Here is a 115343-nt window from a genome sequence, read left to right on the forward strand (position 1 = left end):
TTCATCGACTATCCTCCGCCAGCTTTAACTGGCGCTCTAAGCGTCCGGCGAACTCACCTTCCGAACTCCAGCATTAAGGGCGATGGTGTCCGCGTATTTTTAAGCGGACGCGATCACCCTTATCGCCAGGATTTCCATGCGCCAACGAAGCTCTTATCCCAAACCATTCAAAGCCCAGGTCGTTCAGGAATGCCTGCAACCTGGCGCAACCGTGTCCAGTGTCGCCATCAGCCACGGCATCAATGCCAACGTCATCCGCAAATGGCTGCCGCTCTATCGAGATCAGCCCGCAGCGGCTTCACTACCGGCTTTCGTCCCGCTAAAAGCCCCACCTAAACGGTCAGTCGAAACGTCAGTGATCATCGAGTTGCCCGTGGCCGGGCAAGTGATTACGGTGAAATGGCCAGCCTCGGATCCCGAGGGTTGTGCGCAATTTATTCGGGCTGTCGCTCAATGATCCGCATCGATGCCATCTGGCTGGCCACCGAGCCGATGGACATGCGCGCTGGCACCGAGACGGCATTAGCCCGGGTGATTGCGGTGTTCGGTGCGGCGAAGCCGCACTGCGCTTATCTGTTCGCCAATCGCCGGGCTAATCGAATGAAAGTGCTGGTGCACGATGGCGTCGGCGTCTGGCTCGCAGCGAGACGACTGAACCAAGGCAAGTTCCATTGGCCCGGCATTCGCCACGGCGGCGAGGTCGAACTCGACAGCGAACAACTCCAGGCATTGGTGCTGGGCCTGCCGTGGCAGCGCGTCGGTGCAGGCGGTGTGATTAGCGTGCTGTAAACGCCGGCCATTTGGCCGGTCTGCTTGTCGTCGCCCCGTGCCTGCTCTGGCACAATTGGCGGCATGACTTTCTCGCCCAGCCTCGACCAGATGACCCCGGAACAGCTTCGTGCCTTGGCGGCACAGGCGTTGCAGTTGCAGTCCCAGGTCGAGGCGATGAGCAGGAAGATTCAGAACGATGAAATCCTCATCGAACAGTTCATGTTCGAAATCGCCCTGCTCAAACGGCACAAGTTCGCCAAGCGCAGCGAACAAATCAGCCCGGCGCAAAGCAGCTTGCTGGATGACCTGCTCGACACCGACCTTGAGGCTATCGAGGCCGAGCTGAAACAGCTTCTTCCCGCTGCGCCACAGGTCGAACCACGGCAATCGCCGAAACGTGCGCCATTGCCGCCACAGTTTCCACGCACGGTGATTCGTCACGAACCCGAAAACACCCAGTGCGCCTGTGGCTGTCAACTTCAACGCATCGGCGAAGACGTCAGCGAGAAGCTGGATTACACGCCGGGCGTGTTTACCGTCGAGCAACATGTGCGGGGCAAATGGGCCTGTCGCCAGTGCGAAACCCTGATCCAGGCGCCGGTGCCGGCGCAGGTTATCGACAAAGGTATACCGACCGCAGGCCTACTGGCCCACGTGATGGTGGCCAAGTTTGCCGATCACTTGCCGCTGTACCGGCAGGAGAAAATCTTTGGTCGCGCCGGACTGGCAATTGCGCGCTCGACCTTGGCGCAATGGGTCGGAGAAACTGGCGTGAGACTTCAACCGCTAGTTGATGCTCTGCGTGAGGCGGTGTTGAACCAGCGTGTGATTCACGCCGATGAAACACCGGTGCAAATGCTTGCGCCAGGCGAGAAGAAAACCCACCGGGCCTACGTCTGGGCCTACAGCACGACGCCGTTTTCGGCGCTCAACGCGGTGGTTTACGACTTCAGCCCAAGCCGTGCCGGACAACATGCACGCAACTTCCTGGGCGACTGGAACGGTAAGCTGGTTTGCGATGACTTCGCTGGCTACAAGGCCGGATTTGAGCAAGGCATCACTGAAATCGGCTGCATGGCTCACGCCCGTCGCAAGTTTTTCGATCTGCACGTGGCGAACAAAAGTCAGCTGGCCGAACAAGCGCTGCACTCGATCAGCGGCTTGTACGAAGTCGAACGCCAAGCGCGGGAAATGAGTGATGAAGATCGGTGGCGAATACGTCAGGAACTGGCGGTACCGATCCTCAAAAAACTGCATGACTGGATGTTGGCCCAGCGCGACCTGGTGCCCAACGGATCAGCCACGGCCAAAGCCCTCGACTACAGCCTGAAACGCTGGGTAGCGCTGACGCGCTACCTGGACGATGGAGCTGTGCCGATCGACAACAATCAAGTCGAGAACCAGATACGGCCCTGGGCACTCGGGCGCTCGAACTGGCTGTTTGCCGGGTCGCTACGCAGTGGTAAACGGGCTGCGGCAATCATGAGCCTGATCCAGTCGGCGCGTATGAATGGGCATGATCCGTATGCCTATCTCAAAGATGTGCTGACTCGGTTGCCAACACAGAGGGCCAGTGAGATCGGGCAGCTGCTGCCACATCAGTGGGTGCCTGCCTAACTTACGCAAGGTGAGTTGGGCGGACGCTTACGGTTGAGGTCGCGGACCGGACTCGCATCGGTGGGGTGGCCTATGAGTAATGCAGGTCTGTGGTTGCTGGGTGCCGCCGCCAGCATGGGCTTGGCGACCAGTTGGTTGGCGTTGTCCCTGCCGGCGCACTGGCGCCAGGTGTTCAGCGCCGACGAGGTTGCGCCGGACTATCTACGCAGCCTGGGCTGGCTGGCGCTGATGGTATCGGCTGTGTGCTGCTTCAAGGCTGACCATCCGTCGATGGCGGTGCTGGTCTGGCTCACCCTGTTGCCGGTCGCCGCCGTAGCAACGGCCATAACGCTGAGCTACCGGCTGGGGCTGCTGCGCCTGTTTTGCCCGTTATTTCTGCGCACTCGATAAGAGTGCGCGGCTTCTGTATCTGCAACATTGTGGTTGATCCGATCGTACTGCTCACCTCAAACCGGGCGAGCTTGTTCACACTGGATACGCCGACCATCCCATGTCACCTCGTTGTGGGATGCTTGCAGGATCGAGCGACGCGAACTCTTACCAACGTATTTGCGCTCTAGCGTCGGCAACAGTTGGCTGACCTCGGTTCGTTTCCGGCTAACACCCGCCCCCAACGTTTAAAGGCGCTAGACGCGATGCAGGTCGAGCCGAACGACATTCTGGCAGGAACTGTGTTGAAGTCGCAATCCGGGTTGTACCGTCCGCTTCTGGCCGTTTGCGGAAGCTAGAGGTATTTAGCCCGACAGTAGGATCACTGTTACGGTGAAAAGTGTTCGTAGGCGTCAGAGCGTCCCTTGGGCAGATCTGCCTGCTGGAGCACCCGCCGCAATCGGGAAAGAATGTTCCGTTCAATACCCTGTTCCCTGCGGCAAAATGGCCGACATCACACCTTACCATTCAGAACGGCGGTACCGAACACTTCCCATATCAAGAGCAGATGGTCGGCGTGTCGCTATCTCAGGCGCCCTCGAAGGGTTAGACATCGCATGTGCACAGGCCCTCCGGAACAGCATGGAACGCCTGCCGAAGGTCCCTTGGGGAGTAGCCTTGCCGGATCAGTGGAGGCGTGACTCTTCAAGGCTTGCGTCACGCTAAGCACGTGTCATCGATGTTTGTTGCGATGGGCGAGGTCTATCACTCGAATTCATGCAGTGGCTATTCGCGACTGAATTCATGCTCGCTGTTGATTGCGAGCAAGAAAGCCCGCGCGCCGGGCAGCAGAGCAACTGGCGACGTTGCGATCAAATGCTTTTTGGGATCGGTTGCCGATTCGATTCCATGTCGAACCTACTCAAGTCTCAGGCAACCCTTCAAGCTCGTGATTTCTCGATGGATTTTTTTCAGTAAGTCTTCGGGTTTTAGTTCGGGTGTTTGCCTTTGATAAGCCAGGAACAGAAGCGTTAGGGGATGAATGCCAATGATCTCAGCAATCTGCTCAACCTTTTCAATCGATGGTTTCCATTTGCCGCGCTCGATCGCACTGATATAGCTCTGACTAGGCCCAAGCCCTTCCTGAGGCATATCCTTCGAAATACGTAGATTCCTGATCACCAAACCAAGCGCTTCATTCAGTTCCATTTGCTGTCTCGCAAAAGGAACGATGAAGCCTTTTTAGTGCTTCTGGAGCTATGCTATATACAGCTTAAAAGAGGGTGTGCTGATGTTTATTACGTACAAGCGCGCTGAAATCATGTATCCAGCGCTGTTTGGAGACGACTCCCAGATGTGGCGATTCGTCGAGCTCGATGATCATCGCCCTTGGTTTTACGTGATGATTAACCGCCGCCAGAAGGCAGCCGCATGGAGGACGATGCTCTTGATTCCAACGGAGGATGAGTTCGAGCAGATGCTAGTGAAACGCGCTGAAGGAACACTGATTGAGGCAGTTCAGGTGGTGTTGCCATCGCGGCTGAATGGATCCGGTAATTGGACGATGGAGATGCTCATAGAGCTCGTTAGGGTCTATGATCAGGACGAGCGAGTCATGGGTTACGACTTTAAGACGGCCTCGGGCCATACCTACTCTCAAAGAGACTGCCGCCACACCTTGGCTGCAGCAAAGCAACAAATTTACTGCTCTTCGATGCGTCTTGTTTGAAGGAGGGGTCGCTGACTGGAGCAAGCCTTGAAGGAGTGCTAAAGACGCCCACGTCAGCGCCATGGCATCAGTGGCGCGCATCGCGCACATGCAATTTGCTAGTTCGTCCAGAACGGATAGCTTGGATCGTCTGTCGCCGATCAGCACTGCCCCAAGTGCGGTCTTATCTGCGCCGCAAATGCTGCACAAAATGGCGTCCGCCATTAACTCGATCTGCCGACCGTACAACAGGCCATGCCGAAAGGTACGCATGGCGAGATAGGGCGGGATCCGGGCTCATTGTGGTCCGCCTGTGCCAGGCGTTGGCGACGCCTGACCGTACAGGCGGTTACCGGAGTGATGCTGGCGGGTCGCAGGCTCGCTGCAGCAAGCTGATTCACTGGACCCAAAGGAGCCTCTCAATGAAAATCACAGCGGCGGAACAGTTCGAATGCGTCAGTGACGTCCTTTGTGATGTTTGCGGCGATAGTACGCGTGTTGAAGGATATGGGTTGCAATTTGGGACCCTTCAGGGCAGTTGGGGATTCGGCTCGGTTCATGATGGTGAGCGTTATGAGGTCCATCTCTGCGAACCCTTTTTTTCAGAACAATGGCCGACCTGAAGAGCGCGCGGATGGTGAATACCATGTTCATCGACGTCGACGAAGACTTAGGCAATTTCGGACGGGTCGCTCGCGATGATTTTTTTCAATGACGGAGGCAGCTTGGCTTGATAGGTAACTCCAGCTGGACCAACATTTGCCGAGTCTCGGGTATGCAGGTGATGGCGGGGTGAAAAGCTTGGATTTAGCTGTTTATCGGCCCATTCCCGCTGTTCGCTATTCCTATTAACGCGGGTGCATATGGACCCCGTCTGCAATCCGTACTCCCCTGGCGCTGGTACGCCTCCACCTGAGCTGGCAGGTCGCGATCAACTGCGCGAGCGGGTCCGTCAGTCGATCGGGGGAATTCGCGTGGGCCGACCTGCCAAAAGCGTAATCCTGGTTGGGGTGCGGGGTGTCGGCAAAACAGTACTGTTGAACCAGATGCTGCGAGATGCCGAAGCCTCGGGCAATCTCGCCGTCTACGTTGAGTCATCCGAGTATCGCTCTCTGCCAGCGATACTCGCGCCACAGCTCCGTCTCGCCTTGCTGCGGCTGAGCTGTATCGTACCTGCCAAGAACGCAGCGATAACTGGACTGCGAGCCTTAGCCGGTTTTGCCAAGGCTTTGGAGCCGAAGTTCAGCGATCTCAAGGTCGGTATTGACTACGAAGCCGAGGCAGCTCTGGCGGGCAAAGGTGATCTCGAGGAGGAATTTACAACCCTGCTGACTAAACTCGGTGAAGCCGCCAAAGCAGCTCACACCGTCCTTGTTATTTTCGTGGATGAGCTGCAAAACGTAGCAGAAGAACAGCTCGCCGCGCTTATCGCAGCGCTGCATCGCGTCTCGCGATTGATCTTGCCGGTTGCCCTCGTCGGTGCAGGCCTCCCACAACTCCGACACCCTGCTGGACATGTGAAAAACCACGCGAAGCGCCTCTTCGACTACCTAGAGGTCGGTTCGCTGGAGCCACACCAGACGCGTCTGGCCTTTGTAAAACCAGCGGAGGCCGAGGGCGTGACTGTAGACTCAGAAGCGGCCGACATGGTTGCTCACCTCACACGCGGCTACCCTTATTTCATTCAAGAGTGGGGCAGTCATGTCTGGGACGCAGGGCAGAATAACCACATCACGCTTGCAGACGTCCAGAAGGCGTCCGGGCACGTTATTGCTGCTCTGGACGAAGGTTTTTTTAGGGTAAGACTCGACCGAATGACCGTGGCAGAACACATTTATTTGCGCGCCATGGCTTCGCTTGGGGAGGGGCCTCATCGTTCGGGCGACATTGCGGCATCCCTGGGCCGTACAAGCCGATCTCTCACCTCAATTCGCAACTCCCTGATTAGCAAAGGGATGATCTGGTCGCCGCCCCACAACGGCGCCGCTTTTACCGCGCCGCTGTTCGATCTGTACATGTGCCGGATCATGCCCGGTGACAGCTGGCGGTCTAGCCTTCCAAGGGCTGACGGCATTTTTTGTCCACCTGAAGAGGGCTCAGATGCTTAGAAGCGAATGCACTCATCTTGCTACGGCTACGATGGTTTGTTCACATCAAGGCTGCTGTCACATCGACTCGAATTTGCACGTACGCTGTGGAGTGCTGAGCGGCTAAGTCGAGGCTTCACTGTGTGCGTCAAAAATGGGATCGACTTACCTGTGATCGGGGCGTAGGGTCGCTCATGGATATCTTTTCTACGGGCAGCATCGACATCAGGCTGGCAGGAGCAGAGAACAGAGCATGAGCGAACTCAGTGATGATGAAATAGACCGACTAGAGGCAATGATTCCTAAGCTGGCCGCCGTCGCCACTAATGCTGCGTATCTGCGTGCGGTTGCCGCAGGGCATTCACTGATAATGGCGAAGGATGGCGTGCTCGTACAAATTCATCCTGACGGTTCGGAAAAAAAGCTTCGCGACTTGTGCAGCAAGCACAGGGTCGAGTCTGGTAAGACTTTCAGTGTGGGTATTTGAAGCGCACCTGCCGACCAGGCGTATTCATAAGGCGAGCGCAGGCCACAGCGACTGGTAAGCACTTGACTATCTTGCCCCTGCGACGGAGCCTTCGCTGTCTAGCGCAGGGCCGCCAGCTGTTTGCTTAACTACCCGAGTAGACGAAGCATGCTGAGATGCTGGCTGCTTGGGCGTCGCCATGCGGTCATGTATTGGTTACACCCGGAGTTGCGAGTGCCCAGCTGGGGTTGCGCATCAATTCCGCTACCGTGCAATGGACTCATAACCAGGAGCTCCACCTCTCAATAGGACACGCGTGCGCGGCATTTTCCGACGCGGTGCGTCGACCGCTAGTCAGGCTGGTTGGTTGGGCCTGATGGGGCGGGCAGGGGTTGAAGCAACATCGAGGCGCGGCTGCTCAGCAGCACTCCGGCTTGGAAGTAGCCCATAACGGTTTCGACACTGCGATGTTCAGTCATGGCCATCACTTCACCCAATGGGGCCCCCTGGCGACCCGCTTCCGTTACAAAGCCCGAGCGTAAGCTGTGCGCGGCCCAGTCGCCGTCGAGGCCAGCCAATTTGGCGCGGCGCTGAACGATCCGTGCTACCTGATCAGACGATAGTCCGAACGGGCTGACTTTGCCGCCCTTGTAGAGGCGCCGAAAAAGCGGACCGGTATCGGCGGGCGCGGCGATGAGCCAAGCCGTCAACGCGTGTGCAGCGCGACCCAGCAGAGGTTTTTCGCGACGGGATCCCGTGGTGTCTGTTTTGGTGACGCCCAGCGTATAGAGCCAAGTGTCTTCATCCAGTTTGCGCACATCGTCGACCTGCAGGCCGGTCACCTCGGATCGACGACGCCCGCCGCCACTCCACGCCATCAGGAGGAGGGCGCTATCACGAGTACCGCGAATGCCATCCGTACAGGTCGCCAACATGGCCTCCAGAGCCTCCACCACAGCTGCCGTCTTTTTGCGGACAACTACCCCCTGGCGCGCCTGGGCTTTTCGCGCATCTCGCAGCAGCGTTTTCACTGCCAGTGCTTCAGTTGGGCTTTCCCAGTTGTTGAAGCGATGCCACCTGCCCAGTGCCGAAAGCCGATGACATACCGTGTTGTAGCTCAGAGGTCCCGGCTTTGCCTTCACACGTGCCGCGACTAACGCGGCATCGATGGTCGGCGGTAGCAGATAGGTCCATGCACCATTTGCCAGTGGGCGCGCCAGGTGATCCACCACGAACTGAATGACTACAGTCGACTGTACAGGCGCATCGCCCATCGCAACGCCGTAGCGCAGGTGCAGCCAAGCCGACCAGTAGGCGAGGGCGCTGCGATAGCTCCGTACCGTGTTTTCGGCGGTGCCGCTGGCAACAAAGCCTGCGGCCGCCTCCTGAGCCTTCAACGCCAATCTACTGGGGTCTAGGGTGGGCTCGTCGATCAACGGCATCTGATCAGTAATATATGATACGTCCAACGTATTATATTTCCACTATCCAATAAATAAGGTCGGATAATCTTTAATTATCCAAGGTGAGGCGATTTTTTCGTCGTTTGGCAGTCGCTCACCAGTACATCAAGGGGATGTGCGTCGATGAGCCACGAGATCGAGCGGTACCTGCAGGCCGGTACCCGCCCCAACACCCGGCGCAGCTACCGGCAAGCGCTCGAGCACTTCGAGGTCGCCTGGGGCGGCTTTCTGCCGGCGACCAGCGATGCCATCGTGCGTTACTTGGTCGATCACGCCGCCACGTTGTCCAGCAACACCCTCAAGCTGCGCCTGGCGGCCTTGGCGCAGTGGCATGTCAGCCAGGGCTTCCCGGATCCGACCAAGACCCCGCTGGTTCGTCAGATCCTCAAGGGCATTCGTACCTTGCACCCGAAGCCGGAGAAGCAGGCCGAACCGCTGCAGCTGCGCGAACTGGAGCAGTGCGTGGCGTGGCTGGAGCGGGCGGGCGAGAAAGCACTGGACGAGGGCGACCTGCCGCAGCTGTTGCGCTGCTGGCGTAATCGCGCATTGCTGCTGATCGGCTTCTGGCGCGCCTTTCGCAGCGACGAACTGTGCCGCCTGCAGGTCGAGCACATCCAGGTACGGCCGGGGGAGGGCATGCAGCTGTTCCTGCCGTGGAGCAAGGGCGACCGTGACAACCAGGGACAGACCTACAGTGCGCCGGCGCTGGCCCGCCTCTGCCCGGTGCAGGCCTACAACGACTGGATCTGTGTCGCCGGCATCGCCCGCGGTCCGGTGTTCCGCGGCATTGACCGCTGGGGTCACCTGCGCGAGCAGGGCCTGCACCCGCACAGCGTCATCCCGCTGCTGCGGGCGGTACTGAAAGCGGCCGGATTGCCCGCCGAGTTGTATAGCAGCCACTCCCTACGCCGTGGCTTTGCCACCTGGGCCACGCGCAGTGGCTGGGACCAGAAGGCGTTGATGGGCTATGTCGGTTGGCGCGATGCCAAGTCGGTACTGCTCTATGTGGACAGCACCGGCTTTTTCCCCGGGCAACTGCGGCCGATGGTGCCAGGCCTGGAGGCGGAGGCTTTGTCGAGTTTGCCTCGTCCAATTGCACTGCCGGGCAGTTGACCGCCTCAAGCCATTCAGCACTTCCGGTGATGGCTGCTTTGTTTCCGCGGAGCAATTACACCCAATGCTGGGCTTTGGCCTTGATGTGGCTGGTGTTATTGATACGTATCGAAAGGGCGACGGTAAACCATGAGAGTTCGCCATCAGATGATTGCTCAATTACAGACAGGAATGTTCAGCTTGCGTCGGCATAACATGATGCCACCAGCGACATAGACTCCAGTCATCTGTCAGTCCACCTGACACCGCCAGTCATGAGAGGTTAGAGCAGGCCAATAGTGCTCTGCTGCAAAGAGGATTATCTAAAGTTCGATGCTAGTGTGGCTGTAATCAGTCTCATCGCTGGACATAATTCAGAAGCAATTTTTTTCGCTTTCGGTGTTGCCACAATACCCCTGCCCGAACGAGTAAAGAGCGGATCATTAAATTTGTCACGTAGCTTGACCAGCGAATTGCTTACGGCTGGCTGTGTTACGCCAAGACTCTTGGCTGCTAACGTTATACTTTGTTCCTTGTAAATACACATAAAAACCACCAATAAATTGAGATCGATGGATGCAAATGTGTCCTCGCGAATAGTCATGGCAGAGCTCTCAAATCCCCTTTACAGCATCGCTTTCAATGTTTTCACCAGCATTTCGATGGTGTATTCGCAGCGTTTGAAAAAAATGGATCGGGCCGAGCTTTTGGCAAGTAATCAATCCTGTGCGATGCAGCGTGCGCAAGTGATCGGACACGGTCGATTGGGCCAACTTGCACTTGCGCTCAATCTGGCCGGCACACACACCGAGCAGGAATGCATGTTCCTGCTGCGGAAAGTGTTTCTCTGGGTCACGGAGCCACTCAAGGATCAACCGGCGCTGGGGGCTGGCTAACGCTTTAAGAAGTAGATCCACTTCCGTAAGTTTACTGCGGGAGTTCACCATCAAGGTCGCTCAGGCGATGTTCAATACAGGCTTCAGCCACTGAATGAAATCTTCCACTTCTTCATTGGTGATTTCGTGGCCCATGTCGTACAGGTATGTTTCATGATGCACGTTCAGTTGGTGCAACCAGGCATCCGCTTTTTGTGCCCAAGACACGGGGAGCTTGTTATCACCATAGCCATGAGCAATAAACGCCGATAGCGAACTCAATGCTTGAGCGCTGGCAATGTGTGGTGCCAGCTCAGGGAGAATTCTGCCGCTGAACAAGCCAAAGCCTAGCACGCAATGAGGGGCGCTAAGCCCGACGCTTGCACTGAGAATACCGCCCTGGCTAAAGCCAGCTATCACTGTAGGCATTTGTGGTAAGGCAGTTACAAGCTCCACTAGTTTCTGGCGGCTGGTTTCCGCTTGCTCTTCAACGATCACCGGGCCTTCGTTGGTGAAATTTACCTGAAACCAGGCAAAGCCCTCAGCTGCGATTTGCAGGCGGCTGCGTACCAGCAATATTTCAATTCCTTCTGGGATAAAGCCGGAAAGGCCTGCCAGATTGGTTTCATTACCGCCTACACCATGCAATAGCAGGAGACGTGCACGAGGGGCAGCAGCACGGATTACCCGACGATAGACAAGGCCGGATTGCGGTTCTTGCTGCAGTTCTGAAATGGCTAGTGGCAGGTTCATGCTTGAGTAATCTCCTGAGTGGCGGTTGGGCTTTTGAACAGGTAGCTGTCCATAGCCAGTACGCCGTCGGCGACACCGCCCTCTAGCACATCCACGGCGTAGTGCTCGCCTGCGGCACCGAGCGCCAGAAATAGCGGCAACAAATGTTCTTCACTGGGGTGCGCACGCTCGGCCTCCGGGGCATTGCGGCGGTAGGCGAGCAGCGCTGGCAGGTCACCGGCTTGCAGGGCGTCACGGATCCAGTCGGAAAAACGCGCTACGTACTCAGCCGGGTCGCCGTAGTTGCTACGGAACTCATAAAGGTTATGGGTCAGACTGCCGGAGCCAATGATCAGCACGCCCTGATCGCGCAGCGGCTTGAGTGCCTGGCCAAGCTGCCAGGCACCCAATGGATTGAGCGGGTGGGGCATGGACACTTGGACCACCGGGATATCCGCAGTGGGCAATAGGTGCAGCAACGGCACCCAGGCGCCGTGGTCCAGGCCTCGATTCGATTCGGTAGTTGCGGCAATCCCATTGCGGGAAAGCAGGTTGCAGATTTGCTCGGCCAATGCAGGATTGCCGGTTGCAGGGTATTGCAGGCGATACAGTGCTTGCGGAAAGCCTCCGAAGTCGTGAATGGTTTCCGGCGCCTTGCTGCTGCCTACACGCACGCTCCCACGGGTCATCCAGTGAGGAGAGACGATTACGATGGCGCTAGGCCGTGGCAGCGCTCGGCCTAGCTCAGCCAGGCGTGCCCCGGCCTGGCCGGGTTCGATGGCAAAGGTTGGTGCTCCGTGGGACACGAACAACACTGGATAGGCCAGACTCATGGTTGAAATCCTGCTTAGATATTGGGGCCGCAGCAGCAAGAGGTGGACTGATCGGCGTTGCAAAGCGTGTGCGCCGCTCACTGACCTGCCTACCCACAGCGCACTGATTGGCTGGGGATGGCTCAAAGTTTATAGATTCGATTTTGGAGATAAACTCAGATATTGGTGAATAACTATCTCGAAAACCGGGATAATTGGCGGTCACTTGTCGACTCTTCAGGCCGCTGCCAGCCGGAGCGCTGAGCTACACATCAAGGTGCCAATATTGCCCCCTGCGCCTGGCCAGAACGCAGGTTGGTGAGTAGATCCCTGGTCGGCGGGCTCTAGTATTTGGGGGCTCCCTGGCTTTGTTACAGATCAGTCCGCGCTCATCGCTATGGCTGCTGAGTGGCACCCTGAGTTAATGGGGCTGGCGTTGATCAACCCCGCGCCAAGGTCGCGCAGTAGCTGTCCGTTCTGCCGTTAGCTGTGGCCATACAGCTTCAATAACTCGTCGACCAGGTAACGAATTTTGGGCCGCAGATGATTGCTCTTCGACCATAGTGCGTGGACCTCGACAGGCGCCGGTTCAAAGGGCTCGAGTACCGTAACAACAACCTGCTGGGCGATGTCCTTTTCAAATAGACAGAGCGGCATCTGGCAAATACCGAGGCCGGCTCGCGTGGCTTCAATCATCGCTTCGGCATCGTCAAACTGATAGGTCGGTGGTGGCGAGAACTTCAAGGATTGCCCGGCCTGGGCCATTTTCCAGGGCATTAGGCTGCCGCGGCGATAGCCGACGATGCTGCGGTGCTGGCCCATGTCCTCGAGCGTCAACGGCGTACCATATTCTTCCAGATAACCCGGCGCTGCACAGGTTACCCAGCGGTGTGACGTCAGGCGTCTGGCCACCAGGCCGGGGACGTTGTCGACGCTGCCAAAACGAATGGCCAGGTCGATACCTTCTTCCGTCAGGTCCACCAGTTGGTCGCTAAAGGTCAAGGTCAGTTGCAACTGCGGGAAGCGTTTGCTCATCTCCAGTAGCACCGGCAGTACCACCTGTTTACCGAACGCGACCGGCATGTCCACCCGCAAGCGCCCTGTGGGCACGCCTAACTTGTTGCCGAGGTTGCTCTCGGTGGCCTTGATCTCCTCCAGCGCATTGGACCACACGGTGAAGTAGGCCTCGCCATCCGGAGACAGGGACAAGCGGCGGGTCGAGCGATAAAACAGGCTGGTACCCACCCGTGCCTCCAGCCGTGCAATCGCCTTACCTACGGCCGACTTGGACAGCCCCAGGCGCTCGGCTGCCTCTGTGAAGGTCGCAGAGCGGGCGGTGGCGAGAAAAATATGGATGCCGCTGAAGGAATCTTCGGAGGTCATTGCCGTTTTCCTAGGCGCAAGAGTTGGTAGCAAATTACGCTACCTATCTGTGATTTCAAGGTTGTTTATCAGCTTGCTGCTCTACCTTAGCATGGCTGCTGACTCAGCAACCCTCTGCATCTATCGCATGGGGTTGGTCATTTACTTCTGTGAGGACGCCCCATGAAAGACGAAGTCATCAGCATTTTTACCCTAAGCCTGGCTCCGGAAGACTTCCCTGAATTTAAAACGCTGGTTGCCAAGATTGTCGCCGCTACGAGCGAAGAGCCTGGCACCTTGATGTACGAATACAGCGTCAACGAGGCTCGCACTGAGGTGCACATTATCGAGCGTTACCGTGCCGATGCTGTCGTTAACCATATTGAAGAAACCTTCGCGCCGTTCGGCGAAAAGTTTCTCGAGCTGGTGAAAATCACCAGCCTGCTAGTTTATGGCAACCCAGACGCGCCGACGCGCAAGCACCTGGATGCCTTTGGCGCGGTGTACATGAATCCGTTTGATGGGTTTACCCGGACCTGACACCGCCAGTCAGTAGCCGGCGGACAAGACCGCTGACTATTCAGCAACCGATCTAACCTGCCGGGTACTACCTGGCGCTAGAGGGTCAATACGCATGCACATCAATCTTGCCGGCAAGACCGCTTTGGTTACTGCCTCCACAGGCGGCATCGGCTTCGCCATTGCCCATGGCCTGGCGCTCACCGGCGCTATCGTGATCATCAACGGGCGGAGTGACAGCTCGGTCGAAAAAGCCCTGGCACGTTTGAGCGAAGCGGTACCGCAGGCCACCTTCAGCGGAGTCGCGGCTGATCTGGGCAATGCCGACGGCGTTGGCGTTCTTACAGCTGCGCTTCCCACCATCGACATTCTGGTCAACAACGCCGGCATCTATGGTTTGGCCGATTTCTTCGAGGCCGATGACGACTGCTGGGAAGACTATTGGCAAACTAACGTAATGTCCGGTGTTCGCCTGAGCCGCGCGTTGGTTCCAGCCATGGTCCAACGAGGTTGGGGTAGGGTGGTGTTTATCTCCTCGGAGTCAGCCCGAAATATCCCGGCCGATATGGTTCATTACGGCGTAACCAAGACGGCGCAACTGGCGTTGTCGCGTGGCTTGGCCAAACGTGTGGCCGGCAGCGGCGTAACCGTTAACAGCGTGCTGCCAGGCCCGACACTGTCTGATGGCTTGGCTGAGCTGCTCAAAGGAGAGTCTGCCCGCTCCGGCAAATCCTTGGAGGCCGTCGCTGCCGAATTCGTCATGACCCACCGTCCCACCTCGTTGATTCAACGTGCGGCCACGGTCGATGAGGTCGCCAATATGGTCGTCTATATCTGCTCCACCCAGGCGTCAGCCACCAGCGGCGCTGCGCTGCGGGTCGATGGCGGCGTGGTGGACGATATCCTCTGAACCCTTGACTACCTGGCACGTGTGTTCCGCACGGGTGACCTGAAGGTCACCGGCGCGCACGCTGTCAGTGAGTGAGCAGATCTCCAATCGATTCCGCTGCCAGTTGATACGAACGGCAACGCGCCGTCGGGTCGTAGATGCGCGCATCAATCATCAGTTCGTCTACGCCGGTGGTAGCACTAAACAACCACCGACTGAAGTCGGTGGGTTAGTGAATTACGGATTGAAAGTCCGGATACGCGTCGGCTGAACGACGCGTCGCATTAGTCCGGCTCCATCTTGAAATTATCGTTCGGGCTCGGCTCTGGCATCAAGTGACCCTCCACGATCCGGCACTCACGCTGCCTCGCCAACTCATGTAGCACCTCCCCCCAGGTGCTTGCGGATCGCTCCGAAGATCGCCTTCTTACGCCTCTTCGGGATGAATACAACGTGGTACTTACAGTCCCACTTCGTGTGAGCAAGGCTTTGGTAATCTCTCATTGGGTACCCCTATCTCTTGGTCGAGATAGAAGGTTCCTGATGACCGCATCACACGGTCAACCTCAAGGAGTCCCTCGGCTAAGCCGGGGGATTACCTTGTTTATTTAAGACTTGAAAGCCAAGCGGATAGATCGTCCAACTGCCTCGATATCCCATGCCCACTCGACCCTTTCATGTGCTGCGTACGCCGGACCGGGGCATGACACCAAGGCTGAAAAGCTTTCTGGATTTTACCCTTGCCAAGTTTGGCGAGAACCCGGCAAAGGCAACCTGGCCGAAAGCAGCGAGCGGTTAGTTACGTGCTGAACGTTTCAAGGCGAAGGCTCCGTCATCCAGCAGCGCCAAGGCCAGTGCAGTGAATGCCAGAAAGACCGGGTATTCCCAGCCACCATTGGCGTTGGTGAAGCTCCAGCCATTACCGAAGTGCACGCTTGCTGCCACCAGCAGTTGCACGGTGGCTAGGGCCGCTACCCAGCGAGCGAGTACACCAAGGATCAGGAACAGGCCGCCGACCACTTCAAAGGCAATGACCGGATAGGCAAGAAAGCCGGAGAAGCCAACGGACTCAAAGAAACCTGCTGTGCCGGCCGGGGTGAACACCAGCAGCTTGGTCAGGCCATGAGCGAGAAACATCACGCCAAGGATTAGGCGTAGTACCAGGGCGGCATAGGGGAGGGTGCGGCTAGCGGCGGTCATGGGTGTTTTCCAATACGGGGAGTGTGGGTTGCCCGGGGCCACAGCTGTTTCGGCCGTGGCGCCAGGCATTGGGTAAGTGGGAATTAACGATTGAGCCAGACCGGCGCGATCTGCGTGCCGAGCCCTGCGCCATAGCCGAGGTAGATGTTCAACCCGGCCAACGCTTCCAGATAACGCGCGTTTACCAAACCGCCGGCATCCACGGTTTTCCAACCCAGGCTTTGCGCAAGAGCAACGGCGGTTTGTTTGGCTCGTGCGCTATCGCTGGCCAGGAACACGCTGCCTTGCTGCTCGTTGGCAAATGTGGGACCGCTGGCCAGCACTTGGGCGAACAGGGTGTTGAAGCCCTTGACCAGCTCCACACCTGGCAGCGCCTTGGCGATTTCCTCCGCTGCACTGGTGCTGTGGCCGATGGTCAGACCCATGTAGTCGGCTGTCAGCGGGTTGGTGATGTCGATGACCACTTTGCCTTCGAGACTGCCCAGACTTTTCAGCGCGGTTAAGGCGTCCTGGTAAGCAGTGGCGACGATCACCACTTCGTTCTGGCCAAGGGCCTGATCAGCGGCGAATGCTTCGACGTTTTGATGCTGCGCGGCGAGGGCGTGCGCCTTGTCCAGATCACGGCCGGTGATACGAACATGGTGTCCAAACTGGGACAACTGTTGAGCGAAAGCCGAGCCCATGTTGCCGGTACCGATAAGGGTAATGTTCATGTCTTTTGCCTCGTGCTGTGTGTGATGGGATCCAGTTTAAAGATTCGATTTACGAGATAAACATGATTTAATGTGACTTATAGTTCCGATAAGTGAGGCAATAATGGATCGCGCGTTGGAGATGCAGGTGTTTTGCGCCGTGGTCGACAAGGGCAGCTTTGTCGGTGCCGTCGATGCGCTGGAAATGTCCAAGGCCGCCGTTTCCAGGCATGTAAATGCGCTGGAGGAACGCCTGGGCGTACGCCTGCTGCAACGCACCACGCGACGCTTATCACTGACCGAAGAAGGACGGGTTTTCTACCAGCAAGCGCGGGAAGTGCTGGCGTTGATGGGGGAGGCGGAAAGCGCTGTTTCTTCGGGCAACCATGAGCCTGCCGGCGTGCTGCGGGTCAATGCGCCGGTGAGTTTTGGTGTGTTGCACCTGGCGCCGCTGTGGACTGCCTTTTTGGAGCAAAACCCGAAGATTGAGCTGGATATCAGCCTGAACGATCGCCAGGTCGATTTGGTGGAGGAGGGGTATGACGTCGCGGTGCGCATCGCCCGGTTGGAAAGCTCTTCACTGGTGGGGCGCCGGTTTGCCAGCACGCGGATGCGCCTGTGTGCAGCCCCGAGCTACATCAAAAGCCATGCACCAGTAGAAGTGCCGCAAGACCTGGCCGAGCACCGGGTGATTGCCTATAGCAACTTTTCCAGTGGGAACGAATGGAGTTTTACCGGGCCCGATGGCGAGCATAAGGTCAACACGCGTTCGGTCATTCGCTGCAATAACGGTGATACATGCCGATCTATTGCGTTGACTGCTGGCGGCATTTTGCTGCAGCCAAGCTTTATGGTAAGTGAGGATCTTCGGCGGGGTGATCTGGTGGAGTTGCTACCGGAGTATCGCTCGGTAGAACTGGGTATTTATGCCGTCTACCCAACCCGCAAACACCTGGCATCCAAGGTGCGGGCATTTATCAATTTTCTGGTCGAACAGTTTGAGCAGGTCGACTGGGAGTCCGGCTACCCAGCACAAAAGAGCCAAGCCCGGGCTGCAAAGAAGATGTAACACTCCTTGCAGCCCACTGGCCATTAACGCCGAATGACCTTAGGTCTTCTTCGGATCGTCGCCGAACAGCTTGCCTGCACCGGCCCAATCCGATGGCGCCACGTCTTCAAAAATGACGTAGATGTAATTGGCATCGGTACCGGTGTTTTTCACGATGCTCTGGGTGATTTCTGCAGCGACAGCTTCCTTCGCGGCGTGGTCTTTTCCTTCGAACCAGCTGACTCGTACAACGGGCATGGAGTGATCCTCTATTCAGGTTGGGTTTAGCGCGATTAGGGCTAACCATGCGGTCAGTCCGGGCTCAGCCAATCAATGCAGCAGAGCAGTCGAGAGAGAATAGGAGAGATACAGAAGGCGATAAACACGCTGTAAATCGCCTATATGTAGAAATTATTTCTCCAATCAGCCCGCCATTTACCGGCGCACCGGCGATCAACAGTTGCTAAGTACCGCTAGGGGCTGTTGCCATTTCACATGGGTAGCCATAGGAAGGCACAGGCCATGGCCACCACGCTCTCGTAATTTCTCTTGAGCTTGTCGAATCGAGATGCCACCGCCCGGTAATGCTTCAGCCGGGCAAAGGCGTTTTCCACCAGGTGCCGATTGCGGTAAAGACCTCTGTCCAGATCCGCGTTGCCTTTCACGGAGTTACGCTTTCTCGGGATCACGGCCTTGGCCCCTTGTAGCTCAACCTGCTCCCGGATTCTCTCGCTGTCATAGCCCTTATCCGCGACGATGGTTTCTGCCGCCGGGAGCTTGGAAATCAACGCGGGTGCCTGAGTGCAGTCATTGATTTGGCCACCTGTGATTTCAAACTCGATGGGCAAGCCGTGGGCGTCCACCGCCAGGTGAATCTTGCTGGTATTGCCAGCTCGACTTTTCCCTATAGCCTCATCGTTGCCGCTGGCAGCGCCTGCACTGTGCTGTGCGACCTACTGTGGCGTAGTTGGAATTCCAGTTTCGTGCAGCTACCCCGCAGTTCATCTGGGGGTAGGTTGACGGGAAGCTCGCAGGCTGAGGCTTTCGGGACCACACCAGTGGAACACGCACTCATGTCGAACAACTACCTTGAAGCCAGGATGTGGCGCTATTGAGTCTCGGCGCGACTGGAGCCCAACTGGTGTCAGAGCAGGTGCCGTGTCACCGCTGCGCTTCGCGGATCATGTTACGGGCGATAACCACCTGCTGAATCTGTGTGGTGCCTTCGTAGATACGGAACAGCCGCACGTCACGGTAGAAGCGCTCAATGGCGTACTCGCTGACGTAGCCGGCGCCACCGTGGATCTGCACGCAGCGGTCGGCGACACGACCGCACATCTCGGTGGAGAACATCTTCGCGCAGGAGGCTTCGGTACTGACGTTCTTGCCCTCGTCGCGCTTGCGCGCGGCATCCAGCACCATGCAGCGGGCCGCGTAGATTTCGGCTTTGCTATCAGCCAGCATCGCCTGGATCAGTTGGAACTCCGCGATGGGCTGGCCGAACTGTTTGCGGTCCAGCGCATAGTGCAGGGCATCGTCCAGCATGCGTTCGGCTGCGCCGACACTCAGTGCAGCGATATGCAGGCGGCCCTTATCCAGCACCTTCATCGCGGTCTTGAAACCAACGCCTTCGACGCCGCCTATCAACTGGCTGGCGGGCACTCGCGCATTTTCAAAGATCACGTCGCAGGTATGGGCGCCTTTGTGGCCCATCTTGTGGTCCGTCTTGCCCAGCGACACGCCGGGTGTGCCGCGCTCAACGATAAAGGCGCTGATACCGGAGGCGCCTTTGATTTCCGGGTTGGTACGGGCCATCACCGTGTAAATGCCCGCGTGTGGCGCGTTGGTGATGTAACGTTTGGTACCGTTGAGGATGTAGCTGTCAGCGTCACGCACAGCATTGGTTTTCAACGAGCCCGCATCGGAGCCGGCATCTGGCTCGGTCAGGCAGAACGAGCTGAGCAGCTCGCCGCTTGCCAGTTGCGGCAGGTACTGGTTGCGCTGCTCCTCTGTACCGTCAAGCAAAATGCCGATTGAGCCAATGCCGTTGTTGGTGCCGATGTAGGAACGGAAAGCCGGTGAGGTGCGACCCAACTCGAAGGCGATGTTTACCTCTTCCTCCATAGTCACGCCCAGGCCGCCATAGGCTTCCGGAATCGTTAACCCGAACAGGCCCATCTCGCGCATCTGATCGACGATGTCCTTAGGGATCGCATCCGTTTCAGCCACCTCGTTTTCCCGAGGAATCAGTACCTCACCGACGAACTGGCGAAGAGAATCCAGCAGAATCTGCAGGGTTTCGGTATCACGGATCATGTGCGCTCCTCTGGGCCCGGAAGTGGGCCGATGTAGTACGGTGCACCGTCACCCTGAAGGGTTACCGAGCGGCGGCGCCGATGTTGTTAACCATGTTGATCAGGCGAGGCCCGATATCGTCAGTGAGCTTGTCCCGTGGAAGCTGGAAGCTCGGTCCACCGCAGTTGAAGGTCAGTAACCCGAACTGCGGGTGTAACAGCGGCACGGCGACTGAGTTGACGTCGCGGTGCCACTCGCCGATCGATAGGCAAAAGCCGTAATCGGTGTAATCGCGAAACGCGCGATCCAGGCCCTTGCGGATCACCGGCCACTGTGCTGCTTCGCGTTGGCGCATGTGGTCGAGGAGAAACTCTCGCTCGCTCTCTGGCATCGCCGCCAGGCATGCGCGTCCCGCCGAGCTTTGCGCCAGTGGCAAGTAGCTGCCGATCTGCCGCCGCATCGTGGTATTGCCTTGGCCCTGAACGACGTCCAGGTAAACCATCTGCAGGCGATCCCGGGCCGCCATTGCCACTGCGGCTTGAGCGTGATTGGCCAGCTCTTCCATCAGCGGGTGCGCCACCGAGCGAATCGACAGATTCGACAGCATGGCGTAGCCGAACCCCAGCACACCGACATCCAGCTGGTACTTGCCCGAGTGCACCTCACGCTTGAGGCAGCCAAGGCGCATCAGGGTGTTGGTCAAGCGCGTCACGGTCGGCTTGGGTAGCCCGGTCATCCGCGCCAGTTCCTGATTGCCCAGCACGTTGTCGCGCGGGGTAAAGCACCGCATCAGCTCCAGCCCACGTGCCAGCGCAGTCACGAACTGGCCGCTGGTTTCGTCCTCACTCGACGCACTGGCCGGGTCGAGCATGCCCATCTTCAGTAAAGCGATTTCATCCGCTCCAGTGCTGCTCTCAGCCTTCTGCTGATCCGCTTTGTTGCGTGCCATGGTAGAACCTCATTTTTGGAAATTGCAAGCAAATAAAAGTACGTTTCGTCAGGCGAAATTATATTTGAGCCGAGATGAAATGCAAAACGCTCATTTTTAGATAGATAATATATTGATTAATAAAGAAATAATAAAATAGTTCAGATTTCTGATTTACATGAATTCGCGACCCTACCTATGATATCTCGTAAATACGAAATGCAATTTCGTATAGCGAAACGTGTTTAGAGGTGGGTATGAGTCACGAACCTGAATCTGTAGTGAACCTGGAAATTCGAGAAGACGGCGTTGCCGTCGTACGCATCGACCGGCCAGAAGCCAAGAACGCGCTCAATAGCGCGGTGCGTGAACAACTCGCCGAGCACTTTCGGGCACTGGCTCGCAATGGGCAGGTGCGGGCGATTGTACTTACCGGCGGTGACACCTGTTTTGTGGCCGGAGCCGATATCCGCGAGTTTGCCCAAGCGCGCCCGATTGAAATGTACCTGCGCCATACCGAGCTGCTGTGGGAAGCCATCTCCCGCTGCCCCAAGCCGGTCATCGCTGCAGTGAATGGTTTCGCCCTTGGCGGCGGCTGTGAGCTGGCCATGCACTGCGACATCATCGTCGCCGGCGAGTCGGCGCGCTTTGGCCAGCCAGAAGTCAAACTCGGCCTGATGCCGGGCGCCGGCGGTACTCAGCGTCTGATCCGCGCGGTCGGCAAGTTCCAGGCAATGCGCATTGCCCTTACCGGGTGCTTGGTCTCGGCCCAGCAAGCCTTGGCCATGGGCATGCTGAGTGAAGTGGTGGGCGACGAGCAGACCATTGTCCGTGCACTAGAGCTGGCCACTGAAATCGCCGCCTTGCCGCCGCTAGCCGTCGCGCAGATCAAAGAAGTGATGCTGGCCGGTGCTGACCTGCCGCTGGAGAGCGCGCTGGTGTTGGAGCGCAAGGCCTTCCAATTGCTATTCGATTCGAGCGACCAGAAAGAGGGCGCTCAAGCCTTCCTGGAAAAACGCAAAGCGATCTTCTCAGGAGAATGAGCGATGACACGTGAAATTAACCGGATGGCGGTTGTTGGCGCCGGAGTCATGGGTACAGGTATTGCTCAGATCGCCGCTCAGGCGGGCATTCGCGTCACGCTGTTTGATAGTCGCGAAGGCGCTGCGCAGGGCGCCCGCGAAAGCTTGAAAGGCACGTTGGACAAGCTGGTCGACAAAGGCAAGATTGCCAACGCCGATGCGCTGGCCACGCTCTCCCGCGTGCAAGTGGCGAGCGCCCTTACGGAACTGAGCGACGTCGACCTGGTAGTGGAAGCCATTATCGAGCGCCTCGACGCCAAGCAGGGCTTGCTCGCCGAGTTGGAAGCCGTGGTTGCCGATGACTGCATTCTGGCTACCAACACCTCATCGCTCTCCGTCACCAGCATTGCTCGCAATTGCCGACTTCCCCAACGCATCGCTGGCTTTCATTTTTTTAACCCTGTGCCGCTGATGAAAGTGGTGGAAGTCATCGATGGTCTGGCGACTGACCCGCAGGTAGGCGACAGCCTCCGAGCCCTGGCTGCCCGCATGGGGCATAGGGGTATTCGGGCGAAGGACACACCAGGGTTCATCATCAATCACGCCGGCCGTGCATATAGCACTGAGGCTTTGCAAATTCTCAAGGAAGGCGTAGCCGAACCCGCCGAGGTAGACCGTATCCTGCGCGAGGGTCTGGGTTTTCGCATGGGGCCCTTGGAGCTGTTTGATCTGACGGCTCTTGATGTTTCCCATCCAGTCATTGAGTCGATCTACAACCAGTTCTACCAGGAACCGCGGTATCGGCCTGCAGCGCTAACACGCCAGATGCTGGATGCCGGCTACGTCGGGCGCAAGGTCGGGCGTGGGTTTTACCGATACGCCGACGGCCAGATGATCGATCCACCCGCCGCACAGGCAGTACCTGCGCTGGAAGCATTTCCGCCGGTTTGGCTTGGCACTGAAAACCCCGAGGATCGTGCACGTTTCACCGAGCTTCTTCAGCAGGTGGGCGCGCGGGTCGAAGAGGGCACGGTCCCAAGCAGCGAGGCCCTGTGTTTGCTGGCACCTTACGGTCTGGATGCCACCGGCGCCGTCGGCCTGTTTGGCACCGATCCTGAGCGCACGGTGTGCATCGACCCGCTGCTGGATATCGCCCGCTACCGCACGCTGATGCTAAATCCCGCTACCCATGCCGACATGCGCGATGCCGCCCATGCGCTGTTGGGCCGCGATGGCGTGGGCGTCAGTGTGATCAATGACAGTGTCGGCTTTGTGGCCCAAAGGGTACTGGCCATGATCGTCAACCTGGCGGGCGATATCGTTCAGCAGCGTATCGCCAGTGTCGATGACCTGGATGAAGGCGTGCGCCGTGGTCTTGGTTATCCGCAAGGTCCGCTGGCCTGGGGCGATAGTGTCGGGCCCAAGCGTTTGCTCACCACTCTTGAACGCATGACCGAACTGACGGGCGATCCCCGTTATCGGCCGGGTCCCTGGCTGCGGCGACGGGCCGCCTTGGGCCTTTCATTGCGTCACAACGAACCACTCCCGACTGAACCTCAACGCTAGGATTTTCCCATGCTCGACGCCTACATCTTCGCGGGACTGCGCACGCCATTTGGCCGCCACGGCGGCGCACTCGCTTCGGTACGCCCAGACGACCTCGCCGCCCATGTGATCCACGAATTGCTCGCTCGCCACGCCATCCCTGGCGAAGCCATCGAGGACGTGATTCTGGGCAATACCAACCAGGCAGGGGAGGACAGCCGCAACATCGCGCGTCACGCCGCACTGCTTGCAGGCTTGCCCGTGACCGTACCTGGGCAGACAGTTAACCGCCTGTGCGCCAGTGGTCTGGCGGCGGTGATCGATGCCGCCCGCGCAGTGACCTGTAACGAAGGCGAACTGTTTGTCGCCGGCGGGGTGGAGAGTATGTCCCGTGCACCCTTTGTCATGGCTAAAGCAGAAGCGGCCTATAGCCGCGAACTGACGGTGTTCGACAGTACCATTGGCGCCCGTTTTCCCAACCCGAAGATCGTCGCCGAGTTTGGCAACGACAGCATGCCGCAAACGGGCGATAACGTGGCTCAGGAGTACGGCATCTCCCGTGCTGAGGCCGACGTCTTTGCTGCCGGCTCTCAGGCCCGTTATGAAGCCGCACGTAGCGCAGGTTTCTTTCAGGAAGAACTGCTCGCGGTCAGCGTGCCCACCGGGCGCAAGACGCCACCCAATGTGGTGGAGCAGGACGAGCACCCGCGCCCGCAATCGGACCTGATCGCTTTGGCTCGCCTGAATCCTCTCTCCGAAGGTGGTGTGGTTACCGCCGGCAACGCATCAGGCGTCAACGATGGCGCGGCGGCATTGCTGATTGGCTCGGCCGCGGCGGGCGAACGGCACGGCTTGGTTCCGATGGCGCGCATTCTGTCGGCCGCCGCCGTGGGTGTGGCCCCGCGCATTATGGGCGTCGGCCCGGTGGAGGCTATTCATAAGGCATTGGCTCGCGCGCAGCTCAGCCTGGCGGATATGGACATTATCGAGATCAACGAAGCGTTCGCCAGCCAGGTGCTGGGCTGCCTGAAAGGTCTGGGTGTTGCGTTCAACGACCCGCGGGTAAACCCACACGGTGGCGCCATCGCCGTCGGCCACCCATTAGGTGCATCCGGTGCGCGCCTGGCCCTGAGCACCGCTCGCGCGCTGCAACAGAGCGGCAAACGCTACGCTGTGGTGAGCCTATGCATCGGCGTGGGCCAAGGCCTCGCCATGGTGATGGAGCGTGTGTAAGTGCGCGCAAGCAAAGGTGAAATGAAATGGGTGCTTTGACTGGGTATCGCGTGCTCGACTTGAGCCGCATTCTGGCTGGTCCCTGGTGCGGCCAAACTCTGGCCGATCTGGGTGCCGAAGTGATCAAAATCGAACGGCCGGGCGCGGGTGATGACACCCGTGGCTGGGGGCCGCCATGGATGAAGGGGCAGAACGCCGAGTCCACCGGCGAGGCTTCTTATTACCAGTCCACCAATCGCGGCAAGTTGTCGGTGGCGCTAAACATCGCCAGCCCCGAGGGGCAGGAAATGGTGCGGGCCCTGGCTACCAGTTGCGACGTACTGATCGAGAACTACAAGGCCGGTTCCTTGGCCAAGTACGGGCTGGATTACGCTAGCCTCGCTGCGCTCAATCCACGCCTGGTGTATTGCTCGGTGACGGGTTTCGGCCAGACCGGGCCGCGCGCCGCAGAACCGGGTTACGACTTCATCATTCAGGGTATGGGTGGAATGATGAGCATCACCGGCGAGCGCGACGATCTGCCCGGTGGCGGCCCGCAAAAGGTAGGCGTTGCCTTCGCGGACCTGATGACCGGCCTGTACTCGACGGTGGCTATCCAAGCTGCGCTGCTCAGCCGAGAAAAGACCGGGCTTGGTCAACATATCGATATGGCGTTGCTGGATGTTCAGGTCGCCACACTGTGCAACCAGAGCCAGAACTATCTGGCTTCCGGCAAGCCGCCCGGGCGTTATGGCAACGCCCACGCCAACATTGTGCCGTACCAGGTGTTTCGCGCCAGTGATCGCGACTTCATCATTGCCTGCGGCAACGACTCACAGTTCGTCGCACTGTGCGACGCCATCGGCCTGCCAGAGCTGCCGAAAGATCCGCGTTTCGCGCGCAACGCCGACCGAGTCAGCAACCGCGAGGAGATCGTTGCCATCCTGTCGCGTCACTTTCTCGGAGGGCTCGCCGATGAGTGGGTAGGGCGCATTCACCCGCAGGGCGTACCGGTAGGGGCCATCAACAGCATTGCCCAGGCGCTGGACGAACCACAGATACTGGCGCGCAACATGCTGGTCAACATTCCCCATCCCTTGAAAGCCGACTTCGTCACGGTCGGCAGTCCGATCAAGTTGTCTCGCACACCGGTCGAGTACCTGCGCCCCGCGCCGATGCTGGGTGAGCATACCGATGAGGTGCTCAAGCGCCAGTTGGGTCTCGATGATGAGCGCCTGGCCGAGTTGAAGGCACAAGGCATCATCGAACAGCTTGGTGAACGCTGAACCTGCCATGCCCCGGCCAGCCAGCTTGCCGGGGCAATTTTTCCCATGGAGCCTTTATGAAAGTCCTCGTAGCGATCAAGCGTGTGGTCGATTACAACGTCAAGGTTCGCGTCAAGGCGGACAACAGCGGCGTCGATCTCGCCAACGTTAAGATGTCGATGAACCCCTTCTGCGAAATCGCCGTGGAAGAAGCCGTACGCCTGAAAGAGAAGGGCGTTGCCAGTGAAATCGTCGTGGTGTCGATCGGCCCGACGGCGGCGCAAGAGCAGCTGCGTACTGCTTTGGCCCTCGGTGCCGACCGCGCCATCCTGGTCGAGGCTGTCAAGGAAGAGGGTGCTGACGAGCTGAACTCCCTGGCCGTGGCCAAGCTGCTCAAGGCCGTGGTCGACAAGGAGCAGCCGCAGCTGGTGATCCTCGGCAAGCAGGCCATCGACAGCGACAACAACCAGACCGGCCAGATGCTCGGCGCGCTGACCGGCTTCGGCCAAGGCACCTTCGCCTCCAAGGTCGAAGTGGCGGGCGACAAGGTCAACGTGACCCGCGAGATCGACGGCGGCCTGCAGACCGTGGCGTTGAACCTGCCGGCGATCGTCACCACCGACCTGCGTCTGAACGAGCCGCGCTACGCCTCCTTGCCGAACATCATGAAGGCCAAGAAGAAGCCGCTGGAGGTGCTCACCCCGGACGCCCTGGGCGTTGCCACCGCGTCCACCGTGAAGACCCTGAAAGTCGAAGCGCCGGCTGCCCGCCAGGCCGGCATCAAGGTCAAGTCGGTGGCGGAACTGGTCGAGAAACTGAAGAACGAGGCGAAGGTAATCTAAATGACTATCCTGGTTATCGCTGAACACACCAATGCCGCCCTGGCGCCGGCCACTCTCAACACCGTGGCCGCTGCGCAGAAGATCGGTGGCGACATCCACCTCCTGGTTGCCGGTGCCGCCTGTGGCGCCGCCGCCGAAGCGGCTGCCAAGCTCGCCGGCGTGGCCAAGGTGCTGGTGGCCGACAACGCCGCCTTCGCCCATCAGCTGCCGGAAAACGTTGCGCCGCTGGTAGCTGCTCTTGTTCAAGAAGCAGGGGGCAAGGGTTACAGCCACATCCTCGCCGCCGCCACCAGCAACGGCAAGAACATCCTGCCGCGCGTCGCCGCCCAGCTGGACGTCGACCAGATCTCCGAAATCATCGCCGTGGAAAGCGCCGACACTTTCAAGCGGCCGATCTACGCCGGTAACGCCATCGCCACCGTGCAGTCTTCGGCGGCGGTGAAGGTGATCACCGTGCGTGCCACCGGTTTCGATCCGGTGGCCGGCGAAGGCGGCAGTGCTGTCGTGGAAGCCGTGGCCGTTGGCGGCGACGCCGGCATCTCGGCCTTCGTCTTTGAGGCGCTGGCCAAGTCCGATCGTCCGGAACTGACCGCGGCCAAGATCGTCGTCTCCGGCGGTCGCGGCATGCAGAACGGCGACAACTTCAAGCACCTGTATGCCCTGGCCGACAAGCTCGGCGCCGCCGTCGGTGCTTCGCGCGCTGCGGTCGACGCCGGTTTCGTGCCCAACGACATGCAGGTTGGCCAGACCGGCAAGATCGTCGCGCCGCAGCTGTACATCGCCGTCGGCATCAGCGGTGCCATCCAGCACCTGGCCGGGATGAAAGACTCCAAGGTCATCGTGGCAATCAACAAGGACGAAGAGGCGCCGATTTTTCAGGTGGCGGATTACGGTCTAGTGGGTGACTTGTTCGAGGTCGTGCCGCAGTTGCAGCAAGTGATCTGAAGCCCTAAAGGAATGTGTTGCAATACCTATAGAATTGTGCTATGCGTGCATACTCAAGTGGCGTGCGGGTTTCAGGGCTAATGCATTTGAAACATAGAGTTGACGTGCGGGAAAGACAATTTTTTGACTTACACGTTATGCGGTAAGTCTGATGCTTGAGCGTTTGAGCTTAGGCATTCTGGTTGTTTTCGTTATTCTTTGTACCCGGTTTTGTACCCGGTTTTGACTTCTTGTAGCATGTAGTGCTGGTTGCTGGCTTAGGGTGGTTGTGCCGAGATTGAATCGGCCTCGAGCCCGTCATTGAGTGCTTTGCTTGTAGTCCTACTGGCTTGAAACGTTTAAGCGCTATGTTGTCTGTCTGGCTATCACGCTGAGTGTAGGTGTTGTTAGGTGACTCGCTCGCTAATAACGCTCTCTCGGAAAGAGATGTAAGCCATAGCGTCATTGAGGTCTTTTATTCTGACTTGGACAGCCTGAGAGATTTTCTCATCGCTTTCCGCTGGAGGAGTTTCGTCTGGGTGGGCCATCTTCCAGAGAGCAAGAAGCTTCAGGTATGACAAAAGAGAGTGCGCTCAGCAGCAAGTGGTCGCCCGCCTGAAGTACTTATGATCATGACTCCACTCATTACAAAAACAAGAGAAGAGCCATGGCCGGAAACATCAAAAAACAGGTCGATAGTATCGACTACAGCACCGTCGCGGTTCCGGAAGAACACCGCATGAGCAAAGGCTCACTGACGATGGCTTGGTGGGCCATCTGCAGTGCTATGTTTTGGCTGGTGGTGTCCGCCACCCTGGCAATGAGCTTTGGTACGATGAATGCCATAATCGGCTTACTCTTGTCGGTCGTAACTTATGCGGCCATCAACGGGGTCATTGCCCGCTACGCCATTAAGACCGGATTATCGGTCGCACTCTTCTCCCGGGTGCTATTCGGACGCGCCGGCGCAGCACTGGCCACCCTGATTTTCTTCGCCACGGCGATCTACTACAGCGTGTTTGAAGGCTCGGTGATCGCCATTGCTATCCAACACTACGTGTCCGACATCACGCTCAATCAAGCCTACCTAATAGTGGTGCTATACAGCGTGCCACTGGTGTTCGGTAGCGTGCAGACCTGGCTGGATAAGTTCAATGGCGTGCTGCTGCCGCTCTACCTGATTGGTCTGATTGCCGTAGTAGCGATGGCCGTCGGTGAATACGGCTACAGTTCTGCCTGGTTGGAAATGGGGCCTGAGAGCGGGCCAGTAAGTAATGGCTGGTGGGACTGTTTCACCTATTTCATGGGAGTGTGGATTCTCATGATGTACACCTGGGACTACGCACGCTTCGGTCGTAAGCAGGACGCCAGCTACCACGCTAAATTTAACTTCGGCCTACCATTCTATATCTTCACCTTTCTTATTAACGGTCTGGTCGGCATCTTTCTCGCCGCCACCATTCCCGCAGAGGGCGGCCTGTCTGAGGTCTCGGTGGTGCTGGCCATTGTCGAGCTGATGGGTATCTGGGGGTTGTTGTTCGTTTGGGTCAGCCAGACCCGTATCAATACCGCAAATTTCTTCATGGCCGCTAGCAACATGCATGCGTTCTTCGGCCGTTTTGGCTTGGCGGCTGTGCCTTATATGGCATGGGCCGTAGTAGTTGGCATCGTGGTCTACACAATGATGTTGCTCAATGTGTTCAGCTACATTCTGCAAGCCCTGGCATACCAGAGCATCTTTGTAGTGGCTTGGGTAGCGATCGCTTTGGCGCATATTTTCTCGCCGAAATATACCCAGCTGTTCGAGGGCAATATTGAATTCGCTCTCGAACGAGTCAACGCCTTCAACCCGTGCGGCTTGATCGCCTGGTTCTTTGCCGCTGGCCTGGGGATAGTGCTGCTGAATTTCGGCGGAGCAACGCTGGCGACCTTCTCAGCGCCGGTGACCTTTGTCTGCGCGTTCGCCAGCTACTGGCTGCTACTCAACAGCGCCAAACGCAGCTGGTTTGTCCGCACCAGCTGCAGCTGAAACCAATATCGGCGCCCACCGGGCCGATGTATTCGGCTCCGGCAACTTGCTGCAGCTACCAAACCCGATCCAAAACTAAGCCGCAACACCGCAGCGGCTTAGTGCTGCGTAGCTGAAAAAAAGACTAACAATGCTAAGAGCCAATTCATGAAAATGATCAACCTGCACCCACAAGCAACTCTCATATTACTTCCATTGTTGGCATCGCTCGCGCTACCCGCAGGTGCGGTGGCTATCAATGACAACTTGGACATTGGCGGCGCCGTGCGTGCGCGTATCGACTACGACCCCGACCGGGATATCGAGAAGCTGAGTTTCGATACTGCCTTTCTCACCGCTACCTACAACTCCGATAGTTGGATCGGCGCGGCTAAATACCGTTTCTATGGCGACGCTTACCCTTTCGACTATACCGACAAGATCGGTGACATCGCCTTCGCCGAATATGCATGGATCGGCTACAAGTTCGATGAGTCGCGTCAGATTCAGGTGGGACTAAACAAGATTCCGTTCGGCCTGCTGCCCTATGCCGGCAGCACTTTCTTCTTGACCTTGGGCAGCGTGATCGGCCTGGAAGACATTGCGAACCTTGGTGTTAAATACATCCAGCAGCAGGATGACTGGAACTTCCAACTCGCTTACTACCTAAGCCCGGCTGATCAGGGTCAAGGTACAAGCCGCGGCGGGCGGACCTATGCAACCAGTGTTGCTACGGCAGATGACTACGTCGTCGACGGCAGCGATAACCACGAGCGCGACATCTTAGTCGGGCGTCTGGCCCGCAACCTAAAGCTTGGGAGCTGGCAGTCGGAGATCGGCGCCTCGGCATTGACCTCGACGCTGCAGAACCAGGACAGTCGTGATAGCGGCCGCCGAAATGCCCTAGCAGTCCACTACTCGGGCAAGAATGGCCCCTGGGGCGTGCAACTGCAAGCCACTCGCCAGGACATGAGCCCGGAGAATCCCGGCAGAGACAAGCTGGTTAGCTTCGGCAGCTTCGACGGCACCTTTAACGTTGCCGCCAAGGGTAACCTCTATGTAGCCGACCTCAGCTATGACATTCCTGGCTCACTCGGGTGGCTCTCTGGTGTCAAGGTTTACGGTAACTACAGCCTGTTCGACAAGGATGAGTCCAGCTTCGAGGATTCCCAGCGCTTCATCCTTGGCACATCTTTCTCGCTGAAAGACCTATGGATCGCCGTCGAGTGGTTGCACGGCAAGCACGATCCCTACATCGGTGGCGGTAGCTACACCCAGAGCCTGGGCGCCGGCGGTAGCGAACGCTGGGAAAACCAGTTGTATACCAATATCGGTTACTACTTCTGAGGCAATAAGCGCCCCTAGCAACCACTCACGCTCCTATTTTCGCCAGCCATGTGCTGGCGTTTTTTTATGGTGCGCCAGGCATGGCGCGTAGCGCCGTGACTGGCGCTGTCGGGTTCACTGTGGTGGTGAGCCTGGCGACTTGGAGGTGAAAGTCCTCTACACACCCGGCAAGGGGAAGTGTTAGCTGAAGGCAAGGGTGTCGCGGGCGACTGCGAATCTGAAGGAAGCCCGAGACAAAATGCTGGCCTGACGAACAGGAAGCGGATGAGGCGGCGCAGCGGGGTGAGGTGGCCATAATCGCCAAAGCCCGATACTTGCACGGAACGCTGCGACGTAGATCCGACAGGCATAAGCAGGAAGGTCGCGCGAATTACCCTGGGAGATCTGTACGCTTGCCATTGTGCTACCGATTGTCGAGAGGCGACGGGATGGGCGTGCAGAAGTCAGCCGAGGCCGTAGTAAGTGGCGGTCAACCACGCCATCAAGGGCCGAACAGGTCATGCCGCCAGTAGGCGTCAGCGTCTCGTCGATAACCGAAATGCAGAAATTTCTCCAAGAGAAGACTGTCACCCCGAGTCCCGGCCAGAGGCCGAGGATGACGCCTGACAGCGCAGAGGTATCGGCGGCGTCGGTGACGTGGATGAACGCGGAGCCGGACACGCTGATGGAGCGGGTGCTTGCGCCGCTCAATCTCAAGCGTGCGTATCAGCGCGTGGTCAGCAACAAGGGGGCGCCGGGTGCCGATGGCATGACGGTCGCCGACTTGGCAGGCTACGTGAAACAGTATTGGCCCATCCTGAAGGTCAGGCTGCTGGCAGGTGAATACCATCCCCAGGCAGTGCGGGCGGTCGAAATTCCCAAACCGCAGGGCGGTATGCGGCAACTGGGCATTCCCAGTGTCGTGGATCGCCTGATCCAGCAAGCCCTGCTGCAACAGCTCACGCCGATCTTCGATCCGCTGTTCTCGGACTATAGCTACGGCTTCCGTCCGGGCAGAAGCGCTCACCAGGCTGTCGAGATGGCCCGCACCCATGTGGCGGCGGGTCATAGGTGTTGCGTGGAACTCGATCTGGAGAAGTTCTTTGATCGGGTCAACCACGACATCCTGATGTTCTGTGTTGAGCGCCATGTCGAAGACAAACAGGTGCTCAGACTCATCCGCCGTTACCTCGAAGCGGGCGTCATGTCGGGCGGGGTTGTCAGCCATCGGCAGGAGGGGGCGCCGCAAGGCGGCCCGCTTTCGCCGCTGCTGTCGAACATCCTGCTCGATGAACTCGACCGTGAGTTGGAGCGGCGAGGCCATCGCTTCGTGCGCTATGCCGATGACGCGAACATTTATGTCCGTAGTCCGCGTGCTGGCGAACGAGTGCTGGCCAGTGTCGAGCGGTTCCTGAATCACCGTCTGAAACTGAGACTGAATCGGGACAAGAGTCGCGTGGCTGGGTCGTGGAAATGCGACTACCTGGGGTATGGGATGAGTTGGCACTCGCAGCCTAGACTGCGAGTGGCAACCATGAGCCTGCGCCGTGTGCGCGACCGTCTCAGGGAACTGCTGCGAGGGGTGCGGGGCCACAAGATGGCGAATGTCATCGAGCGGGTAAACCCGGTGCTGCGAGGCTGGGCAGGCTACTTCAAGCTCAGCCAGAGCAAGCGTCCACTGGAAGAGCTGGATGGCTGGGTCAGGCACAAACTTCGCTGTGTCATCTGGCGGCAATGGAAGCAGCCCTCTACGAGGGCGCGCAACCTGATGCGCCTGGGATTGAGCGAGGAGCGTGCCTGCAAGTCGGCCTTCAATGGCCGAGGCCCGTGGTGGAACTCAGGAGCGCCGCATATGAATCAGGCGCTGCCGAAGAAGCTATGGGACAGACTTTGACTGGTCTCGATACTGGATACGATCAATCGGCTTAACCGCATGGCCTGAACCGCCGTGTACGGAACCGTACGCACGGTGGTGTGGGAGGACGGCGGCCGTGAGGCCGCCTCCTACCCGATCGCAGCGTTCCGGCCTCCCGGCATTAGATCTTGAGTAGATGCACCAGTAGAAACAGTTCACTTCAGGCCAAAAAACGGTGCGCTTGAAGACAAGCCAGCCGCTAGGCCCGCGCGTAGCTTAGCGATGTGGGCAAGACATCCGTCACGCCTCCCCAGACAAAAACAAGATTTGTGGTGACCCATGAACATAGTAGACCCGATCACCCTGGCAGTCGTGCGCGGTGCGCTCGAAACAGCCCAGCGAGAAATGACCCTGACGCTGGAAAAGACCAGTCGCTCGAGCGTGTTCAACCTCGCCCACGACTATTCCAACGCACTCTTCGATCACCTCCCGGAAATGATCCTGCAAGGCCAGGACCTTCCTATTCATCTCGGTTCGCTTATCCCAGCGATGAAATGCGTTGCTGGCTTCTTCGGTGATGAGATTGCCGAGGGCGATGTTATTTATCATAACGATCCAGCCTACATGGGCAGTCATATCCTCGACTGCTGCATGTACAAACCGGTGTTCTATAAGGGCGAGCTGGTGTTCTGGACGGTCTGCAAGGGCCACCTGACCGATATTGGCGGCCCGGTACCGGCCGGCTACAACCCGGACGCAAAAGAAATCTACGCAGAGGGCCTGCGCATCCCGCCTGTCAAGTTGTGGGCCCAGGGCCAGCGCCGGGAAGACGTAATCAACCTGCTGCTGACCAACATGCGCGCCCGCGCCTATCAAGAAGGCGATCTGAATGCCCAGTACGGTGCTTGCAGCGTGGGCGAGCGTCACCTGATCGAGTTGCTCGATCGCTATGGCGTCGACCAGGTCCGAGCGTGCATTACCGAGCTGAAAGATATGGCAGACCGTCATATGCGCGCATTGTTGCGTGATGTGCCAGACGGTTTCTACAGCGGCACTGCCATTCTCGAAGACTCCGGTCATGGTCTGGGAGAATTGTCGATCACTGCCCAGGTGGAAATTCGCGGCGACGAGGCGCACGTTCTGATAGAGAGCCCGCCGCAGGTGCCTTACTTCATCAACTCCTACGCGGGCAATTCGATCTCCGGGGTTTACCTCGGACTGATGATGTTCGCCCAGGTGCCACCGCCCTACAATGAAGGCCTCTATCGCTGCGTGAGTGTAGACCTTGGCCCGTCCGGTACTCTGTGCAACGCCCAGGAGCCGGCACCGCACGTCAACTGCACCACTACTCCGATGGAAACCCTCGCCGATGCCGTGCGTCTGGCCCTTGAACAGGCGGCTCCGGAGCGTGTGACCGCCTCCTGGGGGCATGCCAGCGGGATCAATATCGCTGGGCACGACCCACGCAACAACAACGATGAATATGTGACCATGGTGCTGGCCTCGGTCATCTCCGGCGCTGGCGCTAACAAGGCTATGGATGGTTGGCCTGCTTGCGGCCCGCTGTGCTGCTTCGGCGCGCTGACGTCCGGCGATATCGAACTGCTTGAGTACTCCTATCCGGTACTGATACACCGCTACAGCCTGATGACCGACAGTGGTGGCGCCGGTGAATTCCGCGGTGGCTCTGGTACTCGCCTGGAGCTCGAGCCGCTGAAGCACGCCATGACCGTGGTCGGTTTCGGTGAGGGCCGGCAGCTGCCTACCGCCGGTGCGGCAGGGGCGAAGAATGTTCTGCTCGAGCCCAAGCTCGGCCGCTTGATCCATAGACATGTCGACGGTGAGGAAGACCATTACATCCAGAACACTCTGCTGACCGCACAACCAGGTGAGCGCGTAATCAACGTCAACCCGGGCGGTGGTGGCTATGGCGACCCACTACGTCGTCCGCTGGCCACGGTTCTAGCCGATGTGCGCAACGGCTTGGTCTCGATTGACGGCGCGCGCCTTGAATACGGCGTAGTGATTGACGGCAACGGCCAACTCGATGAAGCCGCAACCCACGCACACCGAGCCGCGCACTGAGCACAGCCCCTTTGAGCAATGCAGAGAATTCGAAAATGAGCAAACAACAATATCGCCTGGGCATCGATGCCGGCGGCACCTTCACTGATTTCATCCTCGCCGACCATCAGGGCAACGTGCAGTTGTTCAAGGCGCCGTCCACCCCACATGACGGCACCCTGGCCATACGCAACGGTCTGGCGCAAATCGCCGATGCCCTCGGCCGTACACCAGCCGAGATCATTGCCGACTGCGATCTGTGCATCAACGGGACGACTGTGGCGCTCAACGCACTGATCGAAAAGACCGGGGTCAAGGTGGGCCTGCTGTGTACCGATGGCCATGAAGACAGCCTGGAAATTCGCCTTGGCCACAAAGAAGATGGCCATCGCTATGACGCCACTTATCCACCGGCGCATATGTTAGTGCCGCGCCACCTGCGCCGTCCAATCGGCGGGCGTATTATCAGTGACGGCAGCGAGTTCAGCCCGCTAGACGAGGCGGCGATTCATGCCGCCATCGACTACTTCCGCGAACAACAGGTGCAGGCGGTGGCGATCTCCTTCGTCTGGTCGGTGCGCAACCCTAGTCACGAGCAGCGCGCTATGGCTATGGTGCGTGCGGCTTTACCTGACGTATTTGTCTGCAGCGGCCACGAGGTGTTCCCGCAGATTCGCGAATACACACGCACCTCGACAACCGTGGTCAACGCCTACCTTAGCCCAGTGATGGGTCGTTATATCGAACGCATCGACGCGCTGTTCGAGGAGCTGGGCGCGCAGCAGCCTACCCGCTATTTCCAGTCCAACGGAGGTCTGGCTCCTGGCGTGGTAATGCGTGAGCGGGCGGTCAACGCGATCAACTCCGGTCCGGCATCTGCCCCGCAAGCCGGCTTGTGCGTGGCCCAGCCATTCGGTATCGACAACGTAATCACCGTCGATATGGGTGGTACCTCGTTCGACATCACTCTTAGCAAAGGCGGTCGCACCAACTTCAGCAAAGACAGCGACTTCCTCCGTTACCGTATCGGCGTGCCAATGATTCAGGTGGAATCCCTTGGCGCCGGCGGTGGCTCGATCGCCCACCTTGACGACTTCGGCATGCTCCAGGTCGGTCCACGCAGTGCCGGGGCTAACCCCGGGCCTGTGTGTTATGGAAAGGGTGGGGTCGAGCCGACTGTAACCGATGCTAACCTGGCGCTCGGTTATCTGGCTGATGGTGCACTGCTCGGTGGCAGCATCCGTCTAAATCGACAAGCCGCGATCGATGCGATCCGCAGTAAAATTGCCGAACCGCTGGGTATCAGTGTCGAGCGCGCGGCCGTCGGTATCATTACCCTGGTTAACCTGAGCATGGTTAGTGGTATCCGCCGCGTGTCCATTGAGCGTGGTTATGATCCCCGTGACTTCGCCCTGATCGGTGCCGGTGGTGCAGCGGGCATGCACGTGATGCGACTAGCTGAGGAAATCGGCAGCAAGGTTGTGCTGATTCCCAAGGTGGCTTCGGGGCTGTGCGCCTTCGGCCAGATTCTCTCTGACATCCGCTATGATCAGCTGACTACTTTGCCGATGCGTTTGGATGACGAGTTCGTCGATTTGGAGCAACTAAACCAGGCCCTGCAGCAGTTACGCGAGCGTGGTATGACGAACCTGCGAGACGATGGTTTCGGTGGTGACAATCGTATTGAATGCCAGTACAGCCTGGAGATTCGTTACCTCGGACAGATCCACGAGTGCAGCGTCGAACTGAGCTGCGACCGGCTCGACCGTAGCAGCCTGGCGGCCCTGCGCGAATCCTTCCACCAGCGGCACAAGGCGCTGTTTTCCTTCAGTGAGCCTAACAGCCCGGTCGAACTAGTTAATCTAGAGTGCTCGGTGATCGCGCGGTTACAGCGTCCACCAATGCCTGAACTTGCAACCCCGCTCAAGGCAACGGCCGCGATTCCGGCTGGTCATCGTCCGATGCTGTTCAATGCGCAAGACGATTGGCAGGACACGCCTGTGTACAACGGCGACCGCATAGAAGTAGGGCAGATTATTCAAGGTCCCTGTGTGATTGAGGAAGCGACCACAAACATCGTTGTTCCACCGGGCTGGCGGGTCAGTCTGGATCCCTCGGCCACATATGAACTGACTCCCGGTCATTGACCGTCAGGGATTTTTAACAAAGGATTGTGTAACAACGGCACCGACGGCATTCACCGTTGGTGCCGCCCTCATAATAACTACAAATTGAGGACCTTTCATGACAGATCAATTGTCTACGCGGTATTGGCCTGAGGGAGAAAGGCAATCGCGTTGGGCCGAAGCCATCGGCAATACATATTTTCCATTGTCGTTGGAGTTCAATTCCAGCGCCATTTTCCAAGGCAGCCTGAAAATTTGGAAAACGGGCAGTACGCCGTTGGCGTTATCGCGCCTGCGCTCCAGTCAGCTAGGCTATTCGCGCAGCGAGAGCCAGGTTAGCGAAGATACTGAACCCTGTTACCTTGTAACAGTGCCGCGCCTTACCGAAGTACACTTCGAGCAAGACGGTCGTGAGCTCCATTGTAAGCCAGGTGGGTTCATCTTCGAGCGAGGCGATGCGCCTTATCGTTTTCACTACTCCTGCGACAACGACCTTTGGGTATTCAAGCTGCCTGAGCGCGCGCTACATGGACAGATACGTGGAGCCGAGCGCTACACCCGTTTCTGTTTCGAGGCTCGGCGTGGATTGGGACGAATTTTTGTTGATCAACTGGCGATGTGTGCCGCGCGCTTCGACGAATGCGATGCGGATGCCCGTCATATGCTGCTGGAACAGGTGCTTTCGACGTTGTTAATGGCTCTGCGCCAAGATGAGCGCGTCCTTAATAGTGAGAGTTCGAGTCTAGCTGCCCTGCATTTGCAGCGTATCGAGCACTACATCGACCGAAACTTGTGTTCAGCTGAACTAAACCCGCAGCATATTGCTCAGGCCTGCGGCTTATCGGTTCGCTATTTGCATAAATTATTTTTCAGTACGCCCTACAGTCTCGGTGAATGGATTCGCCTGAAACGATTGGAGGCTGTATATCAACGCCTACGTGATCCCCACTGCCACCTATCAATCGGTGAGCTGGCATATCGTTGGGGGTTCAGTGATCAGGCACAATTTTCCCGGCATTTTCGCCAGCACTTTAGTTGTACTGCCAGTGAAGCCCGAGCCGTTTCGTTAAAGCCGTAGCCGGTTACTTTATTGTCAATGTGCTCTGGGGGATTAGAAGTCACTCGGCGTAGCTCCCCATAAAGGCTCCACGCCTTTTCACCGTTGCGGGAGTACCAGTTATATATCGGCGTCTGATATTCCATACGGGCGCTAACTTGGGTAAGCCTTTGTCGTCTGCATTGGCAAACTCATGCGTAGCTGGTGTTGCTGATCAAGCCAAGCTTATTGTTTTAGGTTCACGCGAGCGGGCTGAGAGCGGCGCAGGCTTCACAAGCGTAAGACGGAACCATGCTAGGTGCAAAGCTATGGTGTTGGGTAGTAATTGCTTCAGGTCTGTCCTGCAAAAAACATGCTGAAATTCCGCAGGCACCCCCTCTAAGGGCGAGACACGGTAACTATCCCATGATTTCAGGGGCGGACTGGGATGCTCTCAGGTTGCTGTTGCGCATGATCCCTTCGATGATCGGTACTGGTGTCATCAGATGAGCCTGCATCATGGCGCTTGCTCGCGTTGCGTCACGGGCAAGGATAGCTTCTACCAGTTCGCTGTGCTCTTGACGTTTCAGGGACAAGGCCTCCTCGGATAGCACCGTGCGCCGCAGCCACAGCTGGCGATAGCGCTCGGCCTGATCGAACAGATAGGCGCGCGCCTGCAGCAGGTGTCTAGACCCACAGCCGGAGGCTATAGCTGTATGGAAGGCCTTGTGTCGGGCATCCCATATTTCCAGCATCTGCTCCTGGGTCTTGACCTCCATTACCTTGGCCAATGTATGCGAATAGGCCAACACCTGGGCCTCCCAGGCGTCATCGCCGCGTTCGATGGCGAGCTTAAGTACCAGCGCTTCGAGATTGGCCCGTGCGTCATAGATGTCCTGCATTTCGCTCAGCGACATAGGAGCGACGCGGTAGCCACGCTGACTGATAGCTACTACCAGATTTTCCGCAATCAGATGCGATAGCGCTTCACGCAGAGGGCCTACGCCTAGGTCGTAGCGCTCCTTAAGCGCAGTCATTCGCAGTTTTTCTCCGGGCTTGAACATGCCCTGAATTATGTCCCGCTTGAGCCACTCATAGCCGCTGACTGCTGAGTTTTGGCGGGGGGCGAGCGTATCCATAAACCATGCTCCTCAACGGGTTTTATCCATCATACGCAACTGCAGAAATATTTACTAAGTGGAGATGCAGTTGCCGAGTGTCGCTATTTTATAAAAGCGTAGACATTTTTATAAAATAGCTATATTTTTAGTCCGGCTGTTCTGGTAAATCTCGGGGCGGCGTACAGACAATTTTTTCGTCAGGACTCTGCCATGAATGCCTTTACCCAGCTCAAAGATCTTGTGATGCCGCTACCGACCGCCGTTAAGGGGTTTTCTCTTTCACCCTCCGCTCAGTCGCCCCGTTTGTTCGAGCTGACCTTCACTAAGGCGACGATAGAGGCTTTCTGTGTAGCAGTGGCCGAGTGGCCGGTGCAGGCGCTGGAATACAAGTCCTTCTTGCGATTTCGCTTCGCCAAAATTCTTGACGATCTCTGCGGTAACAGCCTGCGCCCGGTGCTACTCAACGCCCTAATGGATCGTGCCACCGGAGGGCTGTTAATCAAGCAGGAGGCCCTGAATGATGTGGCACAAGCTGATGATATGGTCAAATTCTCGACTGCTGTGGCCCACCTGCTGGGGCGGTCGAACTTTGATGCGATGAGCGGCCAGTTCTACGCACGCTTCGTGGTCGAGAACGTCGATAATTCGGACAGCTACCTGCGCCAACCTCACCGGGTAATGGAGTTGCACAACGATGGTACTTTCGTCGATCAGATCACCGACTACGTGCTGATGATGAAGATCGATGAGCAGAATATCGAAGGTGGCAACTCGCTGATCCTGCATCTGGACGACTGGGAGGATCGCCATGCTTTCTTCCATCATCCGCTAGCACGGCGCGTCATGCGCTGGACCGCGCCGCCGAGTAAAAGGGTCGATACGGACGTGTTCCATTCGATCTTTGATGTCGACGCCGAAGGGCGGCCGACTATTCGCTATATCGATCAATTTGTTCAGCCCAAAGACTTCGACGAGGGCAACTGGCTGACCGACCTGTCTATCTCCCTGGAGGGCAGTAAACAGAAGCTTTCCGTGCCGGTGCCAGTTGGCTGCTTCCTGCTGATTAATAACCTGTATTGGCTGCATGGCCGCGATCGTTTCACCCCTCACCCTGGGCTGCGCCGTGAACTGATGCGCCAGCGCGGTTACTTCAGTTACCCCAAACTCGGCCATCAGCAAGGCCAATAATTGCCATTAATTGAACAGGGGCTGCGCGGTTTAGCCCTTGTCGTTTGTCCACGGGGCAAAACAGATCGAGTAGAGGTGATAGCGGTGTACGATTTTGTGATCATCGGGGGCGGCATTATCGGCATGTCGACTGCCATGCAATTAATCAAGGCCTACCCAGAGTCGAAAATCTTGTTGCTCGAGAAAGAGTCCGGGCCAGCTAAGCATCAGACGGGGCACAATAGCGGGGTCATCCACGCCGGCGTCTACTACACGCCGGGTAGCTTGAAGGCGAAGTTCTGCCTGGAAGGCAACCGTGCTACCAAATCGTTCTGTAACGAGCACGGCATTATCTACGATGAGTGCGGTAAGTTGCTGGTCGCCACCAATGAGGTGGAAATGCAGCGCATGCGCGCGCTTTGGGAGCGCACTGCAGCCAATGGTCTGGAGCGCGAGTGGCTGTCTGCGGAGCAACTGAAGGAACGCGAACCGAACATCACCGGAATCGGCGGGATCTTCGTGCCCTCCAGTGGTATCGTTAACTATGCCGAGGTCACCGCTGCCATGGCTCGCGAGTTCCAGAGGCACGGTGGCGAGATTCGCTACGACAGCGAAGTCATCGGCCTGGAAGAGCGCGCCACGGAGATGCGGGTTAAAACCCAGCATGAAGAAGTCATTGCACGCTTTTTGGTGACCTGCTCGGGTCTGATGGCCGACCGCATTGTATGTCTACTGGGCTTAGATCCTGGCTTTAGCATTTGCCCGTTCCGTGGCGAATACTATTTGCTGCCTGAGCAGCACAACCGGATCGTCAATCACCTGATCTACCCGATTCCCGATCCCTCCATGCCGTTCCTCGGCGTGCACCTGACGCGAATGATCGACGGCAGTGTGACAGTCGGTCCCAATGCTGTGCTGGCACTCAAGCGTGAGGGCTATCGCAAGCGTGACATATCTTTGTCCGACACGTTCGCAATGCTCACCAATCCGGGCATTCTTAAAGTGCTCAAGGACAATCTGCGGCCCGGCCTGATCGAGATGAAAAACTCGCTGTTCAAGCGTGGTTATCTACAGCAAGTACGCAAGTACTGCCCCAGCTTAACGCTGCAGGATCTCAAGCCTTACCCGGCCGGCGTCCGCGCCCAAGCGGTTTCAGCGGACGGCAAGTTGATCGAGGACTTCCTGTTCCGCAATACCCGCCGTAGCGTCAACGTCTGCAATGCACCATCGCCGGCGGCTACCTCTGCAATTCCCATAGGCGCCTACATCATCAAGCAGATTGATGCACAGCTGCAGGGGCTACCCAGGTTTGTAAAAAACCAACATCCCGCATGAGGCAGTGCGGGGCGAATTCGGCAGTGCACTGGAACGAACAAGACTGTGCGCAAGACGACAAGCCCCGCACCGGCTCAGTCTAATAGGCTATCGGCTAGTGCACTTAACGTCCCCGAGCCAAGTCATCGTTACTGAACTCGTTACCGAATTGAAGTGTGTGATTGTGATCAAAAGCCGGATGCCTACTTATAAGGCTACTCCCAGAAACCATGCTTGTTAGTCATATTGAGAGCGCCCCATGAACCAGTCAGTATCCTCGCTGCCAGAAAAAGACATTCAGTATCAACTGCACCCCTACACCAATGCTCGCCTTCATCAGGAGCTTGGCCCGCTGATCATCGAGCGCGGGGAGGGTATCTATGTTTATGACGATCAGGGCAAGGGTTATATCGAGGCGATGGCTGGGTTGTGGAGCGCCGCGCTTGGCTTTAGCAATCAACGTCTGATCAAGGCAGCTGAGCAGCAATTCAACACCCTGCCGTTTTATCACCTGTTCAGTCACAAATCGCATCGCCCGAGTATCGAGTTAGCCGAAAAGCTGATCGAGATGGCGCCGGTGCCTATGAGTAAGGTGTTCTTCACCAACTCCGGTTCCGAGGCTAACGATACTGTAGTGAAGATGGTCTGGTACCTCAATAACGCTCTAGGCAAACCAGCCAAGAAGAAGTTCATCAGTCGGGTCAACGGCTACCACGGCATCACCGTCGCCAGCGCAAGCTTGACTGGCCTTCCAGGCAACCAGCGCGGTTTCGACCTGCCGCTTCCAGGCTTCCTGCATGTCGGCTGCCCGCACCATTATCGTTTCGCCCTTGCCGGTGAAAGTGAAGAGCATTTCGCTGACCGCCTTGCCGTCGAGCTCGAGCAGAAGATTCTCGCCGAAGGCCCGGAGACTATCGCAGCGTTCATTGGCGAGCCATTGATGGGCGCTGGCGGTGTCATAGTGCCGCCTCGTACCTACTGGGAGAAGATCCAGAAAGTTTGCCGTAAGTACGACATCCTGGTTATCGCCGATGAGGTAATCTGTGGATTTGGGCGTACCGGGCAGATGTTTGGCAGCCAGACCTTTGGTATCCAGCCGGACATCATGGTGTTATCCAAGCAACTGTCATCTTCTTATCAGCCGATAGCGGCGATTCTGATCAATGCCCCAGTATTTGAGGGCATCGCTGATCAGAGCCAAGCGCTTGGCGCGCTTGGGCATGGGTTCACCGGCAGCGGTCATCCGGTAGCTACTGCCGTGGCCTTGGAGAACCTGAAGATTATTGAAGAGGAGAGCCTGGTCGAGCATGCGGCGCAAATGGGCCAGTTGTTGCGCAGCGGCCTACAGCATTTCATCGATCATCCCTTGGTGGGCGAAATTCGCGGTTGTGGACTGATCGCTGCGGTAGAACTAGTTGGCGATCGCGTGAGCAAGGCGCCGTATCAGGCGCTAGGCACCCTCGGACGCTACATGGCCGGCAGAGCCCAGGAACACGGCATGATTACTCGCGCCATGGGTGATGCCGTGGCCTTCTGCCCGCCGTTAATCGTCAACGAACAGGAAGTCGGAATGATTGTAGAGCGCTTTGCCAGGGCGCTGGACGACACCACTCAGTGGGTTGGTTAGATCAATCCGGGGGAGGAGAGAATTGCTTTTATGTGGCTCTCCTCGGCTTAAATTCATAGCTTGGAAAATAGCTGAGCAGCACTGAATGCAGTCTGCGAAGGAGCACGCCATGCAACTCAAAGATACCCAATTGTTCCGCCAACAGGCTTATATCGACGGAACCTGGTTGGACGCGGACAGCGGCCAGACCATTCAGGTCACCAATCCGGCCACCAACGAAGTTATGGGTAGTGTGCCGAAGATGGGGGCAGCGGAAACCCGTCGAGCCATCGAAGCAGCAGATCATGCCCTGCCAGCCTGGCGTGCACTGACAGCTAAAGACCGCGCCAACAAACTGCGCCGCTGGTTTGAACTGATGATTGAAAACCAGGACGACCTGGGTCGTCTCATGACCATGGAGCAAGGTAAGCCACTTGCCGAAGCCAAGGGCGAAATTGCTTTCGCGGCGTCCTTCCTTGAGTGGTTCGCCGAAGAAGCCAAGCGCGTGTATGGCGACGTAATTCCCGGCCACCAACCGGACAAACGCCTGATCGTGATCAAACAGCCCATCGGCGTAACGGCAGCGATTACACCCTGGAACTTCCCGGCAGCCATGATCACCCGTAAAGCCGGCCCGGCCCTGGCCGCCGGTTGTACCATGGTGCTCAAGCCAGCGTCGCAAACGCCTTATTCGGCGCTGGCGTTGGCAGTGCTGGCCGAGCGTGCCGGGATCCCCAAAGGCGTGTTCAGTGTAATCACTGGCAGTGCTGGCGAAGTCGGCAGCGAACTGACTAGCAACCCGATCGTGCGCAAGTTGAGCTTTACTGGCTCCACCGAAATTGGTCGCCAGCTAATGGCCGAATGTGCCAAGGACATTAAAAAGGTGTCGCTAGAACTGGGCGGAAACGCGCCGTTCATCGTATTCGATGATGCCGACCTTGATAAGGCAGTGGAAGGCGCACTGATCTCCAAATACCGCAACAATGGCCAGACCTGCGTGTGCGCCAACCGCCTGTATATCCAAGACGGCGTATACGATGCCTTCGCCGAGAAGCTGAAAATCGCGGTAGCTAAGTTGCAGATTGGTAACGGTTTGGACGAAGGTATCACCACCGGCCCTCTGATCGATGCCAAGGCGGTGGCCAAGGTCCAGGAGCACATTGCCGACGCCATTAGCAAGGGTGCCAAGCTACTCGCTGGTGGTAAGCCGCACGCCCTCGGTGGCACTTTCTTCGAGCCGAGCATCCTCATTGACGTACCGAATAACGCCGCCGTAGCCAAGGAAGAAACCTTCGGTCCGCTGGCGCCGCTGTTCCGTTTTAAGGACGAGGCCGACGTGATCGCGATGTCCAATGACACCGAGTTCGGCCTGGCCTCGTACTTCTATGCCCGCGATATGGGGCGCGTGTTCCGTGTGGCCGAAGCCCTAGAATACGGTATGGTCGGCGTCAATACTGGGCTGATCTCCAATGAAGTTGCGCCTTTCGGTGGTATCAAGGCATCCGGCCTGGGTCGCGAAGGATCCAAGTACGGCATTGAGGATTACCTGGAGATCAAGTACCTCTGCCTGGGTGGTATCTAAGAGCCCGGCGAATAGGCACGTGATTCTCGCTCAGGCCCCACTTGGCGAGCATCATTAATCTTGGCCCGGTCTATAAAACCCGGGCATGCTACATCGGTTGTGGCGCAGACAAAGATTGACGCGGGCTATTTCTACGTCACCGTCTACTTCTCACGGCTGTTGCCGCGCAACCAGAGTCTGGAGGCCTGTATCCGCGTCGACAGCGCCCCCTGTTCGAGCTAGGTGCCTAACATTTCTAACGATTGAGCGTTGCGCGGAGTCCTACACCTAGGCTCTGCGCCTTTTTAATCCCGCCGCGCTAGATTAGGCGAAGTAATGCTGCCTTCACAGCCAGTCCTGCTGGTATGGATAAAGGTGATATCCATCACCTATGCCATGTTAGGGGCGACGGTGAACTCTCTCTAAGATGGTTTGGTGCGATGATTTAAGGCGCCCCAGCGACCGTTGATTGCATCCAATGTGCTCATTAGCTTTTCTGTTCGAGCTGGCTGTTCCTGTGCGAATAGATCCTGTGTGTACTCATCACGCTTACACAGGTCTAGCAGCAACACTTGGGCTTTGGCATAGCTGAAACCCTCTCGTTACAGCCTTTTGATTCCCTCCTGTGCCGCTGCAATGATCAAACGCGTGTCATCGGTCGGGTAGGGCAGTTGGCAAAGCAGGCCGTTGGCGTACTTACCATCATTGAATTCGCTCGGTCGCAATCAGGCGAGCATTCGGGGCTTGGATCACGATCCCTCCAGTCGTAATAGCCACTGGCAGAAATCTTCAAGCAGAGGCACATAAGGTCGTAAGAACTGCGTAGCTGGTGACCCCGTCTTCCGTGCCATGAAAGTTGACCTGACCAACCGCTATCCGTCAGTCGGTGAGGCGAAGCAACTTCCTTTATGGCATGGTGCCACAGTCCCTTATTACGGAACGTGTAGTACCCGCATTGATTTCGTAGGGCGAGCAGCAGTGCCGCGTGATGAAGTGAAAGGCTTGGTCGCTTGCCCGACCTTCTACACGTAGGATCGCTATGGCATGTCCATGTCCTGTCAGCAACAGCAACAGCAACAGCAACAGCAATTGCTTATGGCTTGGGATCGACAGTATCCTTCCACCTGCAGCAACTGACCCACATCATGATTCTCGCCCTGGTCGCTCTCAGCCTCGACCTGTTGGTGGGCGTGACCGGCATGGTCAGCCTGGCCCAGGCGGCCTTCTTCGGCATCGCCGGCTACAGCCTGGTGTTGTTCGCCCCGGAGTTCGAGGCGGTGAACTTCTGGCTGGCGCTGCTGCTGTGCCTGGGCGTCAGCGCCGCAGCTGCGCTGCTGATGGGCCTGCTGATCATCCGCACCTCGGGCATCTTCTTCATCATGGCGACCATCGCCTTCTCGCAGATGCTCTATTACCTGTTCCACGACTCGGCCTTCGCCGGCGGCTCGGACGGCATCTACCTGTTCCTCAAGCCCGAGGTGGCCATCGCCGGGGTGCATCTGCTCGACCTGGAGAACCCGCGCAGCCTGTTCTACCTGGTGCTCGGCTCCCTGGTGCTGGTCTATCTGCTGCTGCGCACCTTCCTGCGCGCGCCGTTCGGCCGGGTGCTGCTGGGCATCAAGCACAACGAGGAACGGGTCCGTTCCATGGGCTACAACCCGCTGTTCTACAAGCTGGCGGCCTTCGTCATTGCCGGCACCATCGCCGGCTACGCCGGCATGCTCTCGGCCACCCAATACGGTTTCGTCAGCCCCGACCAGGTCGGCTGGCAGCTCTCGGCCCACGCCCTGGTGATGGTCATCCTCGGTGGCATGGGCAGCCTGTTCGGCGCCATCTTCGGCGCCTTCGCCTTCGAGGGCCTGCACCATCTGTTCGCCGGCCTGACCCCGCACTGGGAGCTGCCCATGGGGCTGGTGGTCATCGCCATGGTTCTGTTGCTGCCGCGCGGTCTCGCCGGGTTGCTGCTGCAGCTCTGCGACCGGCGCACAGCCACGGCCTGCGACGCAAGTACGGTATCCACCCCCGACGCGATGAAGAAGGAGGCCGGCGTATGACCGCCCATGTTCTAGAAACCCGCGGACTGAGCAAGGCCTTCGGCGGCCTGCGTGCGGTCAACGACATTTCCCTGAGCGTGGCGCCCTGCGAGGTACACGCGATCATCGGCCCCAACGGCGCCGGCAAGAGCACCATGGTCAATCTGCTGTCCGGCCATCTTCAGCCCAGCGCCGGGCAGATCCTCTTTCACGGCCGCGACATCACCGGCTTGGCGCCCAACCGGGTGTCGCACCTGGGCATCGGCCGCAGCTTCCAGCGCACCAACATCTTTCCCAGCTTCACCTGCCTGGAAAACTGCTGGCTGGCGGCGCAGTCGCGGCTGAAGAACTCCTTTCGTTTCTTCCGCCGCTGCGAGGCCTATGTCGAGGTACGCGAGCGCGCCGAACGGGCGCTGGAGCTTTGCGGCCTGGCCGCCCACCGCGACACCCTGGCCGATGCCCTGAGTTATGGCGAGCAACGCCAACTGGAGATCGGCATGGTACTGGCCACCGAGCCGAGCTTCCTGCTGCTCGACGAACCCATGGCCGGCATGGGCAAGGACGAATCGGCGCGGGTGGTCGAACTGCTCGCCAGACTGTCGCAGCAGTACGCCATGGTCCTGGTCGAGCACGACATGGATGCGGTGTTCAGCATCGCCCACCGTCTCACCGTGATGGTCAACGGCGAGCTGCTGGCCAGTGGCCCGCTGGACCAGGTGCGCAACGATCCGGCGGTACAGCAGGCCTATCTGGGCGACGGCGAGGAGCAATTCTGATGAGCGCACAAGCCCTGGTGCAGGCCACCGGCCTGCACACCTATTACGGCAACAGTCATGTGCTGCATGGCGTCGACCTGCAGATCCAGCCGGGCGAGACCCTGGCGCTGATGGGCCGCAACGGCATGGGCAAGAGCACCACCATTCGCTCGTTGCTCGGCCTGACGCCGGCGCGCCGCGGCGAGGTGCTGATCCGCGGCGAGCGCTGCAGCGGCCGCGCCACCCACCAGATCATCCGCCGCGGTATCGGCTATGTGCCAGAGGGCCGCGGCATGTTCCCCAACCTGAGCGTGCGCGAGAGCCTGATCATGGCCGCCCGCCCGGGCCTGGACGGGCGCCGCGACTGGAACCTGGAGCGGGTGCTGGCGACCTTCCCGCGCCTGGCCGAGCGCTTCTCCCACCTGAGCGGCAACCTTTCCGGCGGCGAGCAGCAGATGGTCGCCATCGGCCGCGCGTTGCTGACCAACCCCGAACTGATGATCCTCGACGAGGCCACCGAGGGCCTGGCGCCCTTGATCCGCAAGGAGATCTGGGACGTGATCCGCCTGATCAAGGCCAGCGGTATCGCCACTCTGGTGGTGGACAAGAACGTCAACGTGCTGCTCGACCTGACCGACCGCAGCATGATCATGGTCAAGGGACGGGTGGTGTTCGACGGGCCCAGCGTCGAGCTGAAGTGCCAGCCGCAGATCCTCCAGGAACATATTGGCCTGTGACGCCGGGGAGACTGACGATGAACGAGAAGACCGACGCCCCTGCCCGAAACTGGCAGAAGCCGCTGGCGGCGTTGCTGCAAGCGACGGCGGCGCTGGCCGCAGCCGGCCTGCTGCTGTTGGACAGCGGCCTGCACGGCCCACTGGCGGCCCTGGCGCTGGCCGGCGTCGCCCTGGCCGGCCTGCTCTACCACAGGTTGCCGCCGATCCTGGTCGAGTTGCCGCCACCAGCGCCAGCGCCAGCGCCGCCACCGGCGCCTGAGCCTGAACCGCCGGTGCTGCTGGCGGCGCCTGCTCCCGAGCCGCCTTCCGACCCTGGCCTGCCGCTACGCGCACCCCTGGCGAAGTTGCTCGAGAGCATCCTGCGCACCGAGCAGGACATGCTCTTCGCCACTGAACTGGCGCGCGCGGGCGGAGAAAAGGTGCAGTTCAGCGCCGCCAGCATCCAGGCCTGCGAGGCGGCGATCCGCGAGCTGGCCGGCTACATGGGCACCATCGATCAGGTATTCGACGAACTGTCGCAACAGTCGATGCGCATCGGCGCCATCGTCGGCAGCATCCAGGACATCGCCAAGCAGACCAACCTGCTGGCGCTCAACGCGGCCATCGAGGCGGCCCGCGCCGGTGAGCATGGCCGCGGCTTCGCCGTAGTCGCCGACGAAGTGCGTCACCTGGCCCAGCGCGCCAACGAGTCCAGCGGCGAGATCCAGCAGATCGCCGGCAGCCTGCAGAAGTCGGCGCAGGAGGCGCGGACGGGAGTCGAACACATCGGCCAGTCCACCAGCACCGGCCTGGAGAAGTCCGCCGCGGCCCTGGGCGCCATGGCAGAGATGCGTGCCGGCGCCGCGGTGCGGCTGGAGACGGTCGAGCGCATCGTTCGGCGCCTGAATGAGCAGCGCACCTTGACCCAGGACATGGTCGAGCTGCTGGGTTAGCGGGCTATCGCTGAAGTGGGCACCTTGCGACCCCATCGTTGTGACGCAGTCTTCGTCAGCCGATTCGACTGGCTGTGGAATCACGATCTGCAGCAAGACCTGAACTTGGCCTACAGCCGTTTAGGCTGGAAAGCGGCCCTGGCCGCATGACTCCGCCATTGCCGTGGACGTGATGCCTTCTCGCCTGGAGTTGGCTCGCAGGGTGGGCACAACGCCCATCTTCAATAGCCGGGTAGCAGATCCGGCTACGCGTAGTCGCGCAATCACTGACGCAGCTGCGCAGCGCAGTCCCATTCTGCGTATGCCCGGAGCTGCCGACTGAATGCGGTCGCGTCACACAATTTTCCTACTGTCTAAAAGGTCTAGAAATGAGTGCACAACTGGTAATCGACAATATCAAGCTGGACGCTACCGGAGGCAAGACGATCCAACGGCTTGACCCTGTGTCCGCCAAACTGGTCAGCACTGCGGCTGCCTGCACCCTGGAAGACGCAAAACGGCTCGCGGCCTCATCCGAGCGAGCATTCCGCAAATGGTCCAAGACCGGACCGACCGAGCGGCGTCGTCTCCTGCTCGCAGCAGCGGATGTCCTCGAGGCCAAGATGTCGGAATTCTGCCGGATCATGGCTGAGGAAATTGGCGCATCGCAGCTCTGGGCGCAGTTCAACGTAGGTGCATCGGCGAATCTGCTGCGCGAGGCTGCAGCGCTCACTACTCAAATCAAGGGTGAGACGATTCCAACCGATAAGCTTGGCGCTTTCTCGTTGACGCTTCGCCAGCCGGTGGGCACCGTGCTGAGCATTGTGCCGTGGAATGGGCCGGTGATCCTGGGGGCTCGCGCTATCGCGTATCCGCTGGCGTGCGGCAATACCGTGATCTTCAAAGGCTCGGAAAACAGTCCTCGCACTCATGCCCTTGTGGCCGATGCCTTCATTGAGGCAGGCCTGCCGGCGGGTGTGCTCAATTTCCTGATTACCGCGCCCGAAGACGCATCGGCTGTCACCGAAGCGTTGGTGGCCCACGATACCGTGCGCCGGGTCAACTTCACGGGCTCCACCAAGGTCGGCCGCATGATCGCCGAAACCTGTGCGTCCCATCTCAAGCGCTGTTTGTTGGAGTTGGGTGGCAAGGCTCCTTTCGTAGTGCTGGAGGATGCCGATATCGACGGCGCAGTGAATGCCGCAGTATTCGGCTCGTTCCTGTATCAAGGGCAAATCTGCATGTCGACCGAGCGTTTCGTGGTCGATCAGCGTGTTGCCGACGAATTCGTGAGTAAGTTTTCCGAGCGAATCGGCAAACTGGAGCTTGGCGACCCCACCGCATCTCCGACCTGCGTAGTCGGACCGGTCATCGCCCAGGGCTCGGTAAAGCGGATCAACCATCTGATCGAAGATGCGCTCGGCAAAGGGGCTGTCATCGCCGCGGGCGGTATCGCCGACAGTGCCTTGATGCAGCCCACGCTAGTCGACCGCGTGACCAAGGACATGGAAATCTACGACGAGGAAACCTTTGGTCCTATTACCACGATCGTTCGTGTCGACGGGGCAGAGGAGGCGTTGGAAGTGGCCAATGACACGGCTTATGGCCTCTCATCTGCAATTTTCAGCGCCAATGTCTCCAAAGCGCTTGAGCTGGCAAGTCGGTTGGATGCAGGTTGTGTCCACATCAACGGCGCCACCGTACAAAACGAAGCGCAGGCCCCCTATGGTGGTATGAAGCAGAGTGGATACGGCCGTTTCGATGGAAGCGCTGTGATTGACGAGTTCACAGAAATCAAGTGGGTCACTGTTGAGCCATCTGATCAGCCTTATCCCTTCTGATGTTTCGGGGCCGGCGGAGCAAGTGGATTCGCCGGTTCACGCGCGTTCGCATCATTTCTCCCAGATGATCGTAAAACGCTCGGATCCACGGCCAAGCGCGTCTTGCCGCGAAAGTGTTGCACGCGTGATAACAAATTGTAGCGGTGCGCGGTCGCCGGCTTTGTGTACGAGCAGGAAAAACGCGCGCTGATCTGACAATCGCCGTGGCCGCAGCTGTTGGCTTCAATGGCTGCTGTGGCGAGTAGTGACAAAGCGGTTGAGCAAGCGGTGCACCATGAACACGACGAACAGGGTCAACAGCACCGAGACACACACCGAACTCAGCCGGTAGAGGGTCGCAAATATGATGTCGTGGCTGGGCGTAAGCGACTGGCCGAACAGGATGGCCAGGGTGGTCAAAGCGCCGAAGCCGACGCCGGGCACCCCCTTTTCCAGCATGTGCCAGCGCGCGCAGACCATGGCGGCGATCCATAGCAGCAGGGCGACCAGCGGCAGTAGGTCGTGGTGATCATAGAGCAGCAGCATGATCAGCAGGGCAATCACGCAGCCGAGCAGGGTGCCATGCGCACGGGTACGGCCGGCGAAGCGTGAGCCGTTCCAGTGCATGGGAAACAACAGCAGGATGCTGGCGACCTGAGCCGACAGCGAGTCCTGCAGATCCAGGCACTGGAATACGCTGAACGACAGCGTCGCCACCGTTGCCCCGAGCAGTGCCTCGTGGCGCCGACTGGCGCGGTCTTTGGGCGGCGGCGTGCGTGCGGGGCGCGGCTCGCAGTCGGGAAACAGGTAGAACATCAGCACGGCGATCGCTGCGGCCAGCACGATGGCCAGGCCATTGCTCCCAAGCATGGCGATGACGTCGGTGTGCGGGTAGCTGGCGAAGTTCAGCTGGATCGACAGAAATACTGCGCCGAGGGCGCCGAACAGGAAGTTCGGGCCGCTGGCCATCAGCGCGAAACGGTAGAGAAACAGCAAGAACACCAGCGGAATCATCAGCAGCGGTCGGCCGCCGAACAGACCGTAGAGCAACGCGACCTCCAGGCTGACGACCAGTCCCTGGGTGAAGAACTGGCGCATCAGGTGGGCAGTCAGGCGCGGCACCAGGCCGAGCAGTAGCATCGGATAGACGCAGAAGAAGGCACCGTACTGCAGGTCGAACAGCTTGCACAGGACAAAGGCCAGACTGCCGCCAGTGGCGATGCGCAGACACTGGCGCAGGTCGTTCTTGCCCAGTGACAAACGGGGCGCTGTGGCCCTTTCGGCAAGTGTGTGTGCCGCCGCGGAGGGTTCAGTAGACATAGTGCAACCAACTGATCAGGCGGATCTGCAGCGTAGCGGCGAGGTTCACCAGCGGGTTGTCGAAGGGCTTCAGCTGAACCGTGGCCTTAGCCCCGGTGGGCAGCAGGAACGGCAGCTCTTCATCGAGTGCCAGGTGCACGCGTTGTCGTTGCGCGTCGCGAACCCAGCGCTCGGATTGCGCGGGCGTTGCCAGCTCGCCGTTGGCATCGATCTGGCCTTCCCGGACTCCGGCGTCGAAATGACTGACCCGGGCGCTGAACAGCTCGCCTGGACGGGCGTCGAATACGACCACGGCTGGGGTGTCGACGCCGATGTAGCGCAGGGACTTCTCGCGGAAGTCGGCGATGATGTCCAGGCGGTCCTCGACCAGAGCGGCCACCGGCGTTCCTGCCGCGACGAAGGTGCCGGGGGTGAGCTGCAGGTTGCTGAGCACGCCGCCACGTTCGGCGCGAACCTCGCTGTAGTCCCGCTGCAGGTGCGCCCGGAGCAGTGCATTGCGGGCTTGGCGTAGCCGTAGATTGGCACCGTCGGCGCCGCCGCGACGGGCCTGCAGTTCACGGACTCTGGCCTGCGCCGTACGCAGTTGGGCCTGGGCCATCAGATGCTGCGCTTCGGCCGCATCGTAGGCCTGGCGCGAGACATGCTGGCGTTCGAGCAGGCGCGACAGGCGTAGGGCCTGAGCGCCCGACTCGTTCGACTTGGCTTGGGCCGCGCTGACCTCGGCACGGGCGGCGGCCAGCAGGGCATCGAGTTCAGTGTTGTCCTGGTGTGCCTGTTCGAGCGCCAACTCGGCCCGCTGCACCTCCAGCTCGAATGGCTGCGGATCGAGGCGAAACAGTAACTGGCCAGGTTGTACGTACTGGTTATTGCTCACCGCCAGCTCACTGACCTGGCCTGCGACCCGCGGCGCGACCTTCAGTACCGGTCGGGTCAACTGCGCCTGTGGTGTCAACGGCATGCTCAGGTCGGCGGTTAGGAAGTAGATGAAGCAACAGGCTAGGGCCGAGATAGCGATTTGAACCCAGCGGGCAAATCGTTGATCGGGAGTCATGAATACCTCGGTTAAGCAAAGCGTCGGGGGACGGGCGCACGCTGGAAAGTCCGGGCCGGCCCGCGAAGGCGGCAGTATATTTCCCATGCTTTCATGCAAAAATAGCCGTCTTATGCAAAGAACACTTACTAAATAGGTAACAGTCAGATGGATGTTTTTCAGGCAATGCGGGTGTTTACTCGCGTGGTGGACGCGGGCACCTTCACGGCTGCTGCACAGACGCTGGGCTTGTCCACCGCGCAGGTGTCGCGGCAGGTGTCCGAACTCGAAAGTCATCTGCAGGCACGCCTACTGCAACGTACCACCCGCCGGCTGGGGCTGACCGAGGTAGGCAGCCGTTACCTGGAGCGCTGTCGGCATATTCTCAGCGAGCTGGAAGACGCTGGCGCCGAGGCCGGTGGTGCCTACCTGATGCCCAGGGGGCGCCTGCGGGTGCACGCGATCACCGGTTTGGGCACCCATCTACTTGCACCCTTGGCCGCCCGCTATAGCGAGCTCTACCCGGAAGTGAACCTTGAGCTGACGCTCTCCCAGCGCCACCCTGACCTGCTCGAGGAGGGGCAGGATGTGGTCATTACTCTGGCCCGGGAGTTGCCCGACTCCGAACTGGTCGCTCAACTGCTCGGCACTACCTACAGCGTGGTCTGTGCGGCGCCGAGCTACCTGGGGCAGCACGGTATTCCGATGACTCTCGACGAGCTGAGCCAGCATCGCTGCCTGCGCCTGCTCGACCCGGTTTTTGGCGACAGCTGGACCTTTACCGACAACGGCGTCGAGCGGGCGATCCGTCTGGGAGAAACATTTCAGGTCAACGTCGCCGAGGCGATGGCCCAGGCGGCAGGAGAGGGTATGGGTATTTGCGTACTGCCGGACCTGATAGCGGCCAAGGCCTTCGCACAGGGCCGACTGGTACGCCTGCTGGCCGAACATCGCCTGCACGAGCGGGGTATCTATGCGCTGTACCCGTCGCGGCGCTTTCTCGATGCCAAGGTGAGAACCTGGGTGGAGTTCCTCAAGGAGCAATTACCCCTGGTATTCCGCGGTAATCGAACCCTGGTGGAAAACCCCACCTATTGGGCGTGACCCTGGGAGCAAACCGGTGTGGCCAGGGTTGATGCCCTGTCGCTTAGCGCTCTTCGATTATTACGCTAAAGGCAAAACTACCTTGCCTGGAGTTCGCTGTTTCTTGCCGGAACCACTCCTTAAGCTGATGCTCATCGAGTCATTACGAGGTGCAGCATGAAAGCAAGATACTGGATGATCGGCGTGACACTTGTCGCTCAGTGGGCAGTCGCCGACGATGCGCAGCCATACCATTATGGCCAGGCCATGGATGTCGCCAGGGTCATTTCGATCGAGATGCCTCAGGGCTGTGAGGTGGGCGAGGCGACCATGGTCTATGAGGATTCACACGGCGAGATCCATACCCTGGTGTATCTGCGCCAGGGCGAGAGCTGCGTGTATTGAGTCCGTCGCAGGACTCGGCAGTCAGCCCGATCCCTCATGGCAGGCAATGGGCTGTCAGGCACTTCGGGCGCCGTCAGTCCGCAAATAGCTCGAACATCAGTTGCCTGAGCCAGCGGTTGGCGGAGTCTCGGTGATACTTGGCGTGCCAGAACAGGTTGATATCGATTTCCGGTAGCTGCACGGGGTGGGGCAGGGCCACCAAACCGAAGGGCTGGACGCAGCACTCGGCAAAGCGCTCGGGTACCGTGGCCAGCAGATCGGTGCGCTGGAGAATATGGCCCACAGCGACGAAGTGCGGCACTTCGAGACGGATGTCCCGCTCTATCCCCAGACGCGCCATGTGTGCGTCCACTTCGCCGTGGCCGGTGGTGGCGGCGATGACCCGCACATGACCGTGAGCGCAGAAGCGCTCCAGCGTGAGCGGCTCGCTGGTGACGGGGTGGTCCTTGCGACACATGCATACGTAACGATGATGGAACAGACGGCGAGTGAAGAAGCCTGCCTGCAGGTGTGGCAGCAGGCCTACGGCGAGGTCGACGGTGCCGCTCTGCAGCGCCTCGATCAGGGATACGGAGGTGTTGCGCACGGTACTGATGCGGCAGCCTGGTGCCAGGCGGGAGAGGGCATCCATCAGGCGCGGGGTGAAGTAGATTTCACCGATATCGGTCATCGCGATGGTGAAGGTGCGTTCGCTGGTTAGCGGGTCGAAACTGTCTTGGCGACTCAGCGCCTCGCGCAGGGTATGGATGGCCAGCGACACTGGCTCAGCAAGTTGCTGGGCGTAGGGGGTAGGCTCCATACCCTGATAGGTACGCACGAACAGGTCGTCCTGCAGGGCTGTACGCAGGCGCCTGAGGGCGTTGCTCACGGTGGGCTGGGTCAGACCCAGGCTTTCCGCGGCGGTGGAGACGCGGCGGTCGATCAGCAACTGGTTGAACACCACTAGCAGGTTCAGATCCAGGTCGCGCAGGTCCATGGTCTGCCTCATAGGTTGGTAGGAATATTCAGGTTTGAAATAGTTTGTATGCAGGCTGCGGTATTTATCAATATTTCTCGTGCGCCCATGATGACTTCACTCCAACAACAACATCATGGGTACAAACATGATCACCAAGCCTGCCCTGCGTATCGGCATCATCGGCGGCGGTATTTCCGGCGTCGCCCTGGCACTGGATCTGTGCCGCCATTCCCATCTCGACGTCCAGCTCTTCGAATCCGCACCGGCCTTCGGTGAGGTGGGAGCGGGCGTTTCCTTCGGTGCTAACGCGGTGCGAGCCATTGCCGGTCTCGGCATTGCAGAGCCTTACGCCCAGGTTGCCGATCGCACCCCCGAGCCCTGGCAGGACGTGTGGTTCGAATGGCGCCGCAGCGTCGACGCCGGTTACATTGGCGCGAGCGTGGCTCCTGGCGTGGGGCAGTCTTCGGTGCACCGGGCGGATTTCCTCGACGTGCTCGCCAGCCGACTGCCGGAGGGCATTGCCCGATTCAATAAGCGCGCCGTGGGCGTGGAGCAGCACGGCGATGAGGCCTGTGTGCGCTTTACCGACGGTAGTGAATATCGCGGTGACTTGCTGATCGCCGCCGATGGCATCAAATCGGCTATTCGTGGCCATGTCCTCGAGGGTATCGGGGCCCCGCCCGCCGTGCCGCGCTTCAGTGGTACCTGCGCCTACCGTGGCATGATCGATAGCCTGCACCTGCGCGAGGCCTACCGTGCCGCTGGCGTTGACGAGCACTTGGTGGACGTGCCGCAGATGTACCTGGGCCTGGATGGCCACATCCTTACCTTTCCGGTTAAGCGGGGGCGCATCATCAACGTGGTGGCCTTCGTATCTGACCGCAGTCAGCCCGCGCCCACCTGGCCCGAGAATTCGCCCTGGGTTCGTCAGGCCAGCCAGCGTGAGATGCTCGACGCCTTCGTCGGCTGGGGCGATGCTGCGCGAATCCTGCTGGAGTGCATTCCCTCGCCAACCTACTGGGCTCTGCACGACCTCGCCGAGCTACCTGGTTATGTCCACGGCCGTGTGGCGCTGATCGGCGATGCCGCCCACGCGATGCTGCCGCACCAGGGCGCCGGGGCAGGGCAGGGGCTCGAGGACGCCTACTTCCTCGCCCGCCTGCTGGGAGATGTTCAGGTGAGTCGCGGCAACCTCGATGAGTTGCTGGCTGCCTACGACGCCTTGCGCCGCCCGCGTGCCTGCCGCGTGCAGCGTACCTCCTGGGAAGCCGGTGAACTTTACGAACTGCGTGACCCGGCAGTGGGTGATGACAAACAGGCGCTGGGAGCTACCTTGGCTAGCCGCTTCGACTGGTTGTGGAACCACGACCTCGACGCTGACGTGCGAGATGCCCGCGCTCGACTAGGTTGGACAGCCCTGAGCCACTGCGCCTAGTTGCGCGTCGTTCTACCGGAATCGGCCTCGATGCCGGTTCCGGCTCTATAACAATGACAAGAAGAGCTATGCCATGCGTGATATCGACGTTTCCGCCCTGCTTGACGGGGCCCGCTTCAATACCTTTCACGGGCGCGTGCTGTTCTGGTGCGCGCTGATCATTATCTTCGATGGCTATGATCTGGTTATCTACGGCGTGGTGCTGCCGTCGCTGATGCAAGCCTGGAACCTCTCTGCGCTGCAGGCCGGTCTGCTAGGCAGCTGCGCATTGGTGGGCATGATGCTCGGTGCACTGTTCTTCGGCCCACTGTCGGACCGGATCGGGCGCCGCAAGACCATCATGACCTGTGTGGTCCTGTTCAGCGGTTTTACCGTGATCAACGGATTCGCGCGCACTCCCGAGGAGTTTGCCATTTGCCGCTTTTTCGCCGGGCTTGGTATCGGTGGGGTGATGCCCAATGTGGTGGCGCTGATGAACGAGTACGCGCCGAAGAAAATCCGCAGCACCCTGGTGGCGATCATGTTCAGCGGTTACTCGGTGGGGGGCATGCTCTCTGCGGGTCTGGGCATGGCGTTGATGCCCAGCTGGGGCTGGCAATCGGTGTTCTTCGTGGCGGTTGTACCGCTGCTGGTGCTGCCGTTGCTGGTGCGCCAGCTGCCGGAGTCGTTGAACTTCCTGCTGCGCCAGGGGGAGGTCGAACGCGCCAAAGAGCTGCTGGCCAGGGCAGAGCCCGACTACGTGCCCAAAATGCACGACCGGCTCAATCTGGCAAAGGGGCAGGCGGGCAAGGTGGCCATCTCCCAGTTGTTCCAGGATGGTCGCGCACTGAAAACGCTGATGCTCTGGGTGGCCTTCTTCTGCTGCCTGCTGATGGTCTACGCCCTGAGTTCCTGGCTGCCGAAGCTTATGAACGCTGCCGGCTACGGCCTCAACTCCAGCCTGGCGTTCCTGCTGGTGCTGAACTTCGGCGCCATCTTCGGGGCAATCGGCGGCGGCTGGCTGGGAGATCGCATAGGCCTGGGTCGGGTACTCCTGGCGTTCTTCGCCACCGGTGCGCTGTCGCTGAGTCTATTGGCGCTGAAGTCACCGCTGCCGGTGCTCTACCTGCTGATCGGCGTGGCCGGGGCCTGCACTATCGGTACGCAGATCCTCGCCAATGCCTGCGCCGTGCAATTTTACCCCGCGCATATCCGCTCCACTGGTCTGGGCTGGGCGATGGGAATTGGCCGTATTGGCGCCATCATCGGCCCGTTGCTGGGCGGAGCTTTGCACGCCGCGCAACTGCCGTTGCAGGCGAGCTTTCTGGCGTTCGCGCTGCCGGGGCTGGTGGGCGCCGCCGCCATTATGGGTTTTCTCTGGCACCGGCCGGGTCAGGTCTGCACGCTGATGGAGAAACCTCTGGAATCGACTGCCGGCTGATCCACTGCTATCAGGAACTGAGCACCGCACCCATGTCGGGTGTGGTGCTCTGGTTGACCGCTCGCAACCGGCATATGGAACCACCATGGTCTCGGCTGCTATAGATGCCGATCCGCTGTGCGTAGTCGGATCCTAGGCTAGGCGTTGGATCATGAGAAAGCCTTGAGACTCGAAGCGGCTGCCAACTCGATGGTTAGCAGGTGCTGAGGCGCCGGTCATCACATCCATACTTTTCAATGAACGTGACGGTTGCGCTGCACGTAGCCGTACTGACAGATCTTGAGCAGATTAGCCGGATCATAATCAGGACGCCCCGTACGATGAGACCGGGCCTTGTCGAACCCCAACGCCTGAAGATCGCAGCCTGCGAAATGGGTGGGTGAAGTCCTGCACGGGATTATCAAAGCACAGAGAGTCATCGCTGCCGGCCACCAGTTCTTCACTGCCGCGAACATCGAGAGGCTGGTACATCTCGGAGCCAAGTACAGCACGAAGGCTGCAATGATCGACGATCTTCGAGACGGTCGCTGAAGACCAGTAAGACCAAGACCTCAGCGATTTCGGACGCATCTCCCGTGATGACTTTTTCAATGACGACGGAAGCGCGACCTCCTGATTTCTTGCTGGCGCAGAAACGCGCCAGCAAGCAGATGGCATGTCCGCGAGTCGAGGTCGAGCATGCGCTGGTTGCATAACTCACCCATCACCTGAGCCAAGGAAAATTTTCTCGTTCTCAAGCTATGCGCGATGGCTAAACAAGTGTGTGTTTAATGGGCGTCTAACGTCTGATTGGAAGGCTTTTCACCGAGTGTGCCCGTTGTTCGTCCAGCGAGTTGTAGTACGTATTTTGGGTAGTGCTGAGACTATTGTGACGAAGGTCAGCCTGGAGGTCCTTCATCTCTCGATATGGTGCATCAAAGGTTGCGGAGGTGTGGCGTAACCAATGCAGTGAAGCTGAACGCAACTGGTCTATTTCGTCATCGCTCCAGCCTTCCTCAGCCATACGCCCCATAGCGCGATCAAATAGCCCTTGGAGCAGCAGGCGAATATGTCGATCAGATAGCCCACCACGCCCCTTCAGGGAACTGATCAACGGTGTTTTCTCGTGGGCAGATGGCTGGGGGGAGAGCTGTAAATGCTGGCGATAGCGTATCAGGTAGTTCTGGATGTATTCGTCGCGGATGCTGATCTTGGCGGCCTTGTTGCCTTTGCCCACCACATGAAACCACCAGTTGCCCATGCTATCGCGGCGGATGTCGCCCATGGTAGGCGTCCAGTTGTCACGCCCGACCAGATCGGAGACTCGCAGGTACATGGAGAACAGAGTCGCAACGATGAACAGAGTGCGTTCGTGTGTCGGGTCGGTCGCGGCCATCTGCTCGGCAGTCTCGATCACGTAGCTCCACTGCAGCGGAGTCAGGGAACGTGACGCCACATCCAAGGTGTTGCGTTGCTTGTAGATGGATTTCTGTTTTACCGCCCGGAAGGGGTTCACCTCGGTGAGACCCTCATCAATCGCGTGTTGGAAGAAGCTGCCGCAGACTGCGAATACCTGAGCCACCGATCCCTGGGACAAGCGGTAGGGACGGGAGGGAAGGGCGGCAACGGCCTCTTCGGCAATCTTGCGTTCGCGCTTGGCCACAGTGTGACTGAAAGGTCGCCATTGCAAATTGACGATGTAGGTGTCCGTGTCGAGCTTCTTGCGACCACCCACGCGCAGGAAGCGGGACTTTACGACCGGACCTATCCAGTCGGCGGGCGGGTTGAGGCAGAACTCCATGAAGGCCTCGGCGTCCCGGCGACGCAGTTCAACAAGGGGCTTGACAGCCACCAGTAGGGACCAGAGCAGCAGCCGCTCGACGTGGGTTCGATAGGAGTTGAACGTGGCTTCGTTGCCGGCGTAGGACTTCAGAAATCCCCGAACGGCGCGATAGCCCTCGACGGCCTGGAGCTCATCGGCACAACCATGGAGGAAGTCCCGAACCGCTGGAAGCTCGCCATTGAGGTGAAGAAAGTTGAGTTCGTGGAAGCGATCAAAGGTCTCGAAAAGCGGCTGGGGATGCTGCGACATGAAGTGGTTCAACCTGGGCGAATGCGTCTATATCGGTCTTTCAGCGTAGTATAGAGCAATATCCGGGTCTGGTGATTATCGGATATTGCTTAGATTTCTCCGATCAATCCTCGCTGTCCTTCTTAAAATCTGTAACCCCATGATCCTTACAAATAATACGTTTAATAACATGCAGTTACGATTGGAGTCGGATTTTTAAATGGGAGAAATGAGTCTGCCGGGCGTCCCGCCAGAGAAGCTTATAGGCCAGGAATTTAAGCTAGCGGGGAACGCTCTATCAACCATAATACCTTCCATAGGTATAAGCCAAGCTGAAAATGCCTAGATATTTCTGCAACTCGGCAGGGCGGAAGCTTTGCGCACGAATCTTTGCGCCGCTTTCTTTCAAAAAACGCATACTGCCACCAAGCAGGATATTCCAGTGCTCACCGCCTTTGTCTGTAGAAGTAATGCTTGCATGAGCTTTCATAAGCGCTTCTTTAACAATGCTTCGTATTTGTCGCACGGAAAGACCGGGGCGCCCGTGACTAGCCTCCAAGATAGGGATTTCTTCGTTCTGCTCTGGGAACGGGGGTAGTCCTCGGCTTTTTCGATAGCGTCTCAAGTAGGGCAGGAACTCTGGAGTGACTTCAACTTTCCTTAGCAGCCGACCTGGCGCCTCTAGTATCAACCACCATCTGGCATCGTCTAGAACAAAGCAATTCATGCATGGGCAGTAGTTATCAGCATTTGCAAGGTCTGCAGCATGCAAACACATAAGAGTCGTTGCTGCTATTATAAAAAGAGCACGCTCACCAGCAGGATCACCCAGCGCATGAAATTCTAGCGCTTGCAGAACCTGACCTAATTGCTCGGAAGTTAAATATCGTTCCACAGGGTAAGTAGCGCGCATTCCTCTTCCATAGAAAGTTCGTGATGATATAGCTGGATTTATCGCTATCACATCTTCCTCGCAGAGAAAACCATAAAATGAACTACAAACGCTACGAATGAAACGCAAGGTTTCCACTTTAGGGCTGCGCGCCCCTACATCTTTAGATGCTCGAATATTGAAAGGCCGCCATGATTCATTGAAAACCGAATTACCATCGACTTGAGCGAATCTAGCGGTTGTAGAAAATCCAACCCAATTTGAAGGTGGCATCTTGCAAAAAGTAATAAAATTCGTAAACGTCTCTTTATCTAGTGTCAGTACAGTTTTTTCGGCGACAATCCAGCTCCATAGGAGCAAACGTTCAACGAATGTTCGGTAATTATTAAAGGTTCCAAGCGGGTGACTATGATATGCAAGAAAGCGGATAGCGCATTTTAAGTCCGTTTCTACATCAAGATTAGCGGAGAGACTACTGAGGAAGGCTTCGATGCAGGGGTAGCGAGCGTAGTACAGCCCGAGATCGAGAGACATACTTTCGGGACCAGCAAGGACAGGCCGAGGGTCTATGACTTTTGACATTGACGATCCCATTGGTCTAAAAGGAAGTCACGAGTACTCTTGAAAAATAGCACAGTATTTAGTCTTCTTTTTAGGCTTTTTAAACAGGCAAAAGCCTCATCAGGATTCTCCTTTTTTAACCGTTAACGAGGGGGGGCAAGGGAAACCTTGACAGCGGAGAATGCTGCATCTCACTGATATCTTGGTATTTTTTTTAATCAGTCATTTTCTACTTTTTCATCAGGCGTCACAGCATGTGCGAGCAGAGTCGGCGCAATCTTAATACATTATTTAACATAATATACATTATGCGTAATATGATATTGCGTAATCAGGGGCAGTGCCCATCAGATTTCAACAGGCAAAACCCCTATCTCACTCAAACCTGAGCAAAGCCTCCATCGACAAACATTTCACTGCCAGTCATGAAGCTGCTCTCATCCGATGCCAGGAACAACGCTGCCGCTGCAACTTCTTCCGGCTTGCCAATGCGGCTCAACGGAACCTGCGCGGTCATGTCGTCGATGATTGCGTCTTTCTGGCCTGTACCTGAAAGCGCCAAGTCCAGACCCGGTGTCGAGATCGGCCCTGGTGAAAGTACATTCACACGAATGCCGGTGCCTTTCAGGTCCAGTGCCCAGCTCCTGGCGAAATTACGCAGCGCCGCTTTTGTGGCGCTGTACACGCTGAATGCTGGTGTGCCCATGGTGCCTGTGGTCGAACCTGTGAGGATCACCGAGCTGCCGGCGCTCATCAGTGGCAAGGCTTTTTGTACGGTGAACAACGTGCCTTTGACGTTGATGCCGAAGGTACGGTCAAACGATTCCTCGGTGATCGAGCCGATCGGCTGGAAATCCCCCAGGCCTGCATTGGCAAACAGCACGTCGACCCGGCCTTTGGCGGCTTTGACTTGGGTGAACACCCGATTGAGGTCGTCCAGTTTTGAAATGTCGCCTTGTATGGCGATGGCTTCAGGGCCGATCAGTTGCAGCGCCTTGTCCAGTTCCTCTTGTCGACGGCCTACAATGACGACTTGAGCGCCTTCCGCCGCGAAGCGAATGGCGGTTGCCAGGCCGATGCCGCTGTTGCCACCGGTTATGACTGCGATTTTTCCGTTGAGCCTGCTCATGGTGAACTCCAATGAATAAGGTTGAGGCCCAACTGTAGATCCGTGCTATTAATTTGAATAGTATGCACCTTTTAGTAAGTACCCTATGTGGAGTCAGCTCGATCATGGCCAACAACTCATTCAATTGCGGGCTCGAGGCCGCCCTGGCGGTGATTGGCGGTAAATGGAAGCCGTTGGTGCTGTTCAACCTGGCGCAAAATGTTCATCGATATGGGGAATTAAGACGCGCGATTGGCGGCGTAACCGATAAGGTGCTGATCCAGCAACTCAAGGAACTGGAGCGCGACGAGATCATCTCCCGCGTGGATTTCCAGGAGATACCGCCCAAGGTCGAGTACTCGCTGACACCGTTCGGGCGGTCCTTGGCGACGGCGTTGGGCGGGCTGTGCCAATGGGGTACGGAGCATATGCAAACCGTTGAGCGTATCGCTGAGCGGCGTACTGCCACCCTCTCCCAGTCTTGAGTCCCCTGCCCTGATAGCCAACTCAACTAAATGACTATTTAGTTGAGTTAAATCAATAGGTTACATCTTGAATCGATCAACCGACTGCGACAACTTCCCGGCCAGGTTGGACAGTTCATCGGTGGTCGACGCCGTCTGCCCGATCACTCGGCTATTGCTCTCTGACATCCCCGCAATCATCTCCACCTGGTGCGCAATTTCATTGCTGGCCAGGCTCTGCTCGCCGATGGTCCGCGAGATATCGTTGACCATTTCCGTGGTATTCAACGTCGCTTGGAGAATCTCGCGAATCGCCCGCTCCACCTCGGCGGTGACCGCCATGCCTTTGTCCACCTGAGCAACGCCCTCCTCCATGCTGGTCACCGCTTCCCGCGTGTTCTGCTGGATACGCCCGACCATGGCGGCAATTTCCTGGGTCGACGCGCTGGTGCGTCCAGCAAGGCTGCGCACTTCATCAGCAACCACGGCAAATCCGCGCCCCTGCTCGCCCGCACGGGCGGCCTCGATCGCGGCATTCAGGGCCAACAGGTTGGTCTGGTCTGCGATCCCCTTGATCACCTGGATAATGCTGAAAATGGCCTCGGACTCCTTGTCCAGTGTGCGGATCACCTGGGCCGATTGCTGCGCGGAACGGGCAATGCCATCCATGTCACTGACTACCTGATGAATCACCCGGCCGCCGTCTTTGGCCAAGGTTTCCGCCTGGTTGGCCATGTCCAGTGCGCGTCCGGCGTGCCGGGTGATTTCCTCGATGCTTGCGGTCATTTCACTCGCTGCGGCGGCCATGGTGCTGGCGGCGGCACTCTGTTGCTGGCTGCTGCCGGCCACTTCATGGCAGCCACGGCTCAGTTGCTCGCTCATGCCATTGACGCCATGGGCGTTGCTGCGCACCACGTCGATCATGCCGCGCAGGTCCTTTTGCATGGTGGCGAGGCTGCGGATCAAGGCGCTGGCTTCATCCTTGCGTTGGGGCTCGACGATGGGTTCGCTCAAGTTGCCACGCGCGATGCTGGCAGCAATGCGGCTAGCCGCTTGTAGTGGGCCCATGATGCTGAGGATCACCCAACGGCCCTGGGCCAACAGCAGTAGAAGACTGGCAATCAACACCACGCCCAGGGTGACGTTGGCGTTGCTGATGGTCTGCCGGGTGCCCATGCTGGTCTGCTGGTTATTGGTTTCGATCAACTCGCTCAGGCTCGCCATTTGATCTTCCAACTGGCTGAACGCGGCGTTGAATGTGCCTAGTTCCCCGCGCGCGGCTTCAGGATTGTCCAGCGCCAGGGCGACGATGCGCTCACCAGTAGCGATGTAGTTATCCAGGCTGGGTTTGATTTTTTCCAGGCTTGCCTTGAGCGTAGCGTCCAGCGGCAACTTGAGGTTGTCCTCCAAGACCTGCCGGAAGTGTTCGGCATGCTCTTTCAAAGAACTGTCGACTTCCGCCTTGCTGCTGGTGCTTTTGCCCAGGCCTACCAGCATCGCCGACAACACGTCAGCGCGCAGGGCGTCGTGCATCATGTCGGCTTCCATGTGGTTGCGCAGCACTGTCATGCTCACTTCGCTGTCTTGCACGGCAGTGCCCATCCGGGTATTTCCCAGGTAGCCGGCCAGGCTCATGATCAAGGCGGCGAGCAATCCGGTCGCTATCAACAGCATCAAGCGTAGTTTGATCGTCATGCTGGTATCCCCGTGCCTGGTCAGCCGGTTGGGAACCCAACCGCAGAAGCCCCGCTGCTCATGTTATCGGCCATCCCTACTGCTTATTGAAGCCTAAGTTTGCGGATCTGCGCGTATCCCTTAAGCTGACCGACCCTTGCTCCGCCCGGAACTGCTCATGTCTCGAAGTATCGCCCACCTCGCCCTCCTGCTGGGCTTGATCACTGCCGTCGGCCCGTTCGCCATCGATATCTATCTGCCGGCGCTGCCAACCCTTGGCGCGAGCCTGCACGCCTCGCCGGCGTTGGTGCAGATGAGCCTTACCGTGTTCTTCGTCATCGTCGGCGTATGCCAATTGTTCTACGGGCCGATCAGTGATGTGTTCGGGCGCAAGCCGCCGATTTACGCCGGCCTGGTGATTTTTGCCGTGGCCAGTGTCGGTTGCGCACTGGCGCCGACGATCGAATCACTGATCGCCTTTCGTGCCCTGCAGGCGTTCGGTGCGTGCGCGGGGATGGTGATTCCACGCGCCATCGTGCGTGACCTGTACACCGGGCATGAAGCCGCGAAACTCATGGCGTTGCTGATGCTGGTGATGAGTGTTTCGCCGATCCTTGCGCCGCTCGCTGGCAGCCTGGTCATCTCCTTGTGGAGCTGGCGCGAAGTGTTTGCCGTACTGGCGGTGCTTGCGGTGGCGTGCCTGGTGATGACCATCGTGCAACTGCCAGAAACCCATCCCGCCGAACGGCGCTTGGGCAAGACCCTGGGCAACGCTTTCAGCAGCTACGGCGCTTTGCTGCGTGACCCGGTATTCATCGGTTTGTCGGTGGTGTGCGGATTCGGTTTGGCGACGTTCTTTGTGTTCATCGGCAGCGCGCCGTTCGTGTACATCGAACATTACGGCCTGACGCCCACGCAGTTCAGCCTGGGGTTTGCCGTGAATGCTGCGTCGTTTTTCGCCATGAGCCAACTCACCGCGCGCCTCAGCGCACGCTTTGGCCTGGCGCCGCTGATTCGTTGGTCGGTGGTGGCCGTGGCGGCGGTTATGAGCGTGCTGGCATTCACCACACTATGGATCGATAGCCTGGCCGTGATGATGACGTTGCTGTTTTTCGGCTTTGGTTTTCTCGGCCTGCTGTTGCCGGCTGCCGGCGTGTTGTCGCTGGAGGACCACGGCGCGGTGGCCGGTTCTGCGTCGGCCTTGCTCGGGGCAATCCAGATGATCACGGCAGCCGTGTCCATGACGCTGGTCGGTGTGTTTGCCGATCACACACCAGCGCCGATGCTGATGGGTATTGCGCTGTGCGCTATCGCCGCGATGCTCACCACCCTGTGGACCTTGCGCCGCCTGCCGGCTCACTTGGCCAGCGCCCCGCCCTCCTCCTGATCATTGCCCATGGCGGCCCGTGTGGGGCCGCGTATCAGAGGGGGCGGAGTGCGCTATGACGTGGGCGGTTTAGCCGGCTCGGCTGATGACGGGAGATGGTATTCGACAGTGAGTTCTTCATGTTTCCAGCCTTTTAAGCCGAATGTTCGCGTTACTCGGCTTTCGTTACGCCTGACCAAGCTGTACTTCGGCGGATCTTTCTTGAGTAGCCCATCGGTAATCAGGTTAACGCCCAATGCACCACCCAAAAGCCCGAGGACTAAACCAATGATTTCAACCACTTTATCCAGTGAGTGGTGCAGTGGTTCGCTATACACAGAGAGCTTGACTCCTGGCTGCGCGGGTGGGCACGGCTGGGTCTTGTCAGGGCGTCGGTCGCAGTTCTTTTTATAAGTGTCGGCGTTCCTTCTATCGACTTCGTCTTGCAGGGCCTCAGTTTCTGCGCTCTGGTAAGTCTTGAATTGATCGACTTGATTCCATGAGTAGGTCGACGTCGATACAGACGCCAGCACTAGCAGCAATCCCAGAACCATATTCTGACGCGCGGCCGTCCAATTTCCGATCAGTCTACCGCTTCGAATCCAGGCGCAAATCAATACAGCCACCACCACCCATAGCAGCAGCGCCCCAAGTGTAAGCACCGATACCCTTTCAAGCGTTGTATGCATTCCATCCTCCTTAATTAAATGACGCCATCATCCGAAAAAATTAGAGATCAAACCGATCCACCGCCCTTCGCCGCTCATTGTCGTCACGCACGTCATAGCTGGCGGTGGTCTGGATATTGGTGTGATGTGCCAGTTTCTGTGCAATCGACAAGTCATGCTCTTCAATCACCCGTGTAATGAACGAGCGGCGGAAGTCATGGGGCATGATCTTCACGCCCACCTGTTCGCCGCGCTGGCGGGCGATGTAGTAGATCGCGTGCTTAGTGATGCGCTCGCGGGTGATATGGCTGCCGCGGCGGATGCGGTTGAACAGGAAGCTGTCGTCCTGCGCGCCTTCCTTGAGCTGCTCGCGGCGAAACGCCAGCCACGCCTGCAACTTGGTAAACGCCCAGTCCGGCGCATACTTGATCAACTCCTTGTTGCCCTTGCCGATCACCCGCAGGCTGCGCTCTTCGAAGTTGATCTGTGCCAGGTCGAGGTTGACCGACTCCGACTTGCGCATGCCGGAACCATAGAGAATGCCGATCACTGCGGCATCCCGCAGGCCCTGGGGCCGAGGGTCGGCGGCGCAGACTTCCATCATTTCGCGGATCAGACTGCGCCGCAGGTTGCGGCCCTGGCTCAGGCGTGTGCCCGGTGCAGCCTTGACGGTGCGCATGCGCAGCAGGTGTTCCTGACTGATCAGGTTCAGGCGCCAGGCCTCGTTCATCACCCCGCGTACCGCGTTGACGTACAACGATGAGGTGTTCGGCGCGTAGCCGTCCTCACGCAAGGCGGCGACCAGGGCAATCACGTGTTCGGGTTGCAGCAGGTGCCAGTCGATGTCGTCGAGGTTGATGTCCTCGAAGCCCAGGCGGTCGGCCGCGTCTTGCAGCACGTAGCGCATGGTCAGTTGGCTGGAGGGGGCCAGGCGGGTGAGGTAAAGGGTCAGCGGGTTGCGGATAGACTCAGTCAAGTTATGTCAGCCTTTGGCTTAAATACCTCGAACAAGCCTTTGATTAATCGAGGTATTTAGTGAATTGGCGAAGGCCGAGTCTAACCCAGGACCGGCCCTGGCACAAAATCACGGGGCGGTGTCGTCATCTTCGGTAGGGTCCTGCGGCTGGACCTGGGTCTGGCTCCAGTCGCTGTCTTGTTTCTGCATCAGCGCGAACCAGTGCTGGCGCATGAACGTCAGGTAGGCGTCGGGGGCCTTGGCAAAGTCCTTCTCGTCGCCGTAGCAACCGGGCAATGGCAACTCGGTGCCCTGCTCCTTGTACTGGCTGACCAACGCTTGCTGCCCGGCCACGCTGCAATCCTTGGGCAGCGGCATGCCGCGTAGGGCGCCGGCCTCTTCGTCCCACCAGGCCGCGCCGACCCGGTCGACACCGCGCAGACGGTACTTCTGCGACTTTCCGACATGCATGATCAGCTTGAATTCGTTAGGGCTGACATCACTGGTGCAGGTGCGCGAATAGCCCACGGTGGCCTGGGTGATGCCATCGCCAGTCAGGTCAGTAACCTTGGTTGCAGCCCGGTCGAAGCGCAGCGAGGCGTCGAACTCGCAATGCTGCACATCGTCGTAGAGCATCCATACGCGCTTGGGGCGGTTGCCATCGATCAGGTACTGGGCCGCGTACACAAACGCCGACTGAGTGCCGTCGTCGTCACGCTCGCTGACCTGCTCGGCAAGCACCAGCAGGTTCTTGCCTTGCTTGTCGTCCCAGGTGTAAGCGGCGATTTGCTTGCCACGCACCTCGACACCGTCCGGCACCTGATCAATGCTCGTGAGCGCGACCCCGTCGTCGGCTTGTACGGTGGTGACACACGCCACGCTCATCAACAAACCCATCAACACTGGCCGCAACTGGCCCCGTAAACGCTGCACGCTATTCATCCGATCACCCTGGCAAGAGACGGCTTACTTTACCGGCACTTGGGGCGTATTGCAGAGAAGATTCTTCACTAAATGGGGTGGCCGAGGTCGCGCGTTCAAGTTGAACCAAACGCACGCCGAACCGTTCCTATTTCGCCTGCCAACTAAGCGTTAGTTCCCTAGCTGAACCCTAGCTGTCTACCTGTCAAATAAACGAGTTTTTCATCTGCCTTTCATATCTGTTCCACATTTTTACGCTTAATCTTAATCGCAGCACTTCATAGCAAACCGCGCTATATCGTCTAACCTCTTGATTACGCTTCACCTTTGGTTCCGCTTTTTAGCCTGCGGCCTGGACTTTCGCCTAATGATTGCTGCTGTTTCCATGCTCCAAGTTGCTCTAACCCCGAGGTCATGAATCTTTGAAACCCTACCCTATTCATTGCGTGTCGATCGTTATCCCGGTCTACAACGAACAAGAGAGCCTGCCTGAATTGCTGCGTCGCACCACTGCAGCCTGCAAGCAACTGGCCTACGAATACGAAATCATCCTGGTGGATGACGGTAGTCGCGACAATTCGGCCCAACTGCTGGAAGACGCCGCCGCTGAAGACGGCAGCAACGTGGTCGCGGTGATCCTCAACCGCAACTATGGCCAGCATGCGGCGATCATGGCCGGTTTCGAGCAGTGCCGGGGCAAAGTGGTGATCACCCTCGACGCCGACCTGCAGAACCCGCCCGAAGAAATCCCGCGCCTGGTGGAACAAGCCGCCCTCGGCTACGACGTGGTCGCCACCGTGCGCAACAATCGCCAGGACTCGGCCTTCCGCCGCTGGCCTTCGCGCCTGATCAACCTGGCCGTGCAGCGCTCTACTGGCGTTGCCATGACCGACTACGGCTGCATGCTGCGCGCCTACCGCCGCACCATCGTCGACGCGATGCTGGCCTGCCGCGAGCGCAGCACCTTTATCCCGATCCTGGCCAACGGCTTTGCCCGCCACACCACCGAGATCCTGGTGCACCACGCCGAGCGTGAACACGGTGAATCCAAATACAGCGCCATGCGCCTGATCAGCCTGATGTTCGACCTGCTGACGTGCATGACCACCACCCCGCTGCGCCTGCTCTCCATCGTTGGCTTCAGCCTGGCGGCCTTGGGCATGCTGTTTGCCCTGGCGTTGATCGTCATGCGCCTGGCCTTTGGTGCCGACTGGGCCGGCGACGGCTTGTTCGTGCTGTTCGCGGTGCTGTTCGTGTTCACCGGCGGCCAGTTCATCGGCATGGGCCTCTTGGGTGAATACCTGGGCCGCATGTACAGCGATGTGCGCGCCCGCCCACGCTTCTTTATCGAAAAAGTGCTGCGCAACCAACCGGCAGCACCGGCTCCCGTGGTCGTCGTTGACGGCCTGGTGTCTTCCCATACCTCTACTTCTTCTGCTGATCAGGTCCAATCATGAGTTCAAAAGCTGTTGTATTCGCGTACCACGACATTGGTTGTGCAGGCATTGAAGCGCTGCTCAACACCGGTTACGAAATTGCTGCTGTGTTCACCCATGCCGACGACCCGAAGGAAAACAACTTCTACGGTTCCGTTGCCCAACTGTGCGCACGCAACGGTATCCCGGTGCACGCGCCGGAAGACGCCAACCACCCGCTGTGGATCGAGCGCATCGCCAAGTTGAACCCGGACTACATTTTCTCGTTCTACTACCGCAACCTGCTGAGCGAACCCCTGCTGGCCACCGCCCGCAAAGGTGCATTCAACCTGCACGGCTCGCTGCTGCCCAAATACCGTGGCCGCGCCCCGGCCAACTGGGTGCTGGTCAACGGCGAAACCGAAACCGGCGTGACCCTGCACCGCATGGTCAAGCGTGCCGATGCCGGCGCGATCCTGGCCCAGCAGAAAGTCGTGATCGACCGCACGGATACCGGCCTGACCCTGCACGCCAAACTGCGCGAGGCCGCCAGCAACCTGCTGCGCGATGCCCTGCCGCAACTGGCCCAAGGCAAATTGGCTGAAACCGCCCAGGACGAAAGCCAGGCCACCTACTTCGGTCGCCGTACCGCTGCCGATGGCAAGCTGGAGTGGAAGAAACCGGCTGAAGAACTGTTCGACCTGGTGCGCGCCGTAACCCAACCCTATCCGGGCGCCTTCTGCGCGGTGGGCGAGCACAAGTTGATCGTGTGGCAAGCCGAAGTGGTCAAGGGCAACGAAGGCCTCGCGCCGGGTCGTGTGATCAGCGTCAACCCGCTGCGCATTGCCTGCGGTGAAGACTCCCTGGTGGTCAAGTTCGGCCAGCGCAACGACAACGGCCTGTACCTGGCCGGTCCTTCCCTGGCCAACGAATTGGGCCTGGTCGACGGTTCCGTGCTGCGTGGCGCCGAGTCCGGCCGCAAACCGCGCCGTACCCGCGTGCTGATCCTCGGCGTGAACGGCTTTATCGGTAACCACCTGTCCGAGCGCCTGCTGCGTGACGACCGCTACGAAGTGTACGGCCTGGACATCGGCTCCGACGCCATCGAGCGCCTGCGCAGCCACCCGAACTTCCATTACGTGGAAGGCGACATCAGCATCCACACCGAGTGGATCGAGTACCACATCAAGAAGTGCGACGTGGTCCTGCCGCTGGTGGCCATCGCCACCCCGATCGAATACACCCGTAACCCGCTGCGTGTGTTCGAGCTGGACTTCGAAGAAAACCTCAAGCTGGTGCGCTACTGCGTCAAGTACAACAAGCGCGTGATCTTCCCGTCGACCTCCGAAGTCTATGGCATGTGCCAGGACCAGTACTTCGACGAAGACACCTCCAACCTGGTGGTCGGCCCGGTCAACAAGCAACGCTGGATCTACTCGGTCTCCAAGCAACTGCTGGACCGTGTGATCTGGGCCTACGGCGCCAAAGGCCTGAACTTCACGCTGTTCCGTCCATTCAACTGGATGGGCCCGCGCCTCGACCGCCTGGATTCGGCGCGTATCGGCAGCTCCCGTGCGATCACCCAGTTGATCCTGAACTTGGTGGAAGGCACGCCGATCCGCCTGTTCGACGGCGGCGAGCAAAAACGCTGCTTCACCGACATCGCTGACGGTATCGAAGCCCTGGCGCGCATCATTGATAACGACAACGACGCGTGCAATGGCCAGATCATCAACATCGGTAACCCGGAAAACGAAGCCAGCATCCGTCAACTGGGTGAAGAGCTGCTGCGTCAGTTCGAAGCGCACCCGCTGCGTGGCAACTTCCCACCGTTCGCCGGTTTCCGCGATGTCGAGAGCAAGGCGTTCTACGGCACCGGTTACCAGGATGTGGCCCACCGCAAGCCAAGCATCGAAAACGCCAAGCGCCTGCTGAACTGGGAGCCGACCGTGGAGATGAGCGAAACCATCGGCAACACGCTGGACTTCTTCTTGCGCGAGGCCATGCTCGAAATCGCCCAGTCTACCGAAGTGCAGAAGTAATGCAGGCAGGTCTTCGCATTGACGTCGACACCTACCGCGGCACCCGTGAAGGTGTGCCACGGTTGCTCGAATCCCTGGATGAAGCGGGGGTTAAAGCGACGTTCTTCTTCAGTGTCGGGCCGGACAACATGGGGCGCCACTTGTGGCGTCTCATCCACCCGCAGTTCCTGTGGAAGATGCTGCGTTCCAATGCCGTCGGCCTGTATGGCCTGGATATCTTGCTGGCTGGCACCGCCTGGCCAGGCAAGCCGATCGGCCGTGACCTGGGGCACTTGATGCGCCAGGCCAAGGCCGCCGGGCATGAGGTGGGCCTGCATGCGTGGGACCACCACGGCTGGCAGGCCAACACCGGGCGCTGGAGCGAGGCACAGCTGATCGAACAGATCCGCCGTGGCGTCGACACCTTGAATGACATTCTCGGCGAGCGCATCGACTGTTCGGCCGCCGCCGGTTGGCGTGCCGACGAGCGCGTGGCGCAAGCCAAGCAAGGCTTCAATTTCCGCTACAACAGTGATTGCCGGGGCACCAGCCTGTTTCGTCCAACCTTGGCCGATGGTAGCGCGGGCACCCCACAAATTCCGGTGGACCTGCCGACCTTCGACGAAGTCGTCGGGCCGGTGGTGGCTGCCAAAGACTTCAACACGTTCATCCTCGACCGCTTTGCCGCGTCGAAGCTCAACGTCTATACGATCCACGCAGAAGTAGAAGGGATTCTGATGGCCAATGATTTTCGCCAGTTGCTCGCCCAGGCAGGGCAGCGCGGCATCGACTTCAAACCGCTGGGCGACTTGCTGCCGGCCGACCTGACCACCCTGCCCCAGCAACAGCTGGTGCGCGGCGCCTTGCCCGGCCGCGAGGGTTGGCTCGGAGTGCAACAGGCATGATCCGCCGTTGGGCCCTGCCCCTGCTCCTGTTGGCGTTTGGCGTGTTTTACCTGTTGCCGCTTGCCACCCATGGCCTGTGGATTCCGGACGAAACGCGCTACGCGCAGATCAGCCAGGAAATGCTGCTGACCGGCAAGTGGGCGTCGCCGCACTTCATGGGCATTCGTTACTTTGAGAAACCGGCGGCGGGCTACTGGATGATCGCGCTGGGCCAGGCGATCTTCGGGCAGAACCTGTTCGGTGTGCGCTTTGCGTCGGCCTTGAGCACCGGCTTGAGCATTGTGCTGGTGTACCTGGTGTCACGCCGGCTGTGGAATGACCCGCAAAAAAGCCTGATCAGCACCGTGCTGTACATGAGTTTTGTCAGCGTGGCGGCCCTGGGCGGTTATGCCAACCTCGATCCGCAGTTCACCTTCTGGGTGAATCTGACCGGCGTGGCCCTGTGGTTTTGTTTCGACAGTGCCACCCGCAATGGGCGACTCGCTGCCTGGGCGCTGTTGGGGTTTGCCTGCGGCATGGGCTTTATGACCAAGGGTTTCCTGGCGTGGCTGCTCCCCGTATTGATCGCGCTGCCCTATGCGATCTGGCAAAAGCGTTTCCGTGAGCTGCTGGGTTATGGCCTGGTCGCTGTGGTTGTAGCGATTGTGGTCAGTCTGCCTTGGGCGCTGGCCGTGCACCTGCAAGAGCCCGACTACTGGAACTTCTTCTTCTGGCACGAGCATATCCAGCGCTTTGCCGGCGACGATGCGCAGCACGCCGAGCCGTTCTGGTATTACCTGCCGCTGCTGGTTGCGTTCTGCCTGCCGTGGGTGGCGTTGTTGCCGTCCACGCTCAAACAGGCTTGGCAGGACAAGCGCAGCGCAAAGATCGGTTTTGTGTTGCTGTGGCTGCTGATGCCCCTGGCGTTCTTCAGCCTGGCCAAGGGCAAGCTGCCCTCGTACATCGTGCCATGCCTGCTGCCGTTGGCGTTGTTGATGGGCAACACCCTGGCCGACAAACTGGCCCAAGGCCGTAGCCGTGCATTGCGCATCAATGGTTGGCTGAACCTGATTATCGGCGTAGTTGCATTGCTGGCGCTGACCTGGGTGCAACTGAAGAAGCCGGTCTACGAGCACGGCCAGGAAACCCTCAGCCTGGTGTTGGTGTTCACCTTTCTGTTCGCCTGGATCCTGGTCAACCTGCTGCAGGCTGCGCGACCGCTACGTCTGTGGGCCGCGCCGGTACTCGGCAGTTGGCTGATGGTGGCCTTGTTGCCTGCCGCATTGCCGCATTCGGTGGTCTACAACAAGACACCTGACCAATTCATCATCGATCACCTGCAGGAACTGCAGCCAGCCACGGCCCTGCTGAGCAATGACCTCGGCGCGGCGTCGGCCTTGTCTTGGCGCCTGGCACGCCCGGACGTGACGCTCTACAACACCGTCGGCGAAGTCAAATACGGCCTGGCCTACCCGGACGCCACGCATCACAAGATTGACACCACCCAAGTCCAGCAGTGGATGAGCGAGGCGCGCAAGCAAGGCCCGGTCGGTGTGGTGATGCGCGTCAAAGGTGACGATGAAATCGCTGAAGTGGCGCTGCTGCCCAATGACGGCAAGCGCTATGAGCAAGGCAATATCGTGATCCTGATCTTCCCGCAGGTGACGCCTTGATCACCCTGCTGCTGTTATTGGCCGCGTGCCTGCTGACCTGCATGGGCCAGGTGTCGCAGAAATTCGCCGTGGAAAGCTGGCGCGATGTGCCCCAGGGCTGGGCGCTGAAGCTGCGTTCGCCGTGGTTGTGGTCGGCGCTGATGTGCCTGGGCCTCGGCCTGCTGGTGTGGCTGCTGGTGTTGCAGCGCCTGGAAGTGGGCATCGCCTACCCCATGCTCAGCCTGAACTTTGTGCTGGTCACCCTGGTGGCGCGGTTTGTCTTTCATGAGCCCATCGACAGCCGTCATTGGCTGGGCGTGGCGCTGGTGATCGGTGGTGTCGTGTTGTTGGGGCGCCACGTATGAGCCGGGTCCAAGGTTTTGCCCTGGCGTTGGGCAGTGTCGGCCTGGTCAGTGCTGCCCAGTTGGGCATGCGCTGGAGCATGACGCGCTTGCCGCTGCCCAATGAGTGGCTCAGTGCACAGATCGATCTCGGCGCCCTCGGCGTGGTGAGCCTGGCGATCCTTGCCTACGCGCTGTCGATGCTCTGCTGGCTCGGCGCGCTCAAGCACCTGCCGCTGGGCCGCGCCTATTCATTGTTGAGCATCAGCTACGCGCTGGTGTACCTGCTGGCGGCCAGCCTGCCGGTGTTCAACGAACACTTTTCCGTTTCAAAAACCCTGGGGGTGGCCTTGGTCATCCTCGGTGTGCTGGTTATCAACTCTCGTCGTGCTAGCGCTACAAGTCCCAGGAATGCCCCATGAAAATCAGTGTATTTGGTAGTGGTCACGTCGGTCTGGTGCAGGCCACCGTATTGGCCGAAGTCGGTCACGATGTCATCTGCATGGACGTTGACAAAAACAAGGTCGAATCTTTGCAGAAAGGCCATGTGACGATCTTCGAGCCGGGGCTGGCGGCGATGGTCAAGGAAAACCTGGAAAGCGGGCGACTGCACTTTACTTATGACGAGAAGCTCGCGGTCGAACACGGCGAAGTGCTGTTTATCGCCGTGGGCACGCCGTCGGACGAAGACGGCTCGGCTGACCTGAAGTACGTGCTGTCGGTGGGCGATGCGGTCGCTCGTCATCGCAAGGAGCCGGTGATCCTGGTGGAAAAATCCACCGTGCCTGTCGGTACCGGCGACACCCTGCGCGCGCATATCGAAAAAGCCCTGCACCTGGCGGGTCGTCACCTGGAGTTCGATATCGTCTCCAACCCGGAATTCCTCAAGGAAGGCTCGGCCGTGGCCGACTGCCGCCGCCCGGACCGCATCATCATCGGCTGCGAGCGCGAAGAAGTGCGCGAGGTGATGCGCGACCTGTACGCCCCGTTCAACCGCAACCACGACCGCATCATCTTCATGGACCTGCGCAGCGCCGAGCTGACCAAATACGCCGCCAACTGCATGCTGGCGACCAAGATCAGCTTCATCAACCAGATCGCCGAGCTGGCCGAACACCTGGGCGCGGACATCGAAGCCGTACGCCTGGGGATCGGTGCCGATTCGCGTATCGGCTACCACTTCATCTACCCCGGCTGCGGCTACGGTGGTTCGTGCTTCCCCAAGGACATGCGCGCCCTGATCCACAGCGCCAAGCAAGCCAACTGCTCCAGCGACCTATTGGAAGCAGTAGAAGCCATCAACCAGCGTCAGAAGAGCAAGTTGTTCGAACGTATCAACGCATTCTTCAAGGGCGACCTGCGCGGCAAGACCTTTGCCCTGTGGGGCCTGGCGTTCAAGCCGAACACCGACGACATGCGCGATGCGCCGAGCCGCGTACTGATGGAAGCCTTGTGGGCGGCCGGCGCCAACGTGCGCGCGTTCGACCCCGAAGCCATGCAGGAAACCCAGCGCATCTACGGCGATGATCCACGGCTGATGCTGATGGGCACCCCGGAATCCACCCTGGGCGGCGCCGATGCGCTGATCGTCTGCACCGAATGGCAGCAGTTCAAGGCGCCGGACTTCGACCTGATCCACCAGCGCCTGAAAACCCCGGTGATCTTCGACGGCCGCAACCTCTACGACGGCGAGCGCCTGGCGCGCAAAGGCTTCCAGTACTACCCGATCGGCCGTGGCGACTCCTGCCAGTTGCCGATTCCGCAGCAGCAGTGGTTGCCGCAGGTCGTGGAAGCCTGAGACGTGAACAAAGATCGACCGCCCCTGTTAACCCCAACGATCCGCCGCCAATCCCTCGGTTTGGGATTGCTGGCGTTGTTGCTGTTCATCGCCGGCAGCTGGCACCAGGCGATTATCGGCTTCGATTCCCGCTTCGTGCTGTTCGCCCAGGAGATGCTGCGCCATGGGCCGGGATTCTTCCCGACCACCTACGGCCAGCCTTATGCGGATTACCTGGCCACGTCGACGCTGCTGACGTGGTTGTTGTCCTTGCCGTTCGGCCAAGTCACCAGCCTCACGGCCTGGTTGCCCACGGCGATGGCCTCGGCGGTGATCGTCATGCTGGTGTATCGCCTGACGGCGCCCTACTCCCAGCGCTGGGGCCTGCTGAGCATTGCGATCCTGTTGCTGAGCAGCACCTTCATCAGCGAAACCCGCGCGGTGTCCCTCGACCAGATGTTGGCCGCCATCGCCTTGGCGGTGTTCTACCTGGGGTATGCCCACGATCACTTTGGGGCCGGTAAACGCCTGCATTGGCTGTATCTGCTGCTGATTATCGGCTTTGCCGTGCGCGGGCCGATCGGCTTGGTCATTCCCACGGGCGTGTTGTGCAGCTATTACCTGATCAACCGCCAATGGCGGCAACTGTTCAGCTTCGGCTTGCTTGCACTGGCGTTGTTGGTGGCCTGTGTCGGCTTGCTATTGCTGATGGCCAAGCTGAGTGGCGGCGAGCCGTTCATGCAGGACGTAATTCGCATGCAGTTCCTCGGGCGCATGGACGGCAGCGAAGGTTCCAGCGGTGTGCTGTATTACTTCACCAGCTCCCTGGGCAACTATGCCCTGGCGTATCCGATGGCTGTGCTGGTGCTGTTGGCCATGCTGATCAGCGGACGGCGGGCGCCTGGGCCAGCGTTGCAGTTGGTGTGGTACTGCGCGGCCGCCGGGTTGCTGGTGATGCTGGGCTTGTCGATTCCCCAGGCGAAGAAGGCGCGCTATGTGCTGCCGATGCTGCCCATGGCGGCGATGATTGCGGCGTATCCGTTCCAGGTTGCACACGGGCGGTTGTTTGCCGGGTTGCGCGGATTGATGCTGGGTATCTGGACGTTGTTGCCGACACTGTTGATCGCAGGGTTGCTGTTCGCACGGCCGCGTTATCCGGAACAGTTGAGCCATCTGGGCTGGGTATTTGGTGTGCTGGGTGGGCTGCAAGTCGTGGCACTGCTGGCGCTGCTCAAGACACAACTGCGTACGGTCGGACCGGCGTTTGCCGCGGTACTGGCCGTATGGGCCACCTACATCATGGTGGTCGAACCGCTGGAGCGCAGCGTCTACGACACCCGCACCTTTACTTTGCAAGTGCATGAACAGGTGATGCAGCAAAAGGCACCGGTGGTGTTGCACGGCCTGGGCAAAGACGCCAAGGCCATCAAGTACATGGTCAACCTCAATTGCGACCAGGTGCCGTTGTTCACTCAGCAGGCGGCCGACCTCAAGCCCCTCCAGGGGCCCGCGTGGCTGGTGATGAGCGAGGCAGACTATGAAGGCTTGACGGACCCACGCTTGCGTTCCATCACGCCGACCTTGGCCGGCGAATTTGATCGTAACCCTTATGTGCTGCTGCATTTGGAAAAAAGCCCACAACCCTGAGGCTCAACTTCATTTTTTTTGCACTCAACCTTCATTAATATGCATTGGCGCCCTGTTCACCGGGGCGGCACACTGCATGCGTTCCTTCCCCCAAATGTTGGAACTTTCAAAGGGCTTTTCCGGGCAACCAGACAAGCCTTTTTTTTGCCCGCTGTTTATGGATCCCCCTTCAATGCTCGCTCGCTGGTTCCCCGCTGCTATCAACACCCGCCCCACGGAATGGAGCCGTGCCGCCATCGGCATGGCCCTGGGCACGCTGTTCAGTGTCTGGCTGTGCTCACAAGTGTTTGGGATGGAGGTGGCGCTGCACCTGCTCGGCCCGCTTGGGGCTTCGGCGGTGTTGTTGTTCGCTGTTTCGTCCGGCGCCCTGGCGCAACCCTGGTCAATTATCGGCAGCTACCTGTGTGCCGGTGTCGTGGCGCTGCTGGTGGCTCGCGTCCTGGGCCCTTCATTGGGAGGCGCGTGCCTGGCGGCGGGCATGACCGTGGTGCTGATGTGCTGGCTTCGCTGCTTGCATCCGCCGGCCGGCGGCTTGGCCATGACGCTGGTGTTGGCCGACCCCGCCTCCGCCGCCCTCGGTTGGTATGAGTTGGGCGCGGTCTTGCTCGGTGCTGGCGCGCTGCTGGCCTGTGCGCTGGCTTACAACAACGCCACTCGCACGCGGTATCCCAAAGGCGCCGCTGAAGCTCCAACGCTTCCCTTGAATAACCCTGATGCCGCTCAAAACCCCGCCATTACTGCCGCCGATTTGAAGCTGGCGCTGGCCGACATGGAGCAGTTCTACGATGTGGAGCCCACGGAGCTGGAACAATTGATCCACGCCGCAGAAACCCACGCGCGACGCCGCAGCATTGGTGAAGTCCTGGCCAGCCGGGTGCCTTGAGCCCATCGTCCCCTCGCTGCATAAATGCAAAAACGACCTGCAGGATTCACGGTTGTACTGGGCAAATTTGCACTGGTACGATCACGAGAAGGTTCGTCCGCGAACATCTTGATAAAGAACAATAAAAGCAGGGAGTTATCGATGACTGCTCAGGTTTCATCCGAGGCAAGCCACGCAGAAACACTTCAGGACGAAGTCCTCGCCGAGGTCCGTAACCATATCGGCCACCTCACCCTCAATCGCCCCGCTGGCTTGAACGCCATTACCCTGAACATGGTGCGCAGCCTGGCGTCCCAACTGCAGGCCTGGGCCGATGACCCGCAGGTGTACGCCGTGGTCCTGCGCGGCGCCGGCGAAAAGGCCTTCTGTGCTGGAGGCGATATCCGTTCGCTGTACGACAGCTTCAAGAACGGCGATACGCTGCATCAGGACTTTTTCGTCGAGGAATACGCACTGGACCTGGCCATCCACCATTACCGCAAACCGGTACTGGCACTCATGGATGGATTTGTCCTGGGCGGCGGCATGGGCCTGGTGCAAGGCGCTGACTTGCGCGTGGTCACCGAGCGCAGCCGCCTGGCGATGCCGGAAGTGGCCATCGGTTACTTCCCTGATGTGGGCGGCAGCTACTTCCTGCCGCGCATTCCGGGTGAGCTGGGGATTTACCTGGGCGTCACCGGGGTGCAGATCCGCGCAGCCGACGCGCTCTACTGCGGTTTGGCGGATTGGTATCTGGAAAGCAACAAGCTGGCCGATCTGGACCAGAAGCTTGACCGCCTTCAGTGGCACGACTCGCCACTCAAGGACCTGCAAGGCGTGCTCGCCAAGCTGGCCGTGCAGCAACTCCCCGACGCACCGCTGGCCGCCTGGCGCACGGCCATCGACCATTTCTTCGCACTGCCGGATGTGCCGAGCATCGTCGAGCAGCTGCAGCAAGTCACCGTCGGCGACAGCCATGAATGGGCACTGAACACCGCCAACCTGATGCTGACCCGTTCGCCCCTGGCCATGGCTGTGACCCTGGAGATGCTGCGTCGCGGCCGGCGCCTGCCCCTTGAGCAATGTTTTGCCCTGGAATTGCACTTGGACCGCCAATGGTTCGAACGTGGCGACCTGATCGAAGGCGTGCGCGCCCTGATCATCGACAAGGACAAAGCCCCGCGCTGGAACCCACCCACCCTGCATGGACTGGCTCTCAGCCATGTAGAAAGCTTCTTTCATCACTTCGAGAAGGTTGCGAACTAAGCCATGCAAGACATTGAATACACTGAAGAACAAGTGATGATCCGCTACATGGCGCGCGACTTTGCCCGTGGCGAAATCGCGCCCTACGCCCAAGCGTGGGAAAAAGCGGGCTGGATCGACGATGCCCTGGTCGCCAAGATGGGCGAACTGGGCCTGCTGGGCATGGTGGTGCCGGAAGAATGGGGCGGCACCTATGTCGATTACGTCGCCTACGCCCTCGCCGTGGAGGAGATTTCTGCCGGCGACGGCGCCACGGGCGCGCTGATGAGTATCCATAATTCAGTGGGTTGTGGTCCGATCCTCAACTACGGCACAGAAGCGCAAAAGCAGACATGGTTGGCGGACCTCGCCAGCGGCCAGGCGATTGGCTGCTTCTGCCTCACCGAACCCCAAGCGGGTTCCGAAGCCCACAACCTGCGCACCCGCGCCGAGCTGCGCGATGGCCAGTGGGTGATCACCGGCGCCAAGCAATTCGTCAGCAACGGCAAGCGCGCCAAACTGGCGATCGTGTTTGCCGTGACCGACCCGGAACTGGGCAAAAAAGGCATCTCGGCGTTCCTGGTGCCCACCGCAACAGCGGGCTTCGTGGTGGACCGCACCGAACACAAGATGGGCATCCGCGCGTCCGACACCTGCGCCGTCACCCTCAACCAATGCACAGTGCCCGAGACCAACCTGTTGGGTGAGCGCGGAAAAGGCCTGGCGATTGCCCTCTCCAACCTGGAAGGTGGACGCATCGGCATTGCCGCCCAGGCGCTGGGCATCGCCCGTGCCGCGTTTGAGGCAGCATTGGCGTATGCGCGTGATCGCGTGCAGTTCAACAAGGCGATCATCGAACACCAGAGTGTGGCCAACCTGCTGGCCGACATGCAGACCCAACTGAATGCCGCACGCTTGTTGATCCTGCATGCCGCGCGACTGCGCAGTGCCGGCAAACCGTGTTTGTCGGAAGCTTCCCAGGCCAAGCTGTTTGCCTCGGAAATGGCCGAGAAAGTCTGCTCGTCAGCGATGCAGATTCATGGCGGGTACGGCTATCTGGAGGATTATCCGGTGGAGCGTTACTACCGGGATGCGCGGATCACGCAGATTTACGAGGGGACCAGCGAGATTCAGCGGATGGTGATTGCTCGCGAACTGAAAAATTACCAGCTGTAACCTGACACGCTACACAACAACGGTGGGAGCTGGCTTGCCAGCTCCCACATGCGCTTACTTGTCCTTGAACTCCGGCGCACGCTTGGCCACAAACGCTGCCATGCCTTCCTTCTGATCCTGCGTCGCAAACGCCGCATGGAACACCCGGCGCTCAAAACGTACGCCTTCCGACAGGCTCACTTCAAACGCACGGTTCACGCTTTCCTTGACCATCATGCTGATCGGCACCGACTTGCCGGCGATCAGGGTGGCGACTTTCAGTGCTTCTTCCAGCAGTTCATCGGCGGGCACGATCCGCGCGACAATCCCGCAACGCTCCGCTTCTACGGCGTCGATAAAACGCCCGGTCAGGCACATTTCCATGGCCTTGGCCTTGCCCACGGCGCGCGTCAGGCGCTGGGTGCCGCCCATGCCCGGCAGTACGCCGAGGTTGATTTCCGGCTGGCCGAACTTGGCGCCATCGCCGGCCAGGATGAAATCGCACATCAATGCCAGTTCGCAGCCACCACCCAGGGCAAAGCCGTTGACGGCGGCAATGATCGGCTTGCGGCGGTTGGCCACGCGGTCGCTGTCGCTGAACAGGTCGTCAAGGTAGATCTGCGGGTAGGTCAGCTCGGCCATTTCCTTGATGTCGGCACCGGCGGCGAAGGCTTTCTTGGAACCCGTCAGCACGATACAGCCGATTTCCGGGTTGGCTTCCAGACCATCCAGCGCCTGGTTCAATTCACTGACCAGTTGCGCATTCAGGGCGTTCAAGGCTTGTGGGCGATTGAGGGTAATCAGCCCGACGCGGCCTTGGACGTCGAGCAAAATGGTTTCGTAACTCATGTATCGGCTCCTTAGAGATTGCGTGAGATGACCATGCGCTGGATATCGCTGGTGCCTTCGTAAATCTGGCAGACCCGCACGTCGCGGTAGATCCGCTCCAGGGGGAAGTCGCTCAGGTAACCGTAACCGCCCAGGGTTTGCAAGGCGGCCGAACAGACTTTCTCGGCCATTTCCGAGGCGAACAGCTTGGCCATCGAGGCTTCCACCAGCGCTGGCTTGCCGCTGTCCCGCAGCGCGGCGGCGTAATGCACCATCTGCCGGGCGACCGCGATTTGCGTGGCCATGTCCGCCAGGCGGAAGGCCACGGCCTGGTGTTCAATGATCGGTTTGCCGAAGCTTTCACGCTCGCGGGCATAGTCGCGGGCCGCTTCAAAGGCGGCGCGGGCCATGCCCACCGCTTGTGACGCAATACCCACGCGGCCGCCCTCAAGGTTGGCCAGGGCAATCTTGTAGCCTTCGCCCTCCTCCCCGAGACGGTTGGCGACCGGTACCTTCACATCCTCAAACAGAATCTGGCACGTATCGGACGCATGCTGGCCGAGCTTGTCTTCGACCCGCGCCACGCTGTAGCCCGGTGAGTCGGTGGGTACGATAAACGCGCTGATCCCACGCTTGCCCGCCGCAGGGTCGGTCACCGCAAATACAATCACCACCCCGGCGTTCTGCCCGGAGGTGATGAACTGCTTGCAGCCATTGAGTACGTAATGATCACCTTCCAGGCGCGCGCGGGTTTTCAAACTGCTGGCATCGGAACCCGCCTGGGGTTCGGTCAGCGCGAAGGCGCCGAGCATGGCGCCGCTGGCCAGGGGTTTGAGGAACTGTTCTTTCTGCTGGTCGTTGCCAAACTTGAGGATCGGCACGCAGCCTACCGAGTTGTGCACGCTCATGATGGTGGAGCAGGCGCCGTCACCGGCGGCGATTTCTTCCAGGGCCATGGCGTAGGCCAGGTAGCCGGTGTCGCAACCGCCCCACTGTTCCGGCACCAGCATACCGAAGAAGCCCAGCTCGGCCATTTCACCGATGGCTTCCTTGGGAAAGCGATGCTCGCGGTCCCATTCGGCGGCAAAGGGTTTCAGGCGTTCCTGGACAAATTGCCGGGCGGCGTCGCTGATTTGCAGTTGTTCGTCATTGGGCAGCATGGTCAGTCCTTAGTACAGGCATTCAACGGCCATGGCCGTGGCTTCACCACCGCCGATACAGATGGCGGCGACGCCACGCTTGAGGCCGTTCTGGCGCAGGGCCGACAGCAGCGTCACCAGGATCCGCGCACCGGACGCACCGATCGGATGGCCCAAGGCACAGGCGCCGCCGTGGATATTGACCTTGGCGTGGGGGATTTCCAGCTTGCTCATGGTCACCAGGCTGACCACGGCGAAGGCTTCGTTGATCTCGAACAGATCCACTTCTTCCAGGTTCCAGCCGGTTTTGGTCATCAGCTTGCGGATAGCGCCCACCGGCGCCACCGGGAACAACCCTGGTTCATCGGCAAACGCCGCATGCCCATGAATCACGGCCAAAGGCTTGAGACCCCGTTTTTCAGCCTCGGACTGGCGCATCAGCAGCAAGGCTGCCGCGCCATCGGAAATCGAGCTGGCGTTGGCCGCCGTCACCGTGCCGCCTTCGCGGAACGCGGGTTTCAGGCTGCCGATCTTGTCCAGCTTGGCCTTGGGCGGTTGCTCATCATGCAGGATGGTTTTCTGTTCTTTGCCCACGGTGACCTGTACCGGAACGATCTCGGCGGCAAAATGGCCGTGGGAGATCGCTTCCTGCGCGCGGGTCAGGGACGCGATGGCGAACGCGTCCTGGGCCTCGCGGGTAAAACCGTTGTGCAGGGCGCAGTCCTCGGCAAAGGTGCCCATCAGGCGGCCTTTGTCGTAGGCATCTTCCAAGCCGTCGAGGAACATGTGGTCCAGCACCTTGCCGTGGCCCATGCGGTAGCCACTGCGCGCGCGGTCGAGCAGGTACGGCGCGTTGGACATGCTTTCCATGCCACCGGCTATCACCACGTCGACGCTGCCAGCCAGCAGCGAATCATGGGCCAGGATCGCGGCTTCCATGCCTGAGCCGCACATTTTGTTGAGGGTGGTGCAGCGCGTGGCTTTATCCAACCCTGCGCCTAACGCTGCCTGGCGTGCTGGCGCCTGGCCGAGGCCGGCAGGTAGTACGCAGCCAAACAGCACTTCATCTACGGCATCGGGAGCAATACCGGCACGTTCGACGGCGGCGCGGATCGCGGCAGAACCCAACTGCGGCGCAGTCAGGCCCTTGAGGTCGCCCTGGAAGCCACCCATGGGCGTGCGCACGGCGCTGACAATAACGATGGGATCGGTCATGGAAAATCCTCCTTATTTGGCTGCCATACGCAAGGCACCGTCGAGACGGATCACCTCGCCATTGAGCATGCTGTTTTCAATGATGTGCCGCACCAGCGCGGCGTATTCGGCGGGTTTGCCCAGGCGTGGCGGGAATGGCACGCCAGCCGCCAGGGAATCGCGGACTTCCGGGGTCATACCAGCCATCATCGGCGTCTCGAAAATGCCCGGCGCGATGGTCATGACGCGAATGCCAAACCGCGCCAGTTCGCGTGCGGCCGGCAGGGTGAGGCTGGCGATGGCGCCCTTGGACGCGGAATACGCGGCCTGGCCAATCTGACCGTCAAACGCGGCAACGGAGGCGGTATTGATGATCACACCGCGCTCGCCGTCGGGATTCGCCTCGGTGTCGGCAATGGCGGCGGCCGCCAGGCGCAGCAGGTTGAAGCTGCCGATCAGGTTGACGTTGATCACCTGGGCAAAGCTGGCCAGGCCGTGGGGGCCGTTCTTACCGAGGATTTTTTCGCCACGGACCACCCCGGCGCAGTTCACCAGCCCATGCAGCCCGCCAAACGCAGCAACGGTGGCCTGCACGGCGGCTTCGGCGGCCGCTTCCTGGCTGATGTCCGCCACGGCGCTGCGGGCATTCTCGCCCAGCTGCTGGGCCTTTGCGGCCACGGCCTCGGCGTTGAGGTCTACCAGCATGACCTTGGCGCCTGCCGCTACAAGCATTTCAGCGGTGGCCGCACCCAGGCCAGAGGCGCCGCCGCTGATCAGGAAGATCTTGTTTTCAATCTGCATTGTTATTCTCTTTAACAGTCCGAATCGTCGAAATAGTCGCCCCAGAGCGCCACTGCGGCAATGGTCAAAGCCCTCAACCTGCCTGACTGGTTTGGCCAGTCATCGACCGCGCCGATCAGCCGGTCAGCCCAAGCGATTGGACGGGCACACTGCAGGCTTCTACTCTGATGGGCTGCGCCACCCAAGAAGCCCGCCCCTGAATGATAGTCCGACCCAAACCCAACCTCCTGGGCATCCTGTTTTCCCTCAAGGGCTCGATTGCCAAGCGCATCGCCCTGCGCAGTTTGCTGGTCACCCTCTTGGCCTCGGTGATCGTGCTGGTGGAAACCCTGCACCCGGCGTACTTTTCCAAGGTCAATGCCACGCCGTTCACCTTGCTCGGCCTGTCGTTGTCGATCTTCATGAGTTTTCGCAACAACGCCTGCTATGACCGCTGGTGGGAGGGCCGCAAGCAACTGGGGCAGATGATCATCGACGTGCGCTCGTTGATTCGAGAAACCCAGGTGCTGCGCGATCCGGCCGAGCGTGCGGGTTTGCTGCGCAGCCTGTGTGGGTTTGCCCATGGTCTGGTCGCCCGGCTGCGTCATGAAGATGAAGCCCTGGCCATCAAGCCGTGGAGTCAGGTCCAGGCCAGCCACCCCAACTTGCCCGATAACGTGCTGCAACAGGTCGGCGCGCGGTTTTCCGTATTAGCCGAACAAGGCGTGATCAGCGAATGGCGCTACACCCAACTGGAGACGCGCCTGGTCAGCCTCAGCCAGGTGCAGGCGTCCTGCGAGCGGATCAAGAGCACGCCGCTGCCCTTCCCCTATACCTTGTTGCTGCATCGCACCATTTACCTGTTCTGTATCCTGCTGCCGTTTGCCATGGCCGAGCCGCTGGGCTGGCTGACGCCGGTGTTTACCGCCATTGTCAGCTACACGTTTTTCGGCCTCGATGAAATCGGTGATGATCTGGAAGACCCGTTCGGCTTTGACGAAAACGACCTGCCCTGCAATGCCCTCCTGCGAACCTTGGAGCGCGAAGTGTTGGCAGCCCTCGACGAAACCGACCTGCCGCCGCCCCTGGAGCCGGTGGAATACGTGCTGACCTGATGCGGGTTTGACACCTGCCGTGGTCTGACCGAAGCTGACGGCTTTGCTGCCCACGCTTTCGGACGCCTGCATGTCAAAGTCACGCCGTTACTCCATCGTCGGCCTGTGCGCCCTGCTGTTGATTGTGCTGATCACTTGGTATTTCTCTCGCTCCACCCCGGTGGCTGTAGCGCCCGCCATCGCCCATGGTTACTCCAAGGCCCTGAAACAGGCGCGTAACGGCGAACCGGGTGCCGCGCGTGTGCTGTACCAGCAACTGGGCCGGCCGGACCTGTCGCCCGGACGTCGCGCTGCGTTGCATGCTGAATTACCCAACTACCCCAGCCCCCAAGCGCTGAAGCTGGCAGACAAAGACCTGGCCAGCGAGTCGTCCCTGGTGCGCGAAGCCGCCATCCACAGCATTGTCGGCCTGGTGCCCACCGGTCAACGCACGCTGTTGCTCGGGCCGGTACTGGACGACCCCGAGCAGGACGTGCGGTTTGCCGCCGCCAATGCCCTGCTTGGCCTGTCGCCCGATACGTTGGGCTTGTACTTCGGGCCCTTGCAGCAGGTCCTCGATGAGTTCGTGAAGAAACTCAAGGCCCAGCCCGAATCGGCCGAAGGCTGGATTCAACTGGCGCGCCTGTACATCCACAGCGCCCTGTTGCCGGAGGCGCAAAATGCCCTGGAACAAGCCATGCGCCTGCAACCGGACAATCTGCAAGCGGTGGTGGCGCAGATTGAATTGCTGGATAAACAGGGCAAGACGGAAGAGTCCCGCCAGCTGCTGGCGCGCCAATTGGCCGCGCACCCTGAGTCAGCCTATCTGCAGCATGCCTTGGGCATGTGGCTGTTGCATCACGGCGAGCGGCCGTACGCGCTGCTCGGCCTGTCCAAGGCGGTGGAGCTGGAACCGGACAATCAGGATTACCGCTACGACCTCGCCACCACGCTGCATGCCCAGCAAGAGCTGGAAGCCGCCCAGCGCCAACTGGAGGAAATCATTCAGCGTCACCCCGCCAATCGCAAGGCCCGCGTGCTGCTGATCAATTACTGGAAGGAAAGCGGTCAGTTGCAGAACGTCCAGGTTCTGCTCGCGCAGCTTGAGCAACAGAATCCGGATGATCCGGCGTTGCAACAAGGTCTGTAGGTTCAGGCTAAAAACTTGTAAACCCAAGCCACCGTTGTACAAATTTTACGAAACGTTGAACCGCTAAAGGCCACTACGGTCAAGTAAATATGGCGCGCCAACACAGGTGCGCCCCTCTATTTGAACGTGACCTGAGGGCACTCCTTGTCTACATCCAATGAGCTGTTCAGTGAAAAGGCCGCCACCGGCATCGAAGGTCTGGATGACATTCTTTCCGGGGGGCTATCGCGCAGCCACCTGTTCCTGCTGGAAGGTGAACCAGGCACCGGTAAAACCACCGTCGCCCTGCATTTTCTGCAGGCGGGTGCGAAAAACGGTGAGACTTCGTTGTACATCACCTTGTCCGAGACCGAACGTGAACTGCGTCAAGGTGCCAAGTCCCACGGCTGGGACCTGGACGAGAATATCCATATCTTCGAACTGACCCCTCCGGAAAGCCTGCTCAACGCGGAACATCAGCAAAGCCTGCTGTATTCCTCTGACCTGGAATTGGGCGAAGCCACGCGGCAGATCTTCGAGGTGGTTGAGCGGGTCAAGCCGACCCGTGTGGTCGTCGACAGCCTCTCCGAAATCCGCCTGCTGGCGCAGAGCTCTTTGCGTTATCGGCGGCAGATCCTGGCGATCAAACATTACTTTGTGCGTTATGACGCCACCGTACTGCTGCTGGATGACCTGACCACCGAGTCCCTCGACAAGACCGTGCACAGCGTCGCCCACGGCGTGATTCGCCTGGAGGAGCTGACCCCCAACTACGGCGCCGAACGTCGCCGGGTACGGGTGGTGAAGTACCGCGGCCAAAAATACCGTGGCGGCTTCCATGACTTCACCATCATGCAAGGCGGCGTGCATGTGTTCCCGCGCCTGGTCGCGGCCGAGCATCGTGGTGGCTACAACCGCGAGACCCTCACCAGTGGCATCCGCGAGCTGGATTCGTTGTTGGGCGGTGGCATCGAGACCGGCTCTAGCAGCCTGATCCTGGGACCTGCCGGTACGGGCAAATCACTGATCTCAATGATTTTCGCCGCCGCCGCCGTGGCCCGTGGCGAAAAGGCCGCGCTGTTTATTTTCGATGAAGAGCTGGGCCTGCTGTTCGAGCGCATGAAGAACATGGGCATCGACCTGGCGGCCTTGCAAGCCACCGGCAACCTGCTGATCGAGCAAGTGGACGCCGCTGAACTGTCGCCCGGCGAGTTCTCCCACCGTGTCCGGCGTTGCGTCGATGATGGGGGCATCAAGACCGTGGTCATCGACAGTATCAACGGCTATCAGGCTGCAATGCCGGAAGAGAATGCGCTGATCCTGCACATGCACGAACTGCTGCTGTACCTCAACCGCCGTGGTGCCGCCACCTTCATGACCGTCGCCCAGCATGGCTTGGTGGGCGATATGCAGGCGCCGGTAGACATCACCTACCTGGCCGATACCGTGATCCTGCTGCGTTACTTTGAAGCGATCGGTGAAGTGCGCCGCGCCATCTCGATAATCAAAAAGCGTACTGGCTCCCATGAGTCGACAATCCGTGAATACCGCATCGGCAGCCGGGGCATGACGGTCGGCGAGCCCTTGAATAACTTCCAAGGTGTGCTGCGCGGTATTCCCACCTACATGGGCGCCGGTTCTCCCCTGCTCAAGGATTTGGGCTAGTGTTGGCACTTACCCCCATCTCCGAGCGTGCAATCATCCTTGCGCCCATGGGCCGTGACGGCTCGCTGGCGTTGATGATGCTCAATGAAGCCGGCTACAACGGCATCGTCGCCAGCGACCTGGTCATGCTGTGTGAGGCGCTGGAGGAAGGTTGCGGCCTGCTGATCATTGCTGCCGAAGCCCTGCGCGGTTTTGACCTGGATCCGTTGCTGGAGCATCTGCATCAACAACCGGCCTGGTCGGATTTGCCTATTGTCTTGATGACCCACCACGGCGGCAGCGAACAGAACGGTTCATCCCAGTTCAGCGCCTTGCTGGGCAACGTGACGTTCCTGGAGCGTCCGTTCCATCCGGTGACGCTGATCAGCCTGGTCAGCACCGCCCTGCGCGGGCGTCGTCGGCAATACGAAGCCCGCGACCGGCTGATCGACCTGAGTGAAAGCGAACTGCGCCTGCAACTCACCCTGGAAACCCTGGAACAACAGGTCGAAGAACGCACGGCGCAACTGCGCCACAACGAAGATGCCCTGCGCCAGTCCCAGAAGATGGAAGCGGTCGGCCAGTTGACCGGCGGCATCGCCCATGACTTCAACAATATGCTCACCGGCATCATCGGCAGCCTGGAGCTGCTGCGAAGGCGTGTGTCCCGTGGCAAACTGGACGACCTCGACAGCCTGATCGACCTGGGCGTGACCTCGGCCAACCGTGCTGCGGGCCTGACTCACCGTTTGCTGGCGTTTTCCCGTCGCCAGTCCCTTGATTCCAAACCCGTGGAGATCAACCAACTGGTGACCTCGATGGGCGAATTGCTGCAACGCAGCATCAACGAGAGCATCGCCCTGGATATGCGTCTCACCGGCCAACTCTGGACCGCCGAGGCCGACCCCAATCAACTGGAAAGCGCCCTGCTCAACCTGGTCATCAATGCGCGGGACGCCATGCCCAACGGCGGCAGCCTGACCGTGGAGACCACTAACCGCCACCTCGACAGCGTCTTCACCGCCGCCTACGGCACCTTGAAACCCGGTGACTACGTTGAACTGAGCGTCAGCGACACCGGCTGCGGCATTCCGGAAAGTGTGATGGGGCGCGTGTTCGATCCGTTCTTCACCACCAAGCCGATCGGCCAGGGCACGGGCCTGGGGTTGTCGATGATCTACGGGTTCGCCCGCCAGTCACATGGTCATGTCACCATTCACAGTGAAGTCGGCAAAGGCACGACAGTCAGCCTGTTTCTGCCTCGATTCATTGGGGAAGTCGTGGCCGATGTGGCGGCCGATGCAGCGCTGCTGCCCTTCGCCAATGCCGGAGAAACGGTACTGATCGTCGAGGACGACCCTGCGGTGCGTGTATTGGTCGGCTCAGTGCTTAAGGAGTTGGGCTATGGGTTTATCGAAGCGGGTGATGCTGATACAGCCGTGCCGATCATCGAGTCGGACCATCGCATCGACCTGATGATCAGCGATGTTGGCCTGCCGGGCATGAACGGCCGCCAACTGGCGGAAATCGGCCGGCAGATCCGGCCAGAGCTCAAGGTGTTGTTCATCACCGGGTACGCCGAGCATGCGGCGGTGCGGGGTGGGTTTCTGGATCCGGGCATGCAACTGATCACCAAGCCGTTCACGTTCGATTTGTTGACGGCGAAAGTTCGGGAAATGATCCAGCAATAAAGCGTGATATGTCTGGCAACAGCTACACACATTAGGATTGGAATCGTTGTTGTGGTTATGAATACAAACACTCTGGTATTCATACATCCCGACGAGCGAACCTATGACCGTTGCCGGCCCAATCCATACAGCGCCCCTCCACCTGCCATTGACCCAATTTCAGCAGCGCCCCCTCACGCAAGCGCCCCTTGCTGCCAGTAGCCAACCCATAGAGTCTCCCCCGCCTCAAGGAAACACCCGCAGCCAAGGCGATCTGGAGCTGTCAAAACACTACGGAATAACGCTGGCCAAGTCCTTGGATGATCATGCTATAGACGGTCAGGTGTCGCCCATTCCAGCCAACTCGACGTTCGGTCAATGGTGGGCGCAGTTGAAACGTGCGTTCCAGGCGCCCGATATCACGCAATGGATGAATGATCGCGGCATTGACCCGGACTCAGTGGAAATCAATCCAGGCGAGGGACAAGTCATGTTCCGGCTCAAACGCCTGCTGGACCCGCGGCAAGTCATACACACTGTAGGACAGGACGATGCGCAGTGGGCGGCCGCGAGCCGCCACCTCATGATGGCCGCACACGTTATTGCTGCCGGTTCGTATTTTGCGACATTCAAGCCGCCTCAGGCCAAGACCAGCAACATTGCACCGATGGTACTGATCGGTCATTTCTACAGAGAACGCAATGTTTCGCCTCTCCCAACACCCCAGGAGCGTGTCGCGGACTTTGCGGCCGGGAAAGGCTTTCCTGTGATCAACGATCCAGCGTTCGCAGAGCTGCGCGCCCAGCGCGACGAAGACACCTTGGCACAGCAAAAAGCCTTGCTGGGTAACGTGCACACCCGACGCAATGTCGCTGAAACATTGAAGACATTGCTCGCGGGACTGGAGTCGGGCACGGCTGAGATCTCGACCTATCTGACGGACTACCATGCATTGGTCCATCCCGACAGTGATTCTGAATATGCGGGCACCATACCCAGTCTCGAACAGATATTTATCAGTAATGGCTGGGATATTCCAACCGATCACGCCCAGTTGGAAAATGTTGTACAGGCGTTGATAACGCCATCCCCCGTACGTCCCGAGCATGACAACTACGCGGGTGCGCTCGACTGGCCGCTGCCCGCAGACAACCTCACACGGCTGGAACTCATGGCAGACCTGCGTCAGGGGGCCTTTGGCGATATCGACATTTCGCCATTCGCCAACGTGCTTGAATACCTGCTGGATAAGGCAGTCATCGCGCCTGAGGCGCTGAGCAATCCGCGTCGGTTGCTCGATCGCCTGATCAACTCGCCAAAAGGCCGTGCGCTGGGTCAAGCGATTCAAGCCCGGTTTATTAACAGATCCGTCAGCGGCAGTGCGAATGATTGGTTGCTGGCGGCCATGAGCGCCGATCCACAGCACGCGCAGCAAGGCGATAAACGCAATATCGCGGGGTTTTTGCTTACAGATGCCAGAAATGGTGCGTACACGGCCTCAGAGATTGTGCTGACACTGACTGATCACTTGCTTGACACCGGCAGGTCCTCTTCCTACGAAAAAGCTCAGCTTTTGGCACACCTGCTGCTGTCCTCTCAGGCCCCGGAGTTGCTGGTCAAGGGGATCCCCGATGCGGTGAAGTTCGGTACCCATAGCTGGGTCAGTTTCGCTACCGCAGTTTCACGCATCGAAGCGAGCGCGCCGGGGGCTACGGCGGCTATGACGTATGCGCAAGTGATGCTCGCCGCCGACATCGCGCCGATCAGCCTTGAGCAGCGCCAGGTCGAGTACCAGGCGCAACAACAGGCGCTGAAGGATTGGGCGGTCGTCAACGGGATGGAGTTTCCTGTGTCCGATGAGGCCATGCTGGCGGTGCGCAAGGCATTTGATCAACACATCAGCGAATTGAGTGCGGCGTCTGCCGCCCATTCGAGGGTAATGCCCGATGTGAAGCAAAAAGGATTGCAGGAACTGGCAAAGGCCTTTCCTGATATGGCGCCCACGCTCTTTGAGAAAAAGTGCATCGAGTTGAAACGTCAGCACCTGGATTTCCCCGGCCCCTACTCGTTGCTTGATCTGTATATGCACGACGGCGCGCAGGGGACGCCGGGTTTTTATGATGGGATTACGCGGGACACGGCCGACAGCGCAAACCCGTGGATCTCGACGTCAACCGATGTCGATCTCGACACAATACTGCCCGTTCTGATCGATCTTCCGCATTTGAAAAACGACTTCAGGGTCGCCTTCCCCCTTTACGCCGACGGCATCAACAAGAGCGTGGCGACCCAAGTCAAACAGCTTGTATCGACGCAAAGCCTGGAACACCGGCGCAACTTCGAGTTTGGCAAGATCACATTGGCCAAACAAGTCATCACCGAGCATGAGGCCTTCAGCCGCAACGTCGTGAAAAGCAGGACGACCGTGTCTGAGGGCCATAGCCTGCTGGTGAGGACCGAACGCGAGGGTAAGGTCAATATCTACGAAATAGATATCAAGCAGAACAAGATCCTCCACCGCGATGACTTGGGAGACTTTGATGTCTCGCAGCAAGAAGGATCTGTGACGTACCAGGGGGTTGTGCCCTCAGGCACCTATGACAGCGGCATTGCCGATGAAACCAAAGGTGCATCGGGCATACCCAATAGCTTCAGCAGTGACCGCACGTCCTACATTGCTGCAGCGATGGTGAAAGAGGTGAATATCGATGGCCTCAAGAAAGCCGCCCAAGGGCTGACCACATTCGATACTGAAGTGCCCTTTTACAAGACCGCCACTGAGTTCATGCTGAATTTGATTCCGCTGAGGTCCGCGATCAAAAACTTCAGTGAGGGTAACTACGGTGAAGGCATTATCGACCTGACCATGGACGCTTTCGGTTTCATGCTTGGGTTGGGTGCCGCAGCCAAAGGCGCCAAGGCCCTCCAGCTGGGTGCCTCTGTCGCCAGCAAAATCGCCCGAGGAACAAAAATTGTCGGGCGCGCTGCGATCAGTACGCTCAATCCTCTGGACGGTTTGGGTAATCTGGCGGTTCGATCAGCCAAGGCCGGAGCAAACGGCTCCGTCTATTCCTACCGTTGGCTACGCGGCAGTATCGACAGCTATGACCTGCTCAAGGCCAGCAAACGCTTCGACGCCAGTGCCATCGGGACATTCAAGCTGCAAGGTACCGTTGTTGAAGGGCCCGCCGTGCTCAGCGGCGATAAATGGCACGCTTTCGATACCGCCAGCGGGCAGGCGTTTGGCAAGTCGCTGGATGACTTCGTGCCCAGTGCACGACTGGAAACGAACCGGCTCGGAGGCTGGGAGACAACGAGGAGTGTCGGCAAGCTCGATGACAATGTTGTGAACACTTGGAAAAAGGCTGTTCGTAAGCACCGGGAAGGTGACGAGAGGGACGCATTTGAAAATGGCTACAGCTCTGGAACCCTGGCAAGTGTACCTGGGCTATCAAAGTCCTCAAAAATTGCGGACCTGATCAAGTTGGGCGGTAACCAAAACCTGACCGCCCTTCAGGCAGGTGTCTTGATGCGCAGATACGACGATCTCGCCTACGCGTTCGCTCATCGTGGTGTGGCCCGTTTCATCGACAATATAGAACCGCGCTTCGGCAGCGTGACGCCCATGCCGCAAGTGGTTTACTTCAGCCAGACATCCCAACTGTCCGAAGGACAATGCGCGGCACTGGCGCGCACATTCGCGAGCGCTATGGCCGAGGGCAAGGATCATCTGCTGATCAAGAACATGTACACCGCAGCGGCTTTTCCCACAGACCCCACTTCCCGACGGTTCATGGAATCGCTGCGCAAGCTTCAGGTCCAGGTAGGTGGCGAAACGGCCTTCCACGCCGGCAAAGTCCCTCGCTTGGAGACCTATCAAGAGATGGTAAAGGGATTGGCCGATTCCGCGGTTTCAAAGTCGGTGATGATTGACTCTCCGGGCCACGCAATGGCCGCCGGCGTCAAAATCGAGGGTGATGTTAAAAGCTTTTACTTTTATGACCCCAACCACGGTGTCGCAACGTTTTCGAGCGCGGCGGACATGGAAGGAGGCCTTAAAAAGCTATTTCACGATAAAAAAATGAATGTGCAGTATAAAACCCACGCCAACGATTCAAACACACTGAAGTTCAAGGTATTTGATCATGACGATCAGTGGCAGCAGAAAAACAGCGTGTTCGGTCCGGCGTTCAAAAAACTGTATGAGGCGCAAATTATTCCGTCCGCCGCGCCGCATCCTCTCAGTCACCAGCAATTGAAGATGAACTGGGAGAAACTGCATGCAGACCCGGACAATCATGCGCTGAACTGTTATCAAGCGTCCCTGCGTGTCGGGCAGGCTGAAAAGACGCTCTCTCCCAAAGTATTCGATGCCGTTACCGACACAACGAACGGTAGTGACGGCATCAATTATTCAACCCGCTACCTTGAGCTCATGGAGGTCAAACCAGGCAACTTGAAAGATCAATTCAACCCGGCCGAGATTACCGAGTCTGGGTTTCTCAATTTCAAGCACTCCACACCCAATGGTCAGTTCGGTCATACCGTCTACATCCAGAAAACCAGTAGCAATGAGTTGATGCTGTTCAATACGAACAACCTGGACCTGGATGCGGCAATGGTGAGGAATGACAACCCGCCCCAGCTCAGTGGCGCAATGACGGTTTACAACCTTGGCAATGGCAAACACAAAGGCCTGCAGAACTTCATCGACGGATTTAATGGAAATGCAGGTTGGCAATTCGCCTTTACCCCGGCCAGCGTGCTCAATGCCAACGTCAACAAACTAAAGCCATCACCCCTTTGAAAACAGCGGCGTCGCAACGGGAGGACGCCGCCTCTTTCAAGCCAACAACCGCTGGATATGCTCTTGCAGCGTATCCAGGTCAAACGGCTTGGCCAGGATCGGTGCATTGCGCGTGATCGGGCTGTTGCAGTCGAGGATTTCCTGCGGGTAACCGCTGATGAAGATCACTTTCAGCTCAGGGCGCAATTTGATCGCCGGCTCGGCGATCTGCACCCCGGAAATCCCGCCGGGCAGGCGGTAATCGGTGACCATCAGGTCCAGGTGCGGCTTGGTCGCGAGGATTTCGAAGGCCTGCTCCCCATCAATCGCCTTCAACACCCGATAGCCCAGGCCGGCCAGGTATTCACCCAGCACAAACATAATGGATTCGTCGTCCTCGACGATCAGAACGACATCTTGTGCATCTTCACTCATGGGAAGCCTTAGTCCGGTCAATTGCTGCAATTACGACCATGGGGTCACGCAGAGGTTGCGTCGAGGTGACGATTGAATTCATGCCGAGGCCTGCAACGGCAGGCATACCCGGAACAAGGCGCCCTCGCCTATCTGGCTCTCGACTTCGATAGTGCCACCATGGGCCGCAACGATCTGCTCGGAAATGAACAGCCCGAGACCCAGGCCTGCAGCCACTTGGCTGGCGGACACGCGCTCAAACTGTTGAAAAATGCGCTTCTGGTTCTCTTCGCTGATGCCGATCCCATGGTCGCGCACTTCCACCCGTGCCTCGCCATGCTCGCTGTACACACGCACTTTTACCGGACTTTTGGCCCCGTAACGCAGTGCATTGGTCAGCAGGTTGGTCACCACTTGCTCGATACGGAACTCGTCCCAGTTGCCTTCGACCGGGCCGTCGGCGGCCAGTGTCATGGACGAATCCGCCGCAGCCACTTGAGGCGCAAAGTTTTCCACCAGGTTGCTCACCAACTGCGTCAGGTCGAAGCGCGCCGGACGTATCGACAGTTTGCCGGTGCGGATGCGCGATACATCAAGCATGTCTTCGATCAGGCGGATCAGGCTCTGGATCTGACGCTCATCGCGGTCGACCATGGCGTGCATCTTGTCCAGGGTGAACGCGGCGGCGTTGTCACGGGCCAGGTGCATCTTGCGCAGTTGGGTCTCCAGGATCAGGCCGTTGAGGGGCGTACGCACTTCATGAGCAACAATCGACATGAAGTCGTCCCGCATGCGCACCGCCTGCTCCAACTCGGCCTGGGTGGCCTGCAGGCGCGTCAGCAGCAGTTCCTGCTCGCGCCGGCTGCGCTCCAGGGCTTCGACCTGTTGTTTCATGGCCTTGCTTTGGCGGAAAAGGTCGACGAACACGTTGACCTTGCTTTTCACCGCATGGATATCCAACGGCTTGTGCAAAAAGTCTACCGCGCCGCTTTCATAGCCCTTGAAGGCGTAATTGAGCTCGCGGCCGGCGGCGCTGACGAACACAATCGGGATGTTCTTGGTCTTTTCGGTACCGCGCATCAATTCGGCCAGCTCGAAACCATTCATGCCGGGCATCTGTACATCGAGAATCGCCATGGCGAACTCATGCTCCAGCAACAGGGACAAGGCTTCGTCGGCGCTCAATGCCTTGAACACCTGGCGGTCCTCGCGCTTGATCAGCGCTTCAAGGGCCAGCAGGTTTTCCGGCAGATCGTCGACGATCAGCAGTTTGGCCTGGACAGTACTTAACATGGGGAATATTCCAGGGAAGCCAGCAATGAGCCAATGTGGCTCAGCGTCAGAATGTGGTCGGGTGTGTGCAGCGCCAAGGCTGCGCGGGGCATGACGGCAACGCGTGCTTCTGTGGGCTCTTGCACCACAGTGGTTCCACCGTGTTGCTTGACGTGAGCCAGGCCGCGCGCGCCGTCATGGTTGGCGCCGGTCAACAGAATGGCCAGCAGGCCCGTGCCGTAGGCATCGGCGGCGGATTCGAAGAGGAAATCAATCGCCGGCCGCGAATGGTGCACGCGGTCTTCCTGGCTCAGGGACAGGCTGCGGTCGTGTTCCACCGACAGGTGATAGCCAGGGCCGGCAAAATACAATGTGCCCGGCTTGATCACTTCCTTGTCACGGGCCTCCACTACAGGCATGGCCACGCGGCGGTCGAACACTTCGGCTAATTGGCTGCGACGCTCGTCCGGCAGGTGCAGGACGGTAATGATCGGCAAGCCAAAATCGGCGGGCAGCTCGGCGAATATCGTCAGCAACGCCTCCACGCCACCGGCGGAGGCGCCGATGACGATCGCTTCTATGCCCCGGACCGATGCCGGGCTGGCAGCCGCTTGATTCATAGTTTGCGGTAGATCCGTTCCTGTTTGACCAAGGGTTCGAACTGCTTGCCGTACGCGGAGAAATCCAAGGTCTCTTTGCTGCCCAGCACCAGGAAGCCGCGATGACACAGCGACTCATGGAACAATCCAAACGCGCGATCTTGCAATTTTTTATTGAAATAAATCAGTACGTTACGGCACGAAATTAATTGAGTCTCTGAGAATACACTGTCGGTTGCCAAGCTGTGATCGGCAAAGGTGACATTCTCGCGCAGCGTTTTATCGAAGATCGCGTAATCGTAAGCCGCGGTGTAGTAGTCGGCAAATGAACGTTGCCCACCGGCCTGCTGATAGTTGGCGGTGTAGGCGCGTACGTTCTCCAGGGAGAAGATGCCCTGCTTGGCCTTGTCCAGCGACGCCGGGTTGATGTCGGTGGCGTAGATGATCGTACGCTCCAGCAAACCCTCCTCGCGCAGCAGGATCGCCATGGAGTACACCTCCTCGCCCGTGCTGCAGCCGGCGATCCAGATTTTGATCGACGGATAAGTCTTGAGCAGCGGCACCACTTCCTGGCGGATCGCCAGGAAGTGCGACGGGTCGCGGAACATCTCGCTCACTGGAATCGTCAGGAACTGCAACAGCTGCATGAACGCCGCCGGGTCATGCAGCACACGCTCCTGCAAGGCGGAGATGGTCGCGCAGTCGAATTGGCGCAGGGCATGGGCCACGCGCCGCTTCACCGACGCCCCGGAGTAATCCCGGAAGTCGTAGCTGTACTTGAGGTAAATCGCCTCGATCAACAGGCGCAGCTCAATATCGCTGCTTTTTTCCAAAAAACTTCGCTCCACTTAAATGCGTTCCATCTTTGGCAACCAGACGCGAATCAGTGAGAACAGACGGTCCAGATCGATCGGCTTGGCCAGGTAATCATTGGAGCCCGCCGCCAGGCAGCGCTCCTGATCGTCCTTCATGGCCTTGGCCGTCACCGCAATGATCGGCAGCTTCTTCCAGCGCGGGTCCTGGCGGATCAAGGCAGTGGCCTCGTAACCGTCCATTTCCGGCATCATCACGTCCATCAACACCAGGTCGATATCATCGACTTCATTGAGTTTATCGATGGCTTCACGGCCGTTACGCCCGATCACCACCACGGCGCCTTTGTGCTCCAGGGCGCTGGTCAGGGCGAAGATGTTGCGTACATCGTCGTCCACCAGCAGGATTTTACGCCCCTCGAAGACCTTGTCGCGGCTGCGCGCGGTCTTGAGCATCTTCTGGCGGTCATGGGACAGCTGGGATTCGACTTTGTGCAGAAAGAGTGTGACTTCATCCAGCAGGCGCTCCGGCGAGCGGGCGCCCTTGATGATGATCGAGCGCGAATACTTGCGCAGCTCGGCCTCTTCATCGCGGGTCAGGTTGCGCCCGGTGTAGACGATCACCGGCGGGAACGAGCAGATATCTTCAGTCGCCATGCGCTTGAGCAGCTCGTTGCCGAGCATGTCCGGCAGCTTGAGGTCGATGATCATGCAGTCGTAGATATTCGTGCGCAGCAGGTCCAGGGCGGCCTGGGCGTAGCCGACGTCGGTGATCTCGATGTCATCGTCGCCGATCAGGCGGGCAATGCTGTCGCGCTGCAGGTCATCGTCTTCCACCAGCAGCACACGCTTGACCTTCTGAGTCAGCTTGGCTTCCAGGCGCGCAAACACGTCCTTGAGTTCTTCGCGGGTGGTCGGTTTGACCGCATAACCAATGGCGCCCATGTGCATGGCGGCTTCGACGCGGTCTTCCACGGAAATCACATGCACCGGGATATGCCGGGTGTTGGCGTGCTCTTTCAGGCGTTGCAGCACCGTCAGCCCGGAATGGTCCGGCAGGCGCATGTCCAGCAGGATCGCGTCGGGGACGTATTCTTCGGCCAGGCTGTAGCCTTCGTCCGCGCCGTGGGCCACCAGGCAGTTGTAGCCCAGCTCGTGGGCCAGGTCGAAGAGGATGCGGGCGAAGTTGGGCTCGTCTTCCACTACCAGGATGCAGCGCGTGGTGAAGGGTGCCTTGTCGCGGTCGTCGGCAAAGCGCGGGATCTGCTGGGTGTCGGCCACCGGCAATGGCGACACCTTCACGGGCGTCGGCGCAGGCGCCACCACGACTTGGCGCGGTTGCTCGATGGGGGCAGCGTCTTCTTCGCGCTCGACATACTGTTCCGGCAGGACCAGCGTGAAAATACTGCCTTTGCCTGGCTCGCTGGTCACGCTGATGTAGCCTCCCAGCAAGGTCGCCAAATCACGCGAAATCGACAGGCCGAGGCCCGTGCCGCCGTAGCGACGGTTGGTGGTGCCATCCGCTTGGCGGAAGGCTTCGAAGATGCTTTCCTGCTGGTCCGGCGCAATACCGATGCCGGAATCGCGCACGGTAAAGGCAATGCCCTCCCCCGGTGCACGGGACACCGACAGGCTGACTTCGCCCTGTTCGGTGAACTTGACCGCGTTGGACAGCAGGTTCTTGAGGATCTGCTCCAGGCGCTGGCGATCGGTGAACAGCATGCCCGGCGCGCCTGCCTGCACTTCCACTTGGAAGCCCAGCTTGCGATCCGCCGCCAGCGGTTCGAACATGCCACGCAGGCCATCGACCAGACGTGCCACGCTGGAATTTTCCGGACGCATTTCCAGCTTGCCGGCCTCGACCTTGGAGATATCCAGGATGTCGTTGATCAGGTTGAGCAGGTCATTGCCGGCGGAATAGATCGACTCGGCAAACTTGACCTGTTCGGCGCTGAGGTTTTCCTGGGGGTTCTCCGCCAGCAATTTGGCCAGGATCAGCGAGCTGTTCAGCGGTGTGCGCAGCTCATGGGACATGTTGGCGAGGAATTCGGACTTGTACTTGCTGGAACGTTGCAACTCGTCGGCACGGTCTTCCAGTACGAGCTGCGCCTGGCTGAGTTCAGCGTTCTTGCGGTCCATGGCGTCGCGTTGCTGGGCCAGGGTTTCGGTCTGTTCGGCCAACTGCTCGTTGGTCTGCTCCAATTCGGCCTGTTGGGTTTCCAGGTGGGCCTGGGATTCCTTGAGGATGCGCGATTGTTCTTCAAGCTCTTCGTTGGCGGTCTTGAGTTCTTCTTGCTGCACTTGCAGCTCTTCGTTGAGCTGCTGAGTCTCGGCCAGCACTTCCTGCAGGCGCTGGCGATAACGGGCGGCTTCGATGGAGGTGCCGATATTCCCGGCGATCAGCTCCAGCAGCTCGACGTCACGTTCTTCCAGAGGACGCAGGAAGCCCAGTTCGATCACACCGTTGACGCGGTCATCGTCACTGGTCGGCATCACCAACACGCTGCGGGTCGAACCTTCGCCCAGGCCGGAGCTGACCTTGAAGTAGTCCACCGGCACATCGTCCAGGCGAATCAGGCGATCCAGCTGGGCTGCTTGCCCAACGATGCCCTCGTCGCTGTAGATCGACTGTTCCTTCTGCTCCTGCTCGCGGGAGAAACCATAAGTGGCGACACGTTTGAGCCCGCCGTGCTCTTCACGCACGTACAGCGCGGCGACGGCTGAGCCCATGTACTGGGCAAAGAATTGCAGGATGTTGCGGCCCAGCATGTTCAGCGTGAGCTGGCCGAGCACTTGTTCTGCCAGTTCAGTCTGGCCGTTACGCAACCACGCTTGTTGCTCCAGGCGCCGTGCAATCTTCTGTTGCGACGCGAGGTTTGCGCTGTAACTCTCTGATAATGAAATTAAATTCTTACGCCCAATGTATGCCAGAAAACCACTCAAGCCGAGCACAAATGCCAGGTACAGGGTGACGCTGACCACGGTAGTGCGGGTGACTTCTTCATTGCGGGTGATGCGGAACTGCTGTTCCATCGCCACAGCGTCGTCGTATTCCTTGCGGATCTCGTCCGTCAGGCGCTTGCCACGACCCGCCTTGACTGCGCTGCGGTAGTCACCGCTCTCACGCTGCATATCAATCATCGACTGAGCGTATTTGTTCCACTCGACTTGCAGGGCTTCCAGGCGTTTGAGGCGATCCACCTGTTGTGGGTTGTCGGCCACCAGCTCCTGCAAATTACGCAAATCGGCAATGATGCGCGGCTTGGCCACCTCGTAAGGGTCGAGGAAATGCTCGTCACCGGTGATCAGGAAACCGCGCATGCCGGTCTCAAGGTCCACCGTCAGCTTGGACGACTCATTGAGGTTATTGATCACCCGGTCGGTGTGTTCGACCCACTGGATCACCGTCAACAGGTAGGTGATCAGGCAGACGAAAAACACCGCACTGAGCACGCCTACACCCAGGGGCAGCGCGACGTTTCGGCTCAGGAGGTTACGAAAGCTCTTTTCATCGACGGACGACGCAGGGGTCATGGGCATGCCTTGGCCAAGTGTGGAAAAACCGGGAGTTTGCCCCAAAGTGGCATCCAAGACCATTTTTCTGGAACGGTTTTGTACTGATTCCTACAAAAGAACAGGCTATTCTCCCTGGTCTTTTCTATCGCATTGTTTTTACGGCCCGCGGGAACTTGTCATGAGTGCGCGCTTACTCAAGGAAGAGGCCTGTCAGAACGGCCGCGTGTAAACCTCGCCTTTTTTGGGAATTCCATATTATGTCCGCAGTCACCTCCACCATCCTTGTCGTCGAAGACGATGCCATCGTGCGCATGCTGATCGTCGATGTCCTGGAGGAGTTGGAATTCAGTGTCTTGGAGGCTGCCGATGCTGAAGAAGCGCTGGCAGTGGTGCAAAACGCCGCTCAGGTGATCGACCTGATGATGACCGACGTCGGCCTGCCGGACATGGACGGCAAGCAATTGGCAACCAAAGTGCGCGAGTTACGCCCCGCACTGCCCATTCTGTTCGCCAGCGGTTATGCCGAAAATATCGACGTGCCTGCCGGCATGCAGGTGATCGCCAAACCGTTCTCGATCGATCAATTACGCGACAAAGTCAAATCGATGCTGCCCACCGCCTGACCCCTCTTTTGTACATGGCCGCCCAGCCAGGGCGGCTATTTGCGGCCTTTTGCACACGTCTGAAACATCCCGCCCTACGCAACTAATTCGTTTGGATGGCTAGCGCGCCTGGATTTAGCTGCTAGCTTCAACCGACATGCCCTACAGGTATTAATCAGAAGGGATAGTCACCCAGGTATGGGGGAGCGCACATGTTCGGGTCACCGTACGCGTCGGCATTGATGCTGGCTGTTTTCGCACTGCCAGCTTTGGCGGATAACGCCGAGACGGCCAACAAGAGCAATAACCCCCTGAACCTCGCGCCAGGCGCCAACCTGCAGGACTACTACACGCCACGCCTGTACGACAGCAACGCCCACACCAACGACCTGTTGTTGCGCGGCACCCTGCCGATTGCACCGTCAGATTTCATCGGCGTGCCGCAACTGCTGCGCGCCACACTCCCCCTCAGCACCCGCCCCGATCCACATACCGGCTACAGCACAGGCATTGGCGACCTGAACCTGTTCGATATCTTCCTGCTCAAGACCGACGGCGTGCAGCTGGGCATTGGTCCGCAAATCACCGCCCCCACCGCCGAACATGACGAACTGGGCACCGGCAAATGGCAGGCCGGCCTGGCGGCAATCGCCATCGACGCTTCGCCCAGGGGATTATTGGGCGCGCTGGTGCAATACCAAAGCTCATTTGCCGGCGATCGCGACCGCCCGCACGTCGAGAGTGCAACTTTCCAGCCGTTTATCATTCATAACCTGCCGAAAGGCTGGTACCTGCGTTCCACGGGCACTTGGACCTTCGATTTGAAGAACGACACCCACTACATTCCCATCGGGTTTGGCGCGGGCAAGGCCTGGAAAGCCGGGAGCAACATCGTCAATGCCTTTGTCGAGCCACAATGGACGGTAGCGCGCAAAGGTGACGGCTTGCCCCAGTTCACCTTGTTCGCAGGGATTAACGTGACGTTCGGCAAATAAACCGGTTAACTCGGCGGTTTCATCCCACGCCCTCAAAAAAGATCTCTGGAAGGACGCAACAACATGATTGGAAAACCGACGCGCCTGCTGTTGGCGAGCCTCTCGATACTCATGAGTACCGGCGCCTGGGCCGACTTCACGGCCACTCCGAGCGAGGCCCGGGCGATTGCCAAGGAAGCCTATCTGTATGGCTTTCCGGTGGTGGAAATGTACAAGACGCTCTACACCCAGGCCGTTGACAAGGGCGGTGCCAACTTCAAGGCGCCGTTCAACCAGATCGGCAACACCGCGCAAGTGTTCACCCCCAAGGACACGGCGTTCGTAACACCCAACTCCGACACGCCCTACTCTTTCGTCTGGATGGACCTGCGTCGCGAACCCCTGGTGCTGACCCTGCCCAAGATCGAGGACAACCGCTACTACTCGGTGCAGTTGATCGACCTGTACACGCAGAACTTCGCCTACCTGGGCACCCGCAGTACCGGCAACAACGGCGGCCATTACATGATCGCAGGCCCGGACTGGAAGGGTCAGCAGCCCGTGGACGTGGATCGCGTGGTCTACAGTGAAAGCAATATCGCCTATGCCCTGTACCGCACGCAGTTGTTCGACGACAAAGACCTGGGCAAGGTCAAGCAGATCCAGAGCGGCTACAAAGTCCAGGCGCTGAGCAGTTATGTGAAGCAGGCCGCGCCGGCCAAGGCGCCCAAGATCGAATGGCCCAAGCCGATGGCGTCCATGACCGAAGGCCCGCAGCTGTTCCGCTACCTGAACTTCATGCTGACCTTCGCCGCGCCCCAGGACAGCGAAAAAGACCTGCTGGCGCGTTTCGCCAAGATCGGTATAGCCCCCGGTGCGCCGTTCAAGCTCAAGGACTTGACCGTCGAACAACGCAAAGCCCTGGAAGACGGCATCTCCGATGCGCGCGCTGAGTTTGCGGCGTTCAAGAAGGACAAGGTCGACACCCACCAAGTCAGCAGCGGTGACCTGTTCGGCAGCCGGGATCGCCTGAAAAACAACTACCTGTACCGCTACGCCGGTGCCGACATGGGTATTTTCGGCAACTCCACCGATGAAGCCGCGTACCTCAGCTACTTCGTCGACAGCGAAGGCAAGCCGGCCAATGGCGCACGCCACAGCTACACCGTGCACTTTGCCAAGGACCAACTGCCGCCTGCCGAAGCGTTCTGGTCGCTGACCATGTACGACGCCAAAACCAAGCTGCTGGTGCCCAATCACAAGAAACGCTACCTGATCAACTCGCGGATGCTGCCTAACCTCAAGCGCGATGCCGATGGCGGCCTGACCTTGGCCCTGCAGCACCACGAGCCACCGAAAGCCGAACAGAGCAACTGGTTGCCGGCCCCACCGGGCCCGTTCTACGCGGTATTGCGCATTTACCTGCCCAAGCCTGAGGTCGGTAATGGTCAATGGAAACTGCCACCCTTGACCCCGCTCAAGTAACACCACGTGCCCGGCCGCGACAGGGTTAGGCCGGGCACGTAACCCCCTGATATCAGGCCGATACAAGGATGGATGACGCCATGATTTCACGTGCACGTATGCATGGGTTTTGCGCCGTGGGCATTCTTGCCAGCTGCGGCGTATCAGCCGCCGGGTTGCCGGAGCTAGGCAGCACGTCGAACGCGACCAAAGCTGATCCCGAAACCTGCCATCGCCTGCAACAGGACTTCGACATTGACCTCAAGCAAGTGGTCAAGGCCGGTTGCGACCCCTCGACCGAACAAATCGCCAAGCTGATGGACAACCCGGTGGGCAACCTGGTGCTGTTGTTCAACCAGTTCGACTACAGCGCCCTCAAAGGCCCGCACAGTAACGGCACGCGTTACTTGGGCAAATACAGCTTCATGCCGACCTTCCCGATTGCCCTGGGCGAGGACTGGAACCTGATCAACCGCCTGCCGGTGAGTTATGTGAGTGCGCCGGTCAACGCCAAGGCGGGCAACCTGATCGGCATGAGTCCCTACGGCGTGCTGACAGACCGCGACTTCCCGTCGGTGGTCAACGATCCATTCGACCGCACCTCAGGCTTTGGCGACCTGGCCTATGTGGGCGTGTTCTCGCCCAAGCAACCGGTGCGCTTTGCCAACGGCGGCAAGATGGTCTGGGGGTTTGGCCCGACGGCGATGTTCCCCACCGCCGAAAAAGACGTACTGGGCACCGGAAAATACGCCCTGGGCCCGGCGTTTGTCGCGGCGTACTTGGGCGAAGACTGGACGCTCGGCCTCTTTCCCCAGCACTGGTGGTCGGTGGGCGGCGACGCCCAGCGCAAGGACGTGAGCCTGACCAACATCCAGTACTTCATCCAGCGCGCGATTCCCGGCCCCGGCCAGTGGCGGGTGGGCATGACGCCCAATATCACCGTGAACTGGAAGGCCGAAAACGGCAACAAGGTCAACTTCCCCATCGGCATCGGCGCCGGGCGCATCGTCAATTTCGGCAAGTTGCCGGTGCGGATTTCCGGTGAAGTGCAGTACTCGGTGATTCACGCCGACGACCTGATCAGCAGTCGCTGGAACTTCCGTCTTTCGTTTATCCCGGTGATCCCTACTTTCATGCTGTGAACGAGGTGTGCCATGACCGCACTCAACGATTTGAACGCCTTGCAAGCCAGCATGGCCGAAAGCGTGCTGGGCCAGAACCAGGTGATCCGCCAGATCCTGCTCGGCCTGCTCGCCAACGGCCACCTGTTGCTGGAGAGCCTTCCGGGACTGGCCAAGACCCGCACGGTCAAGGCCTTGGCCCGGCACCTGGACGCCAAGATGAGCCGCATCCAGTTCACCCCGGACCTTCTGCCCTCGGACATCACCGGCGCCGAAGTACTGCATCAGGTCGACGGCCAGAACCAGATCCGTTTCCAGCCCGGCCCGCTGTTCGGCAACCTGATCCTCGCCGATGAAATCAACCGCGCACCGGCCAAGGTCCAGGCGGCGTTGCTGGAAGCCATGGAAGAACGACAAATCACCGTGGCCGGCGCCAGTCACCCGCTGCCGCAGCTGTTTATCGTGGTGGCCACGCAAAACCCCATCGAGCAGGAAGGCACTTACCCACTGCCGGAAGCCCAGATGGACCGCTTTGTGATGAAGCTGTTGCTGGACTACCCCAGCGCCGCCAACGAAAGCCAGGTGTTGCGCCTGTTGCGCGAAGAAGAACAGGCGGCCGTTACCCAAACGGTCCAAGGCTTTACCTTGGCGCAGGAGGTGATTTTTGCCGCACGCCAGGAAGTCAGCGCGATCCAGGTGTCGCCGGCCATCGACCGCTATCTGATCGATCTGATCAACGCCACCCGCCACCCCGCCGACTACGACGCCGACCTGGCGCGCTGGATCAGCCTCGGCGCCAGCCCCCGTGGCGGCATTGGCCTGGACCGCTGCGCGCGGGCCGATGCCTGGTTGCAAGGCCAGGCCTTTGTCACGCCGGACAACGTGCAGGCCGTCGCCCATCCGGTGCTGCGCCATCGCCTGCAATTGAGTTATGACGCGGTGGCGGATGGCGTGACGGCTGATCAGGTGCTTGACCGGCTGCTCAGCAAAGTGGCGATTCCCGCATGAACGCCGACGGGTTTGTCTACGTCAGCCTGGCGCAATTGATGGCCTTGCAGTTCCAGGCCCGCGACCTGAGCTTTGTCGCGCGTCAGCCCCAAGGCAGCATCCTGGCGGGCAACCATGCGTCACGCCTGCGCGGCCGAGGCCTGAATTTCGATGAGTTGCGCCGCTACCAGCCGGGCGATGACCTGCGTCATCTGGATTGGCGCGCCTCGCTGCGCACCGGCAAACCGGTGGTGCGCACCTTTACCGAAGAGCGCGACCGCCCGGCGCTGATCGTAGTGGACCAGCGCATGTCGATGTTTTTCGGCTCGGTGCGCAGCTTCAAATCTGCCATTGCCGCAGAGTTGGGCGCGCTGGCGGCGTGGATGGTGTTCAACGCCGGGGATCGTGTCGGCGGCCTGGTGTTCAACGACCAGCGTGTCGACAGTGTCGCGCCCTTGCGCAGCCGCAAACGCGTGGAAGCCTTGTGCAGCTGCATCGCTCAGCAAAATGCGGCGTTGACGGCGAGGAACCCTGACCATGAAGGCGACGGCCAGTTGGACACAGTCTTGCAGCAGTGCCTGGCGGTGGCGGGCCACGATCACCTGATCTGCCTGGTCAGCGATTTTGCCGGCGCCGGGCCGCGTACCTTGCAACTGATGCAGCAACTGTCAGCGCACAACGACGTGATCGCGTTTCAAGTGTATGACCCTTTGGCACTCAACGTGCCCAGCCGTGGACAGCTGCGGGTCACCCAAGGCCAGTTGCAGGTGGAACTGGCGGTGGACCAGCGCCAGGTGCGCCAACCCCTGGGGGATTTTCTCGGCGGACGCTTGAAGGATGTCGCCACCCTGTTGCGCCGCAGCCAGGTGCCACTCTTGATGATCAGCACCGCCCTGCCCGCCGCCGATCAGTTGCGCAGTGAACTGGGGAAACGTCGGTGAGCAGCCACGTGCCAAGCATCGAGCAACTCACGGAGTTGAGCTTGCCTGCGCCGGTGAGTTACTGGCCGCAGACCTGGGGCTGGGGCGTGTTGCTGGGCGTTGTGGTGCTGGCGCTGTTGGTGCTGGCAGGCCGCAAATGGTTGCGCTGGCGACGTGATGCCTACCGGCGCGAAGCGCTGGTGCGTCTGGACACCTTGGAAGACCTGCGCGAGTTGCCCGAATTGCTCAAGCGTGTCGCGCTGTCGATGCCGCTTCCTTTGGAGGAACAGCAACGTATCCCGACCTTGCGTGGCGCCGAGTGGCAAGCCTTCCTGCAACGCCACGCCAGAGGTCCGATTCCCGACGACCTCGCTCAACGGCTGGCCCAGATGGCCTACGGCACTGCGTCGCAGGACCCGCAGCTGTTGGCCCAGTGCAAGGCCTGGGTGGAGCAACACCATGTGGCAGCTTGACTATCCCTGGCTGCTATTGATGCTGCCGCTGCCGTGGTTGGCCTACCGCTACCTGCCGGTCTATCGCGAAGCGCGCAGTGCGGTGCGCGTGCCGTTTTTTGGCGGCATGCGCCAGGCGGTCGGTGAAGCGTCTACCCGCAGCGCCCGGACTCATCGCAGCCAGTTGCTGCTCAATCTGCTGGTGTGGGCGTTGCTGGTGCTGGCGGTCGCCCGGCCGGTCTGGGTGGAAAAACCCATCGAACGCCAACAACCGGTGCGCGACCTGATGCTGGCCATCGATATCTCCCAATCCATGGAAACCGAGGATTTTACCGACGCCAACGGCCACAAGATCGACCGCCTGGCCGCCGTCAAACAGGTGGTGCATGGCTTTATCCAGCAGCGCAAGAACGACCGTATCGGCCTGATCCTGTTCGGCAGCGGCGCCTACCCCCAGGCCCCCTTGACCCTCGACCATGCCAGCCTATCGCTGTTATTGGACGACAGCGGCATCGGCATGGCCGGGCCGAACACCGCTATCGGCGACGCCATTGGCCTTGGCCTCAAGCTGCTGGACCAGGCCCATGAACCGGAAAAAGTGCTGATCCTGCTCACCGATGGCAATGACACCAGCAGTGCAATCACTGCGGACCACGCCGCCGACATGGCCGCTGCCAAGGGCGTGATCATCCACACCATCGGCATCGGCGACCCGCAGGCCAGCGGCGAAGCCAAGGTCAACCTCAACGCCTTGCAAGACATTGCCAGCGCCACCGGCGGGCATTACTTCCGTGCCGAGGACCGCGACAGCCTGGATCAGGTCTACGCCACGCTCGACAAGATCACACCGCATCAGGTGAAAACCCTCAGCCATCAGCCCAAGCGCGACCTGTTCTGGTGGCCGCTGTGTGCCGCGCTGATCGTGTTGGTGGTGTATCACCTGATCGCCGCGATGTGGCCGCATCGATGGAAACGGGAGCGTGCTGATGGACTTCAGTGACCTCCACTTTCTGCGTCCTGCCTGGCTGTTGTTGACGATTATGGGCGTACTGCTGCCGTGGGTGTGGCAGCGCAGCCGTGATCTGCAGCGCCGCCTGCGCGGCACGATCGCCCCGCACCTGTTGCCGCATTTACTGCTCACGCCGAACGATCCCCATCGCCTGCGCCCGGTGCATTTAGCGAGTGCGTTGCTGGTCGTCGGTGCCTTCGCCGCTGCGGGACCGACCTGGCAGCAGGACCGCCCGGATTTCCTTGAGAACCGTGCACCGCTGATCATCGCCGTGGACCTGTCAGCGTCCATGGACACCGCCGATGTGCCGCCCACGCGCCTCACCGCCGCCAAACACAAGCTGCATGACCTGGTCGAGCGCCGCAAAGGCGCGCGCACCGCGTTGCTCGTCTACGCCGGCAGCGCCCATCTGGTGTTACCGCCCACCGATGATCCGGCCTTGCTCGATACCTTCATTCAGGCATTGGGCACCGACTTGATCAGCAAGAGCGGCAAGGATCTGGCCGGCGTGATCGAACAGGCCAAGCGCCTGTTGCAGCAATCGCCCGGCACCTTGCTGCTGGTGACGGATGGCGCCGATGTCGCCCAACTGCCCGCCCTCAAGGACAATGCGCTGCAAATCCTGATCCTGGCCCTTGGCAGCAGTCCTACGCTCAAGCCATTGGCCTCGGCCCTGAAGGCACCGCTGGGCAGCCTGACCCTGAATGACGATGATCTGGACTGGATCGAACTGCACGCCCAGCAGCACTTCCAGAACGTCGACGAGCAGCAACGTCTGTTGCAATGGAAAGACGCCGGCTATTGGCTGTGCTGGCCGTTACTGCTGTTGGCGTTGTTGAGTGTGCGCAAGGGCTGGAGCCTGAACTGGACGGCAGTGATGCTGCTCGGCCTGCTGCTGCCGCCGACGCAAGCCGAGGCCAATCCGTTCATGACGCCCGATCAGCAAGGCCGCTGGGCCTTCGAGCACCATCATTACCCGCAGGCCGCCGCGTTGTTCGTCGACCCTTACTGGAAAGGCATCGCCGCCTACAACGCCGCCGATTACGAGCTGGCCCAAACCACCTTCGCCGCCCTGCATACCGCGCAAGCAGCGTTCTATCTGGGCAATATCCATGTGCGTCGCTTCAAGTTCGATGACGCCATCGCGGCCTATCAGCAAGCCTTGCGGTTGCAACCCGACTTCCCCGAAGCCACGGCCAACCTGGCCCTGGCGATTGCGCTGAAAACAGACACCGAAAGCGCGGCGAACAACACGCCGCAGGTCAAGCCGGATGAGATCAAGTTCGATAAAGCGCCGGGCAAGGGGCAGAGCAAAGCGATTCAGACCCAACAGGCGAATAATGACGCCCTGTGGTTGCAGAACCTGACCACGTCACCGGCCAACTTTCTGCGCCGCAAATTCAGCTTGCAAGACCAGGAGGCGCGACCATGAAGCGCTACTGGGGCGTGTTGCTGTTGGTGTCGGGGCCGTTATGGGCGGCCGAACCGCAATTACGGGTGAACGCGCAATTGATCCCCGGTGCATCAGTCGTCGTGGGCGAGCAGTTGCAGGTACAGGTGGATGTGCTGACGGATACCTGGTTCACCGCCGCCGCGACATTGCCGGACCTGAAACTGGCGGGCGCGCGCGTACAGCAACCGGGAGGCGAGGCCGAGCACACCACACAGGTGATCGACGGGCAAACCTTCTACGGGATGCGCTACGCCTACCTGATCACGCCGACGACGGCGCAACACTTCAGCGTGCCCGCGCTGACGGTCAGTGCCCAACCGGGCCAGGCCAGCGCGCCATTGAGTGCGCAGAGTGCGCCGCTGACCTTCGAGGCCGTCCAGCCGTCAGGGTTTGCGCCCGGCGAGCCCGTGTTGGTCGCCAGTGGCCTGCGCTTGAACCAGACACTTGCGGCCGGCGATCTCAAGGTTGGCGACAGCGTGACCCGTACAGTGACCCTTCAAGCCGACAACACGCCAGGGCTGTCGCTGCCACCGCCTGCTGCGGCTGACATCAGCGGGCTGCGCCGATACCCGCAGGCGCCTGCCATCAGCAACCTGGATGACGGACGCGGCACCGTCACCGGCGGCCAACGCATCGATCACTTGGTGTATCGCGTGGAAAAAGGCGGCCATTACACCCTGCCCGCCCTCCAGCTGAAATGGTGGGACAGCCGCAACCATCGCCTGCAAATCGCGCAGTTACCCGCGCTGACATTCAAGGCCCAGGCTACCCGCGCCTACACGCCGACCTTTTCCGTCACCGACGACCTCAAGGCGCTCGGGCAGCACGCACGCTGGCAGCTGTCGCGGCATTTGCTGGGATGGATGGCGGCCATCGTCGTGCTGGTGCTGGCGGCTTATCTGATCCGTACCCTATGGCCCCGCCTGCGGTCATTGTGGCGAAAGGCATGGCCAGCATTGCGCTGGGCCTGTCGTCAACTACGCTTGGTTCCACTGAACCCTCGTCACGAAAAGGACTTCCCATGACGTCGCTGCGTTCTGCCCTGCCCCTTCTCCTCCTCTTGAGCCTGCCTGCCCTGGCGGCCGATCCGCTGCCGTCATGGAACGAAGGCCCGAACAAAAAGCAGATCATTGAGTTCGTCCAGGCGGTGACCGCCGAAGGCTCCAAGGACTACGTGAAGCCCGCCGAACGCATCGCCGTGTTCGACAACGACGGCACGCTGTGGACCGAGCAACCGGCGTACTTCGAAGTGCTGTTCGCCTTTGACGAGGTCAAGCGCCTGGCGCCGCAGCATCCGGAATGGAAAACTACGCAGCCCTTCCAGGCCGTGCTCGAAGGCGACCACAAGGCCCTTGCCGCTGCCGGCATGGACGGCTTGTTGAAAATCATCGGCGCCACCCACACTGGGGTCAGCACCGAAGCCTTCATCGACAACGCCAGGAACTGGCTCAAGCAGGCCCGTCACCCCAAGACCGGCAAGCCGTTCGACCAGATGATCTACCAGCCCATGCTGGAAATGCTCGACTACCTGCGCAGTCAGCAATTCAAGACCTACATCGTCTCCGGGGGCGATACCGCCTTCATGCGCGCCTTCGCCGAAGAGGTGTATGGCGTGCCGCCTGAGCAGGTGATCGGCTCCAACTTCGTCACCCAATTCCAGCTCAAGGACGGCAAGCCGCAAGTGCTGCGCACCGCCAAGCTGGCACACAACGACGACGGCCCAGGCAAGCCGGAAAGCATCGACGCCATCATCGGGCGTCGGCCGATCCTGGCCTTCGGCAACTCCGACGGCGACCTGCAAATGCTGCAATGGACCGCCGCCGGCCCTGGCAAACGCTTGATGGGCCTGGTGCATCACACTGACGCCCAGCGCGAATGGGCCTACGACCGCAATTCTCAGGTGGGGCGCCTGGACAAGGCACTGGACCTGGCCAAGCAACAGCAGTGGACCGTGGTGGATATGGCAAGCGACTGGGGCCGTATCTATCCGTTCGATCCAGCTGTGCAAGTGAAGGTGCAATAAGAAAAGACGTCGCGATGGACTGTTAAAAACGTTGGTCGCAGGCAATGCGACTCAAGCCCTAAAAGGAGCAAGTCTTATGACTCGCATACGTAAGTGGCTGCCGAAACTCGCCCTGGTGGCGGTTTCGGTGATCGGCGCCTCGGCATCCGCCTGGGCGGCCGAAAAGCCGAATATCCTGGTGATCTTCGGCGATGACATCGGGCAAACCAATATCAGCGCCTATTCCATGGGCGTGGTTGGCTACAAGACCCCGAATATCGACCGTATCGCCAAAGAAGGCATGATGTTCACCGACTACTACGCGGAGAACAGCTGCACCGCGGGGCGTTCGTCCTTCATCACTGGCCAGACGCCGTTGCGCACGGGCCTGTCGAAGGTGGGCGCCCCCGGTGCATCGGTGGGTTTGCAAAAACGCGATATCACCATTGCCCAGGCGCTTAAATCCCTGGGGTATGCCACCGGGCAATTCGGCAAGAACCACTTGGGCGACAAGGACGAATACCTGCCGACCAACCACGGTTTCGACGAGTTTTTCGGCAACCTCTATCACCTCAACGCCGAGGAAGAGCCGGAACGTCCCTATTGGCCCAAGGACGATGCGGAGTTCGTCAAGGCTAACTCCCCGCGCGGGGTGATCCACAGCTTCGCCGATGGCAAGATCGAAGACACCGGCGCCTTGACCACCAAGCGCATGGAAACCATCGACGACGAAACCACCGCGGCGGCCCAGGCGTTCATCAAGAAACAAGCCGAAGCCAACAAACCGTTCTTCGTGTGGATGAACACCACGCGCATGCACTTGTTCACCCATGTACGGGAATCGATGAAGGGCCAGAGCGGCATGCCCGGCAACGAATACGCGGACGGCATGGTGGAGCACGACGGTGACGTGGGCAAACTCCTGCAAACCCTCGACGACCTGAAGATCGCCGACAACACCATCGTGGTCTACACCACCGATAACGGGCCGAACCAGT

97 protein-coding genes and 5 pseudogenes (1 of these 102 running past the window's edge) are annotated in these 115343 nt (G+C 59.4%); 69 read left to right on the forward strand and 33 right to left on the reverse strand.

Annotated elements, in window-relative coordinates; all coding sequences use genetic code 11:
* Nucleotides 1–136: 136 nt before the first annotated feature.
* The 4 genes from H096_RS33745 (at nucleotide 137) to H096_RS29950 (ending at nucleotide 2778) form a co-directional block, all read left to right on the forward strand.
* Complete coding sequence (locus H096_RS33745; protein ID WP_071576116.1) at nucleotides 137–457, forward strand: transposase; 321 nt, start codon at nucleotides 137–139, stop codon at nucleotides 455–457.
* The gene (tnpB, locus tag H096_RS34675; protein ID WP_033902865.1) at nucleotides 454–789 is read left to right on the forward strand and encodes an IS66 family insertion sequence element accessory protein TnpB; all 336 of its coding nucleotides are present in this window, start codon (nucleotides 454–456) and stop codon (nucleotides 787–789) included. Before H096_RS33745 ends, tnpB begins: the two co-directional genes overlap by 4 nt.
* 63 nt (nucleotides 790–852) lie before the next feature.
* On the forward strand, nucleotides 853–2388 hold the full coding sequence (locus tag H096_RS29945; RefSeq protein WP_033902866.1) for an IS66 family transposase: 1536 nt from the start codon (nucleotides 853–855) through the stop codon (nucleotides 2386–2388).
* A 72-nt stretch (nucleotides 2389–2460) separates the two neighbouring features.
* Entirely contained in the window at nucleotides 2461–2778 is a 318-nt protein-coding gene (locus H096_RS29950; protein WP_024075430.1) for a DUF3325 family protein, read from the forward strand.
* A gap of 897 nt (nucleotides 2779–3675) precedes the next feature.
* On the opposite strand, the gene H096_RS29955 is transcribed toward H096_RS29950, so the two are convergent.
* Entirely contained in the window at nucleotides 3676–3966 is a 291-nt protein-coding gene (locus H096_RS29955) for a helix-turn-helix transcriptional regulator (protein ID WP_023628984.1), read from the reverse strand.
* Nucleotides 3967–4048: 82 nt separating this feature from the next.
* On the opposite strand from H096_RS29955, the gene H096_RS34315 reads away from it, so the two are divergent.
* From H096_RS34315 to H096_RS29975, 4 genes and pseudogenes are all read left to right on the forward strand, one after another.
* Entirely contained in the window at nucleotides 4049–4486 is a 438-nt protein-coding gene (locus H096_RS34315; RefSeq protein WP_023628983.1) for a hypothetical protein, read from the forward strand.
* A gap of 401 nt (nucleotides 4487–4887) precedes the next feature.
* Nucleotides 4888–5180: pseudogene (locus tag H096_RS29965) on the forward strand (hypothetical protein).
* A gap of 148 nt (nucleotides 5181–5328) precedes the next feature.
* Nucleotides 5329–6573, forward strand: a complete 1245-nt coding sequence (locus H096_RS29970) for an ATP-binding protein (protein ID WP_023628980.1) — start codon at nucleotides 5329–5331, stop codon at nucleotides 6571–6573.
* A 232-nt stretch (nucleotides 6574–6805) separates the two neighbouring features.
* A complete protein-coding gene (locus H096_RS29975; RefSeq protein WP_023048074.1) occupies nucleotides 6806–7039 on the forward strand; it encodes a hypothetical protein in 234 nt (77 codons plus the stop codon).
* Nucleotides 7040–7368: 329 nt separating this feature from the next.
* Here H096_RS29975 and H096_RS29980 read toward each other — a convergent pair whose 3' ends face one another.
* A complete protein-coding gene (locus H096_RS29980) occupies nucleotides 7369–8487 on the reverse strand; it encodes a site-specific integrase (RefSeq protein ID WP_028688847.1) in 1119 nt (372 codons plus the stop codon).
* A gap of 117 nt (nucleotides 8488–8604) precedes the next feature.
* Between H096_RS29980 and H096_RS29985 the strand changes: the two genes are divergently transcribed.
* Nucleotides 8605–9594 carry a tyrosine-type recombinase/integrase gene (locus H096_RS29985; protein ID WP_023628979.1) on the forward strand — a complete coding sequence of 330 codons (990 nt, stop codon included), beginning with the start codon at nucleotides 8605–8607 and terminating at the stop codon, nucleotides 9592–9594.
* 298 nt (nucleotides 9595–9892) lie between these two features.
* Here the strand turns inward: H096_RS29985 and H096_RS33750 are convergent, their stop codons facing one another.
* Complete coding sequence (locus H096_RS33750; protein WP_071576115.1) at nucleotides 9893–10177, reverse strand: LysR family transcriptional regulator; 285 nt, start codon at nucleotides 10175–10177, stop codon at nucleotides 9893–9895.
* Between H096_RS33750 and H096_RS34835 the strand changes: the two genes are divergently transcribed.
* Nucleotides 10176–10469 (forward strand): hypothetical protein, encoded by a 294-nt coding sequence (locus H096_RS34835; protein ID WP_023628978.1) that lies wholly within the window; start codon nucleotides 10176–10178, stop codon nucleotides 10467–10469. The genes H096_RS33750 and H096_RS34835 overlap by 2 nt on opposite strands.
* Nucleotides 10470–10529: 60 nt before the next feature.
* Here H096_RS34835 and H096_RS29995 read toward each other — a convergent pair whose 3' ends face one another.
* The 3 genes from H096_RS29995 to H096_RS30005 all read right to left on the reverse strand — a co-directional run bounded on the left by H096_RS29995 (nucleotide 10530) and on the right by H096_RS30005 (nucleotide 13375).
* A complete protein-coding gene (locus tag H096_RS29995; protein ID WP_023048077.1) occupies nucleotides 10530–11201 on the reverse strand; it encodes a hypothetical protein in 672 nt (223 codons plus the stop codon).
* Complete coding sequence (locus H096_RS30000; protein ID WP_023048078.1) at nucleotides 11198–12013, reverse strand: class III extradiol ring-cleavage dioxygenase; 816 nt, start codon at nucleotides 12011–12013, stop codon at nucleotides 11198–11200. Before H096_RS30000 ends, H096_RS29995 begins: the two co-directional genes overlap by 4 nt.
* Nucleotides 12014–12475: 462 nt before the next feature.
* Nucleotides 12476–13375 carry a LysR substrate-binding domain-containing protein gene (locus tag H096_RS30005; protein ID WP_023048079.1) on the reverse strand — a complete coding sequence of 300 codons (900 nt, stop codon included), beginning with the start codon at nucleotides 13373–13375 and terminating at the stop codon, nucleotides 12476–12478.
* A gap of 162 nt (nucleotides 13376–13537) precedes the next feature.
* Between H096_RS30005 and H096_RS30010 the strand changes: the two genes are divergently transcribed.
* Together H096_RS30010 and H096_RS30015 are read left to right on the forward strand one after the other, a co-directional pair.
* Nucleotides 13538–13894: an antibiotic biosynthesis monooxygenase gene (locus H096_RS30010; protein WP_023048080.1), complete on the forward strand. Its 357-nt coding sequence runs from the start codon at nucleotides 13538–13540 to the stop codon at nucleotides 13892–13894.
* 94 nt (nucleotides 13895–13988) lie between these two features.
* Nucleotides 13989–14783 (forward strand): SDR family NAD(P)-dependent oxidoreductase, encoded by a 795-nt coding sequence (locus H096_RS30015; RefSeq protein WP_023628975.1) that lies wholly within the window; start codon nucleotides 13989–13991, stop codon nucleotides 14781–14783.
* A gap of 308 nt (nucleotides 14784–15091) precedes the next feature.
* Here the strand turns inward: H096_RS30015 and H096_RS30020 are convergent.
* From H096_RS30020 to H096_RS30030, 3 genes and pseudogenes are all read right to left on the reverse strand, one after another.
* Nucleotides 15092–15266, reverse strand: a pseudogene (locus H096_RS30020) (transposase); the annotation flags it as partial.
* A 291-nt stretch (nucleotides 15267–15557) separates the two neighbouring features.
* Complete coding sequence (locus tag H096_RS30025; protein WP_023048084.1) at nucleotides 15558–15962, reverse strand: DoxX family protein; 405 nt, start codon at nucleotides 15960–15962, stop codon at nucleotides 15558–15560.
* Nucleotides 15963–16045: 83 nt separating this feature from the next.
* A pseudogene (locus H096_RS30030) lies at nucleotides 16046–16690 on the reverse strand (NAD(P)-binding domain-containing protein); the annotation flags it as partial.
* 88 nt (nucleotides 16691–16778) lie between these two features.
* Here H096_RS30030 and H096_RS30035 point away from each other — a divergent pair.
* Entirely contained in the window at nucleotides 16779–17723 is a 945-nt protein-coding gene (locus H096_RS30035) for a LysR family transcriptional regulator (protein WP_023048086.1), read from the forward strand.
* A 39-nt stretch (nucleotides 17724–17762) separates the two neighbouring features.
* Here the strand turns inward: H096_RS30035 and H096_RS30040 are convergent, their stop codons facing one another.
* The 4 genes and pseudogenes from H096_RS30040 to H096_RS30055 form a co-directional block, all read right to left on the reverse strand.
* Nucleotides 17763–17960 carry a 4-oxalocrotonate tautomerase family protein gene (locus H096_RS30040; RefSeq protein WP_023048087.1) on the reverse strand — a complete coding sequence of 66 codons (198 nt, stop codon included), beginning with the start codon at nucleotides 17958–17960 and terminating at the stop codon, nucleotides 17763–17765.
* A gap of 233 nt (nucleotides 17961–18193) precedes the next feature.
* Nucleotides 18194–18649: pseudogene (locus H096_RS30045) on the reverse strand (IS5 family transposase); the annotation flags it as partial.
* 214 nt (nucleotides 18650–18863) lie between these two features.
* Entirely contained in the window at nucleotides 18864–20018 is a 1155-nt protein-coding gene (locus tag H096_RS30050) for an acyl-CoA dehydrogenase family protein (protein ID WP_023048089.1), read from the reverse strand.
* 61 nt (nucleotides 20019–20079) lie between these two features.
* A complete protein-coding gene (locus H096_RS30055; protein WP_023048090.1) occupies nucleotides 20080–20946 on the reverse strand; it encodes an IclR family transcriptional regulator in 867 nt (288 codons plus the stop codon).
* Between the two features lie 236 nt (nucleotides 20947–21182).
* Between H096_RS30055 and H096_RS30060 the strand changes: the two genes are divergently transcribed.
* From H096_RS30060 to H096_RS30115, 12 genes are all read left to right on the forward strand, one after another.
* Nucleotides 21183–21968, forward strand: coding sequence for an enoyl-CoA hydratase (locus tag H096_RS30060; protein ID WP_023628973.1), 786 nt, complete (start codon nucleotides 21183–21185; stop codon nucleotides 21966–21968).
* 3 nt (nucleotides 21969–21971) lie between these two features.
* A complete protein-coding gene (locus H096_RS30065; protein WP_023048092.1) occupies nucleotides 21972–23513 on the forward strand; it encodes a 3-hydroxyacyl-CoA dehydrogenase in 1542 nt (513 codons plus the stop codon).
* Nucleotides 23514–23522: 9 nt separating this feature from the next.
* Nucleotides 23523–24725: a 3-oxoadipyl-CoA thiolase gene (locus H096_RS30070; RefSeq protein ID WP_023048093.1), complete on the forward strand. Its 1203-nt coding sequence runs from the start codon at nucleotides 23523–23525 to the stop codon at nucleotides 24723–24725.
* A gap of 26 nt (nucleotides 24726–24751) precedes the next feature.
* Nucleotides 24752–25990: a CaiB/BaiF CoA-transferase family protein gene (locus H096_RS30075; RefSeq protein ID WP_023048094.1), complete on the forward strand. Its 1239-nt coding sequence runs from the start codon at nucleotides 24752–24754 to the stop codon at nucleotides 25988–25990.
* A gap of 56 nt (nucleotides 25991–26046) precedes the next feature.
* Nucleotides 26047–26811: an electron transfer flavoprotein subunit beta/FixA family protein gene (locus H096_RS30080; protein ID WP_023048095.1), complete on the forward strand. Its 765-nt coding sequence runs from the start codon at nucleotides 26047–26049 to the stop codon at nucleotides 26809–26811.
* Nucleotides 26812–27756 (forward strand): FAD-binding protein, encoded by a 945-nt coding sequence (locus H096_RS30085; RefSeq protein ID WP_023662939.1) that lies wholly within the window; start codon nucleotides 26812–26814, stop codon nucleotides 27754–27756.
* A gap of 646 nt (nucleotides 27757–28402) precedes the next feature.
* Nucleotides 28403–29764 (forward strand): allantoin permease, encoded by a 1362-nt coding sequence (locus tag H096_RS30090; RefSeq protein ID WP_033902867.1) that lies wholly within the window; start codon nucleotides 28403–28405, stop codon nucleotides 29762–29764.
* A gap of 153 nt (nucleotides 29765–29917) precedes the next feature.
* Nucleotides 29918–31090, forward strand: a complete 1173-nt coding sequence (locus H096_RS30095; protein WP_031637015.1) for a porin — start codon at nucleotides 29918–29920, stop codon at nucleotides 31088–31090.
* A gap of 499 nt (nucleotides 31091–31589) precedes the next feature.
* The gene (gene ltrA / locus H096_RS30100) at nucleotides 31590–32963 is read left to right on the forward strand and encodes a group II intron reverse transcriptase/maturase (RefSeq protein ID WP_049950174.1); all 1374 of its coding nucleotides are present in this window, start codon (nucleotides 31590–31592) and stop codon (nucleotides 32961–32963) included.
* Between the two features lie 300 nt (nucleotides 32964–33263).
* On the forward strand, nucleotides 33264–35009 hold the full coding sequence (locus H096_RS30105; RefSeq protein ID WP_033902868.1) for a hydantoinase B/oxoprolinase family protein: 1746 nt from the start codon (nucleotides 33264–33266) through the stop codon (nucleotides 35007–35009).
* 35 nt (nucleotides 35010–35044) lie between these two features.
* A complete protein-coding gene (locus H096_RS30110; RefSeq protein WP_033902869.1) occupies nucleotides 35045–37135 on the forward strand; it encodes a hydantoinase/oxoprolinase family protein in 2091 nt (696 codons plus the stop codon).
* A 97-nt stretch (nucleotides 37136–37232) separates the two neighbouring features.
* Complete coding sequence (locus H096_RS30115) at nucleotides 37233–38192, forward strand: helix-turn-helix domain-containing protein (protein WP_033902870.1); 960 nt, start codon at nucleotides 37233–37235, stop codon at nucleotides 38190–38192.
* A 377-nt stretch (nucleotides 38193–38569) separates the two neighbouring features.
* On the opposite strand, the gene csiR is transcribed toward H096_RS30115, so the two are convergent.
* Nucleotides 38570–39289, reverse strand: coding sequence for a DNA-binding transcriptional regulator CsiR (csiR, locus tag H096_RS30120; RefSeq protein WP_023048102.1), 720 nt, complete (start codon nucleotides 39287–39289; stop codon nucleotides 38570–38572).
* A gap of 192 nt (nucleotides 39290–39481) precedes the next feature.
* Between csiR and glaH the strand changes: the two genes are divergently transcribed.
* The 10 genes and pseudogenes from glaH (at nucleotide 39482) to H096_RS30165 (ending at nucleotide 51196) form a co-directional block, all read left to right on the forward strand.
* Nucleotides 39482–40459: a glutarate dioxygenase GlaH gene (gene glaH / locus H096_RS30125; RefSeq protein WP_023628647.1), complete on the forward strand. Its 978-nt coding sequence runs from the start codon at nucleotides 39482–39484 to the stop codon at nucleotides 40457–40459.
* Between the two features lie 84 nt (nucleotides 40460–40543).
* Nucleotides 40544–41773 carry an L-2-hydroxyglutarate oxidase gene (gene lhgO / locus H096_RS30130; RefSeq protein ID WP_023048104.1) on the forward strand — a complete coding sequence of 410 codons (1230 nt, stop codon included), beginning with the start codon at nucleotides 40544–40546 and terminating at the stop codon, nucleotides 41771–41773.
* A gap of 238 nt (nucleotides 41774–42011) precedes the next feature.
* Complete coding sequence (locus H096_RS30135; protein ID WP_023048105.1) at nucleotides 42012–43379, forward strand: aspartate aminotransferase family protein; 1368 nt, start codon at nucleotides 42012–42014, stop codon at nucleotides 43377–43379.
* A gap of 109 nt (nucleotides 43380–43488) precedes the next feature.
* Nucleotides 43489–44940 carry an NADP-dependent succinate-semialdehyde dehydrogenase gene (gabD, locus tag H096_RS30140; RefSeq protein WP_024075423.1) on the forward strand — a complete coding sequence of 484 codons (1452 nt, stop codon included), beginning with the start codon at nucleotides 43489–43491 and terminating at the stop codon, nucleotides 44938–44940.
* Between the two features lie 786 nt (nucleotides 44941–45726).
* Nucleotides 45727–46038: pseudogene (locus tag H096_RS34685) on the forward strand (endonuclease); the annotation flags it as partial.
* A 26-nt stretch (nucleotides 46039–46064) separates the two neighbouring features.
* Nucleotides 46065–46973 carry a branched-chain amino acid ABC transporter permease gene (locus tag H096_RS30145; protein WP_023048107.1) on the forward strand — a complete coding sequence of 303 codons (909 nt, stop codon included), beginning with the start codon at nucleotides 46065–46067 and terminating at the stop codon, nucleotides 46971–46973.
* Nucleotides 46970–47728, forward strand: a complete 759-nt coding sequence (locus tag H096_RS30150) for an ABC transporter ATP-binding protein (RefSeq protein WP_023048108.1) — start codon at nucleotides 46970–46972, stop codon at nucleotides 47726–47728. The genes H096_RS30145 and H096_RS30150 overlap by 4 nt, the downstream gene beginning before the upstream one ends.
* Nucleotides 47728–48444, forward strand: a complete 717-nt coding sequence (locus H096_RS30155; protein ID WP_024075421.1) for an ABC transporter ATP-binding protein — start codon at nucleotides 47728–47730, stop codon at nucleotides 48442–48444. The genes H096_RS30150 and H096_RS30155 overlap by 1 nt, the downstream gene beginning before the upstream one ends.
* Before the next feature lie 17 nt (nucleotides 48445–48461).
* Entirely contained in the window at nucleotides 48462–49376 is a 915-nt protein-coding gene (locus H096_RS34800; RefSeq protein WP_024075420.1) for a methyl-accepting chemotaxis protein, read from the forward strand.
* A gap of 368 nt (nucleotides 49377–49744) precedes the next feature.
* Entirely contained in the window at nucleotides 49745–51196 is a 1452-nt protein-coding gene (locus H096_RS30165; protein ID WP_023630205.1) for an aldehyde dehydrogenase, read from the forward strand.
* 222 nt (nucleotides 51197–51418) lie between these two features.
* Here the strand turns inward: H096_RS30165 and H096_RS30170 are convergent, their stop codons facing one another.
* Together H096_RS30170 and H096_RS30175 are read right to left on the reverse strand one after the other, a co-directional pair.
* Entirely contained in the window at nucleotides 51419–52495 is a 1077-nt protein-coding gene (locus H096_RS30170; protein WP_078451698.1) for a DUF2955 domain-containing protein, read from the reverse strand.
* Complete coding sequence (locus tag H096_RS30175; RefSeq protein WP_023663266.1) at nucleotides 52485–53546, reverse strand: HlyD family secretion protein; 1062 nt, start codon at nucleotides 53544–53546, stop codon at nucleotides 52485–52487. The genes H096_RS30170 and H096_RS30175 overlap by 11 nt, the downstream gene beginning before the upstream one ends.
* A gap of 147 nt (nucleotides 53547–53693) precedes the next feature.
* Here H096_RS30175 and H096_RS30180 point away from each other — a divergent pair, with 147 nt between their 5' ends.
* Nucleotides 53694–54629, forward strand: a complete 936-nt coding sequence (locus H096_RS30180; protein ID WP_023629250.1) for a LysR family transcriptional regulator — start codon at nucleotides 53694–53696, stop codon at nucleotides 54627–54629.
* Nucleotides 54630–54785: 156 nt separating this feature from the next.
* Nucleotides 54786–55013 carry a DUF2790 domain-containing protein gene (locus H096_RS30185; protein ID WP_023629249.1) on the forward strand — a complete coding sequence of 76 codons (228 nt, stop codon included), beginning with the start codon at nucleotides 54786–54788 and terminating at the stop codon, nucleotides 55011–55013.
* A gap of 73 nt (nucleotides 55014–55086) precedes the next feature.
* Here the strand turns inward: H096_RS30185 and H096_RS30190 are convergent, their stop codons facing one another.
* A complete protein-coding gene (locus H096_RS30190) occupies nucleotides 55087–55989 on the reverse strand; it encodes a LysR family transcriptional regulator (RefSeq protein ID WP_023629248.1) in 903 nt (300 codons plus the stop codon).
* Between the two features lie 127 nt (nucleotides 55990–56116).
* Here H096_RS30190 and salA point away from each other — a divergent pair, with 127 nt between their 5' ends.
* Together salA and H096_RS30200 are read left to right on the forward strand one after the other, a co-directional pair.
* Nucleotides 56117–57406, forward strand: coding sequence for a salicylate 1-monooxygenase (gene salA / locus H096_RS30195; protein WP_024075419.1), 1290 nt, complete (start codon nucleotides 56117–56119; stop codon nucleotides 57404–57406).
* A 73-nt stretch (nucleotides 57407–57479) separates the two neighbouring features.
* The gene (locus H096_RS30200; RefSeq protein WP_023629719.1) at nucleotides 57480–58826 is read left to right on the forward strand and encodes an aromatic acid/H+ symport family MFS transporter; all 1347 of its coding nucleotides are present in this window, start codon (nucleotides 57480–57482) and stop codon (nucleotides 58824–58826) included.
* Between the two features lie 778 nt (nucleotides 58827–59604).
* Here the strand turns inward: H096_RS30200 and H096_RS30205 are convergent.
* The 3 genes from H096_RS30205 to H096_RS30215 all read right to left on the reverse strand — a co-directional run bounded on the left by H096_RS30205 (nucleotide 59605) and on the right by H096_RS30215 (nucleotide 63458).
* Entirely contained in the window at nucleotides 59605–60897 is a 1293-nt protein-coding gene (locus tag H096_RS30205) for an integrase (protein ID WP_028688854.1), read from the reverse strand.
* Nucleotides 60898–61174: 277 nt separating this feature from the next.
* Nucleotides 61175–62302, reverse strand: coding sequence for an integrase (locus H096_RS30210; protein WP_073663301.1), 1128 nt, complete (start codon nucleotides 62300–62302; stop codon nucleotides 61175–61177).
* A 406-nt stretch (nucleotides 62303–62708) separates the two neighbouring features.
* Nucleotides 62709–63458 carry a glucose 1-dehydrogenase gene (locus H096_RS30215; RefSeq protein ID WP_033902871.1) on the reverse strand — a complete coding sequence of 250 codons (750 nt, stop codon included), beginning with the start codon at nucleotides 63456–63458 and terminating at the stop codon, nucleotides 62709–62711.
* Nucleotides 63459–63562: 104 nt separating this feature from the next.
* On the opposite strand from H096_RS30215, the gene H096_RS30220 reads away from it, so the two are divergent.
* Complete coding sequence (locus tag H096_RS30220) at nucleotides 63563–63922, forward strand: helix-turn-helix domain-containing protein (protein ID WP_033902872.1); 360 nt, start codon at nucleotides 63563–63565, stop codon at nucleotides 63920–63922.
* A gap of 60 nt (nucleotides 63923–63982) precedes the next feature.
* Here the strand turns inward: H096_RS30220 and H096_RS30225 are convergent, their stop codons facing one another.
* Nucleotides 63983–65596 (reverse strand): methyl-accepting chemotaxis protein, encoded by a 1614-nt coding sequence (locus H096_RS30225; protein WP_033902873.1) that lies wholly within the window; start codon nucleotides 65594–65596, stop codon nucleotides 63983–63985.
* A gap of 157 nt (nucleotides 65597–65753) precedes the next feature.
* On the opposite strand from H096_RS30225, the gene H096_RS30230 reads away from it, so the two are divergent.
* Entirely contained in the window at nucleotides 65754–66962 is a 1209-nt protein-coding gene (locus tag H096_RS30230) for a multidrug effflux MFS transporter (RefSeq protein WP_033902874.1), read from the forward strand.
* A gap of 53 nt (nucleotides 66963–67015) precedes the next feature.
* Here the strand turns inward: H096_RS30230 and H096_RS30235 are convergent, their stop codons facing one another.
* From H096_RS30235 to H096_RS30245, 3 genes are all read right to left on the reverse strand, one after another.
* The gene (locus H096_RS30235; protein ID WP_033902875.1) at nucleotides 67016–67630 is read right to left on the reverse strand and encodes a hypothetical protein; all 615 of its coding nucleotides are present in this window, start codon (nucleotides 67628–67630) and stop codon (nucleotides 67016–67018) included.
* A gap of 40 nt (nucleotides 67631–67670) precedes the next feature.
* Complete coding sequence (locus H096_RS30240) at nucleotides 67671–68585, reverse strand: tyrosine-type recombinase/integrase (RefSeq protein ID WP_033902876.1); 915 nt, start codon at nucleotides 68583–68585, stop codon at nucleotides 67671–67673.
* Between the two features lie 108 nt (nucleotides 68586–68693).
* Complete coding sequence (locus H096_RS30245; RefSeq protein ID WP_033902877.1) at nucleotides 68694–69506, reverse strand: hypothetical protein; 813 nt, start codon at nucleotides 69504–69506, stop codon at nucleotides 68694–68696.
* A 401-nt stretch (nucleotides 69507–69907) separates the two neighbouring features.
* On the opposite strand from H096_RS30245, the gene arnC reads away from it, so the two are divergent.
* The 11 genes from arnC to H096_RS30300 all read left to right on the forward strand — a co-directional run bounded on the left by arnC (nucleotide 69908) and on the right by H096_RS30300 (nucleotide 82505).
* Nucleotides 69908–70942, forward strand: coding sequence for an undecaprenyl-phosphate 4-deoxy-4-formamido-L-arabinose transferase (arnC, locus tag H096_RS30250; protein WP_033902878.1), 1035 nt, complete (start codon nucleotides 69908–69910; stop codon nucleotides 70940–70942).
* Entirely contained in the window at nucleotides 70939–72942 is a 2004-nt protein-coding gene (gene arnA / locus H096_RS30255) for a bifunctional UDP-4-amino-4-deoxy-L-arabinose formyltransferase/UDP-glucuronic acid oxidase ArnA (RefSeq protein ID WP_033902879.1), read from the forward strand. The genes arnC and arnA overlap by 4 nt, the downstream gene beginning before the upstream one ends.
* On the forward strand, nucleotides 72942–73826 hold the full coding sequence (gene arnD, locus H096_RS30260) for a 4-deoxy-4-formamido-L-arabinose-phosphoundecaprenol deformylase (RefSeq protein WP_033902880.1): 885 nt from the start codon (nucleotides 72942–72944) through the stop codon (nucleotides 73824–73826). Before arnA ends, arnD begins: the two co-directional genes overlap by 1 nt.
* Nucleotides 73823–75478 carry a lipid IV(A) 4-amino-4-deoxy-L-arabinosyltransferase gene (gene arnT / locus H096_RS30265; RefSeq protein WP_033902881.1) on the forward strand — a complete coding sequence of 552 codons (1656 nt, stop codon included), beginning with the start codon at nucleotides 73823–73825 and terminating at the stop codon, nucleotides 75476–75478. Before arnD ends, arnT begins: the two co-directional genes overlap by 4 nt.
* Nucleotides 75475–75822: a 4-amino-4-deoxy-L-arabinose-phosphoundecaprenol flippase subunit ArnE gene (gene arnE / locus H096_RS30270; protein WP_033902882.1), complete on the forward strand. Its 348-nt coding sequence runs from the start codon at nucleotides 75475–75477 to the stop codon at nucleotides 75820–75822. Before arnT ends, arnE begins: the two co-directional genes overlap by 4 nt.
* The gene (gene arnF, locus H096_RS30275) at nucleotides 75819–76220 is read left to right on the forward strand and encodes a 4-amino-4-deoxy-L-arabinose-phosphoundecaprenol flippase subunit ArnF (RefSeq protein ID WP_033902883.1); all 402 of its coding nucleotides are present in this window, start codon (nucleotides 75819–75821) and stop codon (nucleotides 76218–76220) included. The genes arnE and arnF overlap by 4 nt, the downstream gene beginning before the upstream one ends.
* Complete coding sequence (locus H096_RS30280) at nucleotides 76217–77596, forward strand: UDP-glucose/GDP-mannose dehydrogenase family protein (protein ID WP_033902884.1); 1380 nt, start codon at nucleotides 76217–76219, stop codon at nucleotides 77594–77596. Before arnF ends, H096_RS30280 begins: the two co-directional genes overlap by 4 nt.
* 3 nt (nucleotides 77597–77599) lie before the next feature.
* Nucleotides 77600–79222 (forward strand): phospholipid carrier-dependent glycosyltransferase, encoded by a 1623-nt coding sequence (locus tag H096_RS30285; protein ID WP_033902885.1) that lies wholly within the window; start codon nucleotides 77600–77602, stop codon nucleotides 79220–79222.
* A 172-nt stretch (nucleotides 79223–79394) separates the two neighbouring features.
* Complete coding sequence (locus tag H096_RS30290) at nucleotides 79395–80105, forward strand: HPP family protein (RefSeq protein ID WP_033902886.1); 711 nt, start codon at nucleotides 79395–79397, stop codon at nucleotides 80103–80105.
* A gap of 141 nt (nucleotides 80106–80246) precedes the next feature.
* Nucleotides 80247–81350 (forward strand): enoyl-CoA hydratase/isomerase family protein, encoded by a 1104-nt coding sequence (locus H096_RS30295; RefSeq protein WP_033902887.1) that lies wholly within the window; start codon nucleotides 80247–80249, stop codon nucleotides 81348–81350.
* A gap of 3 nt (nucleotides 81351–81353) precedes the next feature.
* Nucleotides 81354–82505 (forward strand): acyl-CoA dehydrogenase family protein, encoded by a 1152-nt coding sequence (locus H096_RS30300; RefSeq protein WP_033902888.1) that lies wholly within the window; start codon nucleotides 81354–81356, stop codon nucleotides 82503–82505.
* Between the two features lie 54 nt (nucleotides 82506–82559).
* Here H096_RS30300 and H096_RS30305 read toward each other — a convergent pair whose 3' ends face one another.
* From H096_RS30305 to H096_RS30320, 4 genes are read right to left on the reverse strand one after another with little or no spacing between them, the layout of a single operon-like run.
* Nucleotides 82560–83333, reverse strand: coding sequence for an enoyl-CoA hydratase (locus H096_RS30305; RefSeq protein WP_033902889.1), 774 nt, complete (start codon nucleotides 83331–83333; stop codon nucleotides 82560–82562).
* Between the two features lie 11 nt (nucleotides 83334–83344).
* Entirely contained in the window at nucleotides 83345–84472 is a 1128-nt protein-coding gene (locus H096_RS30310) for an acyl-CoA dehydrogenase (RefSeq protein ID WP_033902890.1), read from the reverse strand.
* 9 nt (nucleotides 84473–84481) lie between these two features.
* Nucleotides 84482–85666 carry an acetyl-CoA C-acyltransferase gene (locus H096_RS30315; protein ID WP_033902891.1) on the reverse strand — a complete coding sequence of 395 codons (1185 nt, stop codon included), beginning with the start codon at nucleotides 85664–85666 and terminating at the stop codon, nucleotides 84482–84484.
* Between the two features lie 12 nt (nucleotides 85667–85678).
* Nucleotides 85679–86446 carry an SDR family NAD(P)-dependent oxidoreductase gene (locus H096_RS30320; RefSeq protein WP_033902892.1) on the reverse strand — a complete coding sequence of 256 codons (768 nt, stop codon included), beginning with the start codon at nucleotides 86444–86446 and terminating at the stop codon, nucleotides 85679–85681.
* Between the two features lie 200 nt (nucleotides 86447–86646).
* Between H096_RS30320 and H096_RS30325 the strand changes: the two genes are divergently transcribed.
* The 5 genes from H096_RS30325 to H096_RS30345 all read left to right on the forward strand — a co-directional run bounded on the left by H096_RS30325 (nucleotide 86647) and on the right by H096_RS30345 (nucleotide 96769).
* The gene (locus H096_RS30325) at nucleotides 86647–87540 is read left to right on the forward strand and encodes a bestrophin family protein (protein WP_033902893.1); all 894 of its coding nucleotides are present in this window, start codon (nucleotides 86647–86649) and stop codon (nucleotides 87538–87540) included.
* A 70-nt stretch (nucleotides 87541–87610) separates the two neighbouring features.
* On the forward strand, nucleotides 87611–88669 hold the full coding sequence (locus H096_RS30330; RefSeq protein WP_033902894.1) for a tetratricopeptide repeat protein: 1059 nt from the start codon (nucleotides 87611–87613) through the stop codon (nucleotides 88667–88669).
* Between the two features lie 144 nt (nucleotides 88670–88813).
* A complete protein-coding gene (locus H096_RS30335) occupies nucleotides 88814–90313 on the forward strand; it encodes an ATPase domain-containing protein (protein ID WP_033902895.1) in 1500 nt (499 codons plus the stop codon).
* A complete protein-coding gene (locus H096_RS30340; RefSeq protein WP_033902896.1) occupies nucleotides 90313–91983 on the forward strand; it encodes an ATP-binding protein in 1671 nt (556 codons plus the stop codon). Before H096_RS30335 ends, H096_RS30340 begins: the two co-directional genes overlap by 1 nt.
* 103 nt (nucleotides 91984–92086) lie before the next feature.
* On the forward strand, nucleotides 92087–96769 hold the full coding sequence (locus H096_RS30345; RefSeq protein ID WP_051422256.1) for a hypothetical protein: 4683 nt from the start codon (nucleotides 92087–92089) through the stop codon (nucleotides 96767–96769).
* 36 nt (nucleotides 96770–96805) lie between these two features.
* Here H096_RS30345 and H096_RS30350 read toward each other — a convergent pair whose 3' ends face one another.
* The 5 genes from H096_RS30350 to H096_RS30370 form a co-directional block, all read right to left on the reverse strand.
* On the reverse strand, nucleotides 96806–97183 hold the full coding sequence (locus H096_RS30350) for a response regulator (protein WP_003217591.1): 378 nt from the start codon (nucleotides 97181–97183) through the stop codon (nucleotides 96806–96808).
* 78 nt (nucleotides 97184–97261) lie between these two features.
* On the reverse strand, nucleotides 97262–98455 hold the full coding sequence (locus tag H096_RS30355) for a hybrid sensor histidine kinase/response regulator (protein WP_033902897.1): 1194 nt from the start codon (nucleotides 98453–98455) through the stop codon (nucleotides 97262–97264).
* The gene (locus tag H096_RS30360) at nucleotides 98449–99054 is read right to left on the reverse strand and encodes a chemotaxis protein CheB (RefSeq protein WP_033902898.1); all 606 of its coding nucleotides are present in this window, start codon (nucleotides 99052–99054) and stop codon (nucleotides 98449–98451) included. Before H096_RS30360 ends, H096_RS30355 begins: the two co-directional genes overlap by 7 nt.
* Nucleotides 99051–99866 carry a protein-glutamate O-methyltransferase CheR gene (locus H096_RS30365; protein ID WP_028616189.1) on the reverse strand — a complete coding sequence of 272 codons (816 nt, stop codon included), beginning with the start codon at nucleotides 99864–99866 and terminating at the stop codon, nucleotides 99051–99053. The genes H096_RS30360 and H096_RS30365 overlap by 4 nt, the downstream gene beginning before the upstream one ends.
* 15 nt (nucleotides 99867–99881) lie before the next feature.
* A complete protein-coding gene (locus H096_RS30370; RefSeq protein WP_033902899.1) occupies nucleotides 99882–103379 on the reverse strand; it encodes a response regulator in 3498 nt (1165 codons plus the stop codon).
* A 239-nt stretch (nucleotides 103380–103618) separates the two neighbouring features.
* Between H096_RS30370 and H096_RS30375 the strand changes: the two genes are divergently transcribed.
* From H096_RS30375 to H096_RS30430, 12 genes are all read left to right on the forward strand, one after another.
* Nucleotides 103619–103984: a response regulator gene (locus H096_RS30375; RefSeq protein ID WP_033902900.1), complete on the forward strand. Its 366-nt coding sequence runs from the start codon at nucleotides 103619–103621 to the stop codon at nucleotides 103982–103984.
* Between the two features lie 191 nt (nucleotides 103985–104175).
* On the forward strand, nucleotides 104176–104958 hold the full coding sequence (locus H096_RS30380) for a hypothetical protein (protein WP_033902901.1): 783 nt from the start codon (nucleotides 104176–104178) through the stop codon (nucleotides 104956–104958).
* A gap of 63 nt (nucleotides 104959–105021) precedes the next feature.
* The gene (locus H096_RS30385; RefSeq protein WP_033902902.1) at nucleotides 105022–106422 is read left to right on the forward strand and encodes a DUF1254 domain-containing protein; all 1401 of its coding nucleotides are present in this window, start codon (nucleotides 105022–105024) and stop codon (nucleotides 106420–106422) included.
* A gap of 80 nt (nucleotides 106423–106502) precedes the next feature.
* A complete protein-coding gene (locus H096_RS30390) occupies nucleotides 106503–107543 on the forward strand; it encodes a hypothetical protein (RefSeq protein WP_033902903.1) in 1041 nt (346 codons plus the stop codon).
* A 12-nt stretch (nucleotides 107544–107555) separates the two neighbouring features.
* Nucleotides 107556–108530, forward strand: coding sequence for a MoxR family ATPase (locus H096_RS30395; protein ID WP_033902904.1), 975 nt, complete (start codon nucleotides 107556–107558; stop codon nucleotides 108528–108530).
* A complete protein-coding gene (locus H096_RS30400) occupies nucleotides 108527–109450 on the forward strand; it encodes a DUF58 domain-containing protein (RefSeq protein ID WP_033902905.1) in 924 nt (307 codons plus the stop codon). Before H096_RS30395 ends, H096_RS30400 begins: the two co-directional genes overlap by 4 nt.
* Nucleotides 109447–109902 carry a DUF4381 domain-containing protein gene (locus tag H096_RS30405; protein ID WP_033902906.1) on the forward strand — a complete coding sequence of 152 codons (456 nt, stop codon included), beginning with the start codon at nucleotides 109447–109449 and terminating at the stop codon, nucleotides 109900–109902. Before H096_RS30400 ends, H096_RS30405 begins: the two co-directional genes overlap by 4 nt.
* On the forward strand, nucleotides 109889–110881 hold the full coding sequence (locus H096_RS30410; RefSeq protein WP_033903035.1) for a VWA domain-containing protein: 993 nt from the start codon (nucleotides 109889–109891) through the stop codon (nucleotides 110879–110881). The genes H096_RS30405 and H096_RS30410 overlap by 14 nt, the downstream gene beginning before the upstream one ends.
* The gene (locus H096_RS30415; protein WP_191983030.1) at nucleotides 110868–112322 is read left to right on the forward strand and encodes a VWA domain-containing protein; all 1455 of its coding nucleotides are present in this window, start codon (nucleotides 110868–110870) and stop codon (nucleotides 112320–112322) included. Before H096_RS30410 ends, H096_RS30415 begins: the two co-directional genes overlap by 14 nt.
* A complete protein-coding gene (locus H096_RS30420; RefSeq protein ID WP_033902908.1) occupies nucleotides 112319–113368 on the forward strand; it encodes a BatD family protein in 1050 nt (349 codons plus the stop codon). The genes H096_RS30415 and H096_RS30420 overlap by 4 nt, the downstream gene beginning before the upstream one ends.
* The gene (locus H096_RS30425) at nucleotides 113365–114366 is read left to right on the forward strand and encodes an HAD family hydrolase (protein ID WP_033902909.1); all 1002 of its coding nucleotides are present in this window, start codon (nucleotides 113365–113367) and stop codon (nucleotides 114364–114366) included. The genes H096_RS30420 and H096_RS30425 overlap by 4 nt, the downstream gene beginning before the upstream one ends.
* A gap of 76 nt (nucleotides 114367–114442) precedes the next feature.
* Nucleotides 114443–115343, forward strand: the 5' portion of a protein-coding gene (locus H096_RS30430) for an arylsulfatase (protein ID WP_033902910.1). Its footprint extends 686 nt past the window's final position; the window shows 901 of its 1587 coding nt (coding positions 1–901); the start codon lies at nucleotides 114443–114445; its stop codon lies beyond the right edge, outside the window.

The sequence above is a fragment of the Pseudomonas sp. FH1 genome (genome assembly GCF_000510895.2).
Classification (GTDB): domain Bacteria; phylum Pseudomonadota; class Gammaproteobacteria; order Pseudomonadales; family Pseudomonadaceae; genus Aquipseudomonas; species Aquipseudomonas azotoformans_A.

Coding starts and splice junctions, on each gene's coding strand:
- H096_RS33745 (WP_071576116.1), top strand. CDS start 137: ATGCGCCAACGAAGCTCTTATCCCAAACCATTCAAAGCCCAGGTCGTT.
- tnpB (WP_033902865.1), top strand. CDS start 454: ATGATCCGCATCGATGCCATCTGGCTGGCCACCGAGCCGATGGACATG.
- H096_RS29945 (WP_033902866.1), top strand. CDS start 853: ATGACTTTCTCGCCCAGCCTCGACCAGATGACCCCGGAACAGCTTCGT.
- H096_RS29950 (WP_024075430.1), top strand. CDS start 2,461: ATGAGTAATGCAGGTCTGTGGTTGCTGGGTGCCGCCGCCAGCATGGGC.
- H096_RS29955 (WP_023628984.1), bottom strand. CDS start 3,966: ATGGAACTGAATGAAGCGCTTGGTTTGGTGATCAGGAATCTACGTATT.
- H096_RS34315 (WP_023628983.1), top strand. CDS start 4,049: ATGTTTATTACGTACAAGCGCGCTGAAATCATGTATCCAGCGCTGTTT.
- H096_RS29970 (WP_023628980.1), top strand. CDS start 5,329: ATGGACCCCGTCTGCAATCCGTACTCCCCTGGCGCTGGTACGCCTCCA.
- H096_RS29975 (WP_023048074.1), top strand. CDS start 6,806: ATGAGCGAACTCAGTGATGATGAAATAGACCGACTAGAGGCAATGATT.
- H096_RS29985 (WP_023628979.1), top strand. CDS start 8,605: ATGAGCCACGAGATCGAGCGGTACCTGCAGGCCGGTACCCGCCCCAAC.
- H096_RS34835 (WP_023628978.1), top strand. CDS start 10,176: ATGGCAGAGCTCTCAAATCCCCTTTACAGCATCGCTTTCAATGTTTTC.
- H096_RS33750 (WP_071576115.1), bottom strand. CDS start 10,177: ATGACTATTCGCGAGGACACATTTGCATCCATCGATCTCAATTTATTG.
- H096_RS29995 (WP_023048077.1), bottom strand. CDS start 11,201: ATGAACCTGCCACTAGCCATTTCAGAACTGCAGCAAGAACCGCAATCC.
- H096_RS30000 (WP_023048078.1), bottom strand. CDS start 12,013: ATGAGTCTGGCCTATCCAGTGTTGTTCGTGTCCCACGGAGCACCAACC.
- H096_RS30005 (WP_023048079.1), bottom strand. CDS start 13,375: ATGACCTCCGAAGATTCCTTCAGCGGCATCCATATTTTTCTCGCCACC.
- H096_RS30010 (WP_023048080.1), top strand. CDS start 13,538: ATGAAAGACGAAGTCATCAGCATTTTTACCCTAAGCCTGGCTCCGGAA.
- H096_RS30015 (WP_023628975.1), top strand. CDS start 13,989: ATGCACATCAATCTTGCCGGCAAGACCGCTTTGGTTACTGCCTCCACA.
- H096_RS30025 (WP_023048084.1), bottom strand. CDS start 15,962: ATGACCGCCGCTAGCCGCACCCTCCCCTATGCCGCCCTGGTACTACGC.
- H096_RS30035 (WP_023048086.1), top strand. CDS start 16,779: ATGGATCGCGCGTTGGAGATGCAGGTGTTTTGCGCCGTGGTCGACAAG.
- H096_RS30040 (WP_023048087.1), bottom strand. CDS start 17,960: ATGCCCGTTGTACGAGTCAGCTGGTTCGAAGGAAAAGACCACGCCGCG.
- H096_RS30050 (WP_023048089.1), bottom strand. CDS start 20,018: ATGATCCGTGATACCGAAACCCTGCAGATTCTGCTGGATTCTCTTCGC.
- H096_RS30055 (WP_023048090.1), bottom strand. CDS start 20,946: ATGGCACGCAACAAAGCGGATCAGCAGAAGGCTGAGAGCAGCACTGGA.
- H096_RS30060 (WP_023628973.1), top strand. CDS start 21,183: ATGAGTCACGAACCTGAATCTGTAGTGAACCTGGAAATTCGAGAAGAC.
- H096_RS30065 (WP_023048092.1), top strand. CDS start 21,972: ATGACACGTGAAATTAACCGGATGGCGGTTGTTGGCGCCGGAGTCATG.
- H096_RS30070 (WP_023048093.1), top strand. CDS start 23,523: ATGCTCGACGCCTACATCTTCGCGGGACTGCGCACGCCATTTGGCCGC.
- H096_RS30075 (WP_023048094.1), top strand. CDS start 24,752: ATGGGTGCTTTGACTGGGTATCGCGTGCTCGACTTGAGCCGCATTCTG.
- H096_RS30080 (WP_023048095.1), top strand. CDS start 26,047: ATGAAAGTCCTCGTAGCGATCAAGCGTGTGGTCGATTACAACGTCAAG.
- H096_RS30085 (WP_023662939.1), top strand. CDS start 26,812: ATGACTATCCTGGTTATCGCTGAACACACCAATGCCGCCCTGGCGCCG.
- H096_RS30090 (WP_033902867.1), top strand. CDS start 28,403: ATGGCCGGAAACATCAAAAAACAGGTCGATAGTATCGACTACAGCACC.
- H096_RS30095 (WP_031637015.1), top strand. CDS start 29,918: ATGATCAACCTGCACCCACAAGCAACTCTCATATTACTTCCATTGTTG.
- ltrA (WP_049950174.1), top strand. CDS start 31,590: ATGCCGCCAGTAGGCGTCAGCGTCTCGTCGATAACCGAAATGCAGAAA.
- H096_RS30105 (WP_033902868.1), top strand. CDS start 33,264: ATGAACATAGTAGACCCGATCACCCTGGCAGTCGTGCGCGGTGCGCTC.
- H096_RS30110 (WP_033902869.1), top strand. CDS start 35,045: ATGAGCAAACAACAATATCGCCTGGGCATCGATGCCGGCGGCACCTTC.
- H096_RS30115 (WP_033902870.1), top strand. CDS start 37,233: ATGACAGATCAATTGTCTACGCGGTATTGGCCTGAGGGAGAAAGGCAA.
- csiR (WP_023048102.1), bottom strand. CDS start 39,289: ATGGATACGCTCGCCCCCCGCCAAAACTCAGCAGTCAGCGGCTATGAG.
- glaH (WP_023628647.1), top strand. CDS start 39,482: ATGAATGCCTTTACCCAGCTCAAAGATCTTGTGATGCCGCTACCGACC.
- H096_RS30135 (WP_023048105.1), top strand. CDS start 42,012: ATGAACCAGTCAGTATCCTCGCTGCCAGAAAAAGACATTCAGTATCAA.
- gabD (WP_024075423.1), top strand. CDS start 43,489: ATGCAACTCAAAGATACCCAATTGTTCCGCCAACAGGCTTATATCGAC.
- H096_RS30145 (WP_023048107.1), top strand. CDS start 46,065: ATGATTCTCGCCCTGGTCGCTCTCAGCCTCGACCTGTTGGTGGGCGTG.
- H096_RS30150 (WP_023048108.1), top strand. CDS start 46,970: ATGACCGCCCATGTTCTAGAAACCCGCGGACTGAGCAAGGCCTTCGGC.
- H096_RS30155 (WP_024075421.1), top strand. CDS start 47,728: ATGAGCGCACAAGCCCTGGTGCAGGCCACCGGCCTGCACACCTATTAC.
- H096_RS34800 (WP_024075420.1), top strand. CDS start 48,462: ATGAACGAGAAGACCGACGCCCCTGCCCGAAACTGGCAGAAGCCGCTG.
- H096_RS30165 (WP_023630205.1), top strand. CDS start 49,745: ATGAGTGCACAACTGGTAATCGACAATATCAAGCTGGACGCTACCGGA.
- H096_RS30170 (WP_078451698.1), bottom strand. CDS start 52,495: ATGTCTACTGAACCCTCCGCGGCGGCACACACACTTGCCGAAAGGGCC.
- H096_RS30175 (WP_023663266.1), bottom strand. CDS start 53,546: ATGACTCCCGATCAACGATTTGCCCGCTGGGTTCAAATCGCTATCTCG.
- H096_RS30180 (WP_023629250.1), top strand. CDS start 53,694: ATGGATGTTTTTCAGGCAATGCGGGTGTTTACTCGCGTGGTGGACGCG.
- H096_RS30185 (WP_023629249.1), top strand. CDS start 54,786: ATGAAAGCAAGATACTGGATGATCGGCGTGACACTTGTCGCTCAGTGG.
- H096_RS30190 (WP_023629248.1), bottom strand. CDS start 55,989: ATGGACCTGCGCGACCTGGATCTGAACCTGCTAGTGGTGTTCAACCAG.
- salA (WP_024075419.1), top strand. CDS start 56,117: ATGATCACCAAGCCTGCCCTGCGTATCGGCATCATCGGCGGCGGTATT.
- H096_RS30200 (WP_023629719.1), top strand. CDS start 57,480: ATGCGTGATATCGACGTTTCCGCCCTGCTTGACGGGGCCCGCTTCAAT.
- H096_RS30205 (WP_028688854.1), bottom strand. CDS start 60,897: ATGTCGCAGCATCCCCAGCCGCTTTTCGAGACCTTTGATCGCTTCCAC.
- H096_RS30210 (WP_073663301.1), bottom strand. CDS start 62,302: ATGTCTCTCGATCTCGGGCTGTACTACGCTCGCTACCCCTGCATCGAA.
- H096_RS30215 (WP_033902871.1), bottom strand. CDS start 63,458: ATGAGCAGGCTCAACGGAAAAATCGCAGTCATAACCGGTGGCAACAGC.
- H096_RS30220 (WP_033902872.1), top strand. CDS start 63,563: ATGGCCAACAACTCATTCAATTGCGGGCTCGAGGCCGCCCTGGCGGTG.
- H096_RS30225 (WP_033902873.1), bottom strand. CDS start 65,596: ATGACGATCAAACTACGCTTGATGCTGTTGATAGCGACCGGATTGCTC.
- H096_RS30230 (WP_033902874.1), top strand. CDS start 65,754: ATGTCTCGAAGTATCGCCCACCTCGCCCTCCTGCTGGGCTTGATCACT.
- H096_RS30235 (WP_033902875.1), bottom strand. CDS start 67,630: ATGCATACAACGCTTGAAAGGGTATCGGTGCTTACACTTGGGGCGCTG.
- H096_RS30245 (WP_033902877.1), bottom strand. CDS start 69,506: ATGAATAGCGTGCAGCGTTTACGGGGCCAGTTGCGGCCAGTGTTGATG.
- arnA (WP_033902879.1), top strand. CDS start 70,939: ATGAGTTCAAAAGCTGTTGTATTCGCGTACCACGACATTGGTTGTGCA.
- arnD (WP_033902880.1), top strand. CDS start 72,942: ATGCAGGCAGGTCTTCGCATTGACGTCGACACCTACCGCGGCACCCGT.
- arnT (WP_033902881.1), top strand. CDS start 73,823: ATGATCCGCCGTTGGGCCCTGCCCCTGCTCCTGTTGGCGTTTGGCGTG.
- arnF (WP_033902883.1), top strand. CDS start 75,819: ATGAGCCGGGTCCAAGGTTTTGCCCTGGCGTTGGGCAGTGTCGGCCTG.
- H096_RS30280 (WP_033902884.1), top strand. CDS start 76,217: ATGAAAATCAGTGTATTTGGTAGTGGTCACGTCGGTCTGGTGCAGGCC.
- H096_RS30290 (WP_033902886.1), top strand. CDS start 79,395: ATGCTCGCTCGCTGGTTCCCCGCTGCTATCAACACCCGCCCCACGGAA.
- H096_RS30295 (WP_033902887.1), top strand. CDS start 80,247: ATGACTGCTCAGGTTTCATCCGAGGCAAGCCACGCAGAAACACTTCAG.
- H096_RS30300 (WP_033902888.1), top strand. CDS start 81,354: ATGCAAGACATTGAATACACTGAAGAACAAGTGATGATCCGCTACATG.
- H096_RS30305 (WP_033902889.1), bottom strand. CDS start 83,333: ATGAGTTACGAAACCATTTTGCTCGACGTCCAAGGCCGCGTCGGGCTG.
- H096_RS30310 (WP_033902890.1), bottom strand. CDS start 84,472: ATGCTGCCCAATGACGAACAACTGCAAATCAGCGACGCCGCCCGGCAA.
- H096_RS30315 (WP_033902891.1), bottom strand. CDS start 85,666: ATGACCGATCCCATCGTTATTGTCAGCGCCGTGCGCACGCCCATGGGT.
- H096_RS30320 (WP_033902892.1), bottom strand. CDS start 86,446: ATGCAGATTGAAAACAAGATCTTCCTGATCAGCGGCGGCGCCTCTGGC.
- H096_RS30325 (WP_033902893.1), top strand. CDS start 86,647: ATGATAGTCCGACCCAAACCCAACCTCCTGGGCATCCTGTTTTCCCTC.
- H096_RS30330 (WP_033902894.1), top strand. CDS start 87,611: ATGTCAAAGTCACGCCGTTACTCCATCGTCGGCCTGTGCGCCCTGCTG.
- H096_RS30345 (WP_051422256.1), top strand. CDS start 92,087: ATGACCGTTGCCGGCCCAATCCATACAGCGCCCCTCCACCTGCCATTG.
- H096_RS30350 (WP_003217591.1), bottom strand. CDS start 97,183: ATGAGTGAAGATGCACAAGATGTCGTTCTGATCGTCGAGGACGACGAA.
- H096_RS30355 (WP_033902897.1), bottom strand. CDS start 98,455: ATGTTAAGTACTGTCCAGGCCAAACTGCTGATCGTCGACGATCTGCCG.
- H096_RS30360 (WP_033902898.1), bottom strand. CDS start 99,054: ATGAATCAAGCGGCTGCCAGCCCGGCATCGGTCCGGGGCATAGAAGCG.
- H096_RS30370 (WP_033902899.1), bottom strand. CDS start 103,379: ATGACCCCTGCGTCGTCCGTCGATGAAAAGAGCTTTCGTAACCTCCTG.
- H096_RS30375 (WP_033902900.1), top strand. CDS start 103,619: ATGTCCGCAGTCACCTCCACCATCCTTGTCGTCGAAGACGATGCCATC.
- H096_RS30380 (WP_033902901.1), top strand. CDS start 104,176: ATGTTCGGGTCACCGTACGCGTCGGCATTGATGCTGGCTGTTTTCGCA.
- H096_RS30385 (WP_033902902.1), top strand. CDS start 105,022: ATGATTGGAAAACCGACGCGCCTGCTGTTGGCGAGCCTCTCGATACTC.
- H096_RS30390 (WP_033902903.1), top strand. CDS start 106,503: ATGATTTCACGTGCACGTATGCATGGGTTTTGCGCCGTGGGCATTCTT.
- H096_RS30395 (WP_033902904.1), top strand. CDS start 107,556: ATGACCGCACTCAACGATTTGAACGCCTTGCAAGCCAGCATGGCCGAA.
- H096_RS30400 (WP_033902905.1), top strand. CDS start 108,527: ATGAACGCCGACGGGTTTGTCTACGTCAGCCTGGCGCAATTGATGGCC.
- H096_RS30410 (WP_033903035.1), top strand. CDS start 109,889: ATGTGGCAGCTTGACTATCCCTGGCTGCTATTGATGCTGCCGCTGCCG.
- H096_RS30415 (WP_191983030.1), top strand. CDS start 110,868: ATGGACTTCAGTGACCTCCACTTTCTGCGTCCTGCCTGGCTGTTGTTG.
- H096_RS30420 (WP_033902908.1), top strand. CDS start 112,319: ATGAAGCGCTACTGGGGCGTGTTGCTGTTGGTGTCGGGGCCGTTATGG.
- H096_RS30425 (WP_033902909.1), top strand. CDS start 113,365: ATGACGTCGCTGCGTTCTGCCCTGCCCCTTCTCCTCCTCTTGAGCCTG.